Raw genomic sequence first — 105,526 nt, 5'->3', positions numbered from 1 at the left:
TATTCGTCAAGTTTATTCTCCTGAAGTTAATGATCTTACTTCAAACTTAAATAATATTTCATTTAGTGTTGAAAAAAATATTCCATATTTTGTCTATTTCAAGATTCCAATAAATGAAAAAATTGAAAGTATTTCTCTTGAGAGCTTACCTTCAATTTATTAATGAAATTTCCAAATTCGAACAAATTCTCACAATTTGTGTATGTACTATTATGCTATTTCTCCTATAACAATAAGAGAAATAGCACTACAAATATAATTAAATCAAAAAATTATAAGCCATTAAACACTTAACATACTATTTAAGGTTTCACTAACATTTTTTGATTTCACTTGAGATTTTAATCCTTCAAGTGCGGCTTTTACTTCACTTCGTTGTGGTTCAGCTAATGTATACCAGCGTGTAAGGACTTGAAGTAAACGAGAGCCAACAATTGGATTCTTTTCATCCAAATATTTCGCCAAATCAACAAAATGCTGAACACCAAAACTCCATGCATTGACAGGATTGGCATTTAAACCACCACTTACCGAACGAATACGGTTAGGTGTACCTAAATCATAATCAGCATGTGAAGTTAAATACTGAATCGTTTCAGCCGTTGCTTTCGGATGCGCTGCTTGAATCATAAACCATTGATCTAATGACAATGCTTCATCTTTAAAGCGCTTATAGAAGTCCGCTAAGGCTGCTTTTGCTTGTGGTGCATCATTCCATACCAATACTTTAAGTGCCCCAAGTCGCTCTGACATATTCACAGAATTTTCATACTGTGCATAAGCCAAATCAAATACTGCGGTATCCCCCTGACGCGCCATAAAACTCAACATGATATTTTTTAGAGCACGAACACCCATTGCTTGTGAAAATTCATTTTGTGAATCTGGATCAAGTGATAAATATGTTTCTTTAACAAAGTCACCCAAGACTTTAGCCAATTGATTCAACAAGGCTTCACGTGCTTCATTTACAATCAAAGGATTATAATCTTGATCAATGCGACTACCCAAATAACCTTCACTTGGTACATCAAATAAGCGTGACGCCAATAGCGGATCTTTTTCAATTACATTTGGTAAGGTCTGTTTAATTGCATCTACATAAATTTGAGCATCATGACCATTAAGCAAAATACGCTCAAGCAAAGTCTGTGTGGCTTGCCACTGGTTAAAACCATTGGTTTCATATTGCAATAAGAATGCAAGTTCTTCATCTGAATAGTTAAATTCAAGATTTACCGGTGCTGAGAAATTACGTAATAAAGATGCTACAGGCTTTTCGGTCACACCTGTAAATTCAATGCTTGCTTCTGTTTGATCAAACAAATACACCCCATCTTTTACCCCATTTTCAAATAAAGCCTCAGAATGCAGGGTGTACTGCTCACCTGTTTCTGCATTAAACAATGCTAAAGCCACAGGAATAGGTACAGCTTTTAAGTTTGGATATTTAGGATGGGATTTTAAACTTTGTTTAAAGCTTAGACGATAAGTTTGAGTACTCGCATCATATTCACCTTTAGCTTCAAGCTTTGGCGTTCCTGGTTGGTTATACCAGATTAAAAATGCAGATAAATCGACACCTGAACCCGCAGTTAAGGCAGCAACCCAATCTTCAACAGTGACCGCTTGACCATCATGACGTTGAAAATATTCATCGGTACCCTTACGGAATTTTTCCTTACCCAATAAAGTTGACATCATGCGGTTAATTTCCGCACCTTTCTCATACACTGTCGCAGTATAGAAGTTATTGATTTCCACAAAATGATCTGGGCGTGGCGGATGCGATAATGGGCCTGCATCTTCTGGGAATTGATGCGCTTTAAGCACTGCAACATCGTCGATACGTTGTACTGCTGCTGATTGTAAATCTTCTGAAAAAGACTGATCACGGAAAACCGTTAAACCTTCTTTTAAACACAATTGGAACCAATCACGGCAAGTAATACGGTTACCTGTCCAGTTATGGAAATATTCATGTGCAATCACAGACTGTACACGCATGATTGCGGCATCAGTAGTATATTCTTCATCAGCAAGCACACATGACGTATTAAAAATATTTAAACCTTTATTTTCCATTGCACCCATATTGAACTGACTGGTTGCCACAATCATATAATTGTCTAGATCGTATGCACGTCCATAATGTTCTTCATCCCAACGCATAGAATGCTTTAACGCTTCCATCGCAATATGACATTTTGGGATATCTTTTTCTTCTGCATAGATTTCTAAAGCCACATCACGACCTTCTGAAGTGGTATAACGGTCTTTTAGAACCGCTAAATCACCAATCACACAGGCAAATAAATAGGCTGGTTTTTTAGTTGGATCTTCCCAAATGGTATAATGGCGCTCATCACCAGTTTTACCCGCTTCAATCAAGTTACCATTTGCCAAAAGCACAGGATATTTGTTATCGGCTTCTACACGAGTGGTAAACACAGATAAGACATCTGGACGGTCAGGATAGAACGTAATTTTACGGAAACCTTCTGGCTCATTTTGAGTGACAAATAAATCACTCCCCGCAAGATATAATCCTTCGAGTTGTGTATTGGTTTCAGGATGAATGACCACAGATGTTTCAATGATGGCTTCATCTGGCGCATTGGCAATTACCAGTTGCTCAGAATCAAGCTTATACTCACTTTCAGTAAGCTGCTTACCATTAATAGAAATTGATTTAAGCTCAAGATCGCGTCCAAGCAATACCATATCTCCTGCTGCTTGGCGTTTCATGACTAATTTGCTGTTTACATTGGTATGGTCATCATAAACTTGAATATCGAGATTGATTGAATCTACAACATATGAAGGTTTTTGATAATCTTTTAAATATATAGTTTGATCTGCTTCAACTACTGGGTTTGCCGCGATATTCATATGATGTCCTAATCCTATTGTTGAGCTTCGACTTGTTATCGTGAGCTTGATCATCAATCAAATTTCACAAAGTGTCTGTTCTGTACTGTTGACTAATTTCTATATGGGTCTAGTTGAAATTAATTTCAATTGTTGGAATGCAAAAAACGTGCGAGATGGCCTATATTTATACAACAATTTATCCTGTAAATTAGAAATGATGCTTATGAAAATTAATGCAATAAAAACCAAACAAGATTTTTAACATTTTTAGATAATCTCAAACAAGATCATCTTGAAAATATTCAACAATGGGAAAATAAAAATTTGCAAAGTTTTTTAACAGCAATGCACAATTGGGTGGTAGATATGGAGGGTTTTTATGCAAATACTCAGCAGCCACAACCAGAGCACATCCCATGGAAAATTTTTGCAGATATTTTAATGGCTGGAAAAATCTATGAATAATAACAAGAAAAACTTTGAGGAAAATATATGAAATCGCTTAGGCTATTTATAACGGTAATGTGTCTTCTCCCTTTGCCTGTTTATGCAAAGCAAACTACCCCATATTTTTGCTTTAAGGAAAGTCAAAACAATAATCTTCTGCTTATTTCTGAGGAAGAATTTCCAAAAGTTAAAACAGTTCAATATTATCCTTATATGAAAAAAATCTCGTTAAAGTTTACCCACTATGATGCTGTTGATACAGCACAAGGTAGACCAAGTGAATTTCACGATTTCTATAAAGAAATAATCAATCAGAAAGAAACAGGAACTTATGAAATCGTTTATCAAGGTGCTGTGCTTTACAATGTCAATTACACCAGCAAAAAAACCAAGAAAATGACCCAATTCGACAGACTCTATCCTGATGATGGACAAATTTTTCAAAAACTTAAGCAAAATGGAGCTGAATGCTTTTAACGGTATTTTTACAAAGAAAAACTTAGAATAATGCCTTCTTTATCTGAAATTATGGATAATGGCTGTAAATGAAACAAAGATATGGAATTATGAAGTTGCGAACCTTGCTCAGTGTATGTGGTTTTACTTTGTTGAGTCTAAGTACCATCAGCCACGCAAATCCTGAGTTTCTCCCCCCAGATCAAGCTTTTCAATTCTCTGCTGAATCAATTTCAGAAAATAAAGCACAATTGAAATGGACAGTTGCACCTCACTATTACCTTTATCATGATCAGTTTAAAGTAACAGTCAACAATAAAGCTGTACCTTTAAACCTCCCAAAAGGTCATATCAAAGATGATCCAACCTTTGGGAAAACTGAAGTTCATTATGAAAATGTGACTACACAAATTCAGGTCAAACCAAATTCACAATATTTAGTGATGTATCAGGGTTGTTCTGCGGATGGCTTATGTTATCCATTACAAAGAAAAACTATTGCAACTGATACAGATGGTTTATTACCACAAAGCAATACATCGTCTAAGCGCCTATTCAATAATAATTCAAATAGCTCATTACTCAACCAGTCTGATACTGTTCCAACTCAAGATAAAAAACTCAAAGAAAGCACTGAAACTAAAGTCAATTCAACTGTTGCAAAACCAGTTCCAAACAAAGTATTGGATGATCAAACCACTCAGCTTGGACAAAAAACTGCCAATGAGGCAGACAACACTGCAAATCCAATTGATCTCAACGCTTCTGTTGCAAATAGCAGTGCAATTACAGATACTAAAAATTCTGCTGATTTAAACAGCAATATGGACACTAAAAACAACACATCGTCATTACAATGGAATGATGATCAATCATTCTTTAAACTATTGTCTAAAGATTCTCTGTTTCTAAATTTATTGGTGTTTTTCGGTTTAGGTATTTTACTGGCGTTTTTACCTTGCTCGCTGCCACTTATTCCAATTCTCTCTGGCATCATCATTCAGCGCGCAAAAGGTTATAAAGCTGTTGTGATTGCCTTGTGCTTTGTGGTGAGTATGGCGGTGGTTTACGCCATTATGGGGATTGTGGTTGCTGAAATTGGTTATAACTTTCAACGTTGGTTCCAAAGCCCTTGGATCGTTTCATTATTTGCAGTTTTATTTGTTGTATTAGCTTTAAATTTATTTGGTTTATATCAATTAAACTTACCGCAATTCATCACCAATAAATTAAGTCATCTGCAAAATAATCAAAAAGCTGGGACAGTGCTCGGTGCTGTGGTTATGGGTGCATTATCAGCACTCATTGTTGGCCCTTGTATGAGTGCCCCACTTGCTGGTGCATTATTATTTGTTTCACAAACTCAAAGTGCTGTGTTAGGTGGCTTGTACTTATTTATTCTCGGTCTAGGTATCGGTTTACCTTTATTTATCGCCAGTGTATTTGGTTCTAAATTATTACCAAAACCTGGTAAATGGATGGATCGGATTAAAGTCAGTTTTGGCTTTATTATGCTGATGGTTGCATTGTACTTTATTCGCCCTATGCTGCCTTCGACTGTGTATGCTGCAATTTTTACCTTGCTGTGTATCGCATTGGCAATCTATCTCTTTATTGCTCTACGCGACAGTGAAAAAACAGTCAATAAAGTTATTCTTGCCATTATCGCTATTACCAGTTTAGTGGCTGGTTTTTGGAATATTCAACAAAGTTATTCTGCTTATCAAATTCAACATAGCCAAACAGAACATTTAGTTTGGAACAAAGTGACCACAGCTGAACAATTAGAACAGGCTTTGGTCAATGCCAAACAGCAAGGCAAACCAATCATTATTGATGTCTATGCGGACTGGTGTGTGGCGTGTCAACCGATTGAAAAAGAGGTATTCCCACGTACCGATGTACAAGAGGCATTGAAAAACTTCACGCTTATCCAATTAGACTTAACCGAATACAACGCCTCACAAGACATCATTTTAAAACAACGTGAAATTTTAGGTCCGCCAACCATGCTGTTTTTAAATAGCAATGCACAAGAAATCCGTGAATTGCGCTTTACAGGTACCTTCTCAGGGCCACAACTTATTCAACAAACTGAAAAAATACACACAGGACGTTAAGCAAACTCTCCATGATCACTGCACAAGCAATTCATTTAGGACCGATTATGTTGCCATGGGGATTAACCATCCTCATGCTTGCGATACTGATGAGTGTGGTAATTGGAAAGTTTAGCTTTCAATATTTTGCTGTTTCAAATTTACAATGGTCTGCGTTTAAAGACTCGATTTGGTCTGCATTCTTGGTTGGCTTGTTATCTGCACGACTTGGCTTTGTCTTACTCAATTTAGATGTTTATTTAGAGCATCCAATTGAAATTTTGAAGATTCAAGATAAAGGTTTTCATCTTTATGTGGGAATTGCATGTGCTGGGCTATGGATAGTTTGGAAAAATCGATCTCTAAAGAAAAGCTTTATTTCACTATTCTTTGCAGCTTTTGCCCTGTTTTTCATTTCAGGTCAATATTTCTATCAACAGGTACAACTGCAATACCAACAATTTCCTCAAGTTAATTTAGTGAATCTTCAGCAAGAGCATGTTGAGTTGACTCAATTCCTCGGCAAACCCACAGTAATTAATCTTTGGGCCAGTTGGTGTCCACCATGCAGACGTGAAATGCCTGTGTTAAATGATGCTCAACAAAGATATCCCAATGTGCAATTTGTCTTTATTAATCAGAATGAAGATGCCAAAACTGTGCAAACGTATTTGCAACAACACAAACTTAATTTGCATTGGGTTCTACTGGACTTTGACGGTGTAACGGCACAAAAAATGGGAATGTTTGGCTTACCCAGCACCTTATTTTTTAATGCACAAGGCAAATTAATCGATACACATATGGGGGAACTTACCCATGCTGCACTTCACCAAAAAGTTCAAAGGATAGTTTCGGAATAATCTATTTCATTGGCATTGATTAAAGAATTATTGCTTTTAACCTTAGGAGTCATCTTGATGATTGATTTAAAAACACTCGGTATTTATTCGCTTGGTTTGGTGTTAAGTGGCTCTTTGTTTGCTGCTGATGCAAATTTCCTCAAAAATAAATTGGAAAAAGAAGGTTATAACTTTGTTAAGCAAATAGATGCACCCGAGGGTTTAGAAGGTTGGACGGGCTATAAAGATGAGTATCCATCGACAATCTTTATTTCAAAAGATCAAAAGCACTATATCGTCGGTGACCTATTTAATGCTTCAGGAAAAAATTTAACCGAAGAAGCGATTAACACCCATGTTAAAGGTGCCGTATTAGATGAAATTTGGAAAAGCCTAGAAAAATCAAGTTGGATTCAAGACGGCGATCGCAATGCGCCAAAAGTCGTTTATGTGTTTAATGACCCAAACTGCCCCTACTGCCATACCTTCTGGCAACAAGCACGTCCCTTTGTAGATTCAGGAAAAGTTCAATTACGTCATATTATGGTTGGGGTCATTCGCCCAAGCAGCAAAGGACAAGCCGCAACGATTTTAAACAATGCCAATCCTGCAGAAATTTTCAAACAATACAATTTAAGCAACGGTAAGAATAAATTGGTGGAAATGAAGAGTATTCCTAAGACGTTATCTGAAAAGTTAGATGAAAATACCAAACTCATGGATAAATACGGTTTTTATGCTACTCCTGCAATGGTATGGAAAGATGCAAAAGGTGAAATTCAAAGCCAGCAAGGCGCACCGAAAGACATTAAAAAGTTATTTGATTAAACAATGATAAAAATGAGTGATTAAAACCCACTCATTTTTGATTAGGGTGTTTTGTATATTTAAAATGAATTGAGTGACATGCAGTTTTACTTTAATCCCTAAACTATATCAAACCACCTATTTAATAATACAAGGTGTAGCTATCGCATGGCGACATGGATGTCGCCCTTTAATATCTAATAGTTTAAAATTTATCGTGGTTTTATTTTTGAGAGATCGTTTAACAATTCCATAAGCTGCTGGACTTTCTCTGCACCATATTGTGTTTGAATATCTGTATAGCTTTCTTCCATTTTCACCGCTTGTGTCTCAAAGTATCTTTTACCTTCATCGCTCAGCTGAATCAAACTCACCCTTTGATCATGTAGGTCTTTTCGTTTCTTAATCAGATTTTGATCACGCATACGATTTAAAATCCCCGTTAAACTGGGTCTTAAAATACATGCCAAATCAGCCAAGTGGTTATTTTCAAGTTCATCATATTGATAAAGTACAGAAATCACACGCCATTGCTGCTCAGTCAAACCCATTTCATTTAAAATCGGTCTAAAATGCATCATTGTAGCTTCTCGCGCTTGTAACAAAGCTAAAGTCAGAGATGGCGATACACGAATCGGTTTCATAAAAACCCTTTAAATAAAAATTTATAGAGAGATTAGGGTCTGTTGACATTTCATAAATGGCTTGCGTTGTAGGTTAAAATTGAGCAGGCAAGGCAGGAAACGAGGAGAATAGCGAGACTATTTTCGAGTTTCATAACGAAGGCTGAGATAATTTTAGCCACAACCCTGAGCAAGAACAAAGCACTGCTTTGTTTGCAGCGCAAGGCGCAGCGGGGACTAGCGTGTTTTTTGCCGCTACGTCGTTACGAACTACTTATTTAGAATGACTAAATTTCGTATTTCGTGCCTAGTATCGCCTAAAAAACACACTTAGTCGCAAACATAGACGAATTGTCAGCAGACCCTAAAAATTGATTAATTAAAGAATTTATTCAATACATATATTGCAATAGCCTCACGATTTGACTGATGAGTGAATTCATACAAATCCATATTCTCTTGACTACAAAATGATAATAAAAAATTTATACTGCTCATGCGAACAATCTTACAGTAACAACATCTGCCCAAAATAAAAATATTGTGGTAATGCTTGTTGCATAGAATAAAAAATCGTCAACAAAATGAATGACTCACTTTATTTATATGATTGTAGTATATAGCAAAATTTTCAGCTTTTGTTCAAGTGCTTCGGCCTGTTTGGCTTTATGCACGATCATGACTTGTCTTTCTATTCTTTTTAAACATTCTGCTCAAAAGTAAACTATTGTTGATTTGTCAGTGTCTCTTTGAATGGTTATTTTTCTTTTTAATCGGTTTGCTATCTTTTTCCGATATTTTGTAAATAAAATCCATAAAAAAATGCATTAAAAAACTCGCAATTAAGCGAGTTTAGGGTGCGTCAATCATACGATTGACGCTTAAAGCCACACAAAATACAGACCAGGGAAAATCAAATCTTGTACTGCTTTAATGCGTCTATTATTGATCATTTTTTTAAAAACAACTTATCATTTTCAGCCAATTAAATATCATTTTCTGACTAAAATAAGGCTTAAATGACATTTTGTTTATTTCTTAATCGAACAAAATCGCTCAAACGTCATTCCTGACTGCTCAATACTTTGCTTTTGTCGATCTAAAAAATTATTGGCGATCACCAACATCATATTGGCCGTATCAAGTTCTAAATTTTCTTTCGAAATCCTAGCAATCGCTTGATAAGCATCTAAACGTGAACAAAATGCTTGATGCTGTTCAATCGCAGTGATCGTGCTATGCGCTTCATCCAAGATATGTTTAGTTGCATTGACTTGATCAGTATAGGTTTGAATACGTTGGTCATACTGTTCTTGGGTGAGTTTTTGCGTGGATGGTTCAGCAAAACTTTGCGTGCTCAATCCACTACTCAGAACAATACTGCAGAGGGTCAAAGTAAATCTATAGATCATGCTTGAGCAAACCTTTTATTTATAAAATATCTGCTTTCCATACATCTTCGTATTCATCAGCATCTATCATAAATCTAAAGCCTTGTTCCAAAGCCAGATAAGGGATCGCATCAGGAAAAACCTCTTCAAGCTCTTTTACACTGATCACATCAAAAAAATCTTCACCCTCTTCCAACTCACCACCATAAATAAACCATGACACATTTTCAGCATCAGGCTGTTTACGTAAACCCACGATCGGTTCTTTACTTAAGGTTTGCTTAGCGATAGCCACGAGATCCGTTTCATTGACTTTGATATATCGAGAGTCAAATTCTTCACACACTAATTTCTGTTCTTCTACAAAATCTTGCAACATGTACATTTCCGAACGATTGGATTTTGTCAAATTGTAAGCCGACAGTTTGACAATCACAATCAATTCACCAAAAGAATCTTGCATCACGCGTTTATTTTGTTAAACTTGATTGTGTTACATTTTCAAGGTGAATCGTGATGCCGCCAAATTTGACTCCACCATCGAAGTTAAGTGATCGCTCTGTAAGGGAAAATTTTAAGACAATCAATTCTCTTCTTTCTATTATCGAGCCTATTTCAAAGCAAGATTTACGTACAATTGAATTTCGTAGCAACATCAGTATTCCCTATCCTTTGGAAACCGTTGCAGCAGGCTTTCCATCACCCGCTCAAGACTATACTGAAAAGAAAATTGATTTAAATGAACACTTAATTCATAACCCTATTGCAACCTTTATGTTAAAAGTTAACTCCTTATCAATGAAAAATGCAGGTATTGAAATTGGAGATGAAATTTTAATTGACCGTAGCCTAGAGGCTGAACACGGCGATGTTGTTTTGGCATTAATCAACAATGAATTTACAGTCAAACGCTTTATGCAAGTTAAAGTATCTACAGGGATTTATGATATTTGGCTCAAAGCAGAAAATCCTGATTTTCCAGATATTCACCCACACAGTGAAGAACAAATTATGATTTGGGGTGTTGTTACTTGTATTCTTAAAAAATTAAAATGATCATTGAACGTCATAGCCTTTATTTATGCTACTCATCTTCAAGCTTCATTTGTGATACCTGTGGCAACCAAGACTCACTAAAAATAGGTTAAAAAAATAATTGTTATGATTGAATCACTAAGACGTCTGGCACTCTCTCATCAAGGCCTAATTTCACCTGCTTCCTTTGGTACAGGATTATCTGGAACACGCCATGCGATTGAACATCTTGGCTATGTTCAGATTGATACAATTTCTGTAGTAGAACGTGCCCACCACCATATCCTATGGAGCCGTGTTCCAGATTATCAGCAAAGCCATTTAAATCAACTGGTCAAACAGCAGCATATTTTTGAATATTGGTTTCATGCAGCATCTTATTTACCAATGCAAGATTATCGTTATGCACTTCCTCATATGACATCAATTAGAAATGGTGAGCATCGTTATTTTAATCGCGGTGATCAAGCTTTTATGAATGAGATTTTGGCTCGGGCGAAAGCTGAAGGCAGTATTCGATTACGCAACATTGAACAAGGCAATAAGCAAAATTCAGGGGGTTGGTGGAACTCAAGTTTAGCGCGTCGTTCTATTGAGCAATTGTTTATGCAAGGCGATTTGATGATTTCTGAACGTAATGGTATGGAAAAAGTCTATCAACTGACCGAATATTGTATCCCAAGTCATCTTGATCTGAGTGTTCCTACACTAGAGGAATATGCCCGCTACTTGTTCAATACCACGCTCCGCGCACATGGCGTGTTTGCATGGAAGCAATTGTTGCATTTAAAAGTTGGGCAAAAGATTCGTGAGGCAATGCGTGACATCGTCAATGAACAATTAGATGCGGGCGTGATCACCACTTTAGCTCAATTAGGCAGTAGTGACAAAGAGAGTCAAAATCTTTATATCCAAACCGATGCCTTAGAGCAGATCCCCAATATTGAGTTAAAAGTCAAAATTCTCTCTCCTTTTGACAATCTGGTGATACATCGTGACCGTTTAAATACCCTGTTTAAATTTGATTATCGGTTGGAATGTTATGTGACGCCACCTAAACGTGTATTTGGATATTTTTGTTTACCTATTTTATATGGGGATCAAATTGTGGGACGTATCGATTGCAAAGCACATCGGGCAAAAAATCAATTTGAAGTCATCAGCCTACATCTTGAACCACAGCATCTCAATCATACTATTGCGGACCCAGCACATTTCTTTAGCGCACTAAACACTGAAATACACCATTTTGCCCAATTTAATCAATGTATAAATATAAATGAAGGTCTCCATAAAATCCTTGATCAAAGCAATAAACGATTCAAGTGATCAGCAACGTAAGCTTAAAATCAAGACACTTAAAAATGAAGAAGCTTAAAATTCAAAATAGCTAAAATGACAAAACGCCTCAGTTGAGGCGTTTTGTCATTTATAAGCTACGATTAAGATGAGTTCAAAGCCCTATTTTTGCTGAGGCTTGTGTTGGCTTTGCTGATTTTGTTGAGCCTGTTGGTTGGATTGTTGCTTTTGCTGGTTTTGTTGATTAGATTGTTGATCTTGCTGACTGTGTTGCTTCTGCTGCTGATTAGATTGGTTAGGTTGACCTTGTTGGTCATTCTGCTGATTCTGTTGCTGATTCTGTTGCTGATTCTGTTGCTGATTCTGTTGAGAATTATGTTGTTGATTAGCCATTTTCATATCCATCCTTTTCAATATTGGGATATGCCGTACAAATCGACGACAACTGTTAATTTAGCCCTCTCAGTTTTCTATACAAGGATTGAGATGTTTCATTTTTCGACATTGTAAGCTGCAATTTAAGATATACCTTTTAAAAGAACCACTTCTCTATTTGCTCTTTTTACCTAAATTACTTAAACCACCACGAAGCTCAACAGTGCTTAGTCAATTTTGTATCTCACCACACCGATTATTTAATCATCCAGCCCAAAGGATGAACAAATCCACACTAGATTTGATTTGAATTTATTTTAAACATCTTTTAATATTTCACTTGAATTTGTAACTTTTTCAAAACAGCCCATGAGCGAACAAATTTTTGCTTTGATCGACATTAACAATTGTTATGTCAGTTGTGAACGCGTATTTAACCCCAGTTTAAATAATAAGCCAGTTGTCGTATTAAGTAATAATGATGGTTGTGTCGTTTCGCGAAGCAATGAAGCCAAGGCGTTAAACATAGATATGGCAATCCCTTGGCATGAAGTTGAACAACAAGCTAAAAAAGCTGGCGTACTCGCCTTTTCAAGTAACTATGCTTTATATGGTGATTTCTCAGATCGTTTTTTTAAAATTTTAAAGATTTTTTTTAAAGATGAGGATTTGGAAGCCTACTCTATTGATGAATGTTTTATCAATCTCAGCTCTTACCAAGACTTATTCGATCTACAGGATTATTGTAGAAAACTCATCAAAACCATCCAAAAATGGCTTGGTCTGCCCTGTTGCATTGGTATTGGCTATAGTAAAACCCAAGCCAAGCTTGCCAACAATTTTGCCAAGAAACGTGGAGGCTTTGATAGCATCTGTGACCTGACTGGTTTAGATTTATGCAGTTTTGAAGGCCTACTGCTTGAAACCAGTGTTGCAGAAGTCTGGTGCGTTGGACGTAAAACCAGCAAATGCTTACAAGCTTATAATATTTATAATTGCTATGACTTAACTTTTGCCAATGAACATTACCTTGCACGCGAGTTTTCAGTGGTCATTGGACGCACCATTCGTGAGCTAAAAGGTCAATCCTGCATTGCTTTGGACGATGCAGACATTCCCTCCAAACGCATCCTTTCCTCACGCAGTTTTGCATCTGCTCTAAACAATGTTGAGATTATTAAACAAGCCATTATTTTCCATGTCAATCGTGCACATCAACGGCTGAGCAAGCAACGACAACTGTGTGCAGTTGTGCATGTTTCCTTATATGAAAAAGTTGCACAGGCGCCCTATAAAAAGGCACAAAGTAGTGTCATTGGCTTGATGTATGCAACAGATGATTTGATGATTTTAACTAAGTCAGCATTACAGCAAATTGATGTTTTATTTAAAGAAAATTTAAAGTATGTAAAAGTTGCTGTGATGTTCTCAGCACTGCATAGCAAAAGCCAGCACATCAATGACTTATGGCATCCTGTAGACTTTATTCAGCAACGTGATCAGCTTATGGATACGCTCTCAAGCATGAAACAACGCTTTGGCTCAGACTGTATACAAGTGGGTTATCATTCCAACCAAGAAACATGGAAAATGCGTCAGCAAAATCGGTCTCCAAGCTATACAACACGTTGTAGTGAGATCTTATCTATTGACGATAGCCATATGGCTGTTACACAAATCAAATGAATAGTTTTGGTCACTCAGTTTAAAATGAAGTCTCTGTAAAACATCTGCTAAAAATGTCATATTTTAACATTGCCATTTACAGACAAAATTAACATTATATAGCCCATACAAGGCACTGCGTTTCCGCGACGATTCAAAGAAAATATAAAGTATTTGTGGAAAAATATGCCATAATATGCAAACTTTGCAGACATCTTGCAATTTTTTTTGCGACTTTTGAATTGGAGCACTCTCAATGAGTTCGACCATTTTGGTCATTCACGGACCAAACTTAAACTTGCTAGGAAAGCGCGAACCTGAGGTCTATGGTCACCTCACATTGGATGACATTAACCAACAATTGAGTCTCCAAGCACGTCAAGCCAATATAAGTTTAGATACTTTTCAAAGCAACTGGGAAGGTGCTGTGGTCGATCGTATTCACCAAGCACAACAAGACGGCATAAAATTTATCATTATTAATCCTGCCGCGTTGACCCATACCTCAGTCGCTATACGTGATGCCCTACTTGGCGTTGCGATTCCATTTATTGAAGTACATCTTTCTAATGTTCATGCACGTGAAGCATTTAGACATCATTCTTATTTATCAGATAAAGCCGTTGGCGTCATTTGTGGTTTAGGTGCCAAAGGCTATTCTTTTGCACTTGATTTCGCCATCGAAAAACTTAAATCTTCAACCCAATCATAATTTAGGAATACGAACCCATGGATATTCGCAAAATTAAAAAGCTCATCGATTTGATGATCGAATCTGATCTTCAAGCAATTGAAGTGAAAGAAGGCGATCAATCGATTGCTTTAACTCGCCGTAATCCTGTGGTTGCTGCTGGTGTAGCACCTATTGCCCTCCCAACCGCTGAAGCGCCTGTAGTTAAAGCTGCCTCTCGTGGTGCAGTAGAAACGTCTCCAATGGTTGGTGTGTTCTATTCAGCACCAAGTCCTGGTGAAGCGCCCTTTGTAAATGTAGGTCAAACTGTTTCTGCAGGTGAAACCCTCGGGATCATCGAAGCAATGAAAATTATGAACCCAATTGAAGCAACTCAAAGTGGTGTAGTTGAAGAAATTTTAGTAAAAAATGGTGATGTAATCCAGTTCGGTCAACCTTTATTCCGCTACCGCGCGTAATACCTCGGGGGTTGATATGTTGCAAAAAGTTTTAATTGCAAACCGAGGTGAGATTGCGTTACGCATCACTCGAGCTTGCAAAACTTTAGGAATCAAAACTGTCGGCATCTATTCAGATGCTGATAAAGATTTGATGCATTTACGTTTTTGTGATGAAGCAGTATGTATAGGTCCAGGTGCAAGTAGCGAAAGCTATTTAAACATTCCTGCCATTATTACCGCAGCAGAAATTACGGGCGCAGATGCCATCCATCCTGGTTATGGTTTCTTATCTGAAAATGCTGAATTTGCAGAAATTGTAGAAAACTCAGGCTTTATTTTCATTGGGCCGCGTCCTGAACATATTCGTCTAATGGGAAATAAAGTTTCTGCAATTACGGCGATGCGTAAAGCAGGTGTACCAACAGTTCCTGGTTCAGCCCATGCTGTGACACCCAACAATGCGTTGGCTGAAGCCAAAGAAATTGGTTTCCCGCTGATTGTAAAAGCTGCTTCAGGCGGTGGTGGTCGCGGAATGCGTATTGTTGAACGTGTCGATACATTACTTGAATCGGTTCAAGCTGCACAACGTGATGCTGAAATGTGGTTCGGTGATGATACGGTTTATATGGAACGTTTCCTGCAAAAACCACGTCATGTTGAAGTACAAGTTTTAGCAGATGGTAATGGTCAAGCGATTCATTTATATGACCGTGACTGCTCTTTACAACGTCGCCATCAAAAAGTACTTGAAGAAGCACCTGCACCGGGTTTACCAGAAGAAGCGCGTGCGCATATTCTTGAAGCTTGTGTCAATGCATGTAAGTTGATGCAATACCGTGGTGCTGGTACTTTTGAGTTCTTATTTGAAGATGGTGAATTCTTCTTTATCGAGATGAATACCCGTGTTCAAGTTGAGCATCCAGTCACTGAACAAGTGACTGGTGTAGATATTATTGAACAGCAATTACGTATCGCTGCGGGTCTAGGTTTAAATCTTCAACAAGAAGATATTAAAATCGAAGGTCATGCGATTGAGTGCCGTATCAATGCAGAAGATCCGTCGACCTTCTTACCATCACCAGGTAAAATTGAATCATTCTATGCGCCAGGCGGTGCAGGTATCCGTTTAGATTCTCATATCTATCAAGGATATAGCATTCCTCCGTATTATGACTCAATGATCGCAAAGTTGATTTCTTATGGTAAAGATCGTGAAACTGCGATTGCCCGTATGAAACAAGCCTTAGATGAGATGATCTTAACTGGAATTAAAACCAATATTCCTTTACATAAAGATCTGATCCTTGAAGACAAAAACTTCTGTTCACAAGCAATGGATATTCACTACCTTGAAAAACACTTGTTAAAACAAGTTCAAGGACATGAAAAAGATGCTTAATATGCATCCTCTAATCCAGTAAAAAAACCAATAAAAAACCTCTGTAAAATCAGAGGTTTTTTATTTTAAAGCAAATTCTTGATTATTTAGACAAGCATCGATGCTTTAAATCAACTTAAGGCAAGACTCTGCGTAAAGTAGCAAAGCACTGATCGCCTTTGTCAGAAATACAAAAATTCAAGGTGTTCTTATTAATCCACTTTACAAAATATTGGGTAACTTCACCAGACTGATCTTCTTTACGCCCCGAACAATCTGTTTCATTATTTTCATAGCGAATTTGCATGATTAATGCGGGTGGCTTTTCCAGTGTATTATCGGGTGAAGGCTGATAATCAAACAGACCGATTGACCACTCTTTGGCACTATTCACCACCACTTCATTGGAACCGCGGAAATTATAATATTCTGTACATTTCTTATTTTCTGGAATTTCCATGCCCCATAAGCCTAAAATTTCAGGGCGAGTATTTATACGAATTGTACTTGTGGTATTGGTTGCAGCCACAGTCGCAGGATTGGTTGCTTGAGGTTGAACTGTTTCAGCGCTAACGTAAGGTGAAAGGCTAAGCAATAAAGAAATTATAAGTGCTGTTTTTTTCATACCAAGTCTGTATGTAATATTTCATCAGACATAAATTAGCATAGATTTAGAATAAAACATGTAAAATTAACCATATATGAACAATCTTTATTGTTTATTCTAAGCAAAAATATTTTTGTGACAGGCTCGAATTAAGGTAACTAAAACTATTGATTTATCGATATAAATAGATATGATTACTTATTAATACCTTAGCAGAGCCAGATAAAATATTGGCTTAGAGATTAATCCCTCTTTAGAATAGGTTCGCAAATTGCCTCGAGCTATCGCATATTTAAGTCAAGCACTTAAAGACAACATCTCTGCATTTTTTATTATTGCAATGATTATTTTTGTCTGCGCATTGGCTGGAATATTTGGTAGACCCTTATCCTTTCTTGCCATTTTTTGGCCCGCAAATGCTGTTTTACTTGGACTTTTTTTAAGGTTTCATCGCTTAAAAAATATAGGTGGGTGGATTGGCGCATTCACTGCCTTTATGCTTGCAGATCTGATTACGGGAAACTCTTTTTTAATCACCTTCTTTCTGACTTTAGCCAATCTATCTCATGCCTTGGTCACATTAGGACTGATTCGATTTTTTAAACTGGATTATAAACAATATAATAAAGGCTTAACATTTTTATACTTATTTGCAATCAGTGCCTTTGGCGGTTGTTTAGCTTCACCAATCGTCGCAAGTTTAACGGTCCCTTATTTACCAAACACCTTTATGGTTATGGATAGAATCTGGATTGATTTTGGTATGTGGTGGACGGGAGAAATCCTCAATGTCATTGCCTTTTTACCGATTATATTGGCAATCCCTGATAAAAAAACCATTCAAAGCCATATCCAACAATTTAAACAACAGCCTTTTCAGTACGAAAAATTTCTTCCACTGTTGGGAGTCGTTTTATCCGTCATTCTGACCCATTTTTTTCTGGGTCCAGGTGCGATTATGTTCCCCATTGCAGCATTGGTTTGGGCTGCACTAAGCTATAACCTATTCTTTGTCTCTATCATTAACTGTATTGTGTGTATGCTGCTCTATAATGCATTGACTGCATATTATATTGCTCAGTCACCAGATGCCTATTTGGGCACCACACTGTCTGTACGCATCGGTTTAATGATGCTAGCTTTAGGACCTTTAACCCTTGCAATTATCAGTTTAAATCGCCAAAAGCTTTATCACCAAATCTTATACTTAGCCAATCATGATGGTCTCACTACCACACTCAATCGTCGTTATTTCTATGAAGAAAGTGAACGTACCATTGCAGAGGATGTTGAAAAGCAACAAGCACACAGTGTCACGATTTTGGTTTTAGATTTAGATCATTTTAAAAAAATTAATGATCAATATGGCCATGTGATTGGCGATTATGTTTTGCAAGAGTTTACCCATCAAGTCAAAGCACAAATTCGTGCTAATGATCTATTTGGTCGCTTAGGTGGAGAAGAGTTTGCTATATTATTAAAAGATCTATCTTTAGAACAAAGTGTTGCCATTGCACAAAGAATTTGTAATAGCGTTTTCAATACCCCGATTCATTTAGATGATCAGCGTAGCTTAAATATCAGCGTCAGTATTGGCTTAAGTTATCAGACTTTACCCTATTGCATACCTTTTCAACAGCTGATTAAACGGGCTGATGATGCTTTGTATTTAGCCAAGGAAAAAGGTAGAAATCAACTTTGTTTAGAAACCACGATCGAACAAAACCAAAAGATATTTGCCCAATAACTCAAAACAGCAAGGGAAAGCTATGAAATTTTCAGAATATATTCAATATGATGGTATCGGTTTAGCACAACTTGTACAAAACAAAGAAGTACAAGCACATGAATTATTAGAAATCGCAATTCAACGTGCTGAGCAGGTAAATCCTAAAATTAATGCGATCGTTATTCCGATCTATGAACACGCATTAAAAAATACCCAAAATTATGCGAATGGCCCCTTTTCAGGTGTACCATTTTTACTCAAAGATCTACATCAAGAATATGCGGGTGTCGCAACCTCATCTGGTTCTAAAGCATTTAAAAATGCTAAATATATTGCTAAAGAAAACTCAGAAATCGTCAATCGCTGGGTAAAATCGGGCGTGGTTACTTTTGGTTTAACCAATTCGCCAGAGTTTGGCATTAAAGGTATCACTGAACCTGAAGCTTGGGGCAGTTGCAAAAATCCGTGGAATTTAAAACACAATAGTGGCGGCTCTTCTGGAGGTTCTGCTTCTGGCGTTGCAGCGGGTATCGTACCAATTGCAGGTGCAAGTGATGGAGGCGGTTCTATTCGGATTCCTGCCTCGTATTGTGGCTTATTTGGCTTAAAGCCAAGTCGCGGACGTACACCTTGGGGACCTGAAATCAGTGAAGCAATGCATGGGGCTGCGATGCAACATGTATTGTGCAAATCAGTCCGTGACAGTGCAGCTATGTTAGATGCTACTCAAGGCTCAGATCGTACTGCTCTTTTCAATATCCAAAGCCCGACTGAACGCTACTTAGACATCATTGAAAAAGCCCCAAAACGTTTGCGAATTGGTTTTTCCACTGTTTCACCGATTGGAACCAAAGTTTCAAAAGATGCAGTACAAGCCATTCAAAAAACGGCCAAACTTTTAGAATCTTTAGGACATATTGTTGAAGAAGCAACGCCTCAAATTGACGGTATGGCGCTTGCCAAAGACTTTATTACCACATGGTTTAGCCAATGCGCTTATACAGTGAATCAAGTCAAACAGCGATTTGGTGCAACAGATCAAGATTTTGAATTAGATACACTGGCAATTGCCGCATTTGGTGCCAAAGCTTCTGCTGTGGACTATATCAACAATCTCAATAATTGGGGTGTTTATGTTGCAAGAATGAATCATTTCTTTGAGCGTTATGATTTATTTCTAATTCCGTCTACAGCTTCAATTGCACCGAAAAATGGCGAGGTAAAAACACCATCTTGGCAAGTTCCGATTTTAAAAGCCTTGCTCAAAGTTGATCAAGCCCACTTACTGGCAAAAGGTAAGCTGGTTGAGCAAATGATTAAAAATAATTTGCAATGGGTTCCATTTACCCAATTGGCCAATATCACGGGCTTACCTGCCATGTCAGTACCCTTATATTGGAATAAAGATAATATGCCCTTAGGTTCACAATTTATTGCACCTTTTGGACGTGAGGATGTGTTACTACAACTGGCGGCACAATTAGAACAAGCGCAACCTTGGGCAGCTAAATATAAAGGTATTGCGATATAAATTTTATCTGCATGAATATTCACATTAGACATCTGGTACTGGTGTGAATATTTTTTGAGAATAGCGTGGCATTGCAAGCTTTTCAATCATACATATTCATTTCTATAGAAGAGTATAATTTCCATAAGTTATAAAGTTTGCTTTCGTAAGACTATTCTTAATTCGCTACTTTAATCATCTATATAGAAATGAGAAACATCACGTAATTAATATACATCACGTAAGTAACGTTTTTGTTCAATCAACTGCTCAAACTGATCTTCACCTAAAATATCGATTAATACTGTTTCAACCCCTTGTGCCATCCCTTTTAAACTACCACAAATGTAAATTGATGCACCTTGCTCAATCCATTGTTTAAGTTGCGCTGATTTCTCCAATACACAATCTTGTACATATTTCTGATTATCTGTATCACGTGAAAAAGCATAATCAATTTGCGGCAGTACAGACTGTTGTTGCCATAGATTCAATTGATCTGCAAAGCCAAGGTCAATTTGGTACTGACGTTCGCCATAAATTAACCAGTTTTGCTGAAAAGACCATTCTGCGCGTTGTCGAATATGTGACATCAAGCCTGCAATCCCAGAACCATTTCCAATCAAAATAATAGGTTGATCATTTTGAACCAGATAAAATGCAGGATTTGAACGAACTCGACAAGAAATTTGCTCACCTAAAGCCAGTGCATGGGTAAGATAGCCCGAACCCAGCCCTAAACCTGTTTGATGAACTTCTCGTCTGACCACCAACTCAATCTGGCTTTGTGATGTAATACTGGCAATCGAATACTCACGAATCGGTAAGTCTTCTGCCTGTGCCAACCATTGCTCAAATGCCGTTGAATGCTGCATGGCATCAAATGAACGTAAATTCTTAAACCGCAATAATTCTATTGGATGATTAGCCTGAAACACATTTGAGTTTTGAAGATTAAAATGATCTAAAAACACCTTGATTTGTGAATCTGTATTGGCACATTGAATTTCAAGAATATCACCAGATTTCCAACATAATGCTTCAACTTGGGTAAACACAAGATGATACATTGGATGCCCTAAACTACCTTGATTTAACAAATGGCGTTCAGATAAAACCACAGAATGAAAAGGATGTTGTATCAATTGAACAGGTTGAGCTGAAAATTGCGGCAAAACTAGGTCAAGTTGAGTTTGCCACTCAGTCAAACCCATCGTAGGGTTAAGTTGATCAACACAAATCATGGGGAATAAAGCTTGTGCATGGTTTTCAGTTAACCATAAATCCAATTGTTTACCAAAATTACAGAAATTTGCATAATGTGAATCACCAAAAGCCAACACGACATACTCAATGTCATTTAAATCAAATGACTTTGTCATTACGTTTTTAACAAACTGACGTGCTAAATCTGGTGCATCCCCCTCACCATAAGTACTAACGATCCATAGAATCTTTAAGCTACGTTTAAATAAAGCGGCATTCACCTGTTCAATACTCAAGAACTGGACCAAATAGCCTGAAGCAGACAATTGCTGGGCTGTTTGTAAAGCAAAATTTTCTGTCTGCCCTGACTGACTTGCATATACAATCAAATATTCATCTGCATTTTGAGCTAAATTGCGCTTTGATTGAGGTCTAAATAAAAGCAACAGAAAAATGCCATGAAAAATAAACAAGATTGTTAAAAATATAAGTACAGTCAGTACAGCATGTGTCATTGTTCTAACCTTTTATACCACTGTCCAAACCAGAAGCATCAATAGCGCTAAGCTGAATACCGTCAAGAAAAGATGTGTTTTTAAGCGAGTCTTAATACTTAAAAATAGGATATAGCCTGCCAATGATAAGATCGTAATGATGATCGCACTGATATCAATCAACCAAGTCCATGCTTTACCCGCATTTTTTCCACGGTGCAAATCACTGATCAATGAAACGGTAGATGCGGGTTTAAGCGTAATTTCAGCTTGACCATTGTCTAAAGTGACCCAAATATCTGTTGAACCTGCTGGGCTTGCCAAATGAATCATGACTTCATTGTCCATGACTTCACCACTCTTATAACGACCAATGACTGCATGATGTTGTCGTAGATAATCTACGATTTGAGTGCTTGGATTCTCTTGGTCTTTAATTTGAGTCAGGACATTTTCAGGTAAGGTAATCGTTTCAGTATTTTCATCTGTTGCAGGGGTAAACCATTCAGGGTGGTTTAAAATTAATCCCGTAACAGCAAAAAAGATTAAGACAATAAAAGCAAAAGCTGATAACCAACCATGCACATAACGTGCATGGCGGTAAAAATCTCGACGTTGATACACAATTAAACTCTCATCAAAACTTTTATCAAAATTTTCATCAAAACGCTTATCCGAACAGGCATAGTCAGCAAATTAATTCACTTTCTGGAAATTCAGTTTGACGACACCAATTTCCTTTTGTGCAGGTAAATTTTGAGAGGAAGCTTTTGCTTTTACGTCCAAGTTAAAGGTTTGATAAGAATGATCACCATGCTCACGTGAAGCTTCAACATGTATTTGATACTGCCCTGCATCTACAGTTTTACCATTGTCATCTTTACCATCCCAAGCCAGTTTATAATTACCCGGTTGGCGTGACGGTTTAGCAACTGCATCCAAGTTCGTTATTTGACGACCATAACGGCGCCACCATACATAGTTTGAATTAATCCATTTCGGGTCTTTGCCCCAAGCTGCAAGTGTCCGAACTAATTTTTTATCACTGTCGGTCACCCAGATCGAAATATAAGGTGCACGATAATTTTCCACAACCAATTTGGGAATAACCAAATCGATCACCGCTTGATAACCTGCGGGCCATTTTGCTGAAGCATTTGCTGCAACATTATGAAAATCTGCTTGCTGTGGAAGTTGAACCAACGCATTCCAACCTGTGCTTTGATACGTTTCACCCGTTGAAAGTGTCAGTTGAGCTTCATAACCGAGCAAAGATTCGATCAGTTGCATGCCTTCTGCTGGCTTCATCACAGTCAAGGCTGTTGCTAAAGCATCTGCATCCGCAGCACATTTTCCAACAACTACACATTGTTCAACATGTTGGATTGGCAAACCTGAATATGGATCTAAAAGATGAGATTGACCAGCCAAACTACGATAACCCTGACCACTGAATGCGACCGCTTGGTCTTTTAAGTTTAAAACTTGGCTTGGTGCTAGATTGTCATAGTGATTAAAGGCATCTTGTACACCAACATTCCAACCCGCTTGATTGGGTGAGGTTCCCCAAACGCGCATGTCACCACCGATATCCAGTAAAATACCTTTTAAATTAGGGACCGCTTGACGTGCTGCAATTAAAGCTCGATCAATAATATAGCCTTTTGCATAGCCATCTGGTGCAAAAGTAACTGAGCTATCCATTTTCACACTTTTTGTTTTTTCATCCAAACGAACACTGTTGTCTTGCAACTGCGAAAGCAATTGATCACGTGTACTTTGATCAATTTCAAGCACCCCATTGGCCTGTTGCCACATTACGATCAAATTGCCTAAACGTGCATCAAATGCGCCACAGGTTTTACCACGCCAAGCTTCACATGCAGCGATGACTTGATACAAATCCGAAGATGCTGTGAGCTGTTTTTGTTGGTTGAGTTGCGAAATTTCACTGTCATTTTGCCAAGTTGATAACACTTGATTCAAATCAGAAATTTCTTTTTCGATTGCAGCTGTTGCACGTGCAGCATCTTGTTGCGAAGTTCCAGTAATCACCACATCTAAAGATGTACCCAAAACATGATCACGATGGAAATGATGGCTTTCCAATTCAACATGGTTATTGCTTGTAGCAGAAACCTGTACTGTTTCTGCATAACTATGTAGTGGAGATATCAGTGCTAATGCCATGACCAGAGGCGAAAGACGAAATACAGCACGAGTTGAGGGTGAACGTCTGCTTGATGAGGACATACGGATAGTCTCTGAATTTTGTTAAAATAATATTGATAATGATACTTGTTATCAAGTACATTATGTAAAATATTTTAACTTAAGTTTACAGGACGCTTGAAATGAATCAATGGCTCAAAATTGCCTTGCTATCTGCATTACCCGCTGTTGGTTCTGCGCATACCATCAGCCCTTTTATTCTCCCTGAAGTTTTTGATACCAGCGCATCACAAAATATAAGCTTCCAGAGTTCACTAACCTTAGAAAAGTTTTTTGTTCCCAGCATTAACTTTAAAACCAGCTATCTCCTTACAGATCCTAAAGGTCAGCAAATAAAAATAAATCCTGCTGCCGAATTAAAACGCTTTAATGTTGCTGAGTTTGATCTTCCAAGTGAAGGGACTTACCGTATCCGTACAGATAATGCTTTAGGGAATAGTAGTAAATACGCCCTTATAGATGGTCGTTGGTTACGTATCCGCCCTGTACGTCCGCAAAATGCAAATGCTCAAGCGCCTAAATCTGAACAACAAAAAGCCGATGCTGAAAAAAAACCAGTAACACCACCACAACCGCCACGTTCAGTTTCAGCAGACCAAGTCCCTGCAAATGCACAAACCTTAGAGGTTAAAAACAATATTATTGCTGAAAGCTTTGTCACCAAAGGCAAACCAAGCCCTGTTCCAGCAGTCAGCAATAAAGGATTTGAAGTTAAGTTTTTAACCCATCCAAATGAATTGTTTGCTGGTGAATCATTAAAAGCGCAGATTTTACTCAATGGCAAAGCTGTACCAAACCTTGAAGTTGATGTGTTTAAAGGCGCCAGTAGTTATGAAACCAGTGCACAACGTGAACAACCACATGTAAAAACCAATGCAAAAGGTGAAGTGGAAGTTAAATTTGAAAAACCTGGAATTTATTTGATTACGACTTCTTATCCAGAAGCTAATCCTGACAATAGCAAAAAGCCAGAAAGTGAAATTTTTACTTATGGTCTAACCGTTGAAGTTGCTGAGTAAATCCTATTAAGATCTTAATTTTTATTTAATAATTAGTATATTTATTAAGCTCTTTCACAAGTGTTTTTAAAAGCATAAATCAACATAAAAGCACCCTCATCCTAGCCTTCTCCCAGAGGGAGAAGGAACTTTCAATACAAATATGATTCAATTCAAATGATCATTTTTCAATCCATCAAAGAGACCGAATCAAAATTTAGAATAATAATCAATTAGATAGATATAAAAACCTGCATTATGCTAAAGTTAAAAGACTTTAGCATTTTTTTGCATAAGCAAATCAACAATCAAGACAACCACTTATACAAAAAAGTCATAAGATATGCCTGTTTTTTGATATCTGGCAATATAAGTCATGTTTGGTCCTGTTGAGTTTATTCTAGCTGGCGTTTTAGTCGGCTTCTGTGTAGGTATTACTGGTGTAGGCGGTGGTTCACTTATGACCCCCATCCTGATTAGTTTATTTCGAATAGAACCCCACATCGCAATCGGAACAGACCTACTCTATGCGGCTATTTCTAAGTTTTGTGGCTCGATGGTTCATGCTAAAAAACTGAATATCGTTTGGCCGATTGTTCTCTGGTTAGCCTTAGGCAGTGTCCCTGCTTCATTTATCACCCATTGGGTTTTAGACAATTACCTCAGCAGTTCAACACACTACAAAGCCATTTTAACCATGGTGTTAGGCTTTATGCTGACCATAACAGGCTTGTCTATCGTGTTCCGTTCTAGAATTGAAAAATTCTTTGCCAAATTTCGTGCAGAAAAACAAGATTTTCATGAAGCCAATAATTTCAACATTGAAGGCAAACGCACTTATGTTGTGATTATGGGGATTGTACTGGGCGTATTCGTGACCCTTTCTTCTGTAGGTGCTGGCGCATTTGGTATCATGGCACTGATCCTCATGTTTCCCAATTTACCGATGATTCGTATCATCGGTTCCGATGTGGTACATGCTGTTTTGTTAACCTCTGTTGCTGGGTTTGCACATATGACATCTGGCAATGTAGATTTTCATCTGCTTGGATGGTTGCTGGTGGGCTCAATTCCTGCAATTGTGGTGGGGACCTTGATCAGTTCTAAAATGCCAGAAAAAATGATTCGCAAGGTTTTGGGGATCACCCTATTTGCCTTGGGTATTAACTTTATCTTAAACCCAGTTAAATCCAAACCTGTAGAAAAACCACAGGCTGCAATGGTGATGCCATCCGTCCAACAACCGCAGGTTTAAAATTAAGCTTTTATTGATAACTAATAATTATGAATTGACCGTAAAGTTTTAATGATTTATTTATGACAAAACTTCGGCCAATTCGTGTTATATTCTGACCACTAAAAATACTTTCTGTATGTTTCTAATACCCAGTGACGGCAATGAATACATTAAATTCAAATCCAATTACTCAATCAGATATTGATGACGTGAATGTCCAAAGCATTCAAACGCTGGTAACCCCAGCGGAACTTAAAGCTGAATTACCATTAAATGAAAATGCCTACCAAACTGTACTTCATGGTCGGGAAACTGTTCGTAATATTTTAGATGGTAAAGATAAACGTCTATTTGTTGTGATTGGTCCTTGTTCTATTCATGACCCTGTTGCAGCACATGATTATGCAAATCGTTTAAAAGTATTAAGTGAAAAAGTAAAAGATACTTTATATATCATCATGCGTGTTTATTTTGAAAAACCTCGTACAACCGTTGGTTGGAAAGGTTTGATCAATGATCCAGATATGAATGATTCTTTTAATATTGAAAAAGGTCTACGTTTAGGTCGCAAACTATTGCTTGAGTTAAACGATAAAGGCTTACCTTGTGCGACTGAAGCGCTTGACCCGAACTCACCACAATATTACCAAGATCTTATTTCATGGTCTGCAATTGGTGCACGTACAACGGAAAGCCAAACGCATCGTGAAATGTCTTCTGGTCTTTCTTCACCTGTAGGCTTTAAAAACGGTACAGATGGTGGTTTAACCGTTGCAACCAATGCCATGCAGTCTGTTAAACATGGTCATAGTTTCTTGGGTTTAAATAACGAAGGCCAAGTTTCAGTGATTCGTACCAGCGGTAACCCTTATGCACACGTTGTATTACGTGGTGGTAATGGTAAGCCGAACTATGATGCGGGCTCTGTTGCTGAAGCGGAAAATGCGTTAGCAAAAGCCAAAGTAAGCAATAAAATCATGATTGATACCAGTCATGCTAACTCAAATAAAGATCCGTATTTACAACCGCTTGTGTTGAAAAATATCACCGAACAGATTTTAGATGGCAATAAATCTATTGTCGGCATTATGGTTGAAAGCCATATTAAAGGTGGACGCCAAGATATTCCTGAAAATCTGGCTGATTTAGAATATGGTAAATCGGTGACTGATGGTTGTATCGATTGGGAAACCACTGAAAAAGCGCTTCTGGAAATGGATGCAGCTTTAAAAGAAATTTTACCAAATCGTTAATTAATATAAAAACGCCATCTACATAGATGGCGTTTTTGTTTATGATGTTATTAAACATTTTCTGTAAGAATGCTATGAACGAACTTGAACAAGAACTCTGTCAAATCGCAAACTTCCAGTTTGTCCATGAACACTTACTGACTTCAGGTCAGCCGAGTGCTGAACAACTGAAACAGATTAAAGAATACGGCGTAGATACAATCATCAATCTGGCATTTACAGATGCCAGCTTACACCTTGAACATGAAGATAAAATCTGTGCTGAGTTTGGGCTCAACTACATTCAAATTCCAATCCATTGGGATACACCAGCAGATGATCAATGCTTATTTGTGTTAGATTTGATCGCGCATTTGGTACAGGAAAAAATTGTTTGGGTACATTGTGCAAAAAATATGCGGGTGAGTTGTTTGATGTATTTATATCGCCAATATTATATGGATATCGATATGCCAACCGCACAAGAGTTGATGCATCAAATTTGGGAACCCAATGAAACTTGGACCGGTTTAATACATGCTGTTGCCTTACAACTGCAAGGGCGTAAAGCCACTGAAGATTTACAACACTCTTTGATGAATGCGGATCAGTTTTCTTAAACCAGCATAACAACAGTTCAATCATTGATATATTTAAGTAAAATCATCAACATGAACAAAAATAAGCGCCTTATGGCGCTTATTTTATTGTGATAACTTAATGTTTGATTTGCTTACTTGATCAATGGTTACTTGATTAGAAGCTGCTTGATCAAAGCTAAATTTTCAGCACGGGTTGCAGCCAAAATCAAACTGTTATTGGCAGTAAGATTTGTCCATTTTTGATTCCCGCCAGTACCGCAATTATAACTAATCAAACGTGCTCGGTTATTGCTTAAATAGCCATATTCCAAATCAAAACATTTGGAACCTTGCTCGATACGTTGCAGTGTGGCATTCATCGCCCACACTTGGCTTGCTGCATCATGGTTACATGAGCTTAGATTAATCACCCCACCCTGATTGGCTAAACACTGATCCATATATTTTTTGCTGTGGATTTTACCCATTGCATCGTAGATCCACTGTTCAGTGTCATCACCCGTACAGCCACTCTTACCACTGATATAGGCATTCAATTTGCCATTAGCCAGTGTTTCAACTTTTAGACAATTTGTCCCATTTTTAATACTGGAAACATGGTTTAAATTGAAATCAGTACTTAGTTCCAACTTTGCCACAAACTGATTAAATGCCTCAATTGCTTCTACATTGCCACTTTCAAGATCAGTTCGATATGCATTTATCCAACGATTTAAACGATAAAGTTTAATTTGCTGTTGGGTATAACGGACCATTTCTGTTTGCGCGTCCGCTGACAATTCAGTTTTAAATTGACGATAAGAGTCAAATAATAAGCGTGAATCCGCATCTAGGCTGACCACCTCTTTACCTTTATTATTCAGCAAAGCTTGTTCGAGTTGTGGCATTTCAAGTGTTCTTAATGCCGAATACTCTGCTTCTTTACCAATAGAAACAAAAGGTGCCATTGCTTGTGTAGTAACAGGAATATTGATATTCGACAATTTCACTGCTTGCTGACCTGCTTTTTGGCAGTAAAGATCAACATTTTGAGGTGTATCACTTTGCGCAAGGTTGATATGGAATTTGTTGGCATTGCTACCTGAATTTACCCGTTGTGGAGCAAGTGCAATATTTTCTACTTTGTTGGCATACTGCACATTTAACCAACAACTTGCAGCTGTGCCAGTCGTGTTGGCCTGAGGTAAATTAAAGACATTGCCCCAATTACCTCGTGCCGCAGGATAAATGATTCCCACCTGATTAACTGGATCATAGCCACCTAAAATCGTATAAACAGGCACACTAAACAAACGTGGTTTTAAAAAGTTACCATCGGCACTGTTATACCAAACATTGCCTGAGTTTGGTGTTTTTGGTTGTGCATCTACCATTTCACGTGTTGCTGCATTCCATTTTTTATAACCTGTCGTAGAGTTTGGATCCCACACGTATTTATCAAAAGCAGGTTGAATTTTTAACCACATACTATAACCAGTATAGTGGGTATATTTGGAAATCGAGCTAGCGCTAGATCCACCACTCATGGCATCCCAACCATAGGCATAGAGATTTTGGAAGTTTGGTACACCATTACTGCCATCCCCTAAATTGGTATTGCCCCAATTTAAATTGCCACGCATTTTATTTCGAAATGCAATGTATCCCCAGCCGCTGTCCGCATGGTGTGCAGACCAGAAATAATTTGTGGGACTTCCACTAGTTTCGACTGAGCCAGGATAATGCCCTAAACCATAGTGATGCCCGATTTCATGGCTAAATTCATTCCCCACCGAATCGATCAATGTCAAAATACCATTTCCACCGCTTAAGCCATGATTGGACTCACCATTGGCATATTTACCTCTGGCATGATGAATCACCACACTTTGAGTCACTTGTGGTTGCTCTTGGCTTTGCATCGATGAACTGGTGACACCCCAGTTCGCTAAGTTAATTCCAACACTAAATGTCGATTTAGCGGTGTTTTCACGCATATCTCCATCATAGACGCCACCATTGGTTGCACTGACAGAATCGTAAATGACACCACTTGCAACCATGACCCGATTAAGCTTCATTTCATCGTATTTGCTGACTATCATTTTTGCAGCAGGGATGGTTTGGAAATAATCGGTTCCTGCTTTTTCAGGTTCCAACAGCATATAGTGACCATTGGATTTAGGTGCATCAGTCAATAAACCTAAACGAATACTTTGCACCACCAACTCGCCTGGTGCGGCAAAATCAATATCTGTCCCAGCTAAAGAACCACTGCGATTGTTTACAGAGTCTAGAATACGGATGGATAATCCTGAACGTACCTCATCCCACTTTAATGCTACTGACCATGCCTGTTTAGAATACATTACCCGCGCTCGATCATCCTGATTAGATTGATCTGAAGCAGCAAGACGTGAAGGCTCTTTTAGATTTACGGTACGTATCAGTTGGTTACCTTGATAGATTTCCGCTTGTAATTTATCAACATCTCCCATCGAAACCAAAGGTGTAACCAATAACAATGCATCTTTCTGCGTTGTTAAGCGTGGCATTTTATCCTGTTCATTATTCTTCGGGTTTACCACATGACTTTGGGCAAACTGTAGCATTGCAGCAAAGTTACCATTTAAATCATTGCGCAATAAGCGATTTCCACCCTGTGCATTAAAATCATAAAAGCCTAATACACTGCTTGAGATTTTATTTTTAACTGGTTCTGGATATTTTTCTACTACAGGTGGTGTTGTGCCTGTACCACCATTTGAGCCACCCGAACCGCCCTCAGGAGGCTGAGTCGTACCACCGTTTGAACCGCCCGAACCATTCTCTGGAGGTAAAGTCGTACCGCCATTTGAACCCCCTGAACCGTTGTCTGGGGTTTCTGGTGTACCATCTCCAGGTAACTCATTTGTACCATCGCCAGGGTTTTGCGGTATATTCGATGGCTGATCATTTGTAGAATGGCTATCACTACCGCCCCCACATGCAATAAGCATTGCTGAAAGCGTACAAATTGTTAAATATTTAAACCGTAATTGCATCACATATCTTCCCCATATTTATAACGACTTATCTCTATCCTTAGTTTCTGAGATTAAATTAAAATAATTATATATTTCAATTATTTAAATATATCATATTGTTTGTAATCATGTGATTTTTATTTAAAAATATAAAAAGGACATATTGCTCTAAATTTTACTTTTATGGATTTATTGAGTTTTAGGTTGTTATTTATCGGCACCGTGGTGCTATCACGTGGCGACAGGGATATCGCCAATTGTGTGTGGGTATGCGGGGATACAGATTTAGTAGCGCAAGATGGGGCATCGCCTACACAAAGGGAGAAGGAGCTTTCAATATCAATATGATTCGCTCAACATAATTATTTTTTAATTTAAAAAGCAACTATTGCTGAAACTCTCGTATCGACAATTCACCACGTTCGCCTCGCCAAATCCATTTTAAATGACTATCTGCAAAACGCTCGCCTTCAAACCAAACAAATAGGCCTTCCATCATCTCTGGCCAGTCACTTTGACTGATTTCAGTACGTTTTGAAATCACCGCAATAATCGCAGCAAGAATCGTATCGTGGCTCACAGCCAAACTAATCCCGTTGTTTAGCGTAGGATGTGTTTCATAGATTAATTCAAGCACATCCACCACACCCGTAATCGGATGTTTCATACCAGGTAAGGCATTATTTACAAAACTATTGATAAAACCTAAAGCACCTTGTGCTCTAAAATAAGGAGCAGCCTGTTTAATATCCAGCACAAAGCTTCCCGGCTCAACCAATAAGCCCTTTTCTACAATTTCGATGTGATGGGTATTCGGATAAGGAGAAATTCCATCAGCGCCTTGAATCATCAAAGCCGCGGTATCGACACAACGCTGAATGGGGCTTGAAATACAATGTTGGATTACTCGATCCGTATTTTCAATCAAATAACAACCCCAAGCTTGCGCTAAATCACGACCTTGGGAAGTTAATTGCAGATCATAACCTGCCAGCCCCTGCCCATTCACAACCTCACGAATTGAATGACGCGTGAATAAGGTTACAGGTGTTTTCGCATCGGGCAATAAATCTATTGCTTTTAGCATACTGTTCGGCAATAAATCTAAGGCCATATCAACTTAAAACTCATTTTTTATACAAGCTTACTATAACATATGCAGCCAAGCGCTCAATCTAGGGTCTGTTAACATTTCATAAATGGCTTGCGTTGTAGGTTAAAATTGAGCAGGCAAGGCATGAAACGAAGAGAATAGCGAGACTATTTTCGAGTTTCATAACGTAGGCTGAGATAATTTTAGCCACAACCTTTCGGGACTAGCGTGTTTTTTGCCGCTACGTCGTTACGAACTACTCATTTAGAATGACTAAATTTCATAATTCGCTCCTAGTATCGCCTAAAAAACACACGTAGTCGCAAACATAGACGAATTGTCAACAGACCCTAATATCAAAGTGTTAAATTATCTATAAAATGCATATCTATATCAGATTAAAAGCTCACATTGCTTAATGCTTCTAAAGCAATTTCTTTATTTTCGACATTCCGAAATGCGATAAACCCATCATTTAACACCGTATCACGTTGATTATAGGTAAATGGTACCGCAGCTAAACTCAGTAATCCGCCACCAATACTTTCCAATAATCCTTGTCCTGCACTGGTATCCCACTCAGAGGTAGGATGAAATCTTGGATAAATATCAATTTCGCCTTCAAGCATCATACAAAACTTATAGGCACTGCCCGCCTCGCGTCTAATGACAGGCGATTCTTGCTCAATATAATCAATATATTGCTGATACTTTGGATTTTTACTGCTATGGCTTAGTCCAATTTGAATTGCATCTTCCTCTACAGCTTTAAACTTGCAATAACGTTCCCAAGTACGATGAATAAAGCAATATTTATAAGGCAATTCTGTTAAATATCCCAAATACATCACTTGCTCTGTCGGTACAGCAATGATTGAAAATATGGTTTGGTGGTTGTGAATTAGACTTAAATTAATCGTAAATTCATCACGTTCATGAATAAATTCTTTAGTTCCATCCAAAGGATCCAGCATCCAACAGATATTCCATGTATGTCGTTGAGAATAATCGCTCTCTTCTGATAGCACTGGAATTTCAGGGGTGATTTTCGCCAGTTGTTCTATTAAATAGGCATTCACTTTTAAGTCAGCTTGGGTAACAGGTGACTGATCATCCTTTTTATCAATATTAAACGCATTTCCAGCACAATAATTTTGGTATTCCTCGAGCAAGATTTGACTTGCAGATGCCAAAACTGGAACTAATTTTAAAATTTGTTCATCTTGTGGTGCTTGAGTGGTAATAAACATTGATCCGACCTGTAGGATGTCTGATTTTTGTCCACAAGCCTACCATTTTTTTATGTTGAGTGCATGAAAACAATAGCTTTTAATTAATAAATATCCTGAGATTGGCGTGATAAAAAGCAAAATCTATTTGTCTTTTACACTCTCTAACGACTTGCCTAATCTGATTATCTACATTCAATCGAATATTTAACCTAGCAAACTCAAAAGAAGTCCACTCATTGATTAATCATAATTGAAAATTTATACTCACAATGCAGGAGCAAGGACTTCCCGATGGCTTGATGATTCAATGCACAGGGTTCCTGCCGTTGGGTTTAATAGCATTGCTAACCTGTTGCCAGAACCTGTAACCAGCCAGTGGGCAACCGAAAGAACGAAGGACGCCACCCCAAAGACCCACTTTTTTAAGTGGGTCTTTCTTTCTAAATTACTTGTTATTTATTTTTAGTCATAAAAAACCTCCCTAGAAGAGAGATTAAATTAATTATTTCTTACCATGGGCAACTTTCTTTTTCCCCATTAGCAACCCGTTCATACTTCGGAAAATGCCTTTTCCACATACCTGTCACCGCCACCACATCGACTCTTACACTGCTCGAATCTGTAGCTTTAGTCAAATCCAAATCTAAAACATAATTCTTTGGTGATAACCCACCATAAATCGAATACTTGATATGATTACCATTTTTAGACTTATCAAAACCTTGATCTACCCCAACTTGTGCATGGTTTAAATAAATCTTTGCATTATTTAGTGTGTAGTAACATTTATCTAAAAACTCATCAAAATTTCTTTCAACAACATCTAAATCCCTATTTACATTAAACTGGTATCTAGTGGTACTTTTTGTTTGAAGCTCTTGAGAGCTTTTAGGCAGGCTAACACAAGCTGTCAAAGTAAAAACAAGTGGAATGATTAAAATTAGTTTCATGATTTTTTTAATTTTACTTTACTGATTTATAGTAAACCAAACTAGCATTGATTACCTATATTTTCCAGCCCTCATCAACATTCCTTACAAAATCATAAATCCACTTCACTCACTTTTCACATTCTTTTTTAAATGTCCAAGTTGAATTAACTGAATCTGCAAATTGATTATTCACAATTGAAAATTTATACTTGTCAACGCATGGGCGAGGACTTCCCGATGGCTTGATGATTCAATGCACAGGGTCCGTGCCGTTGGGTTTAATAGCATTGCTAACCTGTTGCCACAACCTGTAACCAGCCAGTGGGCAACCGAAAGAACGAAGGACGCCGCCCCTAACAGGTCTTTTTTGACACTGAGTAGGATAAAAGAATCATGGTAACAGTGAAGTCTTTATTAGAAGCTCAGTTTATGGGCTTTTATTTTTTCTGTATTCCTCTTCAATATTCTTTACACGCTCATTAATCGACTTCACTCACATTTCACACTCGTTTTTGAATGTCCAAGTTGAATTAACTGAATCTGCAAATTGATTAATCACAATTGACAATTTATACTCACGATGCAGGAGCAAGGACTTCCCGATGGCTTGATGATTCAATGCACAGGGTTCCTGCCGTTGGGTCAGTTTTAAACTGGTCTGTTTGCGTTAAGGTAACTCCCTAGCAGACCTAAAGAACGAAGGACGCCGCCCCTAACAGGTCTTTTGACACTGAGTAGGATAAAAAGAATCATGGTAACAGTGAAGTCTTTATTAAAAGCCCAATTTATGGGCTTTTATTTTTTTCACAACCCCATTAAGCACCACATCCAAACATAATAACAACTCTATTCGACCTTCGCTTTCCATTTATAAAATGTAGCGGAACTCATGCCATGTTCACGACACAGATTAGGAATAGGGGTTCCTGATTCGGCTTGCTTCAAAATACTCATGATTAGGCTGTCTGAATATTTAGATGTTTTCATAGAAAATCTCCTTCAACAGGATTATTCGATTTTCTACTTTTAACTTCAATTATTTTTAGGGGGGATTACCGTAAACTCTCAAGTATGCTTTAGCAACAACACTCATAGCTGAAATTCTATGACGTCAAGACTGATTTTAAACGTTGTCTTTTTATCTTCGCATTTACTACAATCAAATAGTCACTGTCAGTTACAACATCGACTTTCTCACGAGCCTTTCCATTACTGGATTTTAACCAACAATCACTGAATGCTATGATTTTTTCAGTCCAAATACTTTATACTTATAAAAGCAATTTAAAAAATTATGTACACACATATGTACATAATTTTTCTTTTAACCTAAATAACTTTCTTAAACTTTGAAAGTGATTAATGGCCTTTAATATACAGTTAATTTATTAAAAATGAACTCGTTTTACAATTTCAGATGAACTTTGTTAAACTTTAAAAAACTTTGGAGTTCCTTGAATGCAAAAACCGATCATCTTTTTTGACATGGACGGTACACTCCTTGATTTAGCTTTTGATGATCTGATCTGGAACACAAAACTGCCTGAACGGCATGCAGAAACCCATCAATGTAGTTTAGAGCACAGTCAAAACATTCTAAATGCATTTTATCAACAACATAATCATACCCTCTGCTGGTATTCTTCAAAATATTGGTCTGAAAAAGTTGGGGTTGATGTCCTACAATTACAATATGATTTTAAAGATAAAATCACCCCAAGAACTGGCTGTTTTGAATTATTAAAACAATTAAAAGCACAAGGTTATCGTTGCTGGTTACTGACCAATGCAGATTGTGCTGGCTTAAAACTTAAACTTGAAAATGTTGATCTCAGCCCTTATTTTGAAGTAATGATCAGTAGTGAAGAAATTGGCTATTCCAAAGAGTTTATTGAGTTTTGGCAAATCCTTCAGCAAAAGCATCCATTTGATCCACAAAATGCATGTTTTGTGGATGACACCATTCCTGTATTAAAAGGTGCTGAAAAGTTTGGTATAGCGCACTTAATCACGATTACCCAACCTTCCAGTGGTCGTGCTGCGCGTCATCAATTAGAATTGGAATACCCTGCAATCAATCATTTAACTGAACTTTTACCATTACTGAAAAACGTAGCGTTAACAAATTTACAGTCAACAGATTTAGAACATAAGGATGTCGATGTCAAAACAGCCTGAGAAACAACAACTTGAAACAATGCGTGTAGACAAATGGCTTTGGGCTGCACGTTTTTTTAAAACACGCTCTATTGCCAAAGATGCAATCGAGGGTGGTAAAGTTCATCACAATAATGAACGTGTTAAAGTCTCAAAAGAGATTCGTGTTGGAATGGAGCTCACCATACAACAAGGTTTTGATCGTAAAACGGTAGTGATTAAAGCACTCTCCGTTGTTCGTGGCGGCGCACCGATCGCCCAACAACTTTATGAAGAAACTGAGGTGAGTGTGGCACGTAGAGAGTTGATTTCATCCCAAAGAAAATTGCATAATCTAGCGCGCCCTGATCATCGACCAAGTAAAAAAGATCGACGACAAATTAGCAAATTTAAACAAGAAAATGATCAACAATTTGACCAATCTTGGTCCTATGATGATGACTGAATTCGTTTAGGTTGGGTACGACATCTTATGTCGTACAAATGTTTTTTAATATAGAACCATTTTTTATTTTCTGTCACTATTACTGCCGTGGACGAAAGATCAAATTTAATGACATCCACTTAAGATATTAGTGATATTACATCGTTTGAGGTTTACGAGATGGATGATAACAAAAGCAAGGCACTGAATGCGGCACTGAGCCAAATTGAGAAACAATTTGGTAAAAACACAGTGATGCGCTTAGGTGATAACACTGTTCAAGCGGTTGAAGCGGTTTCTACAGGCTCTTTAACACTTGATATTGCATTGGGTATTGGGGGCTTACCAAAAGGTCGTATCGTTGAAATTTACGGTCCTGAATCTTCTGGTAAAACGACAATGACGCTACAAGCCATTGCGCAATGCCAAAAAGCAGGTGGAACATGTGCCTTTATTGATGCGGAACATGCTTTAGATCCACAATATGCACGTAAACTTGGGGTAGATATAGATAACCTTTTAGTTTCACAGCCAGATAATGGTGAGCAAGCACTTGAAATCGCAGATATGTTGGTTCGTTCAGGTGCAGTCGATATGATCGTTGTCGACTCTGTAGCAGCGTTAACCCCTAAAGCCGAAATTGAAGGCGAAATGGGTGACTCTCACATGGGGCTACAAGCACGTTTGATGAGCCAAGCTTTACGTAAAATCACAGGTAATGCCAAGCGCTCAAACTGTATGGTTATCTTCATTAACCAGATTCGTATGAAAATTGGGGTGATGTTTGGTAGCCCTGAAACCACAACTGGTGGTAACGCATTGAAGTTCTATGCTTCTGTACGTTTAGATATTCGTCGTATTGGACAAGTTAAAGAAGGCGATGAAATTGTAGGTTCTGAAACCAAAGTCAAAGTTGTGAAAAACAAAATGGCGCCTCCTTTCCGTGAAGCACTTTTCCAAATTATGTATGGTAAAGGTGTAAATCACTTAGGTGAATTGGTTGATCTTGCAGTTGGACAAGAACTTGTACAAAAAGCAGGTGCTTGGTACTCATATCAAGGCGACAAAATCGGTCAAGGTAAAAACAATGTCATTCGACATTTAGAGGAAAACCCTCAATTGGCTCAAGAACTTGATCGTATGATTCGTGAAAAGCTTTTGACTACTGCCAATGCTGCACCAGCAGAAGAGAAAGAAGAAGAGCCTGACTTTTTAGATGTTTAAATTCAAACTTTATTTTTAAGTATATCAAGCACCTTTCGAGGTGCTTTTTTATGCTTAAAACCAAATTAAACAACAGTCGTTTTGATTTAATATAAATTTCAGTTATAACTAAGCTAAAGCCGTATGAATCAGATTCTTTCATTATTATGTATAAAAAAATCAGAACAATCACTGAATTTTTATTTTTTCGAGCTCCACGAATTCAAAAAAATAAACTCAAACAACACTTTCAAAATAAAACCATTTTAATTACAGGGGCAAGTTTTGGGATTGGTGAAGCATGTGCAAGGCTGTTATCTAATACACAATGCACGCTTGTGCTGATTGCACGCAGTACAGATAAGCTTATACAACTCAAAAGTGAATTAGAATCTTATTCATGCCATATTGAAATCATCTGCGCAGATTTATATCAATCCGATGCCGCAGAAGATATTTTTCAAAGCCTAAAAGCACGCAATATTCAGATTGATGTATTGGTCCATAATGCAGGAAAATCAATTCAGCGCTCTGTTTGGGATAGCTTGGATCGCCCACAGGATATCAATCGAACCATTGCGATTAACTATATCAACCCTGCCCAACTCACCCGTTTATTGTTAGCTGATTTAAAACACAAGCAAGGACAAATTATTGTGGTTTCAACCATCAATGCCAAACTATTTGCCCCGCCATTTTGGTCAACCTATCAAGCTTCGAAAACCGCAATGCAACAGTGGATTCTTGCCATTCAACCAGAATTGGCGGTTCATGAAGTACACGCAGGCTTAGTCTACTTGCCCTTAGTCCGTACACGAATGATTTTACCCACCAAACAATATCAGCAAATGCCGGCGATGCAAGCAAAAGACGCTGCTCAAGCGATTCTTGCGTGCCTAATTTATCGTAAACGACAATGGCAACCATGGTGGCTAGGAATTGCACAGATTAGTTCAATATTGTTGATCACACCGATTTATTATTTCTATAAACATTTACTCAAGCGAAAGTTATAAGATGAAATGGATCTTTTGGTTAAGATGGTGCATAAGTTTATGCTATAGCACTATTCAACATGGTATTCATTTATATAGTATTTTAGATTCACAGACACGTATTCAAAAAGATAAAACAGCATTTATTATTGATGATCGTCAAATTAGCTTTTTAGAATTAAAATGTAGAACTGACCAACTTATTTGTGAATGGCAAAAAACACATAAGCAAAAGCAACTTCCGCAACAGATTGGTTTAATGATGCAACAAGACCTAGATAGCTTGGCGGCCTTGTTTGCACTGAGCCGTTTAGGTAAAGATATCATTATTGTTAACCCCAGCCTCGTACAGCATAAACTTCAAGCTTTAATTGACCAGAAACAACTGCATCTTATTGGCGGTTTAGATACATTCACTCAACTCAATATCCAAAATTTTACGCTTATTCCTCCACCAAGTACTCAGCAGAAATTTCGTATAAAACCGACTTATTTTAATAAAATAAGTGTCTGTTCTTCTGGTTCAACAGGAATTCCTAAAGTTGCGACAAGGCAATCTAAACCACTACAAAGTTTACCTTTGTTAGACCTCATGCTCAGGAAACTAAAATTTTTTAAAATTAAGCAAATTTTTGTGATGACATCACTCTGCCATGCGGCAGGTTTAACTGCGAGTTTGATGGCGCTGAGCTTTCATAAAACTGTGATTTTGCAAAAACGTTTTGATCCGCAATCAGCCAAGCAACTGATTAAACACCATCAAATTGATTGTTTAAACTTAGTGCCCACTATTTTATACCGTTTAATTGAACTGAACGCTCCTCTGTGCTCAGTTCAATACATCATTACAGGTAGCGCGCCTTTAAGTGCGAATTTAGTCAAACACGCCCTACAGCACTATCCTCAGATACAACTGTTCAATCTCTATGGCAGCTCTGAAAGTGGAATTAACCTCTTGGCAACAACAGCTGATTTAAAACGAAATCCTGAAAGTATTGGAAAAGCTATTCAAGGTGTACAAATTAAAATTGTCGATTCTACGGGTCAGCCTTTAGAAAATGGCAATATCGGTATCTTATGGAGCAAATGTGCTTGGTCAATTACACCGAATCAATGGCTACAGTGCGGTGATTTAGCCGTACAAGATGCTGAAGGTTATTATTATTTAAAAGGTCGCTCTGATGATATGTTAATTTGCGGTGGAGTAAATGTTTACCCGATTGATTTGGAAAATATTTTATATACCCATAGCGCAATCAAATTTGCACGCGCTTATGCTATAGATGATGCTGATCTTGGACAATGCTTGGCAGTAGACATTATTCTCAATCAGGTACTCAATATTGAAGAATTACAATTATGGATTAGCGGCCAAACTCCACGCTACCTTCGTCCTAAATCAATTCGAATCATTGATCGAATAGAAACGGACAGTATCGGTAAACCAGTTTAGACGTTATTAAGCTCCGACATGAGGTGTTTTAAATCAAAATTTAAATCCTGATATCTGCTTATCTTCCCCTTTATACTCCCTTATATCCTCTGATATTTAGGAGAAGGAAAATTCATCCGTATAGCATTTGCACTGTTAAAAAAGTGAATTAAAGCTAAACTAGCGTTTATCTCTGAAATAAATAGATTGTTATCAATAGCTATGAGCCAAGCAAAATTTCCCAAATTGTTAGATTACCAAAAACTCAAACAGCAATTTGGTGAACAGGAAACAACAGAGTATCAGCATTCTACATCCCAACCTGCAGAACTTGATTCTGGCATTGCAAATGATGAACACGCCTTTAATGCGGAACAGGATCTTGCACCCAAACCACAGGGCTTAACAGGTACACGTTTGCGTTCTTATGCTTTTGCGGTGTTGACTCGAAAAGAATATTCCAAAGCTGATCTGATTGAAAAGCTGATGACCTATGCGCAAAGCCGTGAGGAAGTTTTAATTTTGGTTGATGAGTTGTCAGCGAATAACTACCAAAGTGACCAACGTGTCGCGGAAATGACTGTGCGTAGCCAAGTCCGTAGAGGTAAGGGCCCGAATCGAATCAAACTGGCTTTACGTGCCAAACAACTGGATAAAGCCTTAGTACAAGAGGATATTGCAGAAATTGATTGGTATGAACAGGCCTACCAATTGAAAGTTAAAAAATATGGTACAGAGGTCAGTAAAGATCCAAAAATTAAAGCCAAACAAATTCGCTTTTTACAATATCGTGGTTTTGAAATGGATGCGATTATGAAAGCAATTTCAAAAAAACCAAGTGATGATTGATGATGGCTAGTCGATACAATTCAAGATCAACTTTTCATTAAGATGTAGATTGAGAATCTATTGATAGAATTCCCTTCTCATTTTTAATTTGTTATAAATTCTAAGCGAATAAAATATCTTTTAGCACTGTACAAGCTATCATTTCATTCATCGATAAAACGATATGCGTATTCTCAATATAAGCTCAATAAGAGTGATAGATCTTTAGTCACGACTAAAAAATGATGGTTGAATTAAATCAGATGGTCTAAAGATTGAGAATATAAAATTTTCAGAAATTAAATAGCAAAGATGTTTTCAAAATGCAGGATATAAATCGAATGGATATATTGAGTTATTATTATTCGTAGATTTAGAAATCTGGTGGCAGCCCTACTAGCAAAATCTCGGCACATCGTATTTCTGATACCGTTGCTACCTTCCGGTCCTGGCGGGGTTTTCAGAGTACAATTGCGAAACCACCAGCAGGGCTACCATTGCAAGAACAGAGTATAGAGATTTTTAATTTTCTTTCAAGCCTAACATTGTGATTTTCTCAAGTTATTCATTCGTTTGCTTATTTCATCATCAATATGGTTAATTTTTAACAGAAATTCTAACTTTTCTTTTCAATAGCTCTTTGAACTTATCAAGCATCAGTCAATCTTCTACTGAATTTTATCTCAGCACTACTTCATAGATGACAGGCTTTAAAATACAAAAACGCTTCATATTACATTAGAATTAGCTGAAGATTGTAAAAGCATCTTGCAATTCCGTCCCTAGCCGTTTTTAATGATAACAATTATTGATTTTCAAATAGCCCATATCAGTGTATTTGAGAAATTTTGACTTTGATGGATTTTAAATTATGCTAAAAAAGCATGCCCTGTTTTCTATTGCCTTACTCAGTTCAGCATCTTTATATGCAATCCCTATAGAATCTCGTGGATTAAGTGATACTGCATCATCTCGAAATGATGTAACAAATTCACCAGCACCCATTGCTGGAAATATGAATTGGGATTTAATACAAAAGAATCAACAATTAGAAAATCAAATTCGTGAATTACGTGGCAAGATTGAAGAACAAGATCATGCCATTGATCAACTAAACAAAGAACTCACCAACCGCTATACCGATTTAGATCAGCGTCTTGAACTGCTCAATCAGAAACTTGAACCTGAAAGCAATCAACCAGAACAAGCACCTGCTGAAAATGCACCTGTCGATAGTTCAACCGCAACCGATCAAACAACCACTGCAAGCAAAGCTACAACGAATAGCACGGCACCAACAACGGCTCAAAATCCAGCAACACCAGCCAACAGTAGCAACAATACCAGTGATCCTGTTGCACTGGAAAAAGCAGCTTATACCATTGCTTTAGATGCCTATAAAAAAGGCGGTGCAAAACAAGCCATCGCCCCTATGCAAAACTTTATTAAAAACTACCCAAACAGCATTTATACTGGAAATGCTTATTTTTGGTTAGCAGAGTTCCAATTGGCAATTGATCCACCAAATTACAATGAAGCCAAGAAAAACTATGAAATCGTGGCAGCTAAATTTCCAAACTCGTCTAAAGCACCGCGTGCTTTATACCAACTTTATAGTATTGCCAAAGATGTCAACAAGAACACACAAACTGCGAATGTCTATAAAAGCAAACTGTTAAGCACCTACCCTAAATCAGAAGAAGCAGGTTTTTTCAAAAAAGGTTAATCCGCTTATTCACAATTTAGACAATAAAAAAAATGCCTCAATAGAGGCATTTTTTTATTGAAATCTTTAACAATTAACGCACGATACCGCGCTTAGATTCTAATACTGAATCAATCAATAACTGGACTTCTTCAACTTCTGGAAGGATCTCTTGACGAATTTTTTCAATGGCTTGTTCAGTGGTTAAATTCTCTTTATAGATCAATTTAAACGACTCTCTTAAGCCTTGAATCACATTCTTAGACCAGCCTTTACGACGCATCCCTTCAACATTCATACCATAAGCATGCGCAGGATTACCTGAAACCATGACATAAGCAGGAACATCTTTAAGAATCAGTGATGCACCACCAATCATACTATAAGAATCAATCTTACAGAATTGATGGATACCTGAATTCCCGCCCACAATGACGAAATCGCCAATGTGAACATGGCCAGCGATGCCGACATTATTTGCAAAAATATTGTTATTTCCAATCAAACAATCATGTGCAATATGCGTATTCACCATCAATAGGTTATTGCTTCCTATTTTGGTTAGGCCTCGATCTTGAACAGTGCCACGGTGTAAGCTGCAATGTTCACGGATTTTATTGTTGTCGCCAATTTCTAACCAAGTTTCTTCACCTTGGTATTTTAAATCTTGACAAATTTCACCTACACTTGCGAATTGGAAAATATCGTTATTTTCACCAATACGTGTATAGCCTCCAATCACAACATGTGAGTGAAGTTTGGTACCAGCACCAATCGTCACTTGCGGACCAATAATACAATATGGTCCAATTTGGACATCTGGTGCTATCACTGCAGAAGAGTCAATAATAGCGGTTGGGTGGATTAAGTCGTTATTGCTCATGCCTGCTCTAATTTCTGATGAGAAATGATAATTTCAGCGGTTGCTGCTACCACGCCGTCAACACTGGCAGTACATAAATACTTGTAAATGCCACGTTTTTGCATGAGTAATTCAGATTTTAGCACGAGTTGGTCGCCTGGTACGACTTGTTTTTTAAATCGTATTTTTTCAGCACCAGCGAATAAGAACAAAGAACCTGGTCTTGGTTTTTCATTATTCATGATAAAACCGAGCACACCAGAAACTTGTGCCATCGCCTCAACGATCAAAACACCCGGCATAATTGGATAGCCAGGGAAATGACCCTGCATAAATTCTTCATTAATTGAAACGTTTTTGTATCCTACAATCCCATTCTCTGTAACTTCAGTTACACGATCGACAAGCAAAAATGGATAACGATGTGGCAAATACTCGCGAATCGTTTGGGTTTGCATTGGTAATTCAGGAACCGTAAAAGGTAGAGATTTAGACTCAGTCATAATTATTTACGCGACTTTAAAGTTGATTCAATGGACTCAATTTGAGCCTGCATATGATCTATTTGTTTCACCAGTTTGGTCAATGGCACATCTGCTAATTGTCTTAAGCGCACAACCGTCCTTTTCCAATGATTTGTTTCAAATTGTCCAGTACCTGAAGAATAAGAACCTGCCTCAGAAATACTTTTTGTGACTATTGACATTCCAGTAATTGTGACATTATCAGTGATTTTTATATGCCCTACGATACCAACAGCACCTGCAAGAACACAGTTTTTGCCAATAATCGTACTGCCCGCAATACCACACTTGGCTGCGATGGCAGTATTCTCGCCAATCTGCACGTTATGGGCGATTTGCACAAGGTTATCAATAATGACACCATCATGAATGATTGTATCGTCCAAAGCACCACGATCAATACTGCAATTTGAACCTATACGCACATCATTTCCGATACGTACAGAACCCAATTGAGCTATACGATTCCACTTTCCTTGATAAGGTGCAAAACCGAAGCCCTCTCCACCAATTGCAGTATTGGAATGAATCCGAACACGATCTGCGATTTTTGTTTGGCCTGTAATGGTCACATGAGAATCGACAAAACCGTCTTTGCCAATTTCAACACCATCATCAATTTTGCTGTGCGATTGGATAATTGTATTTGCACCGACCACACAATCATCACCAATCACAACATAATGACCAATATAAGTATCATCTGCAATAATTGCTGAAGGAGAGATTTGCGCAGTACTTTCAATACCCCGTTTGCTTACTTTAACTTCAAATTGATGGGTTAAAATTGCAAAGGCAAGATAGGGATTGCGGACAACAATAAAATTTTGGCAATTTGTAAGCTGATCTTTTAACTCTGCCGTGACGATCAAAGCACCGGCTTTAGAGTTTTGAGCTTCATTCAAGTATTTGTCGTTATTTACAAAAGAAATATGATTGGATTGCGCATGTTCTAAACTTGCAAGCCCATCTAAAACATAATTGGGTTGACCAATTAGCTCACCTTGTACAAGCTGAGCTAATTCATCGAGATGAAAACGATTTGATTTCATTGATTATTTAATTGCATTAACCTTTTGGATCATTTTAGCAGTTAAATCACTCTTTGCGTCATAAGCAAGTGCTGAATTTTTATTCAAAACAAAGTCTAATCCACCTTCTTGGCGCAATTGTTCAGCAACTTGCTTTACACGAGCCTCAAAAGTTGCATTAGTGTTTTGAATTGTACTTTGTACTTTCGCCTGAACACCTTGCTGAATCGTTTGGAATTCATTCACTTTTGCTTGGTATTGCGCATTAATTTGTTGAACATTTGCACCTTGAGCCTGTGCTTTTTGTTTCAATGCTTCAATATCTTTGGTGATTTGTTCAAGCTTCGTGGTTTGCGGCTTAACAGATTGTTCTAAACTTGCATTCTGTTGCTTTAAGTAAGTGCTACTTTCTACAACTTTTTCTAGATCAACTACACCAAAACCTGCCGCTTGAACCAATCCAGCAAAACCCAAACCTAGGCCCATAATGGCCATTTTCATTGTTTTCATCATTGTTCCTTATATTAAGTTAAATCTCGTGAAAAGATCGTACTTAGAAAGTACGACCAATCTCGAATTGAATATTTTTAGTTTCATCGCCCGGTTTGTCATTCAATGGGAATGCATAACTCAACGAAAGTGGGCCAATCATGGTAATCCAAGTAAAGCCTACACCAACACTATAGCGCATGTTACCAAAGTCAAAATCGTAATTATCTTTACAATATTGTTTTGCATCTACACCTTGATCAGCAGTACCCCCATTCCAGTACAGTTTTCCAGTGGCAGTACTACAATTTGTATCAAAGACTTGTGCGCCTTCAGCAAAAATCACTGGACGGATCTGACGTGCCCAATCACCTTTAAATGGAACAGGTAAAGCCAATTCTGTACCGAATTGTACTAAAGCATTACCCCCGACTTCTTCTGGATCGTAATCTCTGGTTTTTCTTTCGTTATAGGTCACACCAGGGTATTTTGGACCTAATGTACTGTTGTCATAACCGCGGACTGAACCAAAACCACCCGCATAGAAGTTTTTATAGAATGGTAAATCATTACCATAACCCAACTTACCATAGCCACGTAACACGAAATCACGGCCTAATGGGAAATAAGTCTGTGCATCGTAAGTGACTTTTTGATATTCAACATCACTACCTGGTAATGCGATTTCAGCATTAACACGATGTGAAGTACCATTTGTAGGGAAAATTGGGCGGTTCAGTGTATTATATGACCAACCTAAATTTAAATTATAAGTTAGGTATTTGCCTTCAAATGCATCATCATATGAAGATAACTTATCAGCAGGACAGTCTTTATAACCAGTTATTTTGTTAGGATCTTTTGGGTCCTCATAAAGTGGTTCTAAATCAACTGTACAATATGTTGATGTATGGGTTTTCTTACCACCATTTGCTAATAAATAGTCACGTACGTAAGTTGAAACATAAGCGCCAGTTGTTACTTTAGTTTGGTCAACGTTTAGACCCGCGCTAATATTTTGGTTTTCATCAATTGGATAACCAAATGTAACACCACCACCGATACTGTCCGTCACATAGTTGTTAACGTTATAGTCGTCATTCAACTTGGTTTTACGGTAGTACATGTTATAACCACGGCTGACACCATCAATAGTAAAATATGGATCAGTGACACTTAAATTATAGTAATCTTGGGTTTCTGAACGAGATAAATCGATAGAAACTCGATTACCTGTACCCATAAAGTTGGTTTGACTTAAACCTGCTTGGAATGTGATACCACCATTCTGAGAATAACCCACAGCCAATGTACTGGTACCGGAATGTTGCTCTTCAACATCAATATTCAAGTCCATTTGATCTGGTAAGTTCGGTACACGAACAGGTTTAACATCAACTTTACTAAAGAAGCCAGTACGTTCTAAACGGACTTTAGACAAGTCAATTTTTTCATTACTCGCTAAAGCACCTTCCATTTGGCGCATTTCACGACGTAATACTTCATCCGCAGTTTTGGTATTACCGGTAAAGTTAATACGACGCACAGTCACTTGTTGACCAGGATTAATATAGTAATTTAAGTCAACAATATGAGTTTCATTATTGATTTCAGGGACTACATTTACTTCTGCATAGTAGTAACCCGCATTACCATATTTACGGAGTAGTAACTGCTTTACAGCATTGACTTTTTCTTGAGAATACGTTGTGCCATCTTTATAGATTTGCAGCGCTTGTAGATCTTCAGTCTTATAAAGGGCATCGCCTAAAAATTTAGTTTCGCCAAATTTAAATTGCTCGCCTTCATTGACTGAAACTTCAATAAAGATATGCTTTTTATCTTCACTAAGATTTAAATTCGAACTGTTAATATCAAAATTGATATAACCTTTATTGAGATATAGCGCACGTAATGATTCTAAACTTGCTGACATTTTTTCACGTGCATAACGGTCATTTCGAGAAATAACCGATAACCAGCCACTCTCTTTTACTGCAAACGCTTGTTTAATGTCGTCTTCTTTAAATACGGTATTACCAATAATATTGATATCAAATACTTTTGCAGGCTTACCTTCATTAAAATTGATATTCAATTCAACGCGGTTATTTGGTTGAGCAACTTGTTCAACTTTAATATCTGCATCATAACGACCTTGTTGAGCATATTGTTGCTCCAACTCAGTTTCTAAAGTTTGTAAGGCAGATTTTTTAAGCACTTCGCCTTCGGCCAAGCCCATTTTCTTTAAACCATCCGTTAAAGCTTCTTTCGGAATTAGTTTATTGCCTTTAAAATTAATTTTTGAAATTACTGGACGCTCAATCACTTTAAACACCAAGACACCGTCTTGGTTCGATGCTTGTATATCATCAAAAAGATTTGAAGCATATAAAGCACGAATTGAATCCGCAATTGCAGGATCATTGACACGGTCACCACTATTTATTGGTAAAAGTGCAAGAACATTTTGTTGCGTTAAACGAACCAAGCCATCCACACGGATATCACGTGCAATGAACTCATCTGCCGCTTGTACTTGCTGTACAGCTGCCATCGCACTAACGAGCGCTAATGGCATAAATAAATGTGAGTGCTGCATGCCTATTATTTTCCAGTAAGTTAATCCACAATTGCGTTATAAACGCATAAAATCATTAAATATTGCAAGAAGCATCATGCTACCAAGCAGTACCATACCAATTTTTAACCCAACCAATTGTATTTGTTCAGAAACAGGCTTACCACGAATTGCTTCAATAATGTAATAAACCAAATGACCGCCATCTAACATCGGAATAGGCAATAAATTTAAAATCCCCAAACTCACACTCATCAAAGCCATAAATGAAATGAATGTCTGCCACCCCATTTCAGCACTTTGACCGGCGACTTTTGCAATAGTAATTGGACCCGACAAATTATCTAAGCCAATTAAACCACGCACCATCTTCACCATCGAATTCAAAATCATTGCTGAAAGTTGCCCAGTCTTTTCAACAGCAACAACAAAAGCTTCAGCAGGATTATATTGAATTGTTTGTTTATATTCAGTAGGAATTGTTAGTTTATCAGTCTGTGCTTGCACACCTAACATACCTGTTACATTTCCCATATTGTCACGTTTACCTTGCGGCATTACTTGTAAATGTACAATCTGCCCTTGGCGTAACACATCAACTTTAAGTAACTTTTCAGGTGATTTTTGTACCACATCTACCACATCAAACCAATCTTTCATTTTCACCTGATTGATTGAAATGATTTGGTCACCTTCTTTCATCCCTTGACGAATCGCAGCGCCATCACTACTTAACTTATAAACAGTTGCAGGAATCTGTGGACGATATGGGGTAAAACCCAATACATCAAATGGTGACTGACTTTGGTCTTTTAAGAAATTCTTGATCGGTAAAGCAAAACCCTGCGGCTGACCATTACGCTCAACTTGAACATCGATATGACCTGTTTCACCAACACGGTCAACGATGGCATAGTTGAGTTTCTCCCAAGTGCTGACATCGGTTCCATCTACAGCAACAATTTTATCGCCAATCTGCATTTGAGCTGTTGCAGCAGGAGTATTGGGTAGAATTGCACCAACACGAGTATTTAATTGCTCTTGTGCAGGAAGAAATAGAATCCAGAACAGGACTATTGCAAAAATCAAATTGATCAATGGACCTGCAGCAACAATCGCAATACGCTTCCATGGTGGCTGACGGTTAAATGCTAACGGCAAATCTTCCGCACTGACATTCCCCTCACGCTCATCCAACATTTTGACATAACCACCCAGTGGTAATGCTGAAAGTTGATATTGGATGCCTGATTTTTTCGATGTCCACTTCAACAAAGTTGGACCAAAACCAATCGAATAGACCAGTACTTTTACACCGAGTTTACGTGCAACCCAATAATGTCCAAATTCATGAATCGCAATCAGCGGACCAAGTAAGAATATGGCAGCAACAATGATAAATAGAACACTCATGATCAGCTTCCCAATTGTGTAATGCGTTGTGAAGCAACTTGGCGCGCAAGTTGATCTGTCTGCAAAATCGTGTCAATCGAATCTGCCAAACCATTTTGAACGTGATTTAAGGTATGTTCAACCACTTGTGAAATTTCTAAAAATGCAATTTTTTGCTGTAAAAAAGCACTCACAGCAATTTCATTAGCAGCATTGAGAATAGACGGTGCCAATCCACCCGCCTGCATAGCATTTCGAGCCAGTTTAAGCGATGGAAAACGCGTAATATCTGGCGCTTGAAAATCGAGTTGTGAATGGACAAATAAATCCAGAGGCGGGACATGAGTTTGAATCCGCTCAGGCCATGCAAGTGCATGCGCAATCGGCGTACACATATCAGGATTACCCATTTGAGCCAAAGTTGAACCATCCACATATTGAACCATTGAATGAATGATACTTTGTGGATGAACAACAACTGTAACAAATTGTTCTTTAATTGAAAATAAATGACATGCTTCGATCAATTCTAAACCTTTATTCATCAGGGTTGCAGAATCTACCGAGATTTTTTGTCCCATCGACCAATTTGGATGTTTACAGGCTTGTGCAGGTGTTACGGTTTTTAATTGTTCTAAACTAAAATTTAAAAATGGGCCGCCTGAAGCAGTCAACAAAACTTGCTTGACCCCCAATTGAGGCTCACCATTGGATTGAATCTGTAAATAATTTTGAGGAAGACATTGAAAAATAGCATTATGTTCAGAGTCGACAGGCAGTAACAAAGCATGATGATCTTTAGCTGCTTGAAGCATAATATCGCCAGACATCACCAAGGCTTCTTTGTTGGCAAGTAAAACGCGCTTACCTGCTTTCACTGCGGCTAAAGTAGGCAACAATCCTGCTGCACCAACAATTGCTGCCATCACTACATCTACATCAGGATGTTCCGATACGGTGATAAGCCCTGCTTCATCTGTGAGGATTTCGATATCAAAAATCTGATGTATAGCAAGTAGCTGTTGTAACTCATCTACTTTATCCGATGGTACAACAACACATTTCGGTCGATATTGTTTGCATATTTCACTGAGTTCTTTGATTCGACTAAATCCAGTCACTGCAAAAACTGAATACTGGTCCGAATGCTGTTGTAAAATTTTTAAAGTACTGCGCCCAATAGAACCTGTAACACCTAATATACAAACAGATTGTGACATCTATAAATCTACACCAATAAGTTTTAAAACATACATGCCAGCCGCAAAAAACGGAGCCGCAGCAAGCAATGAATCTATACGATCAAGCACCCCACCATGTCCTGGAAGGATACGACCTGAGTCTTTAATTCCTGCACGACGTTTGATCATAGATTCAAACAAGTCGCCAAGCACAGAGCTAAACACAGTCACAATAGACAAAACTAGGAAAAGAATATGTTGTGGAAGCGTTAAATGTAGGTAAATCGATTGAACCACAATGATCACAATCGCAACAGTGACAATCCCACCAATCAAACCTTCAATTGATTTGTTTGGACTCACATCTGGCGCAAGTTTACGCTTACCAAATTTACGCCCAACAAAATATGCACCACTGTCCGCGCCCCAAACCAACAAGAACAGGTACATCAACCACCAAGGCGAGCTTTTCCAAACTTCAAAAATAGCAGTAACTGCAGCACTGATTAAAACCAAGCCAACAATATTTAAAGTGATATTGTACCAGCCATCGTATTCAGGATAATGTTTTACCCAATACAGACTACACAACCAAGTGAGAATAGAGGCACTCCAAAGAATAAGCGCCAAATCATTAAAATATAATGCTAACCCTGAAAAAAAAGCGGTCAATACACCGAATCCAGCAGCTTTAATTTTCTTCACATGGTCAGATTCATGTGGCATGAGTTTAAACCACTCATAACCTGCTGCCCCAGCTGCGATAATCATTAACACTAACATTGGATATTGAGATTTTGTTGCAAACATACAACTCAGTACAACTGCCACCAATACCAATGCGGTTATAATCCGCTCTAACATTATAAATTCTCTATATGTTCTTGTTGAATTTGTTCAGAGGTTTTTCCGAAACGTCTTTCACGCCCTGAAAAAATATTGAACGCATGATCCAACTCTTGCACTGTAAATTCTGGCCATAATGTCTCAGTAAAATATAACTCAGCGTATGCAGCCTGCCACAGTAAGAAATTAGACAGTCGGTAATCACCGCCTGTACGAATCAATAAATCCACGGGTGGCAAATCCCCCAAACTTATTTGTTGTGCAAATAACTCAGTATTGATTTGATTCACATCAATTTGTTGATCTTTAACCTGTTGCGCAAGTTTACGTGCAGTATCTGCGATATCCCACATACCACCATAACTAATTGCAATTGTTAAAGTCATGTTACTGAACTTAGCAGTCCTTTGTTCAGCATGCAACATTAATTCACGTAGCTCTGGAGAAAGCCGACTACGATCACCAATAAATCTCAACGAAATTTCGAATTTTTCCATCCGTGGAATTTGCTCATGAATTGTGTCTTCCAACAATTTCATTAACAAATCAACTTCATACTGTGGTCGATTCCAGTTTTCACTTGAAAAAGCAAACACAGTAAGCGCCTGAACACCAACTTTACGGCAATGCTCTACAATCGGATCTAGGACATTTTTACCTTCACGGTGTCCATCACCTTTTTGCAGTTGTTTCTTTTTTGCAAAACGATTGTTGCCATCCATGATGATGGCAACATGTTTTGGAAGATGATTGTCTTCAGATGTGGTCATTTAAATCTTAGACCTTCATCAATTCAGCTTCTTTCGCAGCAAGACGTTTGTCCACTTCAGCAACAAATTTATCGGTAATTTTTTGGATATCATCGCCTGCACGACGCTCATCATCTTCAGAAATTTCTTTATCTTTTAATAATGATTTGATATCGCCTAAAACATCACGACGAATATTACGAATCGCAACTTTGGCATTTTCTGCTTCATTTCGTGCAACTTTCTGCATATCTTTACGTGTTTCTTCTGTCAAAGCTGCCATTGGTACACGAATCGCATCAGCAGTTACTGGGTTTAAGCCCAAATCTGATTCACGGATTGCTTTATCAATTGCAGAAACCATTGAACGTTCAAATGGTTGCACCAACAAAGTACGTGAATCTTCAACACCCACGTTAGCCACTTGGTTTAACGGCACGTCAGAACCATAGTAAGGAACCATAACTCCATTTAGGATCGATGGATGCGCACGACCTGTACGAACCTTTGCAAAACCATGTTCCAAAGACTCCAATGACTTATTCATACGGTCTTCTGCGTCTTTTTTAAGATCGTTAATCATATGATCTTCCTTACTTATTTATCTAAATGTGTATGAGGTCTAATGACATTTCACAAACAGGCGAAGTGTCAATACACCCTAATCTAAAATTGCAGTAGTATAAAGAGCTTTACTACCCACGTACATTAGTTTGTAACGTGAGTGCCCTCTTTTTCGCCCATTACCACAGAAAGCAAAGCACCAGACTTGTTCATATCAAATACTTGAAGTGGCACATTGTGATCGCGGCATAAGCAAATTGCAGTTAAATCCATGACACCAAGTTTCTCATCTAAAACTTCATCAAAACTTAAATGGTCATATTTAACAGCATCATCATATTTGCTTGGGTCTTTATTGTAGACACCATCAACTTTAGTGGCTTTTAAAATAAGATTTGCTTCAATTTCAATACCACGTAAGCACGCTGCAGTATCCGTTGTAAAGAATGGATTACCTGTTCCTGCAACAAATACACACACCTCACCTTGAGTTAAGTGGCGAATTGCATCACGGCTTGAATAGGCTTCAACTACTGCACCAATTGGTAATGCTGACATTAAACGGGTTTTGATGTTACGGCGAACCAAAGCATCACGTAATGCTAAGCCATTCATTACTGTGGCAAGCATACCCATTTGGTCACCCGTTACACGGCCAACCAAACCATCTTTTTGCAATTGACTACCACGGTATAAGTTACCACCACCCACCACGATACCCACTTGCACACCCAAACCAACCAAGTGAGCAATAGATAAAGACATTTGATCTAAGACTTGGGCATCAATCCCCATGTCTTTATTACCCGCAAGCGCTTCACCCGAAAGTTTCAGCAAAATTCGCTCATAGCGTGGCTTTTTAGAATCTAACATCACAAAACTCCAATACTTATATCTACAATTTTATTCGTATTTAATCAAATCGAAATCGGCAACACTTAAGCTGATTTAACGCGAATCAACTTGGCAAATAAATCGTATTCATCTGCATCTGTAATTTCGACTTCAAGTAAATCACCAGCTTTAATCACTGACTTATCAATATCTTCAACAAAAACATTACCATCAATCTCAGGTGCATCTGCATAAGAGCGTGCAACTGCGACTGGGAATTCTTCTTCAAGATCATCCACTAAAACCGTCATGGTTTGACCAATACGACTTTGCAGTTTTTCAGCAGAAATCGCTTGTTGAACTTCCATAAAACGTTCATAGCGTTGTTGCTTAATTTCTTCAGGCACATGATCAGGCAAATCGTTGGCTGTTGCACCTTCTACAGGTGAGTAGGTAAAGCAACCTACACGATCAAGTTTCGCCTCTTGTAACCAGTCCAATAACATTTGAAAATCTTCTTCAGTTTCACCTGGAAAACCCACGACAAATGTTGAACGAATAACCAATTCAGGACATTTTTCACGCCATAATTTTAGACGTTCCAAGGTGTTTTCACTATGAGCTGGTCGCTTCATCAATTTTAAGATGCGCGGACTGGCGTGTTGAAAAGGAATGTCTAGATACGGAAGAATTTTACCCTGTGCCATTAAGTCAATCACCGCATCCACATGTGGATATGGATAAACATAATGTAATCGCACCCAAATCCCTAACTGACCAAGCGCTTCGCACATGTCATAGAATTTGGTTTTAACAGGCTGACCATTCCAGAAATCAAGCTTATATTTGGTATCTACACCATAAGCGGAGGTGTCTTGAGAAATCACCAAGACTTCTTTTACACCCGCTTTTTTTAACGCCTGTGCTTCATTTAATACAGAGCCAACAGGACGTGACACAAGATCACCACGCATGCTTGGAATAATGCAGAATGTGCAACGATGGTTACAGCCTTCTGATATTTTTAAATAAGCATAATGTTTAGGTGTTAAACGAATACCTTGTTCAGGTACAAGATCTACAAAAGGATTGTGTTTCGGTGGTTCTGGAACATACTGATGGACAGCTTCCATCACATCTTGATACGCCGCCGCACCTGTCACTTTTAAGACATTTGGATGCATCTGGCGAATTTTATCTTCATCTTTACCCAAACAGCCTGTGACAATCACACGACCATTGGCGCTCATGGCTTCACCAATTGCGTCTAAAGACTCTTGTACTGCAGATTCAATAAAACCACAGGTGTTCACAACAACTAAATCAGCACCTTCATAATCTGATGCAACATCATAACCTTCAGTCTTTAACTGCGTTAAAATGCGTTCAGAATCTACCAATGCCTTAGGACAACCTAAAGATACAAAACCGACTTTGGGGGACTTCATGAATCTGCGCTCCACTATAATCCGCGTATTGTATGACTTTTCAAGAGATAAAAACAGGTGGAAACTGCACTCTTTGTATAATGCACCAAAATACACCCAATCAAATAATTAAATTACTACAATGCACCATTTTGGAACAATATAATGATAGCGTAATATGAATGCAGGTTTTTACACTTGAATAAAGCGCAGTAAATGCGCAATTTTTATCATTCATGTAAGAAAACTGCGCAGTATTTAAAAGTTGGCGTGCATCTTGCTTTATATCAGGACGATTTAACCGATTCAATCACCCATGTTCGGGAAAATAGAAAACGAGGTGCAGATGCCATTGCGCTATTTAAAGACAGGAAAGCTCTGCTAATGGATCAATACCCAACAATTGATTATAGATTGCTTGTGGATAATTTAACCACTGCAATTCTTTTGGTCGATTGTAATTTAAATATTTTTTATCTTAATTCATCATGCGAAGCATTGTTTGATATTAGCTTGCTTCGTGCGGCAGGTCAGCCAGTGATTAATATTTTACATGCACCAAATGATAGCTTTAATACCTTGGAAGCATTAAACAACTCAATAAAAACAGGTCAAGCCTATACACGCCGTGAAGCGATTATCAATGTTAACTTTAAAGACATGCATGTTGATTATTCAGTGTCGCAGTTAAATACAGGAAGACCCTATCACCCATTACTATTAATTGAATTAAATCCGATTGATCGGATGCTTAAAATTTCTAAAGAAGAAAACCTGATTCAACAACATCAAGTTGCACGTCAACTAATTCGAGGTGTTGCACATGAAATCAAAAACCCATTAGGTGGAATTCGTGGTGCAACTCAACTGCTTGCTCGTAGTTTAAATGATCCACAGTATGCAGAGTTCACCGATATTATTATCAGTGAAGTCGATCGTTTAAGAAACCTTGCTGATACTATGCTGGGTTCACGTCAGCTCCCGAGCTACGAACTGGTCAACGTGCATGAACCGCTTGAACGTGTTCGCTCTTTAATTGTAAATCAAACCAAGAAAAAAATTAAAATCACACGAGACTATGACCTTTCATTGCCTGATGTCAAAGCAGATCGCGATCAACTGATTCAAGTGATGCTCAATATTAGTGTCAATGCGGTACAGGCGATGACTGAGAATCGTGAGTTTTTTATTGATCATCAACCTGAACTGATGTTGCGTACACGCATTCAACGTTTGGTGACGATTAATGGCGTACTGAATAAATCAGCCATTCGTATTGATATTGAAGACAATGGCCCTGGTGTTCCTGAAGAAATTTTAGAATCCGTGTTTTATCCGCTTGTGACTGGCCGTGCCAAAGGAACAGGTCTTGGCTTAAGCATCGCACAAAATATCATGCATCAACACAACGGAATGATTGAATGCCAATCCGTTCCTGGAAAAACAGTATTTAGCTTATATCTACCTTGGGAGTCTAACCATGTCGCATAATAAAATTTGGGTGATCGATGACGACCGTGCTATGCGTTGGGTCTTGGAAAAAACATTTAAAGAAGAAGGCTTCGATGTCACCAGTTTTGAAGAAGCACAATCTGCTTTAGATCAGCTTCCAAGCAATGCGCCAGATGTCATTCTCACTGATATTCGTATGCCCGGCATTGATGGTTTAACCTTCCTAGGAAAAGTCAAAGGAAGTTATCCTGATCTGCCTGTGATTATTATGACAGCACACTCAGATTTAGAATCTGCAGTATCGAGCTATCAAACAGGTGCTTTTGAATATCTTCCAAAGCCATTTGATATTGATGAAGCACTTGCACTGGTGAATCGTGCCATTTTACACATCAACAAGCTGCAACAACAAGAATCTGCCAAAGTCACTCCAATTCAATCTACTGAGATTATTGGTGAATCCCCTGCAATGCAGGAAGTTTTCCGCGCCATTGGACGTCTATCTCAATCGCATATTACCGTATTGATCAACGGGGAGTCTGGGACAGGTAAAGAGTTAGTTGCGCATGCTTTACATCGCCACTCACCAAGAAGCAGTAAACCATTTATTGCTTTAAACATGGCTGCTATTCCAAAAGATTTGATTGAAACTGAATTATTTGGTCATGAAAAAGGCGCATTTACTGGTGCCAATACTCAACGCCAAGGTCGTTTTGAACAAGCCAATGGTGGAACCTTATTCTTAGATGAAATTGGTGATATGCCATTTGAAACACAAACACGTCTACTCCGTGTTTTGGCAGATGGTGAATTTTATCGTGTTGGTGGTCATATTCCAGTTCGTGTTGATGTTCGTATCGTGGCAGCAACACATCAAGATTTAGAAAAATTGGTCAATGATGGCCGTTTCCGTGAAGACTTATATCATCGCTTAAATGTCATTCGTATTCATATTCCTAAACTTGCTCATCGTTCTGAAGATATTCCGATGTTGGCACAACACTTCTTGGCACGCGCGGGTAAAGAACTCGGGGTTAGTCCAAAAATTTTACGCCCAGAAACGCAAGAGTATATTCAAAAACTGCCTTGGCCAGGCAACGTACGTCAACTCGAGAATACCTGCCGCTGGTTAACTGTGATGATCACAGGCCGTGAAGTGTATCCAGAAGACTTACCGTCAGAATTAAAACAAATTCCAATCAATAAATCTGATGATCAAGGTCAAACGCAAGCTGGTATCGACCGTGTTGCATTACATCATTGGGATGAGTTACTGGCGCAATGGGCGATTCAAAAGCTTAAAAATGGTGAAATGAAAATTTTAGACATTGCCACCCCAATGTTTGAACGTACTTTGATCATCGCAGCACTTCAACAAACCCGTGGTCGTAAACGTCATGCTGCTGAACTCTTAGGTTGGGGGCGTAACACTTTAACCCGCAAACTCAAAGAATTAGGCATGGATTCTGCTGAAGATGATGAAGAGGAAGACAAAACTGTTTTAGCCGAATAATAAGCCATTCATAAATATAAAGTTTACTCCAACCATATTTCGTAAGAATATGGTTGTTTTTTATTGGCTCATGGTGAAAAATAGCCTCGTGAAATTTAAACTTTATTGTCTAGGATAAAAATGAACAAAACTGTTGTTTTACTTAGCTTACTTTCTATTTTTAGTGTTGCTTGTTCTAAAAACAAACCGCATGACAGTTCTGAACATCAAGCAGAAGCACCAGTGGTTAAAAAAGTACATAAAGCAGCCAATTCAGATAATTGCTTTAAGTTAGAACCCAACAAACAGTTTACTCTAAACAACAATGAAGAGACAGAAATCCAGATTGTTCCCACAACCTTCAACAATCAGAAGGCAATAGCAATCGTTAGACAAGGCGCAGGTGTGCGCACAGATTATATCTACGATTTAACTGGCCGTACCATGCTTGCAAACTTAGACTATGGTATTGCTGCGCTCGGATCAAATCCTAATGATGTGCTGGTAAAAACCACCTATCAAGCCCCGCTTCCAACATTCCCATCCAATCTCAAACCACAGCAAAAGTTCCAAATGACGTATAACGCAGTCATTGAGTCGCAAATGGATAACAATGATAAGTCTGAAAACAATAAGACGATTGACTTAGTATTTGTAGGGTTTGAGGATCTGACTTTAATTGACAATGATGACAATACCTTAAAGTTCGATAATGCATGTCATTTCATTTCTCAAATCGGAGATGAAACATTGGATGAATGGTATGCTGAAGGATATGGGCAAATTAAATATGTTAAAAAGAAACAGAATGGCGACGTAAAAAGTAGCGAAGCAATTGGGGATGACCCACAGCCTTAATTTAAATCAGCCAGTCAACATCTATTGACTGGCTTTGATCATTTTTATGCTCGATTTTACTTTAAAAAGCCTGATACCAAATTCATCACATTTTGAATATCACCATTGGCTTCAGTGTGATCTGTTGCATCACCTTGTGGTGTGAGTGAATCAATAATTTGCGGTAATACTGTAGAGATTGCACCATACACTTCATTGGTCGGAACATTGGCTTGTTGAGCAACTTGCTCGACTTGCTGACCACCAAATAAACTCTGGATTTGCTCTACATTTACAGCACCATTACCTTGTGACGGATCGACCCAACTTTGAACCTGCCCACCTAAGCCTGCACCTTGCAATTTAGCTAAAGCACCCTGTAGGCCACCATTTTGTTGAATCCAACCCAAGACTAATGGCACAACTGCAATCAATAAAGAAGAAGCATTAAAACCACCCGCTTGTGGTGCTTGTTGTTGTTGTCCACCTGTCAAACCACCTAAAACTGAACCGAGTACGCCACCCAATCCACCTTGTGATTGTTGTTGCTGCCCACCCAAGCCACCGAGTACTGAACCAAGTACCCCGCCCAATCCACCACCAAGCCCGCCTTGTGATTGTTGTTGTCCGCCAAGTGCTTGTTTTGCCAGAATTTCCACAATATTGGTTAAATCTGTCATGAGTTTTCCTTTTTTAAGTTTTATGAGACAAGTACAGCATACTTGGCTTTAACCTATTCACCAAAATTGGAATTGTTAAATTTTGCAATAGCTTAAGGCTGATTTTTATAACCAAAATAAAACCATTACCAACGAAATTTATTCCAGTTTTCTGGGTTGGCCCAGAACTTAGAATTAAACCAATCTGGTACATGTTTATAGGTCAAAATATTAAACTGCCAAAGTGCAAAATCATTTTGATGTAAGGTTTTATCAATCAGTTGAGTAAAACCAAGCGATCTGAGCAACTGTTCATCTTTTAACTGACATGCCACGACGATTCGTTTTGCCAGTAAATCACGCAACTTGACCAATAACTGGGATTTCTGCAAATCAGTCACCCCAGACATTTCATCTGTATCTAAAAGTACAAATCCTAAATCATATCGTTGCGTAAAAGGCAGACTTAAAAACTCAGATACGTTAAAATAGGACCATTGAATTGAATAATTTGTAGGGTATTGCGCCAAATTTTGCCCAATACACAATGCAGTTTGAATTGGCTGTTCTTGCGATAAATCGTCTAGCATTGAAGTGATGACATTTTGCTCAGCCATAACTGCACCTTTTTTGAAGCGAGTAATTAAACATGGAACTACAAGGCATTTGTCATAAAATGCATGCAGGTCTTAAAGACCTTAGTGTAACTGATCAACAAACACATAAGGCAAATGTTGAATATAAATTTATATTAGATCGCTCAGAAACCGAGCTACCATTTAGTTTAGGCCAGGAAATTGAGATTGAAGCGACAGGAAATATTTATTGTGTTTCTTGTGGCGCAAAAACACCGAAGTCTTATTCTCAAGGCCACTGCTTTAAATGCATGAAAACCAAGGCGTCTTGCGACATGTGTATCATGAAGCCTGAAACTTGCCATTATCATTTAGGTACTTGCCGTGAAGATGATTTTGCTCATGAAGTTTGCTTTCAACCACATATTGTCTATCTAGCAAATTCAAGTGCTTTAAAAGTGGGGATTACCCGTCTAGGTCAAATGCCAACACGCTGGTTAGACCAAGGTGCGACCCAAGCACTGCCTATTTTAAAAGTCGGTTCGCGCCGTCTTTCAGGTCAACTTGAAGTCATGTTTGGAACACAGGTTGCAGATAAAACGGATTGGCGAAAGCTACTTAAAGGTGAAGCTGAACCGATTGATCTGATTGAAATTCGTAATGAATTGGTTCAAGAATTTTCCCCTAAGATTCAAAGTATTCGCGATGAATTTGCACAAAATCTTGAATTTAATGAAACGGTTGAATTGTTAGAAAATGAATTACCTCGTGAATTCATCTACCCTGTCGATATTTACCCTGAAAAAGTTAAATCGCACAATTTAGATAAAACCCCAATCATTCGGGGCAAGCTACAAGGAATCAAAGGTCAATACTTGATTATGGATACGGGTGTCATCAATATTCGTAAATATACAGGTTATGAACTTAAAGTTCGGGCGGAATAGTTTTACCCCCAAACCCAAAAATTGATTCATACATACTCCTCTTTATCTTAGATTTAGAGGAGTTTTTATTGGTTAAATGTTTTCTAAACTGATTACAAGGTTTTCCAGCAGCTCGATAAGCAAACGAATATTTGCTTAATCAGTTGCTAGCGTTAAAAATCAAGGTGTTAAAATTGCTAAAATCGCCTGAACCGGATCTTCACTATTTCCAGCCAAAAGTTGCTTGTGCATGGTGATCAATTGCATCACCTGAATTTGTGCAGTTTCAATATTCATTAATTTTTCAATTTGATTGGCCAATTTTTCTGCTGTGGCATCTTGTTGAATAAGCTCTTGAATCACTTTTTTACCCGCAATAATATTCGGCAATGAATAATACGGAATTTTCACTAAAAATTTAGCAATCACATAAGTTAACCAATTCAACTTATAAAAAGTCACCATTGGGCGATGTAACAATAATGCTTCAAGTGTCGCTGTCCCTGATGCCAAAGCCACAATATTGGCAGCATTCATGACCTGACGACCAATTTTTGATTCTTTATCGGTATTTTCCAGTAAATGAATTTTTGCGACCAAGTCACTTGGATAATGCTTTAATAATTCCTGAATTTGCTGTTTGCGTAAATCATTAATAGCAGGAATCAGGAACTGATAATCTGGATATTTTTGATAAAGAATTTTTGCTGCATCCAAAACTAACGGTCCAAGTCGTTCAATCTCACCACGCCGACTTCCCGGTAACAAGGCAATATGCTTTTGACTGATATCTAAACCAAGCTCTTGCTTTGCATCCAAAATTGGATTTTGTAATGGCAATTGACTTGCCAGTGGATGCCCAACAAAGGCTGCTGGCACGTCATACCGTTGATAAAAGCCTTTTTCAAAAGGAAATAGACAAAGCACTAAATCAACACTGGCTTTGATGCCATGCACCCGTCCTTGTCGCCAAGCCCATACAGATGGACTGACATATTGCACCGTTTTAATAGGCAAGTTTTTCTGTTTTATACTTTTTGAAAGGCGTAAGTTAAAGTCTGGCGCATCAATACCGATAAAAACATCTACGGGATTGGCAGACCATCTCTCGACCAAACCATCACGTACTGCAAATAATTTTTTTAAATCTTTAAGCACTTCAACAATTCCCATCACAGATAAAATATCCATTGAATAAAAACTGTTAAATCCTTCTGCAATCATTTGAGGACCACCAATCCCCTCAAATTCAGCATCAATACCCTGTTCACGAAAACGACGAATAAGTTTTGCGCCTAAAGTATCCCCCGATACCTCACCTACGACAATTCCAATTTTAAGCTTTCGATTTTGCAAGATATTCTTCCTGATCAGCACTATAAGTGCATGATAGCATATTCATAGGATTTAATTGTGAATAGTCAAAACAGGATACTGGTATGGCAAATGCGTGAATTTATATAACAATTCATCTAATTTTCTATCGTTATTTTATTTTCTATTTATATTTTCAATTGCACGACTATTGTAAGCTTATCCTACTAACAATAAACTAAGCGATAATTATTATCATTTAAGATAAGCAATGCTGAATTCTCTCCCACACAGTTTTAAGTTCTCTCTTCTTAGTTTAGCGGTATTCAGTGCTCAGCAGAGTTTTGCTGCAGATATTGAAAATCTACCCACGATTTCAGTTCAAGCCACAGCTGATCAAACTGAATTAAGCTCTGAACAATCAAAATCTTATATCGTTAAAAAATCTGCAAGCGCTGCCAAGCTGAGTATTCCTGTTAAAGAAACACCACAGACAGTGAATGTTGTGACACGTCAGCAATTAAATGATTTTGCACTCAATAGTGCACGTGAGGCTCTAAGTAATACACCTGGTATTACTGTCAGCAGTCAAGAAACCGAACGTTCAACCTACACTGCTCGTGGTTTTGAAATCTCAAATATTTTAACTGATGGTGTCGGCTTCCCTTCTAGCAGCTACAATTATAATAATACCAACCCTGATACATATTTTTATGATCGTATTGATGTGATTAAAGGTGCAGATGCCTTAACCAATGCTTTTGGTGATCCAAGCGCAACAATCGATTATATCCGTAAGCGTCCTACCCAAGAATTTCAAGCCAATGCTGGGCTAAGTTATGGCTCTTGGAATACCCAACGCTATGAAGCAGATGTTTCAGGTGCATTAAACAAAGAAGGCAGCATCCGCGGACGTTTGATGGGTTATGAACAAACTGGAGATTCTTATCTAGATCGCTATTCATCCGAGAAAAATGGATTTTCTGGCATCATTGATGCGGATTTAAGTGATAGCACATTATTGACAGTCGGTTATAGCCAACAACAAAACAAACCTAATGCAAATAATTGGGGTGCTTTACCACTTCTCGGTGCAGATGGAAATCAACTTTCTTATAACCGAAATTATAATCCTAATCCAGATTGGGCCTATTGGGACAATAAGTCACAAAATGCTTTTGCTGAGCTAAAGCAAAAAATTAATGATAAGTGGACAGCAAAGTTTAGCTATAATTATACCCAAACCGATCACAACAGTAACTTACTCTATTATTTTGGTTACCCTGATCAAAATGGAGCGGGTGTAGCCCTTACCGCTTGGGGCGGAAAAGAAAGTCTAAAAAGACATTTTGCTGACTTAAATCTACAAGGCTCATATTCATTATTTGGCCGTGAACACGAAGCGACACTGGGTTATAGTTATCTACAAAGTAAACAATATGATCAACAAACTTCAGGTATGATCAATGATATTAATATCTACAATGATTACTCCCAAGGTTATTTACGTCAGCTCACCACAAACTGGGCAAGCTGGACACCCCAATCAGTAACTTGGTCAGCGTTTAGTGATGCTGCAAACTATACTCAAAAGCTCAATTCTGTATATGCTGCAACACGCCTACACTTAAACGATGATTTAAAACTTTTACTCGGTTTAAATTATGTTCAAGCTAAAAGTGAAGGTGAAAGTTATGCTTCATCAATGGCCTATGATGAAAACAAAGTATCTCCTTATGCTGGCATTACCTATAACTTTAACCCTGAATACACGGGTTATCTAAGCTATACCTCTATTTTCCGCCCACAATCTGGATTAGGTACTGATAATAAAGCACTCAAACCAGTTGAAGGCGAAAGCTATGAGGCAGGTATTAAAAGTTCATGGCTAGATGACAAACTCACTGGAACTTTGGCGGTGTTTCGTACAGAACAAAGTAATTACCCATTACGTAACTCTGACGGAAACCCTCTCAATCGAAAAGTTGAAACCAGTGACTTGCGTTCTCAAGGGGTAGAAGTTGGACTGGCTGGACAATTAACAGATCATTTAAATCTGACATTCGGTTATAGCCAATTTAGTTTAAAAGATTTAAAAAATGGTGGAGAGGCACGTACTTACAACCCTAACCAAACCATTAATCTTTTAACCACCTATACTATTCCAGCTATACCTAAACTGAAAATTGGCGCAGCGTTACAATGGCAAGATGCGACCAAGCTGTATGACTCTTCTGTAAAGAGTACAATTACCCAAGATGCTTATGCTTTAGTGAATTTGATGGGTAGCTATGACTTGAATAAGCATATTTCGCTACAGGCAAATGCAAACAATGTGACAGACAAAAAATATTTATATAGCTTCCCAGATGGTCAGGCTTTTTATGGCCCATCTGCAAACTATAGTGTTGCTGTAAAATTTAAATACTAATCTGAATTCGCCTTAATCTTTTAAGATTAAGGCGTTTTCAATTGCAAGAAAGTGATCGTTATGCAGATTGTGCTCTACCCTTTATCAGTGCTCTATCGTTTTATACTGGCTTTTGGTATGGGCTATGTGTGCAGTTATTTAGTATCCTTAGCTTTAATTGATGTGTTTTATCCTTATTTTGCCAAAGCTGAATCTATTTACTTGGCGGCATTTAGCGCACTTATTTTTTACATTATTTTTGTGATTCTAAGCTTTTGTATACATTCTTTAAAAAAACTTACGCTGATCAGCCTAGCTCTGGTTGCTACTTTTTTCCTATTTTCCAAGTTTATAGGTTAACTCATGCATAAATCTGTTCGTCAATCTATGGCATGGTTACACTCTTGGATCGGGCTTACCTTCGGCTGGCTGTTATTTGCAATTTTTTTGACGGGTTCTGCAACATATTATCGCCATGAAATTAGTATGTGGATGCAACCACAATTCGCGAGTATGCAAATCAAACAGGAATCCGCTATACAGTCTGCGTTTACTTATTTGCAAAAAAATGCCCCAGATGCAAAAAGTTGGTATATCGGTGTTGCAAACCAGAATACCCCTGCAAATAAAATTTATTGGCAAAAAGCAGATGGTGGTTATGAAAGTAAAACTTTAGATGCCAATACAGGTAAAGAATTGCGTCTTTCTGCCACACAAGGCGGTGATTTCTTCTATGGGTTTCATTATCAGCTTTATGGAATGCCTTATTCGATTGGGCGTTTGATTGTGACTTTTGCAGCTTTAATCATGTTTATAGCCTTAATTTCAGGCATTATTACCCATAAAAAGATATTTACCGATTTCTTTACCTTAAGAGCATTTAAAGGTCAGCGTTCATATTTAGATTTTCATAATGTAAGTTCGGTAATCGCATTGCCCTTTTTCTTAACCATTACATTTACCGGCTTAGCGATCTTTTTCTATCTGCTTTTCCCCGCAGGGATGAAAAAAGCCTATCCAGATAATCCATATCAGTATTTTGATGAAATTCGTCATGTTTCAACAGCTAACAAGGCTCAAGAAGCACAGCCGAAGAATATGTTATCTATTCAACATTTCCTGCAACAAACCCAACAGCAATGGGGAAAAACTAATATTGATAACATTACCGTAGATCAACCCAATACACAGCTTGCCAAGCTCACGATTACTGCCTTAGAAGATCATTCGATTACACGTAATCAAGCACAACTTAGCTTTAATGGCGCTACTGGTGCTTTAATTGGGAATACTCGCAATAACAGTGCAATAGCAACATTAAATGCCAGTATGTATGGACTGCATATGGCGAATTTTGCCCAACCTTTATTGCGTTTAGGTTTATTTTTCTCTGGTCTTCTGGGCTGTGCAATGATTGCTTCGGGCTTATTGCTCTGGAGTTTAAAACGACAATTACAAAAGAAAAATGATCATTTTCACTTTGGGCATTATCTGGTAAATCGACTTAATACCACGATGATTATTGGTTTACCCATTGCGATGTTGGGTTATTTATATGCTAATCGTTTTGTGCAACTTCAAGCAGATACACCGAATTATGAAGTCTATACATTTTTCACTTTGTGGTTATTCAGTTTTATAATTGCGCTCTGTACAAAACAACAATATCTCTGGAAAACTCAGCTCAAGTTGCTGATTGCCATGACATTAGCCTTGCCTATTTTAAATGCCTATTATCTGATTTCTAATCAATATATTCATTCATTACAGGACTATTGGTTATTTTTACGTGTAGACTTAATGATCTGGTTATTTGCCATTTTAGCGATTTTTTTACATCAAAGAATCACACCGATTCAAAACAAAGCTGTGGCGAAGATCAAGAAAAAACTGGAACAAAAATCAGCGCAGGAGCCTGTGTCATGATATTGGTATTTGCATTTCTCCTGATCCTGATTGCCAGTTATAGCTTGTATTTGATCAGCTCAAAGCAGATCACCAAGACTCAGAAAAGTAAATTGTCTGTTTTAGCGCAACATGTGAAATTGGTAAAAGTTATCTCGTTTGCGTTGATCATCTTGGCTTTATTTTTATTCAGTTTAAATTATGGCAATAGCATCTCTTTTGTGGCCTTATGCATACTGAGTAGTCCAATACTGTTTGGATTGATACTCTTTGTCAATGATTTAAAACCTAAAATAAAAAAGTAGACATCTAGCGTTTTAACACAGCTCTAGACTCAATTAAATTTAAGTTTAGATAATTTTCAGCATAATCGTGCTCATTCCTATCAAAAAATGGAAGCTTATCGCTTCCATTTTCAACAGTTAAACATTAAATTCAATATGTTTTCCTGTGGGAAGCTCTACATCAATGCGAAGCTTCCCTCCCATTGCTTCAACATATTTCTTTATTGTTGAAATTTTAAGATCATGACCACGATTTTCAATTGCTGAAAGTGAAGGCTGCTTGATTCCAAGTATCTCAGCTAATTCTTTTTGCGAAATCTCTAATTCTTCTCGAATAAGATGCAGCTGCGTTTGTAAACGTAGTTCATCAGCCATTTTTTGAATTCGGTCTTGACTCTCTGGAGAGCGACCAGCCAATAGTTCCTGTAAGATTTTAGCCATTAGATTGATCTCCTAGGGTTGAAAGATGAAGTTCGTATTGCTGTTCTGCAATATCTAACATCTCTTTATAAAAACGCTTTTTACCGCCCTTATTACCAATACAAAGCACAATAGCCTGTCGTAATGGATCAAATATAAAAAAGGCTCTTAGTGGTTTACCTCTATGCTGAACACGTAATTCTTTCATGTTCGTGAATTTCGAGTCATTTACGGTATCAACTAAAGGGCGACCTAAACTTGGCCCCAGCTGTTGTAGAACGACCAATGCAGCTAAGACTTTTTCCTGTGTTGAATCATCTTGCTGTTCAAGCCATTCATTAAACAAATCCGTTGTAATGACTGTCCACATGCGAAACCTAGAAATATAGACTGTAATCTATATTTTAATATAGTACTTATAGAAAGGCAAAGTTTCTTTTAAGAATTGAACGCTCATGTAAAAAACATTCGAGCAGTGTTTTTACTTTCTTATGATTGTTAAAGTGTTAGAAGATTAATGTTCAATTTACGATTAGATTGCCAAAGTACAATAATTTTTTAATTATCTTTGGCTATACTATAAATCGTTTTTATTCGATATAAATAACTGGTGTAATTTCCACGAAAACTATACAATCTACATTACCCCACTATTCTCCCAATTTCTGCTGAATTTGTCTTAAAATAATTTAAGCTGTTCAGGTTGTAACTTCATTTCAATATTTTACAATTTAATCAATCTATAAAATTTCCACGAGGATTTTATGTTGCTGCAATGGTTTGAAAAGTTAGTCGATCCATATCCGTCGAAAGGTTTAAACGAACCATTACCCACCAAGTTCTTTCCATTTGTTTGGCAAGCTGCGGCTGGTGTTAAGCGTTATTTATTGATTTTAATATTATTCACTGCTGCAACAGCAAGTTTTGAAGCTTTATTTTTTTCACAAATTGGACATTTAGTCGATTGGTTGACACAGTCTAAACCTCAAGACTTTTTAGTAAATCATCGTGAAAATTTGATCTTTTTAAGTTGTATTTTATTGGCAAATATCTTTTTTGCCAGTATGCAATCCATTATCAGACATCAGATTTTATACAGTAGTTTTCCAATGCGTTTACGTTGGAGATTTCATAATCTAATGCTACGCCAAGGCTTAGACTTCTTCCATAATGATTTTGCTGGACGTTTATCAGCCAAAGTCATGCAGACGGCGCTAGCGGTACGTGAGTTTTGGGTGATTTTGGGCGACATGGTGACTTATGTTGTCATCTATTTCATCACCATCAGCATTGTATTGGGATCAATTTCTCCTATTCTATTGATTCCACTTTTATTATGGTTGGCGTTGTTTGTTAGTGCAGCCTTATATTACATTCCAAGATTAGGACGAATTTCCAAAGAACAAGCCGATGCACGTGCGGTGATGACTGGACGTGTAACCGATGCCTATACCAATATTCAGACAGTAAAACTTTTTGCGCATGCAGGCCGCGAAAGCCAGTATGCAAAAGAGTCAATGAAAGAATTTATGCGTACAGTGTTCAAACAAATGCGTTTAGGCACTGCATATGAACTTTGCATCAATTTGCTAACAGCCGTTTTATTCTTTGGGGTATTAGGTACTGCCGTTTGGTTATGGTTACAGGGTCAAGCAGCGATTGGTGTGATTGCAGCAACAACAGCCATGATTCTTAAACTTAACAGTATGGCTGAGTTTATGATGTGGCAAACTTCTGCCCTATTTGAAAATGTCGGAACAATTCAAGATGGTATGCAAACTTTAGGTCGTCAGATTAATATCCAAGACAAAGAAGATGCCAAACCACTTGTTGTGACTCAAGGTAATATTAAATTTAGCGATGTCACATTTGCTTATAACAGCAAAAAAGTCATTGATCACTTTAATTTAAACATTCAACCGGGTGAAAAAATTGGGATTGTTGGACGTTCAGGCGCGGGAAAATCTACATTAATTCAATTACTTTTACATTTTTACACCATCAATAATGGAAAAATTACCATTGATGGTCAAAATATTGAAGAAGTCACTCAAGATAGTTTAAGAAAAAATATTGCGCTTGTGACCCAAGATACCTCTTTATTACATCGTACAGTTGCGGAAAATATCAAATATGGTCGTCCTGATGCGACTGATGAAGAAATGTATGAAGCCGTAAGAAAAGCCAAAGCGGATGAGTTTATTCCGCAACTTTCAGACTTAAGAGGTCGTACTGGCTATGATGCTTATGTTGGTGAGCGAGGGGTAAAACTTTCTGGTGGTCAACGTCAACGCATTGCCATTGCACGTGTATTTTTAAAAGATGCGCCTATTTTAATCTTGGATGAAGCAACCAGTGCTTTAGACTCCGAAGTTGAAGCTGCAATTCAATCGAGCTTAGATGAGTTAATGCAAAATAAAACTGTGATCGCGATTGCTCACCGTCTTTCAACCATTGCTCAAATGGATCGTTTGATTGTGTTAGATCAAGGTCAAATTGCAGAACAAGGTACTCACGAGGAACTGATCGCACAAAATGGTATTTATGCACACTTATGGCATAGACAGACAGGTGGTTTTTTAGTTGAACCTGAACAAAAAGCCTCAGAGGATGAAGATTCAACAGTCAGCACTTCGTAAATAAAGCCTTTAAATAGCCAAATTATAAAAACCACGTTAAAAATAGCGTGGTTTTTTATTATATAGTCAACCTGTCGAAAAACTCAGACTCAAGAATATAATTTTTCATAATTAATATTTTAAATTAAATCAATTATATGTAAAAATATTTGATTATAAAAAAGTTAGCAATGCCACAGTTTACTTTTAAAATTTTAATCTCTTTGCGTAGTCTATGCCTCATCTTATACTGCAAACAGCACTCTTGAGCTTTCCCGTTACTTATCCAAATAAAACAACAACTCTTCCCTATAACTCAATAATCAGAAGCAAAAAAGCTGTCTTATATCCTTATATAAAGACAGCTTCTTATTTAAATCTAGCCAATCAACGCTATTTTAAATGATTAATACCAATTCATTAACGAAACACCTAGACCAACATAGGTCGCACGGTGATTATAATCAATCAAGCTTTCACCATAACCATCAAACAATTGAAAATGCCCACGTAACTTGCCCTTAATTGGAAATGCCCAATCAAATTGCATTGCACCATGCGAGTCATCCCCACCTTTTAAAGAGTGACGTAGCATCAAAGAAAAATCATTGTCATTCCAGCGATAGAATGCGGTCAAATCACCACGACCGATATAATTTTTAATATCAGGGTTATTGTCATCCTGAAAATCTTCTTCAATGCGATACCACGGACGTACCATTAAGGCAAAATTATCTTTTTCAAAACCAAGATTTAAAATGACCCTATTCCAACTACGTGATAGCGGATCAGAACGTCCGTTTGACTGATGATTCAAAGTCAGACCCAGTAAGCGACCATTTAAACCTAATAAATTATAATTGGTTCTAAAAATCAAACTCGCTTCAGGTTCGTAATTTGTTTCACGAAATGGACGAGACTCTTCACTGTTATAAACTTGCCAGCGAGAAGATTGGGTATAACCGACCCAAACATCACCATTGTTCCCAAACAGATTTTCGGCAGCTTTGGTTTTTAAAGAAATCTGGAATTTCGCTTCCATCGACTTTAAATTTTGATCTTCATCCACGGTGTTTTGAGGATTTGGACTCTGTGGAAATTCATTTTTCTTACTGGTCCAAAATGCGGGAAGTAAATATACAGGTTGGTTCGCTCGAATATTCCACGTACCTAATTTACTGTCTTGAGAAAGCTCCCAACGTCGATCAAGTAATGAGGTATTCGGATCAATTTTATCGCCATGAATCGCAAATAAATTTTCTGCTTTCTGGGTGATTTTATCTTTGAGGGTTTCAGGTTCAACATCGGCTTTTTGAATATCTAAAGCAGCACGTTGCTCTGACACCAAAACTTGCGGAGCAACTGTAGGTATTTTAAATATTTTATCGTAACAAGCCAAACGGTCAGCATTAGATTCGAGTGCAACACAGGCTTGCGTACTTGCAGGATTCACTTGTGCAGTATCATCTGCATGAGCAATGGTCACCAAACCAAAACTGAGCATCATTAAGATGCTCAGATTCAATGGTGTACGTTCAAAATTTTTGAACGACATAGAATTCTCCAGAAAGAATTTATAGGGTTAATTTACTTTCTTAATTTCAAAACCTAATTGTTCCAACACTTCTTTTTTGGCAACTGGAGCGACTACAGCTCTTACAGGCTTTTGCTCAAGTAAATAAGTTTGTGTGACACGCTTAAGGTCGTCAATAGTAACGTTTAATAAGCGCTCGCGTAATTGCTTTCTAAACGCAGGTGTGCGTCCATGAAGCAATGCATAGCATGCAGTAATGGCTTCACCTGCTGGTGAACCAGGTTTATCCATACTGGAAACCAGACCGAGAATAGCTTCTTCAAGCTGATAATCATGCTGCTCTTTGTTTAACAACCAATCTAAACTTGCTTCAAAGTCTTGGAAAGTTTCTGCAAGGCGTGGATCACGATAACTATAGAATCGGAACGAACAAGCATTGCCATCATAACTTGCGCCCCCACCATATGCACCACCCTTTTCACGAATAGCACTATGTAGGAAACCATTGCGTAAATAGCCTGCAAGCACCATCAACGGCGCTGCATCTGGATGGGCAACATCTACAGCTTGGTAAGCAGAAGCACAAAATTGAACATTGGCTTGAATTAACCAAGCTTGATCTGCATTGCTCTCATCCATAGCCACTTGCGTTAAATAGACAGGAGATTGATCAACTGCAAGTTTATCCCAAACCGTTTGCACTTCTTCAACTAAACGCTCTGAATGATGCTCTTCACACACCAATAAAAATTGTTTTGGTGCAAGCATTAAGCCCTTATGAATTGATTTTAACTCATCTATAAACGCATCATATGCCGCATCATCTTTTTCAATTTTTGCGATCAAATCACCTAGCCAATTCAATGCGCCCAGGCCTGTATTGTCATAATCGCGTTTTGCCAACGCACTCATATGACGTGAGGCAATTTGCATGGCATAACTATGTCCAGAACCCGATAAACGAGAAGCCCAACGTGTTTTACGTTGTTGTAAAAGTTCGATAATACGATCTTTTTCATCAAAACGTAGTTGCTCAAAAGCCAATTTAAGCAACTGAATTGCATCAAACTTATCCGTTAAAGATTTGGTTGTTAAGGTCAACCATGCACTAATTTGACCTTTGTCATCGGTTTTAGAACGAAGTGAAGCGCCCATTCCCAAACCGCCACTGACTGCCGTCTGTAACTGTTGAAGTTCAAGATAATCATATTCGCCCGCACCGACTTCTCCCATGAGAACAGACAGTAAGTTAAAATAAGGCGATTTTACAATTTGATCTGGTATTTGAATCAATACTTGTTGGTAGTAAATTCCATTTGTACCTGCATGGTACAGATTTAATGGTGTATCTACCCCATTGCAAATCACTTCACGCAATTGACCTTGAACAATGGCCAATTCAGCTGGAATGTCTTCCAAACCGACTTTAGGCAATAAGCTCAAATCATCTGGAGTTTCTTGACGAATTTTTAAAGCTTCAGTTTGTGCGATAATTTCAGCTTTATCTGCTTCTGACAAAGCCTCACCAATTTTCGCCAATCGTGCTTTTTCATCTTCTGCTTCTTGAGCAGATTTATTTGCATCTGGAACTAAAGTCATTTGTACACGATGCGGGTTATCCAATAAATGAACTTGAATCAAGTTAGATAACCACATCGGATCTTTGAGTTCTTCTTTTACTTCTGCAATGGCAGTATCTACATCCCAAGCATGGATTGGATCATTATGATGAATTGCATTGCCCAAACCATTGAGGATCAGTGTTAAACCATACGGCGTACCATCACCACTGATTTCACGTTGATGTAATTCAATTTGATGCAAAATTGCATCAACCATGTCTTTATCGATAGGCTTAGAAGCAACATCTTGAAGAATATTAAGCACGCCATTTTTAAATTCTTCAGTATGCTCAGGATTTGAACCTTGAACTCCACAATAGAACGTCATTTCATAGTTAGAATCATCTACACCCATGATTGGACCTGTAGACTGTGCATAACCACATGTTTCTAAATAATGGCGCAACGGCGAAGCAGAGTTTTCTAAAAGAATCCCTTCAACCAAACGCATACCCAGGCGAAGTTTAACATCACTGGTTTTTGGCAATAACCAAGACAAAATATGATAGGTCTTGTCTGTTAAATCTTCTGCATCAACAGCATAGGTTTCTTGTACTTCAATCGGAGCTGTTAGTCTTTGCTCTTCTTTAGAGTAAATCGTTTCACCTTTGCTGAATTTAGACAGCGCCAACTTTTCAAATTGTTCTTGCAGTTTATAAGCAGGCTCATCACCAAAAGTCATAAATACTGCATTACTCGGATGATAATGTGATTTGTAAAACGCCACTAACTCATCATAAGTTAGGTCAGGAATATCCTTCGGATCACCACCAGAATTATAATGATAGGTTGTTTTCGGGAACAAATGATGCGCAAGCTGATGATAAAGCTGATCTGACGGTGAACTCATTGCCCCTTTCATTTCATTAAATACCACGCCTTTATAAACAGGCTCACCATTTTCCAGCTCAATACGAATACCTTCTTGAGCAAAATCCAATGGATTTAAATTGGCCGCAAAAGCCGCGTCCAAATAGACTTCCAAAAGGTTTTGGAAATCCTTTTTATTTTGGGTTGCAAATGGATAAGCGGTCCAATCAGCTGCTGTAAACGCATTCATAAAAGTATTTAATGAACGACGAATCATCAAAAAGAATGGATCACGTACTGGGAATTTCTCTGAACCACACAATGCTGTATGTTCAAGAATATGTGCCTCACCTTTGGAATCCATTGGTTGAGTACGGAAAGCAACAAGGAACACATTTTCGTCGTGATCAGTTGCTAAATGGTAGTGCATTGCACCAGTCACTTTATGTTTATATTCAGACACTAAAATGTCTAAAGCTTCTACATGGTGTTGACGTACCAGCTGAAACGCAGGATGAACAGTTTGAGATAAGGTTTCAGTGACATCTACAGTCATGCGATCTCCAATATTAAATGTTTATCTATACGTTTAAGTATAACCGAAACTTTAATAAATGCGATTCATTCCTAACACTAATTCTTAGTAAATCAATCAGGATTCATCGCGACTTGCTGTTCAAATATCAAGAATCAGCAATGAGATAAATAAAAAAGTGATGATCAAAAGATTCTATCATCACTGTAAAACTTAACTTTTTTAACTCAATATTTTAATTAGTGATGCTTCGAGCCTTTTTAGGCTAATGTTTTCTATGTATTCCGATAATGAGTAAAGGTTGTGAACCAATCTAAATAGGCTTTCCCTGAAAATGATTAAACAAGTGTTATCTGTATTAAGAGCTTTTTATAGAAAAGAATTGCTTAGGCTATTTTTAGTATATTTACCAAGAAAAATTTTTGGAGATCAACATGGATACATCCCCAAAAATAAAAAGTATCTTAAAGCCTATAGCTATAAACCAGCAGCCCCTTGATCGAATTATGCTGCTACTCAAAGTTAAGCGCTATAGGCCAAGGGATTTCCAAATTCACTAAATTAAATATTTAAAGTAATTATAATTTGGGTGATTTGAGACAAAAACATAATTTTGCTTTTGATAAAATGGCGCTGCATCTTTTTCACTACTTAAGCACAAGGCAGAAAAATTAGATTTTGCTCTTTTTTCAAGTTCGAGCAATAAACTTTTACCCAATCCAGTTTTTCGGTATTCAGGCAATACATAGAAACGACGTACCCGACCAATTTTATGCTGAGTTTCAGGGTTCTGCTTTGTATCACCATCTTCACTGATTTGAATATTTAAACCACCGCATGCAACCAGTTTATCTCCATCAAACGCAACCAATAAAAATTCACCATGTCGATTAAATTTATTGCTGCCTTGCTGAAACTCATCAACCAAACGTTGAATAAAATGAAACCCTTCTTTTTCAGCAACTACGGCTAAATCTTGAATTTGCGCAGGCAATTGATCTACCTGTTGAATTAAAATATTCACTCAACCTCCAATATATTTAGGGTCTGTAGACAGTTTTAACTTTATGCCTATGTTTATTTCTAAACAAAACCTACCCCAGCGATCTCAATCAATCACCGTGAAACAATCTAATTTAATGACTCACACTGATCAACACAATGGCTTAAATTACGCAATAATCATCTCAAAAACAGGTTTTGTTCAGCACACCATCAAGTTATAAAATTCCAACAAACCATATTTGACAAATGTAATTGAAATTTTTTCAACAAACTACTGTAAAGCTGAGCATTCGTGTAAACTTTATGTTTTTAACATTGATGTGATGAAGAACATGGCTATAGTTGACCTTTTTGCAATTGGTAACGCGCTCATTGACCAAGAATTTAAAGTATCAGATCTCTTTTTAGCTGAACAAAATTTGCAAAAAGGCACCATGCAACTCGCAGATGGTGAGTCCCAAACTCAGCTATACAATAATTTAAAAGCCAGCCAAAATTATAAAGGTCAAGCATCTGGCGGTTCAGCCGCCAATACCACAGTGGCATTCAGTGCATTAGGTTCTTCAGCATTTTATGCATGCCGTGTTGGAAATGATGATCTAGGCACAATTTATCTCGACGGCTTAAATGAAGCAGGCATCAAAACTTCGAAAAAATCGATCAGTGAAGGTGTTACGGGTACATGTATGGTTCTGGTCAGTGAAGATTCAGAACGTACGATGCAAACTTATCTCGGCATTACTGCAGAACTTTCAGATCTACAAATGGATTTTGAACCTTTAAAAACAGCGCAATGGTTATATATCGAAGGTTACTTGTCTACAAGTGATTCAGCACGCGCAGCCGTAAAACAAGCACGTCAAATTGCCCGTGATCACAAGGTTAAAATCGCATTGACCCTATCTGACCCGGCAATGGTGCAATATGCACGCCAAGGTCTAAATGAACTAATCGATGATGGTGTGGATCTAATTTTCTGTAATGAACAAGAAGCCATGATGTATACAGAAACTGACTCTGTTGAAGCTGCGCTGAATAAATTAAAAACACTAAGTACTGATGTGGTGATTACACTAAGTGAAAAAGGTGCATTAGTCGCAGATCAAAAACAGCATTTTTATGTTCAAGGTCGTAAAGTAAATGCAGTAGATGCAAATGGTGCTGGTGATGCATTCTCAGGTGCTTTCTTATATGCTTTAAATAATGGTGAAAATTTACAAACTGCGGCACAACTTGCTATTCTTATTTCAAGTGAAGTTGTGTCTAAGTTTGGACCACGCCTAGACGTTGCAGAATACGCAAATCTACTCGAAACGTTCAAAAAGGAATGTGCATAAATGTCTGAAAAAATTGCAATGACCGATGAAATTGAAGAGCGTAAGGCACGTGCGTTTGACACAATGACTGGCGACACCATTTTTATCACTCAACGTGATGGTGCATTTTATGCCTACCAAAATGTCTGCCCTCACCTACAAACTGAACTAGAATTTCTTGAAAATCAGTTTTTAGACCAAGACGGCGAATATATTCAATGCTCTACGCATGGTGCTTTGTTTGAAGTTGAAACAGGTGAATGTATTTCAGGGCCATGTCTGGGTGATAAACTTGAAAAAGTAAATATTTCAGTCCATTCAGATGGTGGTATTTACATCGAGGACGAATAAGGTTGGAAACTGCCATGCTTGGATTCTTATTTGAACATGAATTAATGCCCTTTCACCTCAGTGTCTTGGCTTTAATTCTGCTGAGTATGGCAGAAACTTTTGGCTACTATATTGGCTTACGGCCAAGTACCTTTCTGAAAAAAATTTCACCAGATTGGCTCATTGAGTCGCCCCTGTTACAAGTCAAATTTTCCAAAGTACTTATTTTCGTTTTTTTATTATTAAATTTTAGTTTTGCAGGCTATTTTTTACAACTCTCGATCTTTGCAAGCAAACAAGTTTTTGCCGCTTGGTATTATGTGGTTTTACCCGCATTGGTGATTGCAATCTTCTTTACCGTGTTTATGATTCATTGTTTGGATCAGGTGATAAAACCTAAAGTTGCATTAAATCAAGTTGACTTGCTTGGACGATTAGCCACAGTCTCTAGTGGTAATGCACGACCTGGGTTTTCAGCTCAAGCACGGGTCCGTGATGAAAATGGACAACTGCACTATATCCAAGTCGAACCAGAATTTGGTGAGTTAGAATTTCAATCTCAAATCATCTTAATACGTTTTAGAAAATCACATTATATTGCCAAGAAAATTTCGACCTCAAATCACCTCTTTAGTTCAGATCAGTATTAATTTACAACATTAATTTCCAATGTCTTCTTTCAACTCAACCTTCGTTTGTGTAACGCATAGGCTCAATAACTCATTGTATTTCTTAAACTTAGTTACTTCCATAAAACATAATGAAGTCATAGTTTTACATCGAAAAAATAAACAAAATTTAACGCGCCCATCAAATCAAAAACGGCAATTCATGATCAATTCTTTCAGAGATCTATAGCAAAATTTAAATACTACATAAAAATATTCGAGTAGATGAAAGTCATTCAATAAATTTTTAGTCAGCAATGATTAAGCTTCTTTCATCAATCCTTTTTAAAACCATAAATCAACATAAACACCTCTCATCCTAACCTTCTCTCAAAAAGAAAAAGTAACTTCCAATACCAATGCGATTCAGTCAACACGATCATTTTTTTTGTTTATGAAAGAGATCCATTGATTAACATATTTTAAATAACAATTAACTGAGCTTTAAAACCAACCGTTTTAATCGGAATAATTTTTCATCAAATTTAATTCAAACCAATTTAGTTGGTTTAATAAAATCTAAACAATACTATTTTACTAGGTTTTATTTTTATTAATTACAAGTGTTTTAATCAACTTTAAAATCAATAAAAATTAGTATATTTTTTAACAACACAATTTTTTAAGTCATTGTTTAATTTAAATTTAATAATATATTTTTATTTTAACTGTTTTATCTATTTATTTCTTGTTGCGTTTTGTTTAATAATATAAGCATATTTAAATAATAGGCTTAACGCATGAGCTTAAAACCTAACGATTTAAACCGTCGGCTTGTCAGAGAAATTGCAGTCATATTAATAATTAAGATTGCCCTTTTAATGACGATCAAACATATCTGGTTTGATGCGCCGACTATTCCTAAAGATTTTGATAACCAAGTTGCTGAGCGTATTGCTGGCAGTCCTTCCCAAATCAAGGAGACACGTTGATGATTTCTGAAAGCGTGGTCGATCTTTCGCGGTTCCAATTTGCAATGACCGCGATGTATCACTTTATATTTGTACCACTTACTCTAGGTCTGGCTTTTATTCTTGCCATTATGGAAACCACTTATGTGATTTCTGGTAAAGAAATTTATAAAGACATGACCAAATTCTGGGGCAAACTTTTTGGTATTAACTTTGCTTTAGGTGTAACCACTGGTCTGACCATGGAATTCCAGTTCGGTACAAACTGGGCGTACTACTCTCACTATGTGGGTGATATTTTTGGTGCGCCACTTGCCATTGAAGGATTGATGGCATTCTTTCTAGAATCAACTTTTATTGGTTTATTCTTCTTTGGCTGGGATCGCCTTTCAAAAGTTCAACATTTAAGTGTGACGTGGTTAGTTGCGCTGGGTTCGAATTTATCCGCATTATGGATTTTAGTTGCTAATGGTTGGATGCAAAATCCTGTCGGTTCAGAATTTAATTTTGAAACCATGCGTATGGAACTTGTCGACTTTGGTGCTTTGATTTTTAACCCAGTTGCTCAAGTGAAATTTGTTCACACGGTGTCTGCAGGTTATGTGACTGGTGCAATCTTTGTTCTCGCCATTTCAAGTTATTACTTATTGAAAAAACGTGATTTACCATTTGCGCGTCGCTCTTTCGCCATCGCTGCAATCTTTGGTTTAGCGTCTACACTTTCAGTCATCTTATTGGGTGATGAATCTGGTTATGAGCTTGGTGATGTTCAAAAAACCAAGTTGGCTGCAATTGAGTCTGAGTGGGAAACACATCCTGCACCTGCGCCATTTACTTTATTTGGTATTCCAAATCAGGAAGAACAACGTACTGACTATGCCATAAAAATCCCGTATGCGATGGGTATTATTGCCACACGTTCACTCGATAAAGAAGTCACTGGGCTTAAAGATTTGATGGTTCAACATGAGGCCCGTATCCGTAATGGTATGGTGGCATATAGCGAACTTGAAAAACTTCGTGCTGGTGACCGCTCACCTGAACTTATGGCATCGTTCAAAGAAAACCAAAAAGATTTAGGTTATGGCTTACTTCTTAAAAAATATACTGAAAATGTAACAGATGCTTCTGAAGCACATATTCAAGCAGCAACAAAAGATACCATTCCAAATGTAACCGCATTGTTCTTCTCTTTCCGTGCAATGGTCGCTTCTGGTTTCTTAATGCTACTCCTGTTTATTCTTGCAACATTTGCTGTGGCAAAACGCAATGCAGAAAATAAACCATGGTTACTTAAATTTGCATTGTTTGCACTACCTTTACCTTGGATTGCAGCACAAACAGGTTGGTATGTAGCAGAAGGTGGTCGTCAACCGTGGACCATTGGTGAAGTGTTGCCTACACATCTCTCTGCCTCAAGTTTAAGCACTGGCGATGTATGGGGATCAATCATTGCATTAGCCGCGTTCTATACTGTGTTATTGATTATTGAAATGTATTTAATGATCAAATTCTCACGCTTAGGACCAAGCTCTTTACATACAGGTAAATATCACTTCGAGAAACTTGAAGCTCAGCAAGCTCAAACTGGGGAGAATCAATCATGATCGAATATGAACTTCTCAAAATTATCTGGTGGGTTTTAGTCGGTGTTCTACTGATTGGCTTTGCCCTCACAGATGGTTTCGATATGGGCTCAATGGCACTGATGCCATTTGTAGGTAAAACTGATGATGAACGCCGTGCAGCAATCAATACCATTGCACCGCATTGGGAAGGTAACCAAGTTTGGTTCGTGACTGCGGGTGGCGCACTATTTGCTGCTTGGCCTATGGTTTATGCAACGGCTTTTTCCGGTATGTATTGGGCGCTGTTGCTGGTCTTATTTGCACTCTTCCTGAGACCTGTTGGCTTTGACTATCGCTCTAAACTGCAAAATACCCAATGGCGTAATTCCTGGGATTGGGGCCTATGTATCGGCGGTGCTGTACCTGCGCTAGTTTTCGGTGTTGCATTTGGTAATATGTTCTTAGGCGTCCCGTTTACTTTAGATGAGACTGTACGTTCAACTTATACAGGTAGCTTCTTTGCCCTGCTTAATCCATTTGCATTGGTTTGCGGTATAGTAAGCTTGTCGATGCTGTGTGCACATGGTGGCGCATGGTTAATGCTACGTACAGATGGTGTATTACGTCAACGTTCTGCTAAAGCAACGCAATTGATGGGTATACTCTTCTTAGTTACCTTCTTGGGCGTGGGTGCTTGGTTATATTTTGGTGGCATCGAAGGATATACTTTGGTACAGCCATTTAATACCAATGCTGTTGCCAATCCGCTTGCGAAAGAAGTATTAACAACAGGTAACCATGGTTGGATGAATAACTATTCAATCTACCCAATCACAATGCTTGCACCTATTTCTGCAATCCTTGGCGCAATCCTGATTATCTTTGGTGCTGGTAAAAACAAAGCTGGCGTGAGCTTTACAGGTTCTACCTTAGCGGTGACTGGTTCAATTTTAACTGCTGGTTTTGCACTGTTCCCATTCTTAATGCCATCAAGTATCAACCCAACTGTAAGTTTAACAATGTGGGATGCGGTTTCGAGTAAGAATACATTGACAGTAATGACTGTGGTTGCTTCTATATTTGTGCCAATTATTTTAATCTATACCACATGGTGTTATTACAAAATGTGGGGCGTTATCACCAACAAACATGTTCAAGATAACTCACACAGCCTGTACTAAGGCTGTGTCTAAGCAAATAGGAGAATATTTATGTGGTATTTCGCTTGGATTCTTGGGATCTTGATGGCGTGTTTTGCAGGTGTGTTAAGTGCACTCTATATTGAACATCATCAAGATTTGGATGAGGAATAAACCATGACAGAGATCGCAATGACAACAAAAGAAAGAAAGCCGAATAAGTTTGCAATGGCCATTTCGTTTTTGATGGCATTGCCTCTTGCTGCGGTATTGTTGATTCACCCTGGCGCCATGCTTGATGCCAATGGTCACTATAACCATAGTGCGCTCATGATGGTGATGATTGGTATTTCAGGTGGCTTTATACATGGGGTAGGATTTCTACCACAGTTTTGGTTATGGAAATGGTTATTTAGTCCCTATGTCGCATGGCCACTCATGCTATGGGGCTATTACACTTGGTTCTTTAGCTAAGTCCTATATTTGAAAAAATAAGACCCTGATTTATTCAGGGTTTTATTTTAATTGGATGAAGCTTTACTCGCGACACTCTTTCTCATTTCGATTAAATGCAAATCTACAATAGGTATGCCTACATTTGCATTTAAAGGATAATCCTCCACTCTTCCTGTTCGTATATAGCCACGGCGCTGATAATAAGCAATCAATTCATGACGTACACTTAAAACCCACATAACGAAATGCGTAAAATGACAATGGTTGGATAGAACCTTGCCATGCACATACTGTTCAGCAAAATCTAAAACATATTTGCCAATACCTTGATTTTGTAATTGAGCTGCAATACAAAATGTGCCGATTTCCACATCATGCTGGATAAAAGTCAGACCAATACATGCCACAATGTGCTCATCCAATTCAGCAACAAATAACTGAAAATTATCTTGAGCCAATGCTTGTTCTAATTGCTCGGTATTGATTCGATCACCCGTGACAATCTCTGATTCACTCGTCCAACTACGACCGTCTTGTTGTCGATAAGCAGAATTAATCAAATCAACTAAATTTGTAATATCAGATATTCGTGCTGTTCTAAAATTAAGCTGATATTTTATCAAGTTTTATTTCTATCATTTTAAGGCTGAGCAAAGTATTTTATAAAACAAAAATGATAGAGAGAAAAGCCTTATTCTCACTCAATTCCGTCTTACCCATAGAATAATTTATACTCATCAAGATGATGAAGATTATATCAATCAAGCCATTTATGCTTTTTGCATTATTTAATCATATCTGGTGTGTCTGTCGTGTGGCGATATGGATGTCGCCGTTGGGCGGGGGTATAGGATGTACCCCTCGCCAAACGAAAGATTTTTGTCACTTTTTATCTCTAAAAAGTGAGGCATTGCCTACACGAAGATATTTAAATTTTCAAGGAAAGATGTGGCAGTGCAAACTCCGCAGTACTATAAATTAACTTTTATAAAATTGTATTATTCAATGATTACTCAGTTAGATACAAAAAAGACCATCGAAATGGTCTTTTACATGTACTTCAAATTATTGCTCAGCTAACCAAGTCATAAACTTCTGACGTTCCGCCTTGCTTGCATTTTGCCAGATTTGAATCAATTGGCGATCTGCTGAATTGGCGTCACTCACGGTTTGAGTGGTCTTGCTAACTGTGGTTGCTGCTGGTGATTGGCTTGTCGTTGTTGCATATACAGCTGCGGGTTGATTTACTGGCGCTTTTTTACTTGAAGTTAAATCAATCACTTTGCCAAATAAACCAGAACCTAACCAAGGCTTCGCTTCAGTATTTACACCAGTCTGTTGCACCACGAGACGGTTTTTATTGTCATAAATCGCAATCGTTGGTTGTTCTGCATATTTTTTTGCATCTTCAAAACGCTGAGGCGGATTCACTAAAGCAATTTTATAAGTTTGACCATCTTTTAAATCTGGCGCAGTCACTGTAACCACACCCGACTTTAAAATATCATGTTCACCATTTAAATGTTCAAAATATTGTTGATAACGAACACTTACCGCAACTTGACCTGCATCGACTTTATATTCATTCTTTTTACGGATTAAACCTGAATTCACTTCTTGATCGTTCACCGCCAATACTACAATTTCTTCTGGCGCAGATAAGGTGACTGCTGCAAAAACTGATCCGCTTAGCATTAAAGCTAATGCAGCAACGCCGTATTTAAATGCCATATTGCTCTACTCTTATGTCAAATATATGTAAAATTTATTGCACTATGCAATGTCGTGATGACAGTTTTATGACAATGGCGATTTGTTCTGATTTTTATAATGAAACTATATTCATTTTACTTATCACATAATTTTATCATTTACTGGAAAAACCATTCATCTGCTTGTCCTAAAAGCACATTTTAAATTTATTTTTTCTTATTTATAACTAGGGTCTGTTGACATTTCATAAATGGCTTGCGTTGTAGGTTAAAATTGAGCAGACAAGGCAGGAAATGAAGAGAATAGCGAGACTATTTTCGAGTTTCATAACGTAGGCTGAGATAATTTTAGCCACAACCCTGAGCAAGAACAAAGCACTGCTTTGTTTGCAGCGCAAGGCGCAGCGGGGGACTAGTGTGTTTTTTGCCGCTACGTATTACCTTGCGAAACGATGTTTCTCATTATTTAGAATGACTAAATTTCGTATTTCGCGCCTAGTATCACCTAAAAAACACACGTAGTCGCAAACATAGACGAATTATCAGCAGACCCTATACCCTTTGAATAGCACACATTCAAAATAAGCATAATTCTAAAAAACAAATTAACAGGATGTTCCCCATGAATAAGAAAACCATATCCAGATTTAAAGCAATATTAACGAGATGTATCATCGGTATTACAGCTGTTTTGGTCGTACCTTATGCCACACAAACAATGGCAGCAACCAGCTATGCCACTCAAGCGAGCCCAGCACAGCTCTCAAAACTTGCCTACAATATGAATGCCAATATGGCACAACGTAACCTCAACACATCTGAAAAAAACCTGTACCAGCAACTTTACAACATTGCCAATAATCAAACCTTTCTATTCGACCCATCCATTACTACCACTATTCAACAGTACGAAAGTATCCGAAGCAAAATTCGCCAGCAATTTTCCACAGTTAGGCAGCTTGCTATAAATACTTATGGCAACCAGTCACAACAAAAAATATTACTTGCAACTAATGCTTTTATTTTAATGTATTACGATGCACTCAGTCGTAACAATCCAAAATTCTTCTGGCCAAATCTGGGTATTTTTGTAGCCAATGATGTCCGTTCTACGTATGCATTAACCTTCTCATTGTCCAATGCTTTAGATCCCTTAAATGTCACCAATGGTCAAAGTGTCATTATTGCAGGGATGAATGTACCGACATTACAGTCCACCATTGCCCAAGCCAATAATGAATTAATTAATGGGCAAGCCAATGTGATGGCAGATATTGGTGGACTCAGTATTATGCATCAACACTATGATGCTTTGGTGTTAGCACAACAACTGACTGGCTATGGATCAACCCTGACACAAGCGTTTCAATTACAAAAAATCGCAGATGAAGAAGCGCTTAGATCAGGTATTTATTCATCAAAATTTAAAAAGTTGGCTACAGATGCAGCTATCAGCTTTGGTATTCATGAACAGGAAAAAATTCTACAGCCGATGTGGGATAAGCCAATAATGCGTGATTTTGCTAAAATTAATAATTTTATGTTGTCACTCAGTTTAGAAAATTTAGGCTTACGTGGTGATATCTTTGTAGGCATCAATAAATTTAAATTAATTTTCACCCCCTATCTGATTATACGCGCACCATTCACAGCAACCAATCTGGCCAATGTACAACATCGTATCGCAATTGCACGTAACGGTTTTAATGTGCTAAATGAATGGAAACAAAATATATTCTTCGCACCATGGATTCCAATCTATCAATCGCATATTGGTAAGGGTAATGGATTGTACCAACCCGTTGGTGCGCGATAAATCATTAAACACCTCGATGCACAACATTACACTTTTTTCAAAGCGACTACATTTTGAGCACAGTTCTTGCTTGTTTAATGTTGTGTATATCGCACAATAAAAATACTCAACAAAAAATGAGGTGCAACATGATTTTTAAAGACCATATAGTCCGTGTTGAAAACATTAAAACGATGCAAATGCTGGATAAAGCGAAGTTAGATCATCAGGTTATTGCGATGTTTATGACTTGTGAAGGCATTCCTTTAAAAACCAGTGAAGTGACTGCGCTTTTAAAACAATATGAAATGCTAGGACAGCACAAAGTTCCAGCTAAAAAAGCCAAGGCATTGCTTCAGGCTAAAATGGAGCATTTTGAGGATTCTGAATTACCATGCCCTGCTGCTTATTGAGGCAGATAAGCGTTAGGATTATTGTTTAAATCACCTTTTATCGGTAAATAGAATCAATAGATACGTTCTATTTACCGCATTTAAACCATATAAACTGATAAACCATACAAGCTTCATTTCCCCAAAGCCCCACATTGTTACTTTTGTAAAGGGATTACGAATATTTGCTTTTCAAACTGATAATGTAAACCAGACTGCGCTATTTTATCCTGCAATAATTCCGAATGGTCAATATGTTTTGACGTAACGAAGCGCCCCATATAACGGTTCTCAATCGGATCAATTTGAATGTTTTTAAGTGCTTTGAGCAAGAAAATACCATAATGGCATTCTACGTACAGTCCAGATAAAAAGATTAAAAAATGATCCCATTCCGAAACATCTAAACTTGCACTCAAATGGATTCGCTCGTTGAGATTAGTCTTTGAATAATCATACAATGGGTTCAATCATCATTGAATTGTATATTTTATAAAACATTCATTTTAAGCAATCAGCTTTCATCTATATAGATGTGTATAATGAAAAGTCCTTAATAATTTATATATTTATCTCTATGCTTCAAATTCTGCAAAAACAGCTGGATGAAAGTACATTTTGCCCACTTTGTCAGGCAAGTATGTATTATGTTGAAGCTGAAGAATTTGAGAAAGAAGTGAGTTTTCACCAATGTAGCCATTGCAATCATCAAGTTTTTCAAAACAATCAACGCAACTGTCATTGTGAAACATGCCAAAGCAAACGGCGTAAACTGATTAAAGAAACTCGCTTGCAAGAAACCCGTAAGCTAAAGAAAAAAGATAATTTTGAATTAGGTTTAGACCAGCTCAGTTTTTTACATAAATTATTTTTACTGAGTATTTTAGACAATCAGGTGCATGAAAATACCAACCATCAAGAGTTTATTGATTGGGAAGTGATTAAATATCATCCCATTACCCCCAATTACTATTTTCAAAGTCAACTTCTCAATCAACTGATTAAAGACAATGTTTTTGTTGCCAAAGATTTTAGTGATGATGCACATCAATACTATATCAATGTTCGTTTGGATGGTTATTCCGAACCGAGTATGTTTAGTATCGCAACACAACTACGCCATTGGTTCTATGAAAATCTAAGCCAAGGTATCCCATTTAAAACATCCGAAGAAGTCAAAAATGCACTCTATGTTGTGCTGTATCAAGAAATTGTACAGTTTACCCAACATTATTGTCGCACGTGGGGTATCCAGATTTCGGGCAATAAAAACTTCCAAATCTTCTGTTATCACCTACTCGACACATTAGCCGTTGGGCAAATTTTCTATCTCATTCAAACTGCGCTTGAATATTTATATCAAAAAAAGGCGCTACAAGTTCGTAACGAAAACTTTATTAATACCAATATTCTCAAAAAAACAGTGCAACAATATCGAGAACGCGCAATTGCAGAAAAATGGGAAACCTCAACCCTGCCACGTCCACCGAATATTCCATTAAGTAGGATGAGTGAAATACTGTTTTATCGGTTTTTAGGCTACGATGAAGGTATCTTCTTTCAACCTGTGTGGAAATCTTGGAAAAAGATCGAACCACGCTTAAATTTCTATTCGCAAAAGCGCTGTATGTATTGTGGCTCAAACGAATTAACGGTTGAGTATGATGCACAAAATTATGTGACATTATTTTGTCGCAGTTGCAAACACCAAGACCACTACTTTACTCAGTAAGGAGCATTTATGAATCATCCTGAAAATATTACACATTCTCAAACGGATCAACTTCATACCCACACTGATGTCATTTTACAAAAAGTTGTGGATGCTTGGACTGAGTTGCAAACTCAACAGCCCTTAGTCCAGTGCATCACCAACAGTGTTGCAGCAAATTATGCCGCCAACGTCTTATTGGCTGCTGGGGCTTCCCCTGCAATGATTGATAACCCATTTGAGGCTGAAAGCTTTGCTTCTATTGCTGCGGCATTAAGTATCAATGTAGGGACGCCTACGTCTGAACAAATGCAGGCCATGCAAATTTCAGCACAAACTGTAGCAAGTAAAAATACACCGTGGGTTCTCGATCCGGTCGGTTATGGCGCATTTCTCAAATGGCGCAGTGAAATGGTCGATCAATTGATTTTGCTCAAACCAACTGTTATTCGTGGCAATGCTTCAGAGATCAGTGCACTTGCCGGAAATCAGGTTGAATCGAAAGGTGTAGACAGTACTGTGTCAAGCAATGAAGTGTATTTACAGGCTTTAGCACTTTTAACTCATACCGAATGTGTTGCAATTTCTGGTGAATCTGACTTTATTCTATCTAAAGAATTTAATAGTGTGATTCAGGTCAATGGCGGAAGCTTTTTACAGCCTAAAGTCACGGCAACAGGTTGCGCTTTAGGGGCATTAATTGCAGCTTATAGTGCAGTCACAACAGCCACGATCGCAGCAGTCTCTGCACATATCCATTTTGCGATTGCAGGAAAACTGGCTTTTGAAAAAGCCCAAGCTGTTGGGAGCTTTAATGTCGCATTTTTAGATGAAATATATCAAATGAGTGCAGATAAAATTTGGCAATATGCTGATATAGAAGTCTTAAGTCTTTAAACTAAACAGATAAATTTGCTTTTTAGTATTAAAACTAAGCTTAAACCTATGGAATCACTGATGTCATTACGAGAAGAAGAAAAATTATTTTGGGACGCAATAGCCCAGTCAAATCACAACAAAGATGCTCACTGGTCTGACTATGATATTGACCAGCATTTACAAGATCTTATGCAATATTTATCTCAGTTAGATAAACAACAACTGATTACTTTTGAAAAAACACTCCAGCTCAAACTCTCACAACTCTATAGCGCTGAAATCGCAGAACTCTCGACAATCTTAGAATCTGATTTTACTGAAAAAGATGGTATTTTCAATTTCGATGCCTATTTATCAGATGATGGTTTTATTTATTTTAGATGTTGGTTAATCCTCAAAGGCAAGGAATTCTTTGATGACATACAAGAAGATATTCAAAACTTTGTTAGCGGGAAATATAGTTTTGATATAGGCGACACTTGGGCTGAGGGTCTACTCTATGTTGCTGATGAAGCATATAGCGTTCATCATGAAAACGAAGAAGAGTCTGAGATTCGTGATGCGGTATATTTACAACATCCAGAACATCACTATGATTTTGCGGCGGGCGAGATTGAAAGAAAGTTACTCAATGGTGTTGAGTTACAAGCGCGATATCCAAAACTGGTTAAAGCAATATGCGAGCTTAGAAATGAATAAGTAAAAGATTGGGGCTTATCTTTTAAGCCCCAAGCTGATTATTTTTGCACGAAAACTTTTTTATAAATTTCTCGTGGCATTTCAGCAAACTCTACACAGAGCTGAATTTCTAAACCCTGTGCAGAATAATCTTCAAATGACTGTAAAAATTGCGATAAATTTTCAGTCATTAAGTCTTTTTGTGGTTCAGTACGACCACTTAGACCTTGTAAACGTACGAAAATAAATGCTTGATTACTCTGCTCGCCACTTTCATCCCCAAAGCCAATCAAATAATCCGAAACTGATTGAATACGGGATTTAATATCATGTGCTTGCCCCACTAAACCTGTATCAAACAGTGCATGATTTAAGCCCAACATCAATTTCTTTTTATCTAAATTTTGAATATTGTCAGAATAATCAATAAACATTTGTGGCATGGTATTAACCGTTTGAAAGCACTAGATATTGATAAGAATTATAGCATTAACATATAAAAAAACTGTAAAATTAACGCTAAATTAACATTTTAGCGCTTAGATTTATGAGAACGGTAAAAGAAAAAGCAAGTCGTAGAGGTGTTATTTTTTTTTAGCTTACTTTTAGCTCTACAAATTTACTTCCAAATACTAAATTTTCTAAATGATAAGGAATTCGAGATAAATCAAATACTAATCTATATTTCGTTGATTTTAATCTGTAAATATTACTTTAAGTTTGAATCTTTTTTAAAAGCTAGACATTGGGCTTAAGTTAGCATCTTAATTATTTCAAACATTTTATTTTTTTACACTACATTGATTATATTTTTCAGCTGTATCAATATTCCACAAGCTAAAACCATTCTCTCTTGCTGATTTTAGTTTTAGCATTTGTGGCATATATCCCATAAATGAATCTTAGCTAATTCATATTACGAAGCACTTGCATAATTAAGATTATACCGATTTTAGAGACTCTACATAAATATAGAGTCTCCTTAATTTAAATTCTGGCATGTGTGCCATACTTATCGATCATAATTGAACTCGCTTCATTTAAACCACGTACTGTGACGTTGATTCCATTCTTACGAAATTTGCTTACAACAGAGTCCAACATCGCAACAGATGTGACATCCCAAATATGGGAGTGAGTCAAATCAATAATGACATCTGAAATTTTCTCATTGAAGTCAAAACTTTGCATAAATTTTTCAGAAGAGCTAAAGAAAATCTGACCGCTTAAATCATATAAACGTGCTGAACCTTCAAAAGTAGACTTCACCTGAATATCATCTTCTAATTTAATGGCAAGAAATAGCGCTGAAAGCAAAACGCCACTGAGTACACCTAATGCGAGGTTATGAGTAGCCACGACCACTATGACGGTCACGATCATCACAACATTACTACTTTTAGGATTTGCTTTAAAGCTAGTTAGAGAACGCCATTCAAAGGTACTAATAGAGACCATAATCATTACAGCAACCAATGCAGCCATTGGAATCACTTTGAGCCAGTCACTAATAAACACAACAAGAATAAGAAGAAAAATACCCGCTGAGAATGTTGATAAGCGAGTAGAACCGCCTGATTTTACATTAATCATAGATTGACCGATCATGGCGCAACCCGCCATTCCTCCCATAAAACCAGATGCAATATTCGCGATTCCTTGCCCTTTGCATTCCTGATATTTATCACTTGGTGTATCAGTCATTTCATCCACGATCGTCGCTGTCATCATAGATTCAAGTAAGCCAACTGCAGCTAATGCGAATGAATACGGCAAGATAATCTTCAATGTTTCAACATTCAAAGGGATGTCTGGAAGTAAAAATATTGGAAGCGTATCAGGCAAAGCCCCCATATCCCCAACTGTTCGCACATCAAATCCAAGACTCATTGCCAATATCGTAATTGCAATAATACACACAAGCGGTGAAGGTAGTATTTTTCCTAATTTTGGAATGAGCGGAAATAAATAAATGATTACCAAACCTAATGCAACCAAAGCATAAACATGCCACGTCACATTCACAAATTCAGGCAACTGAGCCATAAAAATTAAGATAGCTAAAGCATTCACAAAGCCAATCACTACAGATTTAGAAACAAACCGCATTAACTTCGCTAACTTCAAATAGCCTGCAAATATTTGAATCACACCCGTTAAAATTGTTGCAGCAAGTAAATATTCAAGGCCATGCTCTTTTACTAAAGTGACCATAAGCAATGCCATAGCGCCTGTTGCTGCTGAAATCATTGCTGGACGCCCCCCAACAAACGAAATCACGACGGCAATACAAAATGATGCATATAAACCCACTTTTGGATCTACACCAGCAATAATTGAAAAAGCGATAGCTTCAGGGATGAGTGCAAGCCCCACAACAAGTCCAGCAAGCACATCCCCACGGATGTTAGAGAACCATTGTTCTCGGATATTAGATAACATAAATAGCGCCTATTTTTTTGATTTTTTGATAGGCTAGTGATGTGATATACGACACACAAACGACTACACCACATCACTAGACAGTGATGAGTTATTTACAAATTAGAAGAGGTAAATAAACTTAAGGTGGCGTAAGTGTCATAAAAAAGCACTGGTTTTGAAGGAAGTTAAAGTGCGAGTATAGCATCCAAATTTACTACACAGCTATACGATGCTGAAATTCACTTTAATTTTAGAATAAGAATAACCATGAGATGAAACATTTCTGGACTAGGGCGCTTTATGGTTCTTTATCTCATTCAAAGCACGACATCTATTGTATTCTATTGATAGACCTTAACAAAATCATCAATAAACATCTGTGTTAATGCATTCTTTTTAACTTAAAATGATTGAATCATAAGATCTGAGATGCAACAGTAGCATTGATCACCAATTCTAGATTTTCAAAATCGTCAAATTGCTCAAACTCAAAATCGATCTTAATTTTCGCAATCACTTTTAGATAACCGTCACGACTTTCAATAAATGCCAATTGGTATAAATCGACAGGATTATGGATACTTTTAATGGTAAAACACCCATTAAATGCATCACATTCATTTTCATCAAAAACCAATGTCAACCCAAGCAAATCTTTTAAAAATGGAGATGGTAGCTCCAACCCTTCAAAAGAAATATTTGAATCTATCAATTCATGCGCATAATAAAATGGGCACAACTGAAAGCAGAGATTATAACTATTAGAATATTTGCATTTAGACAAAATAGCTAAACGTGGACTTAATAACTTTTTCTCAAATTTAGCCATTAATTCATCACTAAAAACATCTATCACTCAACAAATAACAATGCCAAACGTACCTGATCATAGCCCATTTTGGGACTGGTTAAATCAACGATTGGACGCAATTTAATCGCACCATCATCATTAAAATGACTTGGATCTTGGCGTTTCTTTAATTTTTTATAAATCACACGAATTTTTTCTACAACTTCTTCACCGGGATTTGCAATCGAGATATCTAAACCTTGTTCTCGATGTAAACGAGCCAAATGATTGATAATCGTCGCAGGAGTTAATCCACGTTCAACCGCAATATCCTGAATCTCATAGCCACTTTCAAACAATTCACGTGTTTCATCAAGTGTTGCCGAAGCATAATTGGTTTTACCACTATTACGCGCCAGCTTCTTTTCATTACGTTCAATTTCAGTGGTATTTAACGTCCCGCCACAATGACGAATAAAGGCATTGTGCTGTGTGGTTAAGTCTGAATCTGCATAATGCACTTCGGCTTCATTGGATAACTCTTGAAAACGGCGATCTGCTTTAATTGCAAGACTATCCAGTTCCAACGCCTGATCATTAAAACCTAACAATCTTAAACCCTGAATCGATTTAAGCCGGGATAAAGCCACATAACCCTGACCTTTTTCAAAGGTATGGCTTAAGTTGATTTCCGCGGCTTCCAAGGTCATCCCTTGTGATTTATGAATAGTAATCGCCCAAGCTAACCGTAATGGCACTTGTTGTAGACTGGCGATGGTTTTACCACCTTCATTGTCAACAGACCAGGTTTCTGGCGCAACCAATAAGGTTGTACCATCGGTCATTTTGACTTTAGGCAACATTCCTAGTTCATCGTCCTCTTCAAAACCAATGACTTCACCTAAACTACCATTGATATAACCCATATCGAAGTTATTTTTAACGAACATGACTTTGGCATGTTTTTTAAGCGTCAACTCATCAGGGGCACGTACAGATGATTTCAATGTTTCGATCAGCTTTTCATTACCATCTGTCACCGCTACAAATTGATGATCATCCCCTTCAATCGCATTGAGATGCTGAAAGTTGATGCTATCCACGTCCATATTGTGGGTATATAAACGCGTGTAGGTATCGCCAATGTCTTGATTACGGGTATCTTGTAGCGCTTGAATATGCTGTGGCTGAATATTCTGGGCACGAATTGCATTGAGTACGTCATTCAATGCCGAATCATCTTGACGATGCTGTTCCGTCAGGTAGCAAACACGGAATTTTGCTTCAACCCAAGCGGTTGACATAAAACAAAATTTATCTCGATTTAGTTCGCTATTTTTTCCTACAGGCGGCAGCTGAAAAAAGTCTCCGGCTGCAATCACTTGAATACCACCGAAAGCATCATCAGATTCTTTAAAATATTTTAAAACTTGATTGACCAAATTAAGCTGTTTGGCATGTAACATTGAAATTTCATCAATGATCAAGACCTGGGCATTTTCTAAATGCTCTTTTAAGTATTTACGCTCTTTCATACGCTTTAAATCATCATCAGTCAGCGTATCTTTAATCCCAATGCCTGCCCAAGTATGAATCGTCATGCCATTCATATGTGTTGCTGCAATCCCCGTTGATGCTGTAATTGCAACAGGGACTTTGCGTGCTTTTAAATAATTGATGTACTGATTAAGCGTATAGGTTTTTCCTGCACCAGCAGATCCAGTCAAAAAGACATTTTCACCCGCTTTCATAAGTTTGAGTGCAGTTTCTTGTTTCATAACAGCCTTGAATTACCTAAACAGGATGGGACGGCTATAGCCTAACGATTTTTGCATAAAAAGTTAAGCCAAATGCATCATGAAAAGTGAATTAAAGCCAAGTCGCTCACTCAAAAATGATCTGCGTCAAACTATAAATTCCCCAATTCTTCATTGGGTTGAATACTGCTTTTCCATTTTAAATGCTGATTTACATCATCAATAAAAGCTTGAGCTTTCAATATATAAAACTCATCAGGAATATGATTATTGGGTAAACGCAATTGATCAAAGACCAAACGTCCTAATTTATAATAACAACCCAAAGTCATTTCCTGAGTCGCATCATCAACTTTCGATACATGAAATGCTACATATTCACGATCTACAATCCGCGCACAATAGGACAATGCCAAACAGTGTTTAAACACCAACGACTCTTGAATAATTCGTTTTAGGCTATTCAGTTCTTCATAGCACCACTCTTCAAAATAAATCTTTTGCATTGGTGCAACGCGATCCCAATGCTCTACATCTATTTTTTCTTTAAGTGTTGATAAGGTATCAACAAAATAATGATGTTGATGCCAACGCTGTGCTTGTTGATATAGACCAGACCAAGTGACATTCCGCTCTATATCGTGATGATCATTAAATAAATGCATCACATAGTCCAAAACAAAGCTGTCATAAATACTATGGTTAGATGCACGACCAATCTGCATGTGTTTCAGTTTTTTACGGAAATCATCGACTGTTATATTGTGCTTTTGCAACTGAATAAAAAATTCAGCATGTTGTTGTCGTTGCGGATCAATAAACTTAATCAGTTGCGTGGGCAAGCCCTGAGCAATGTGTTGTACAAACAGCATAAATGCTTGAATGATACGATTTATCTTAAGGTATATTTTTTTATACATCTGTGGTTGATCCGCCAACATCAACGCAGCGAAATCCAACCATTCTTCGATATATAAATAAGAATTAGAAATTATTTTCTTATTCGATTTATTTTCAATCTCTGTTTTTAAAAAACTATAACGATTGTTCTTTTGGTGATTTTGCCATTCATTTGTAATTGCAAAGAAATGACATTCAATTAAAAATAGCCGCGCTGCAATATTTTTAAAATACTTTAAAACACTTATAGTGACTTCAGGATAAATCTTTGAAGTATCAATCAGACTTAATGCTGTGATCGTGATCCTGACATTGGGATCCTTTATATGTCGACTAATCCAATCATTGACCTGTTCATCTTGTTTAAATAGCCAATTTGCAGTGCGTTTAAGGCTACAAATTGGAAATTGTGGAACTTGATCCTGTTCCCAATATTCAACATCTTTTTGTAAAAAGTGCTGCTTGCTCAATAAATCCTGATATTGCCAAAAGCCCCGTTTCATATATTTTGCATAAGCAAGCATTTGAGGTTGTTCTTGAGCATGTACAGCCAGTAATTGATAACTTGCAAAATACTGGCTGAGTTCGTGTAAGCGTAATGTTTCTGGGTGGAAAATCTTTAAAATACGCAAATAATGCGCTGGAATAAACTGATCTAAAGAAAAAATGGCCTGTTGAAATTTAGGTACCAATGACTGAATCGGTAAAAACTCTTGACCCAATACAGAATTAATCAGCACTAAATGCTTAATATTAATTTCAACACTTAAAGGGATTGCTTTACCATATTTAGCAAAATCAGAAACATAGGCATAATCAAAATATTCATAGTGCAGCAAAATTTGATCAATACGTTCTGCATCTACTTCACTAATATTATATAAATACTGCTCTACCCGATTTTCACCATCCACCCACTCAAAAACCTGTTCAATCAGTGTTTGGCGAATGATTTGGGCTTTGGTCTTTAAATCAGTCGGATGTATCTCATGATATTTTGTTGTATAAAAATAAATATTTTCAGAGAAATATTGAACAAAACGATTGATATTGATTTTATTTTCTAAAGAACGCGGTAACTTTTCAAAATTTAAATCAAAAATTAAACCCTTTTCTTCATCAAAATAGATATTGAGTAACTGATTTGCCAGACTGAATTTATGCTGTTGTGGATCAAACTGGAAAAAGTTGTGCGCAGTAATCTCGGACAAATAGTCAAATTGATCAAGATAAATCTTATTTAAATTTGCTGAAACCTGAAGTAATTCTTGAGCAGCAAGCTGGTGTCTATGTGGCAGCTGCTCCTGAACTGTCTGCACCATATTTGCCTCAATCCATCTCTTACATATATTGAATTTATTAGGGTCTGTTGACACTTCTTCTATGTTTGCGACAACGCAAGCCATTTATGAAATGTTAACAGTCACTATTGTAGGCGAACAATTTTACAAAACAAATTGAATTCAATTATCTTTTGCAAAAGTTTGTTTAAACTGAGCTGTGATCGTGTAACGGGTTTTTATTTTATTGATTATGTTTTACCTAGTTTTTATTCCTTATAGTCAAACCACCTAATTATTTATACAAGTGACTTCTATCAAGCAACTGATCATAAATGAAGCTTATGTTTTTATATGAACTTTGAGTAACAATTGGTTATCAATTCATTTTTGTACTTTTGAATCATAGATGGTGATCCTATCGTGGGGCGACAGGGATGTCGCCGTTGGGCGGGGGTAAAGGACGTACCCCTCGCCAAACATGAGCAAAAACAAAGCATAGCTTTGTTTGCAGCGCAAGGTTTGGAATCTCTTACGAAAAGTGAGGCATTGCCTACGCAAAGCTATTTAAACTTTGAATGTAAGGTGTGGCATTGCAGTTTTTTTATAATCAAACAATTTTTCCAGAAAATTAATTTAATTAAATTTTTATAAAAAAGATCCCCTTACTTTTCAATAAAACTAAGGGGATCTCTATCGCAACACATTTGAAATTTTCACTAAAATTTAAAATAAATGCATTGCAGACTTAATTAAGAATGTACAGGCTTTGCCCCCATACGCTCTTCAATCAAGTCATAACACCATTGGAAAATAAAGGTATACACCAAAATACAGGTGGTCATTCCAAAATCCAATAAAATTGCTTGCCACAAAGACATATCCATTGCGTAAGCAACCATTGGAATCGTGGCTAACATCAAACCACCCTCAAAACCAATGGCATGTAAAATACGTACACCAATGGTACGTTTAAGCTTTCTCTTACGTTCAAATTGCTCAAAGAAATGGTTAAAAACCATATTCCAAACCACTGAAGTCACGGCCATTGCAACACCTAATACGCCGGTAACTTCCATTGGCACTTCAAAAATAAAACTTAATGCAATCGCTATGATCACCAACAGGATGACTTCATAGCTTAATGCATGAATAACCCTTCTTTTGGAAATCATCATTTAAAACTACTCTTTCTTGATTCGATGGATGCATTATATTTTTATAATATTGATCAATCGAGTCAGGTTCTTTCAATTTTATTGAAAGGTTGAGTGAATTGGAGTAAATTTAATGACTGAAAAACTAAACATAATGGTGCCAAGCGCATGAATATCAACCAAGAACAACTCACCATCTTTAAAACGGTGATGGAAACAGGTTCATTTTCAGCAGCAGCACGACAGCTTGGCAAAGTTCCCTCCGCTGTCAGTATGTCTATCGCCAACTTGGAAATAGACTTAAATCTAAAACTCTTTAATCGTGTAGGCCGTGAACCAATACCCACACCTCAAGCTCAACGCTTATATGAAAAAACTGAACAACTGCTGGTAGAAATGAATCAGTGGAAACAACAAGCGATTGCGCTTAGCGAAGGCTTGGAATCCTCATTAAATATCGTGGTGGTTTCAGAATTATTGCATACAGACTGGGCTGAATACATTGCACTGCTGGGAGAGCACTTTCCAACTTTAGAAATTAATATCTTCTCAGCACCACAAGAAGATGCGCTGAAAATGCTGATGAATCAGACGGCACAACTGGCATTGATGTTTGAACGTGAAATACTTGAAAGCCGTGAGCAATTTGTCGAATTTAAAAAAGAAGCCTTGGTTCCTGTTTCAGCTATTCATCACCCATTATCAGCACATAAACAAGTTACTTTTGAACAAATCCTACAATCCAGACAAATTGTCGTGGCAAGTCGTGATCGAACCATTAAACCCGAATTACTCTATTCTAAAAACTATTGGCGGACAGACAATCACCACTCAGCATGTGCTTTAATTTTAAAAGAACTGGGTTGGGGGGTACTTCCCTTAGAAATGTTTAATGAAAATCCAGAGCTCAAACATAAGTTAAAAATCTTAGATTTGCTCGATTTCACACCAAAATTTGAATATTTTGTCGACTTAGTCTGGAGTCGTGAGAGCAACTTAGGCTCAGCTGCTCGTTTTTTGATTAATCACATTCGAAATCAAAGAATTCATACAAAATAATAGGCCTTTCAGTACATTTTCCTGTTTTGCTCAAATCGCATTGTGTTATAAATAAATCACAAATATTTTAACTAAGAAATAATCGGTAATGACACAATCTGCATTAGATCAATTAAAACGCTTAACCACTATCGTTGCTGATACAGGTGATTTAAACGCAATTCAACAATTTCGCCCTTTGGATGCAACGACTAACCCTTCACTCATTACAGCAGCAGCACAACAGCCTGAAAGTCGTGAGCTGATTGAAGATGCCTATGCCCAAGCAAAAAAAGAAGGTTATGAATTAGATGCACTCGTCGAACGCACCATCGATATTCTCACCGTCAAATTGGGTGTCGAAATTTTAAATATTGTAGAAGGTCGTGTTTCAACAGAAGTAGATGCAGCCCTTTCCTATAATACCGAAGAAACCATTGCCAAGGCTAAAGAGCTACTTGCATTGTATAAAGAATATGGGATCGACCAAGACCGTATTTTGATCAAGATTGCCTCTACATGGGAAGGTATTCAGGCAGCGAAAGTACTTGAAGCAGAAGGCATTCATTGTAACTTAACCCTGCTTTTTGGTTTACACCAAGCCAAAGCCTGTGCAGATGCCAATGTTACTTTGATTTCTCCATTTGTCGGTCGTATTTTAGATTGGTTTAAAAAAGCTGAAAATGTAGAAAGCTATCCAATTGAGAAAGATCCAGGCGTATTGTCTGTTAAACAAATTTATCATTACTACAAGCAACATCAAATCAAAACTGAAGTGATGGGCGCAAGCTTCCGTAGCATTGACCAAGTTTTAGGTTTAGCAGGTTGCGACCTTTTAACCGTTGCACCGGGTCTGCTTGAAAAATTGAACAATGATCAACGTCATGTTGTTTCTCAACTCAGCTTAGACACTGATCAGACTGCTCAAGAACATCAAGAGATCTCTAAAGCAGAATTTAAACAACAATTGGAAGATGATTTAATGGCATTCCAATTATTGCAAAGTGGGATTGACGGTTTTATCAAAGCACGTGAACAACTTGCATTATTATTGCGTCAATCTTTTGGCCTAGATGCTGATTTTATTGACTAATCTATGTATTTAGAATGATTTATATAAATCTAAATTGTAGATGCGCTTTTGGTTAAAATTGCACTAAAATCGCTCACACTCTAAAGCCGAGTTTGTTATCATAAATGCTCGGCTTTTTTATTTCGCTTTTCTTATACAGTGAGAATGTTGTGTTTGGTATTACCGATATTGTGACATATATACTAGGGACTATTTTTATCGTCATTTTACCCGGCCCCAACTCATTGTATGTGATGTCAATTGCCTCTCGATTTGGAATTAAAACGGGCTATATCGGTGCTTTAGGCGTCTTTACAGGAGATTTAATCCTGATTCTCTGCACTGTTTTAGGTGCTGCCTCTCTACTACATGCCTTTCCTTGGTTATTTATCATTCTCAAAGTTGTTGGTGCAAGCTATCTGTCTTATCTCGGTATTCGTTTACTGATCGCAAGTATCAAAACTTGGCAGAGCAAACCACAAACGTTGCAAACAAATACATCGAATACTGCAACTAACGAACAATTTCATCCATTTCGAACAGCACTCACCATTAGCCTACTCAACCCAAAAGCAATTTTATTTTATCTTTCGTTCTTTGTTCAGTTTGTCAATCCTGATTACCCTTACCCTGCTTTAAGTTTTGCGGCACTTTCAGTGATTCTGCAAATCATCAGTATGAGTTATTTGACGATCTTAATCTTCTCAGGCGTTAAACTCGCCACTTTTTTTAATACACGCTACAAAATTGCTGCAGGTTGTGTTGCTTGTGTAGGCTTACTGTTCTGTGCTTTTGGAATAAAGCTTGCTGTTTCAACGATGTAAGCTGCTTTAGCTAAATAAATCTCCCGATTAAAGCATTCTTTTTGGATCGTTCTTTTGGATAAACTGCGCTTTCTATTCAAGGCAATATCTAATCTTTATAAGTAAGTATAAATTACTTTCGACTAAACTGTTTTAATTTTAAAAAAGCCAAATTCTCCAAAAATGAGAATTTATTCAATTTTATTTTTCCTTTTGCTATTTAATTCCAATTAACCCTATAAGCTTTAAAATGATCCATGTATGATGGTTGCATTTTCAACCATTCAATCAAATTTAAAAGCAAGGGATCATGCAAAAGTTACTCCAAGACTTCTCTATACCTGCTGTATTTGCAGGTTTCATTACCTTCTTAATTGGTATCAGTGTTTCGGCTGTACTCGTCATACAAGCGGCTCAATTACTTGGCGCAAACCCTGAACAAATTACCTCTTGGTTTTGGGCACTCGGTTTAGGTATAGGTCTTTCAGGATTAATTCTTTCTTGGAAATTCAAATATCCTGTTGCTACCTCATGGTCAACCGCTGCACTTGCACTCATCATTGCCACTGCCAGCGGCTACTCACTCTATGAAGCCATTGGTGCTTTCTTAGTGAGTGGTTTACTGACCGCCACACTAGGCTTTTTAGGCATATTTGAAAAAATTATTTCGTATATTCCTCAGAGTTTGACCAGTGCCATGCTGGCAGGTGTATTACTCAAGTTTGGTATTGCTCTATTTGCCAGTATGCAAAACGACTGGGCATTTATTCTCAGCCTTTTGGCGGTTTATATCGTCACTAAACGGCTATGGGCTCGTTATTGTATTGTGATTACCGTGATCGCAGGAATTATCATTTGTCCATTTTTTATGGAGTTTCATGTTCCAACCTTACAGTGGGGATTGGCAAAACCAGTATGGATGACACCTGAGTTCACATGGTCTGCAATTCTCGGATTGGCACTGCCTTTATTTGTAATCAATATGGCATCTCAGTATTTACCAGGGATTGCGATGATTAAAAGTTATGGCTATAAACCCCATGTTAACCAACTTATTGGTTGGACAGGTACAGCGCAGACTTTGCTTGCACCATTTGGCTGTTATACCGTGAATATTGCTGCAATCAGTGCTGCAGTCAGTCTGGATGACCAAGTTCACCCAGACCCTGCGAAGCGCTATATTGCTGGCATGAGCTGTGGTTTCTTTTATATTTTGATGGGGCTATTTGCGGCAACATTGACAAGTCTATTGATGTCTTTTCCACATCTTTTTATTGTGGCATTAGCGGGGATCGCCTTGTTTGGTACGATTAGCCATAATATTGCGATTGCATTTCATGAAGTCAAAGATCGTGAAGCCGCACTGCTCACCTTCTTATTCAGTGCATCAGGTGTTCAGTTTTTTGGGATTGGTTCCGCTTTTTGGGGACTCCTATTTGGATTCGCTGTTTCGTTTATTTTAAACTTTAAACTTAAAAAATAGCATTCTGATCAATAAGATGAATGGAGGCTCATTCATCTTATTTTAAATTTTCAATCGTCGAATCAAAGCAAATCGAGAAGCGATAGACAAAAAAAAGCTTACCCTAGGATGGGTAAGCTAGAAAGCTTGAAACAACAATAGAAACTACAGCGAGAATCTGGAAGCTATCTTAGCGATTGGTTAATATTTAAGCCAATACTTAAAAACACTTATTGGATATTTCTCAACCGAAAACATCCCCTAAAAGAACCACATTTCCAGCAAATAAAGTGAGAAAAATCTCATTTTCAAAGATAAAAAAACAATAAATCGCCGATCATAATTCATTCATTAGACCAAAGTCTAAAGATTAAATCTCAGGGTAGTTGCCAGTGCCTTCAGGCCAAGGTGTAAGCAATTCAAATCCTGTATCTGTGACAGCAACCATATGTTCCCATTGTGCTGACAATGACTTATCCGCAGTAACCACAGTCCAGCCATCTTTCAGCTCTTTGACACTGGATTTCCCCGCATTAATCATTGGTTCAATGGTAAAAACCATACCCTTTTTAAGCACTAAGCCCTGTCCGGGTTGACCATAATGTAATACGTTGGGTTGCTCATGATAAATCTTACCAATCCCATGACCACAATATTCACGAACGATCGTATAACCTTCACGTTGCCCAACTTGTTGGATCGCATGGCCAATATCCCCGAGTGTTGCACCAGGTTTGACCATATGAATCCCAGCCACCATTGCCTCATAAGTCGTTTCAACCAGTCTTTTCGCTTCAGGTTTAACTGTACCCACATAGTACATACGGCTGGTATCACCAAAATAACCATCTTTGATAATCGCAACATCGATATTGATGATATCGCCATCATTTAAAACCTTATGTTTTGATGGGATACCGTGACAGACCACTTCATTTGGAGAAATACAGGTGGTTTTGGTATAACCATAATATCCAATATTTGCAGGGATCACTTTCAGCGTATTGACAATAAAATCATTGCAAATATCGTCTAAATACTCAGTCGTCACCCCTGGCTCCACATATTCACCAATCATTGCTAAAACTTGAGCAGCTAAACGCCCCGACACTCTTAATTTTTCAAGGTCTTGTTCGGTTTTAATGGTGACTGTAGAAGCTTTCATTGGATCTGTCCGCAAAAGTGAAAAAATATTATATGCCTTTTCAATACATTTAGGGCAATTTACCGCCTATCTTATTCAATAAAAATGCAAAATCAAGCACATAAATTTTAGAATAAGTATAATCTTTCCATATGATGATTTTATCTATTCTATATTTTTTGAAAATTTTGATTTTTTCAATTTTTGAAAATTAACTGTGAATCATCCACATAAATATAATCAATATGACTAATTGGTTAAAATTTATAAAAAACGGGAATATTATCCATAAAATAAAATACAAAAAATAAGCTATTTCTACTAAAATCGCTGTTTTGCTTTTTCAACCACAGTTTATGACTAATCTCCGTACAAAGGATATTATTGCTTTAGGTTTTATGACCTTTGCCTTATTTATTGGGGCAGGCAATATTATTTTTCCACCCATTGTTGCTCAACAAGCCGGTGAACATGTATGGCTCGCAGCGCTAGGTTTTCTAGTCACAGCTGTAGGCTTACCTGTTATTACCATTATGGCACTTTCTAAAACTGAAGGTTCTATTGCGATTTTAAGCTCGCCTTTAGGTAAAGTTGCAAGTTTAATATTGACTGTAGTGTGTTATCTCTCGGTTGGGCCATTATTTGCTACACCTCGTACTGCAACTGTTTCTTATGAAATTGGTTTTTCCTCATACTTTGGAAATGGTGGTACAGCATTATTCATTTATAGCGTTATCTATTTTGCATTTGTGACTTTAGTTTCTCTTTATCCAAATAAATTATTGGATACAGTGGGTCATATTCTTGCGCCGCTAAAAATTATTGCACTGGCAATTTTAGGTATTGCAGCATTTCTGATCCCGACTGGTTCAATTTCTCCTGCGATCAACAATTACGCTACCAGCCCTGTTTCTGAAGGTTTTGTAAATGGTTATTTAACCATGGACACTTTAGGCGCTTTGGTTTTCGGTATTGTGATTATCCACGCTATCCACTCTCGTGGTGTCACAGATAAAAAGCTCGTAACCAAATATGCCATTATTGCAAGTTTGATTTCTGGTGTAGGTTTAACGCTGGTTTATCTCAGCTTATTTAAACTTGGTTTAGGCAGTCATGATGCTGCTCCAAATGCTGAAAATGGCGCAGTGATCCTGCATGCTTATGTTCAACATGCTTTTGGTGACTTAGGCTCTTTATTCCTGACAGCTTTGATTTTTATTGCATGTATGGTTACTGCGATTGGTTTAACCTGCGCATGTGCTGAATACTTCTCTGAACTGACAAAAATTCCATATAAAGTTTTAGTGGTTATTTTGGTGTTGTTTTCATTGGTGATTTCAAATCTAGGTTTAACCAAACTGATTGCTTTTTCAGTTCCCGTACTCAGTGCAATTTACCCACCCGCAATTGTGGTCATTCTATTGAGCTTCTTTTGGGGTAAATTCAATAACCCAACCACGGTTATCGCACCTGTTACTGGCGTTGCATTTTTATTTGGTCTTATTGAAGGAATTAAAGTCACAAGCTTTAAAGACAGCTTACCTTTGATGATTCAAAACTTACCGTTAAATGAACAGAATCTTGCATGGGTGATCCCATCATTGATCGTGTTAATCATCTGTGTCGTAATTGATAAAGTTAAAAAATAAAGCTTTTTAATTATCATCCTTAAAATTTGATTTTACCCAAATCTTATTTTAACAGTGATCAATAATTGTCATGTTTACCCCACAGGCCGTTATTGTTTGCGACACAATTTTTAAAGCGTTCTTTGATCCATCTTAGTGCTTCAAACATGTGATCAATGCACCTGAATAGATCGAATCAAGCTTTGCGCTATGTATAAAAAACATTTGGCTAAAAATACTAAAACTTAATTTTAATTCAACAAAGATAAATTCAGTCGCGTTGTTGCTTTTTTTGAATGAGTGAACCGTTCTCCATGCCAAAATTGAATTATTTTGAAAAAATAGTCATTTTTTTCGATTTTT

At 37.6% G+C, this 105,526-nt stretch carries 93 protein-coding genes, 1 other RNA gene and 1 pseudogene; 50 read left to right on the top strand and 45 right to left on the bottom strand.

Annotated features, from left to right (window positions below; translation table 11 throughout):
- Positions 1–282: 282 nt before the first annotated feature.
- Positions 283–2,892 (bottom strand): aminopeptidase N, encoded by a 2,610-nt coding sequence (pepN, locus tag GJV03_RS06695; RefSeq protein ID WP_154129714.1) that lies wholly within the window; start codon positions 2,890–2,892, stop codon positions 283–285.
- Between the two features lie 474 nt (positions 2,893–3,366).
- Here pepN and GJV03_RS06685 point away from each other — a divergent pair, with 474 nt between their 5' ends.
- The 4 genes from GJV03_RS06685 (at position 3,367) to dsbG (ending at position 7,546) form a co-directional block, all read left to right on the top strand.
- Complete coding sequence (locus GJV03_RS06685; protein WP_056511631.1) at positions 3,367–3,798, top strand: hypothetical protein; 432 nt, start codon at positions 3,367–3,369, stop codon at positions 3,796–3,798.
- A gap of 68 nt (positions 3,799–3,866) precedes the next feature.
- On the top strand, positions 3,867–5,897 hold the full coding sequence (gene dsbD / locus GJV03_RS06680; protein ID WP_154129713.1) for a protein-disulfide reductase DsbD: 2,031 nt from the start codon (positions 3,867–3,869) through the stop codon (positions 5,895–5,897).
- Between the two features lie 11 nt (positions 5,898–5,908).
- The gene (locus GJV03_RS06675; protein WP_154129712.1) at positions 5,909–6,739 is read left to right on the top strand and encodes a TlpA disulfide reductase family protein; all 831 of its coding nucleotides are present in this window, start codon (positions 5,909–5,911) and stop codon (positions 6,737–6,739) included.
- A gap of 57 nt (positions 6,740–6,796) precedes the next feature.
- On the top strand, positions 6,797–7,546 hold the full coding sequence (dsbG, locus tag GJV03_RS06670; protein WP_154129711.1) for a thiol:disulfide interchange protein DsbG: 750 nt from the start codon (positions 6,797–6,799) through the stop codon (positions 7,544–7,546).
- 191 nt (positions 7,547–7,737) lie between these two features.
- Here dsbG and hpaR read toward each other — a convergent pair whose 3' ends face one another.
- The 3 genes from hpaR to GJV03_RS06655 form a co-directional block, all read right to left on the bottom strand.
- Complete coding sequence (gene hpaR, locus GJV03_RS06665; protein ID WP_004719808.1) at positions 7,738–8,169, bottom strand: homoprotocatechuate degradation operon regulator HpaR; 432 nt, start codon at positions 8,167–8,169, stop codon at positions 7,738–7,740.
- A gap of 1,010 nt (positions 8,170–9,179) precedes the next feature.
- Positions 9,180–9,560, bottom strand: coding sequence for a hypothetical protein (locus tag GJV03_RS06660; protein WP_105712485.1), 381 nt, complete (start codon positions 9,558–9,560; stop codon positions 9,180–9,182).
- A 19-nt stretch (positions 9,561–9,579) separates the two neighbouring features.
- Positions 9,580–9,918: a hypothetical protein gene (locus tag GJV03_RS06655; protein WP_034615602.1), complete on the bottom strand. Its 339-nt coding sequence runs from the start codon at positions 9,916–9,918 to the stop codon at positions 9,580–9,582.
- A 137-nt stretch (positions 9,919–10,055) separates the two neighbouring features.
- On the opposite strand from GJV03_RS06655, the gene umuD reads away from it, so the two are divergent.
- Positions 10,056–10,595: a translesion error-prone DNA polymerase V autoproteolytic subunit gene (gene umuD, locus GJV03_RS06650; RefSeq protein WP_004719801.1), complete on the top strand. Its 540-nt coding sequence runs from the start codon at positions 10,056–10,058 to the stop codon at positions 10,593–10,595.
- A gap of 105 nt (positions 10,596–10,700) precedes the next feature.
- Positions 10,701–11,903 (top strand): crosslink repair DNA glycosylase YcaQ family protein, encoded by a 1,203-nt coding sequence (locus tag GJV03_RS06645; protein ID WP_154129710.1) that lies wholly within the window; start codon positions 10,701–10,703, stop codon positions 11,901–11,903.
- Positions 11,904–12,035: 132 nt separating this feature from the next.
- On the opposite strand, the gene GJV03_RS06640 is transcribed toward GJV03_RS06645, so the two are convergent.
- Positions 12,036–12,266, bottom strand: coding sequence for a hypothetical protein (locus GJV03_RS06640; RefSeq protein ID WP_216070497.1), 231 nt, complete (start codon positions 12,264–12,266; stop codon positions 12,036–12,038).
- Between the two features lie 351 nt (positions 12,267–12,617).
- Between GJV03_RS06640 and GJV03_RS06635 the strand changes: the two genes are divergently transcribed.
- The 4 genes from GJV03_RS06635 (at position 12,618) to accC (ending at position 16,443) form a co-directional block, all read left to right on the top strand.
- Positions 12,618–13,934, top strand: a complete 1,317-nt coding sequence (locus GJV03_RS06635; protein ID WP_154129708.1) for a Y-family DNA polymerase — start codon at positions 12,618–12,620, stop codon at positions 13,932–13,934.
- Between the two features lie 235 nt (positions 13,935–14,169).
- Positions 14,170–14,625 carry a type II 3-dehydroquinate dehydratase gene (gene aroQ / locus GJV03_RS06630; RefSeq protein ID WP_004719793.1) on the top strand — a complete coding sequence of 152 codons (456 nt, stop codon included), beginning with the start codon at positions 14,170–14,172 and terminating at the stop codon, positions 14,623–14,625.
- 17 nt (positions 14,626–14,642) lie between these two features.
- Positions 14,643–15,062, top strand: a complete 420-nt coding sequence (locus tag GJV03_RS06625) for a biotin/lipoyl-containing protein (protein ID WP_004719790.1) — start codon at positions 14,643–14,645, stop codon at positions 15,060–15,062.
- A gap of 16 nt (positions 15,063–15,078) precedes the next feature.
- Positions 15,079–16,443, top strand: coding sequence for an acetyl-CoA carboxylase biotin carboxylase subunit (accC, locus tag GJV03_RS06620; RefSeq protein WP_004719789.1), 1,365 nt, complete (start codon positions 15,079–15,081; stop codon positions 16,441–16,443).
- A gap of 115 nt (positions 16,444–16,558) precedes the next feature.
- On the opposite strand, the gene GJV03_RS06615 is transcribed toward accC, so the two are convergent.
- Complete coding sequence (locus tag GJV03_RS06615) at positions 16,559–17,047, bottom strand: hypothetical protein (RefSeq protein WP_004719787.1); 489 nt, start codon at positions 17,045–17,047, stop codon at positions 16,559–16,561.
- A gap of 253 nt (positions 17,048–17,300) precedes the next feature.
- Between GJV03_RS06615 and GJV03_RS06610 the strand changes: the two genes are divergently transcribed.
- On the top strand, positions 17,301–18,776 hold the full coding sequence (locus GJV03_RS06610) for a GGDEF domain-containing protein (protein WP_004719785.1): 1,476 nt from the start codon (positions 17,301–17,303) through the stop codon (positions 18,774–18,776).
- Between the two features lie 22 nt (positions 18,777–18,798).
- Complete coding sequence (locus GJV03_RS06605) at positions 18,799–20,289, top strand: amidase family protein (protein WP_004719783.1); 1,491 nt, start codon at positions 18,799–18,801, stop codon at positions 20,287–20,289.
- Between the two features lie 206 nt (positions 20,290–20,495).
- Here GJV03_RS06605 and GJV03_RS06600 read toward each other — a convergent pair whose 3' ends face one another.
- The 3 genes from GJV03_RS06600 to GJV03_RS06590 all read right to left on the bottom strand — a co-directional run bounded on the left by GJV03_RS06600 (position 20,496) and on the right by GJV03_RS06590 (position 24,221).
- Complete coding sequence (locus GJV03_RS06600) at positions 20,496–21,989, bottom strand: sulfite reductase subunit alpha (protein WP_154129707.1); 1,494 nt, start codon at positions 21,987–21,989, stop codon at positions 20,496–20,498.
- A gap of 12 nt (positions 21,990–22,001) precedes the next feature.
- On the bottom strand, positions 22,002–22,592 hold the full coding sequence (locus GJV03_RS06595; protein WP_151802376.1) for a PepSY-associated TM helix domain-containing protein: 591 nt from the start codon (positions 22,590–22,592) through the stop codon (positions 22,002–22,004).
- A 72-nt stretch (positions 22,593–22,664) separates the two neighbouring features.
- Positions 22,665–24,221 (bottom strand): DUF2271 domain-containing protein, encoded by a 1,557-nt coding sequence (locus GJV03_RS06590; RefSeq protein WP_154129706.1) that lies wholly within the window; start codon positions 24,219–24,221, stop codon positions 22,665–22,667.
- Positions 24,222–24,322: 101 nt separating this feature from the next.
- On the opposite strand from GJV03_RS06590, the gene GJV03_RS06585 reads away from it, so the two are divergent.
- The 4 genes from GJV03_RS06585 to GJV03_RS06570 all read left to right on the top strand — a co-directional run bounded on the left by GJV03_RS06585 (position 24,323) and on the right by GJV03_RS06570 (position 28,287).
- Positions 24,323–25,219, top strand: a complete 897-nt coding sequence (locus GJV03_RS06585) for a DUF4198 domain-containing protein (RefSeq protein ID WP_151957454.1) — start codon at positions 24,323–24,325, stop codon at positions 25,217–25,219.
- 355 nt (positions 25,220–25,574) lie between these two features.
- A complete protein-coding gene (locus tag GJV03_RS06580; protein WP_105712478.1) occupies positions 25,575–26,453 on the top strand; it encodes a sulfite exporter TauE/SafE family protein in 879 nt (292 codons plus the stop codon).
- Between the two features lie 143 nt (positions 26,454–26,596).
- Positions 26,597–27,688 (top strand): 3-deoxy-7-phosphoheptulonate synthase, encoded by a 1,092-nt coding sequence (locus GJV03_RS06575; RefSeq protein ID WP_004719768.1) that lies wholly within the window; start codon positions 26,597–26,599, stop codon positions 27,686–27,688.
- Positions 27,689–27,762: 74 nt separating this feature from the next.
- The gene (locus GJV03_RS06570) at positions 27,763–28,287 is read left to right on the top strand and encodes a protein tyrosine phosphatase family protein (protein WP_034615591.1); all 525 of its coding nucleotides are present in this window, start codon (positions 27,763–27,765) and stop codon (positions 28,285–28,287) included.
- 128 nt (positions 28,288–28,415) lie between these two features.
- Here the strand turns inward: GJV03_RS06570 and GJV03_RS06565 are convergent, their stop codons facing one another.
- From GJV03_RS06565 to GJV03_RS06545, 5 genes and pseudogenes are all read right to left on the bottom strand, one after another.
- Positions 28,416–31,292: a M66 family metalloprotease gene (locus tag GJV03_RS06565; RefSeq protein WP_151957973.1), complete on the bottom strand. Its 2,877-nt coding sequence runs from the start codon at positions 31,290–31,292 to the stop codon at positions 28,416–28,418.
- Positions 31,293–31,659: 367 nt separating this feature from the next.
- Positions 31,660–32,388: a phosphoglycerate mutase family protein gene (locus GJV03_RS06560; RefSeq protein ID WP_004719762.1), complete on the bottom strand. Its 729-nt coding sequence runs from the start codon at positions 32,386–32,388 to the stop codon at positions 31,660–31,662.
- A 377-nt stretch (positions 32,389–32,765) separates the two neighbouring features.
- The gene (locus tag GJV03_RS06555) at positions 32,766–33,617 is read right to left on the bottom strand and encodes a 3'(2'),5'-bisphosphate nucleotidase CysQ (protein WP_004719760.1); all 852 of its coding nucleotides are present in this window, start codon (positions 33,615–33,617) and stop codon (positions 32,766–32,768) included.
- A gap of 491 nt (positions 33,618–34,108) precedes the next feature.
- Entirely contained in the window at positions 34,109–34,549 is a 441-nt protein-coding gene (locus tag GJV03_RS06550; protein WP_224963645.1) for a hypothetical protein, read from the bottom strand.
- Positions 34,550–35,386: 837 nt separating this feature from the next.
- A pseudogene (locus GJV03_RS06545) lies at positions 35,387–35,518 on the bottom strand (transposase); the annotation flags it as partial.
- A 471-nt stretch (positions 35,519–35,989) separates the two neighbouring features.
- Between GJV03_RS06545 and GJV03_RS06540 the strand changes: the two are divergent.
- From GJV03_RS06540 to GJV03_RS06515, 6 genes are all read left to right on the top strand, one after another.
- The gene (locus GJV03_RS06540; RefSeq protein ID WP_154129705.1) at positions 35,990–36,709 is read left to right on the top strand and encodes an HAD-IA family hydrolase; all 720 of its coding nucleotides are present in this window, start codon (positions 35,990–35,992) and stop codon (positions 36,707–36,709) included.
- Positions 36,693–37,133 carry a S4 domain-containing protein gene (locus tag GJV03_RS06535; RefSeq protein WP_004719756.1) on the top strand — a complete coding sequence of 147 codons (441 nt, stop codon included), beginning with the start codon at positions 36,693–36,695 and terminating at the stop codon, positions 37,131–37,133. The genes GJV03_RS06540 and GJV03_RS06535 overlap by 17 nt, the downstream gene beginning before the upstream one ends.
- 159 nt (positions 37,134–37,292) lie before the next feature.
- The gene (recA, locus tag GJV03_RS06530; RefSeq protein WP_004719755.1) at positions 37,293–38,336 is read left to right on the top strand and encodes a recombinase RecA; all 1,044 of its coding nucleotides are present in this window, start codon (positions 37,293–37,295) and stop codon (positions 38,334–38,336) included.
- Positions 38,337–38,482: 146 nt separating this feature from the next.
- Positions 38,483–39,331, top strand: coding sequence for an SDR family NAD(P)-dependent oxidoreductase (locus GJV03_RS06525; protein WP_154129704.1), 849 nt, complete (start codon positions 38,483–38,485; stop codon positions 39,329–39,331).
- Position 39,332: 1 nt separating this feature from the next.
- A complete protein-coding gene (locus tag GJV03_RS06520; RefSeq protein ID WP_154129703.1) occupies positions 39,333–40,763 on the top strand; it encodes a class I adenylate-forming enzyme family protein in 1,431 nt (476 codons plus the stop codon).
- Between the two features lie 201 nt (positions 40,764–40,964).
- Positions 40,965–41,591 carry a regulatory protein RecX gene (locus tag GJV03_RS06515; RefSeq protein WP_105712473.1) on the top strand — a complete coding sequence of 209 codons (627 nt, stop codon included), beginning with the start codon at positions 40,965–40,967 and terminating at the stop codon, positions 41,589–41,591.
- Positions 41,592–41,961: 370 nt separating this feature from the next.
- Here GJV03_RS06515 and ffs read toward each other — a convergent pair.
- An RNA gene (gene ffs, locus GJV03_RS06510) (signal recognition particle sRNA small type) lies at positions 41,962–42,058 on the bottom strand.
- Between the two features lie 380 nt (positions 42,059–42,438).
- On the opposite strand from ffs, the gene GJV03_RS06505 reads away from it, so the two are divergent.
- The gene (locus GJV03_RS06505; RefSeq protein WP_354666838.1) at positions 42,439–43,296 is read left to right on the top strand and encodes a YbgF trimerization domain-containing protein; all 858 of its coding nucleotides are present in this window, start codon (positions 42,439–42,441) and stop codon (positions 43,294–43,296) included.
- A gap of 73 nt (positions 43,297–43,369) precedes the next feature.
- On the opposite strand, the gene lpxA is transcribed toward GJV03_RS06505, so the two are convergent.
- The 12 genes from lpxA to rimO all read right to left on the bottom strand — a co-directional run bounded on the left by lpxA (position 43,370) and on the right by rimO (position 55,776).
- A complete protein-coding gene (gene lpxA / locus GJV03_RS06500) occupies positions 43,370–44,158 on the bottom strand; it encodes an acyl-ACP--UDP-N-acetylglucosamine O-acyltransferase (RefSeq protein WP_004719746.1) in 789 nt (262 codons plus the stop codon).
- Positions 44,155–44,640, bottom strand: coding sequence for a 3-hydroxyacyl-ACP dehydratase FabZ (fabZ, locus tag GJV03_RS06495; RefSeq protein WP_004719745.1), 486 nt, complete (start codon positions 44,638–44,640; stop codon positions 44,155–44,157). The genes lpxA and fabZ overlap by 4 nt, the downstream gene beginning before the upstream one ends.
- A gap of 2 nt (positions 44,641–44,642) precedes the next feature.
- Entirely contained in the window at positions 44,643–45,713 is a 1,071-nt protein-coding gene (gene lpxD, locus GJV03_RS06490; protein ID WP_154129701.1) for a UDP-3-O-(3-hydroxymyristoyl)glucosamine N-acyltransferase, read from the bottom strand.
- A 3-nt stretch (positions 45,714–45,716) separates the two neighbouring features.
- Positions 45,717–46,202 (bottom strand): OmpH family outer membrane protein, encoded by a 486-nt coding sequence (locus tag GJV03_RS06485; protein WP_004719741.1) that lies wholly within the window; start codon positions 46,200–46,202, stop codon positions 45,717–45,719.
- 43 nt (positions 46,203–46,245) lie between these two features.
- Positions 46,246–48,783, bottom strand: coding sequence for an outer membrane protein assembly factor BamA (gene bamA, locus GJV03_RS06480; protein ID WP_154129700.1), 2,538 nt, complete (start codon positions 48,781–48,783; stop codon positions 46,246–46,248).
- Between the two features lie 36 nt (positions 48,784–48,819).
- The gene (rseP, locus tag GJV03_RS06475) at positions 48,820–50,175 is read right to left on the bottom strand and encodes an RIP metalloprotease RseP (protein ID WP_105712469.1); all 1,356 of its coding nucleotides are present in this window, start codon (positions 50,173–50,175) and stop codon (positions 48,820–48,822) included.
- A gap of 2 nt (positions 50,176–50,177) precedes the next feature.
- Positions 50,178–51,374 carry a 1-deoxy-D-xylulose-5-phosphate reductoisomerase gene (ispC, locus tag GJV03_RS06470; RefSeq protein ID WP_154129699.1) on the bottom strand — a complete coding sequence of 399 codons (1,197 nt, stop codon included), beginning with the start codon at positions 51,372–51,374 and terminating at the stop codon, positions 50,178–50,180.
- The gene (locus tag GJV03_RS06465; RefSeq protein ID WP_004719733.1) at positions 51,375–52,199 is read right to left on the bottom strand and encodes a phosphatidate cytidylyltransferase; all 825 of its coding nucleotides are present in this window, start codon (positions 52,197–52,199) and stop codon (positions 51,375–51,377) included.
- A complete protein-coding gene (gene uppS, locus GJV03_RS06460) occupies positions 52,199–52,951 on the bottom strand; it encodes a polyprenyl diphosphate synthase (RefSeq protein ID WP_004719730.1) in 753 nt (250 codons plus the stop codon). Before uppS ends, GJV03_RS06465 begins: the two co-directional genes overlap by 1 nt.
- Before the next feature lie 7 nt (positions 52,952–52,958).
- On the bottom strand, positions 52,959–53,513 hold the full coding sequence (gene frr, locus GJV03_RS06455; protein ID WP_004719727.1) for a ribosome recycling factor: 555 nt from the start codon (positions 53,511–53,513) through the stop codon (positions 52,959–52,961).
- A gap of 125 nt (positions 53,514–53,638) precedes the next feature.
- Positions 53,639–54,367 carry a UMP kinase gene (gene pyrH, locus GJV03_RS06450; RefSeq protein ID WP_004719725.1) on the bottom strand — a complete coding sequence of 243 codons (729 nt, stop codon included), beginning with the start codon at positions 54,365–54,367 and terminating at the stop codon, positions 53,639–53,641.
- Between the two features lie 65 nt (positions 54,368–54,432).
- Positions 54,433–55,776: a 30S ribosomal protein S12 methylthiotransferase RimO gene (gene rimO, locus GJV03_RS06445; protein ID WP_004719723.1), complete on the bottom strand. Its 1,344-nt coding sequence runs from the start codon at positions 55,774–55,776 to the stop codon at positions 54,433–54,435.
- A 363-nt stretch (positions 55,777–56,139) separates the two neighbouring features.
- Between rimO and glnL the strand changes: the two genes are divergently transcribed.
- The 3 genes from glnL to GJV03_RS06430 all read left to right on the top strand — a co-directional run bounded on the left by glnL (position 56,140) and on the right by GJV03_RS06430 (position 59,557).
- Positions 56,140–57,246: a nitrogen regulation protein NR(II) gene (glnL, locus tag GJV03_RS06440; RefSeq protein ID WP_034613940.1), complete on the top strand. Its 1,107-nt coding sequence runs from the start codon at positions 56,140–56,142 to the stop codon at positions 57,244–57,246.
- Entirely contained in the window at positions 57,236–58,720 is a 1,485-nt protein-coding gene (glnG, locus tag GJV03_RS06435; RefSeq protein ID WP_154129698.1) for a nitrogen regulation protein NR(I), read from the top strand. The genes glnL and glnG overlap by 11 nt, the downstream gene beginning before the upstream one ends.
- A 120-nt stretch (positions 58,721–58,840) precedes the next feature.
- A complete protein-coding gene (locus GJV03_RS06430) occupies positions 58,841–59,557 on the top strand; it encodes a hypothetical protein (RefSeq protein WP_004719717.1) in 717 nt (238 codons plus the stop codon).
- 56 nt (positions 59,558–59,613) lie between these two features.
- Here GJV03_RS06430 and GJV03_RS06425 read toward each other — a convergent pair whose 3' ends face one another.
- Complete coding sequence (locus GJV03_RS06425) at positions 59,614–60,216, bottom strand: YidB family protein (protein WP_004719714.1); 603 nt, start codon at positions 60,214–60,216, stop codon at positions 59,614–59,616.
- 125 nt (positions 60,217–60,341) lie between these two features.
- Entirely contained in the window at positions 60,342–60,812 is a 471-nt protein-coding gene (locus tag GJV03_RS06420) for a DUF6231 family protein (RefSeq protein ID WP_004719712.1), read from the bottom strand.
- A gap of 32 nt (positions 60,813–60,844) precedes the next feature.
- Here GJV03_RS06420 and GJV03_RS06415 point away from each other — a divergent pair, with 32 nt between their 5' ends.
- Positions 60,845–61,717: a DUF2797 domain-containing protein gene (locus GJV03_RS06415; protein WP_004719710.1), complete on the top strand. Its 873-nt coding sequence runs from the start codon at positions 60,845–60,847 to the stop codon at positions 61,715–61,717.
- 159 nt (positions 61,718–61,876) lie between these two features.
- On the opposite strand, the gene lpxB is transcribed toward GJV03_RS06415, so the two are convergent.
- Positions 61,877–63,052 (bottom strand): lipid-A-disaccharide synthase, encoded by a 1,176-nt coding sequence (lpxB, locus tag GJV03_RS06410; protein WP_154129697.1) that lies wholly within the window; start codon positions 63,050–63,052, stop codon positions 61,877–61,879.
- Between the two features lie 229 nt (positions 63,053–63,281).
- Here lpxB and GJV03_RS06405 point away from each other — a divergent pair, with 229 nt between their 5' ends.
- The 4 genes from GJV03_RS06405 to GJV03_RS06390 are packed head-to-tail and all read left to right on the top strand — an operon-like array spanning position 63,282 to position 67,630.
- Positions 63,282–65,441: a TonB-dependent siderophore receptor gene (locus GJV03_RS06405; RefSeq protein ID WP_154129696.1), complete on the top strand. Its 2,160-nt coding sequence runs from the start codon at positions 63,282–63,284 to the stop codon at positions 65,439–65,441.
- Between the two features lie 60 nt (positions 65,442–65,501).
- On the top strand, positions 65,502–65,780 hold the full coding sequence (locus GJV03_RS06400; RefSeq protein ID WP_056511720.1) for a hypothetical protein: 279 nt from the start codon (positions 65,502–65,504) through the stop codon (positions 65,778–65,780).
- Positions 65,781–65,783: 3 nt separating this feature from the next.
- Positions 65,784–67,346 carry a PepSY-associated TM helix domain-containing protein gene (locus GJV03_RS06395; RefSeq protein ID WP_154129695.1) on the top strand — a complete coding sequence of 521 codons (1,563 nt, stop codon included), beginning with the start codon at positions 65,784–65,786 and terminating at the stop codon, positions 67,344–67,346.
- Positions 67,343–67,630, top strand: a complete 288-nt coding sequence (locus GJV03_RS06390) for a hypothetical protein (protein ID WP_154129694.1) — start codon at positions 67,343–67,345, stop codon at positions 67,628–67,630. The genes GJV03_RS06395 and GJV03_RS06390 overlap by 4 nt, the downstream gene beginning before the upstream one ends.
- A 117-nt stretch (positions 67,631–67,747) precedes the next feature.
- Here the strand turns inward: GJV03_RS06390 and GJV03_RS06385 are convergent, their stop codons facing one another.
- Together GJV03_RS06385 and GJV03_RS06380 are read right to left on the bottom strand one after the other, a co-directional pair.
- On the bottom strand, positions 67,748–68,050 hold the full coding sequence (locus tag GJV03_RS06385) for a helix-turn-helix domain-containing protein (protein ID WP_105712463.1): 303 nt from the start codon (positions 68,048–68,050) through the stop codon (positions 67,748–67,750).
- Positions 68,043–68,399: a type II toxin-antitoxin system RelE/ParE family toxin gene (locus GJV03_RS06380; RefSeq protein WP_004719695.1), complete on the bottom strand. Its 357-nt coding sequence runs from the start codon at positions 68,397–68,399 to the stop codon at positions 68,043–68,045. Before GJV03_RS06380 ends, GJV03_RS06385 begins: the two co-directional genes overlap by 8 nt.
- Positions 68,400–68,796: 397 nt before the next feature.
- Between GJV03_RS06380 and GJV03_RS06375 the strand changes: the two genes are divergently transcribed.
- Positions 68,797–70,668, top strand: a complete 1,872-nt coding sequence (locus GJV03_RS06375; protein WP_171501835.1) for an ABC transporter ATP-binding protein — start codon at positions 68,797–68,799, stop codon at positions 70,666–70,668.
- Positions 70,669–71,053: 385 nt separating this feature from the next.
- Here the strand turns inward: GJV03_RS06375 and GJV03_RS06370 are convergent, their stop codons facing one another.
- The 3 genes from GJV03_RS06370 to GJV03_RS06360 form a co-directional block, all read right to left on the bottom strand.
- Entirely contained in the window at positions 71,054–72,202 is a 1,149-nt protein-coding gene (locus GJV03_RS06370; protein ID WP_004719690.1) for a phospholipase A, read from the bottom strand.
- 27 nt (positions 72,203–72,229) lie between these two features.
- The gene (locus tag GJV03_RS06365) at positions 72,230–75,169 is read right to left on the bottom strand and encodes an insulinase family protein (RefSeq protein WP_056511732.1); all 2,940 of its coding nucleotides are present in this window, start codon (positions 75,167–75,169) and stop codon (positions 72,230–72,232) included.
- Between the two features lie 535 nt (positions 75,170–75,704).
- Entirely contained in the window at positions 75,705–76,172 is a 468-nt protein-coding gene (locus GJV03_RS06360; protein WP_105712460.1) for a GNAT family N-acetyltransferase, read from the bottom strand.
- Positions 76,173–76,485: 313 nt separating this feature from the next.
- On the opposite strand from GJV03_RS06360, the gene GJV03_RS06355 reads away from it, so the two are divergent.
- The 8 genes from GJV03_RS06355 to GJV03_RS06320 all read left to right on the top strand — a co-directional run bounded on the left by GJV03_RS06355 (position 76,486) and on the right by GJV03_RS06320 (position 82,559).
- On the top strand, positions 76,486–77,490 hold the full coding sequence (locus tag GJV03_RS06355) for an adenosine kinase (protein ID WP_056511736.1): 1,005 nt from the start codon (positions 76,486–76,488) through the stop codon (positions 77,488–77,490).
- Positions 77,491–77,508: 18 nt separating this feature from the next.
- A complete protein-coding gene (locus GJV03_RS06350; RefSeq protein WP_162242519.1) occupies positions 77,509–77,820 on the top strand; it encodes a Rieske (2Fe-2S) protein in 312 nt (103 codons plus the stop codon).
- 14 nt (positions 77,821–77,834) lie between these two features.
- On the top strand, positions 77,835–78,449 hold the full coding sequence (locus tag GJV03_RS06345; protein WP_004719680.1) for an OB-fold-containig protein: 615 nt from the start codon (positions 77,835–77,837) through the stop codon (positions 78,447–78,449).
- Between the two features lie 758 nt (positions 78,450–79,207).
- Positions 79,208–79,399 (top strand): cytochrome oxidase putative small subunit CydP, encoded by a 192-nt coding sequence (cydP, locus tag GJV03_RS06340; RefSeq protein ID WP_004719678.1) that lies wholly within the window; start codon positions 79,208–79,210, stop codon positions 79,397–79,399.
- Positions 79,399–80,985, top strand: coding sequence for a cytochrome ubiquinol oxidase subunit I (locus tag GJV03_RS06335; protein WP_004719676.1), 1,587 nt, complete (start codon positions 79,399–79,401; stop codon positions 80,983–80,985). Before cydP ends, GJV03_RS06335 begins: the two co-directional genes overlap by 1 nt.
- Positions 80,982–82,127 (top strand): cytochrome d ubiquinol oxidase subunit II, encoded by a 1,146-nt coding sequence (gene cydB, locus GJV03_RS06330; protein ID WP_004719675.1) that lies wholly within the window; start codon positions 80,982–80,984, stop codon positions 82,125–82,127. Before GJV03_RS06335 ends, cydB begins: the two co-directional genes overlap by 4 nt.
- Before the next feature lie 30 nt (positions 82,128–82,157).
- Positions 82,158–82,259, top strand: a complete 102-nt coding sequence (gene cydX, locus GJV03_RS06325) for a cytochrome bd-I oxidase subunit CydX (RefSeq protein WP_002120988.1) — start codon at positions 82,158–82,160, stop codon at positions 82,257–82,259.
- 3 nt (positions 82,260–82,262) lie between these two features.
- Positions 82,263–82,559: a cyd operon YbgE family protein gene (locus GJV03_RS06320; protein WP_056511744.1), complete on the top strand. Its 297-nt coding sequence runs from the start codon at positions 82,263–82,265 to the stop codon at positions 82,557–82,559.
- Between the two features lie 47 nt (positions 82,560–82,606).
- Here GJV03_RS06320 and GJV03_RS06315 read toward each other — a convergent pair whose 3' ends face one another.
- The gene (locus GJV03_RS06315) at positions 82,607–83,161 is read right to left on the bottom strand and encodes a GNAT family N-acetyltransferase (protein WP_354666837.1); all 555 of its coding nucleotides are present in this window, start codon (positions 83,159–83,161) and stop codon (positions 82,607–82,609) included.
- A gap of 445 nt (positions 83,162–83,606) precedes the next feature.
- On the bottom strand, positions 83,607–84,272 hold the full coding sequence (locus GJV03_RS06310) for a DUF2057 domain-containing protein (RefSeq protein ID WP_034613883.1): 666 nt from the start codon (positions 84,270–84,272) through the stop codon (positions 83,607–83,609).
- 603 nt (positions 84,273–84,875) lie between these two features.
- On the opposite strand from GJV03_RS06310, the gene GJV03_RS06305 reads away from it, so the two are divergent.
- Both GJV03_RS06305 and GJV03_RS06300 read left to right on the top strand, forming a co-directional pair.
- Positions 84,876–86,069, top strand: a complete 1,194-nt coding sequence (locus tag GJV03_RS06305) for a hypothetical protein (RefSeq protein WP_154129691.1) — start codon at positions 84,876–84,878, stop codon at positions 86,067–86,069.
- Positions 86,070–86,197: 128 nt separating this feature from the next.
- Complete coding sequence (locus tag GJV03_RS06300) at positions 86,198–86,461, top strand: hypothetical protein (protein WP_004719666.1); 264 nt, start codon at positions 86,198–86,200, stop codon at positions 86,459–86,461.
- 137 nt (positions 86,462–86,598) lie between these two features.
- Here the strand turns inward: GJV03_RS06300 and GJV03_RS06295 are convergent, their stop codons facing one another.
- Positions 86,599–86,859 (bottom strand): DUF6678 family protein, encoded by a 261-nt coding sequence (locus GJV03_RS06295; RefSeq protein WP_154129690.1) that lies wholly within the window; start codon positions 86,857–86,859, stop codon positions 86,599–86,601.
- A 158-nt stretch (positions 86,860–87,017) separates the two neighbouring features.
- Between GJV03_RS06295 and GJV03_RS06290 the strand changes: the two genes are divergently transcribed.
- From GJV03_RS06290 to GJV03_RS06280, 3 genes are read left to right on the top strand one after another with little or no spacing between them, the layout of a single operon-like run.
- Positions 87,018–88,172: a hypothetical protein gene (locus GJV03_RS06290; protein WP_004719663.1), complete on the top strand. Its 1,155-nt coding sequence runs from the start codon at positions 87,018–87,020 to the stop codon at positions 88,170–88,172.
- Positions 88,173–88,181: 9 nt separating this feature from the next.
- Positions 88,182–89,048: a hydroxyethylthiazole kinase gene (thiM, locus tag GJV03_RS06285; protein ID WP_154129689.1), complete on the top strand. Its 867-nt coding sequence runs from the start codon at positions 88,182–88,184 to the stop codon at positions 89,046–89,048.
- Positions 89,049–89,108: 60 nt separating this feature from the next.
- Positions 89,109–89,729: a DUF4240 domain-containing protein gene (locus tag GJV03_RS06280; protein ID WP_154129688.1), complete on the top strand. Its 621-nt coding sequence runs from the start codon at positions 89,109–89,111 to the stop codon at positions 89,727–89,729.
- 38 nt (positions 89,730–89,767) lie between these two features.
- Here the strand turns inward: GJV03_RS06280 and GJV03_RS06275 are convergent, their stop codons facing one another.
- The 6 genes from GJV03_RS06275 to aceI all read right to left on the bottom strand — a co-directional run bounded on the left by GJV03_RS06275 (position 89,768) and on the right by aceI (position 98,037).
- Positions 89,768–90,151, bottom strand: a complete 384-nt coding sequence (locus GJV03_RS06275) for a hypothetical protein (protein ID WP_004719658.1) — start codon at positions 90,149–90,151, stop codon at positions 89,768–89,770.
- Positions 90,152–90,695: 544 nt separating this feature from the next.
- Positions 90,696–92,150 (bottom strand): SulP family inorganic anion transporter, encoded by a 1,455-nt coding sequence (locus tag GJV03_RS06270; RefSeq protein ID WP_154129687.1) that lies wholly within the window; start codon positions 92,148–92,150, stop codon positions 90,696–90,698.
- Positions 92,151–92,547: 397 nt separating this feature from the next.
- Positions 92,548–92,961, bottom strand: coding sequence for a hypothetical protein (locus GJV03_RS06265; RefSeq protein ID WP_105712450.1), 414 nt, complete (start codon positions 92,959–92,961; stop codon positions 92,548–92,550).
- Between the two features lie 23 nt (positions 92,962–92,984).
- A complete protein-coding gene (locus GJV03_RS06260) occupies positions 92,985–94,700 on the bottom strand; it encodes an AAA family ATPase (RefSeq protein ID WP_004822190.1) in 1,716 nt (571 codons plus the stop codon).
- A gap of 131 nt (positions 94,701–94,831) precedes the next feature.
- Positions 94,832–96,901: a hypothetical protein gene (locus GJV03_RS06255; RefSeq protein ID WP_154129686.1), complete on the bottom strand. Its 2,070-nt coding sequence runs from the start codon at positions 96,899–96,901 to the stop codon at positions 94,832–94,834.
- A 710-nt stretch (positions 96,902–97,611) separates the two neighbouring features.
- A complete protein-coding gene (gene aceI / locus GJV03_RS06250) occupies positions 97,612–98,037 on the bottom strand; it encodes a chlorhexidine efflux PACE transporter AceI (protein WP_004822192.1) in 426 nt (141 codons plus the stop codon).
- Positions 98,038–98,184: 147 nt separating this feature from the next.
- Here aceI and GJV03_RS06245 point away from each other — a divergent pair, with 147 nt between their 5' ends.
- From GJV03_RS06245 to GJV03_RS06230, 4 genes are all read left to right on the top strand, one after another.
- Positions 98,185–99,075: a LysR family transcriptional regulator gene (locus tag GJV03_RS06245; protein WP_034618362.1), complete on the top strand. Its 891-nt coding sequence runs from the start codon at positions 98,185–98,187 to the stop codon at positions 99,073–99,075.
- Positions 99,076–99,163: 88 nt separating this feature from the next.
- Positions 99,164–100,147: a transaldolase gene (gene tal / locus GJV03_RS06240; protein ID WP_151957789.1), complete on the top strand. Its 984-nt coding sequence runs from the start codon at positions 99,164–99,166 to the stop codon at positions 100,145–100,147.
- Between the two features lie 149 nt (positions 100,148–100,296).
- Complete coding sequence (gene leuE / locus GJV03_RS06235; RefSeq protein WP_105712446.1) at positions 100,297–100,950, top strand: leucine efflux protein LeuE; 654 nt, start codon at positions 100,297–100,299, stop codon at positions 100,948–100,950.
- Between the two features lie 289 nt (positions 100,951–101,239).
- Entirely contained in the window at positions 101,240–102,412 is a 1,173-nt protein-coding gene (locus GJV03_RS06230; protein WP_056511779.1) for a benzoate/H(+) symporter BenE family transporter, read from the top strand.
- Between the two features lie 349 nt (positions 102,413–102,761).
- On the opposite strand, the gene map is transcribed toward GJV03_RS06230, so the two are convergent.
- A complete protein-coding gene (gene map / locus GJV03_RS06225) occupies positions 102,762–103,556 on the bottom strand; it encodes a type I methionyl aminopeptidase (RefSeq protein ID WP_056511782.1) in 795 nt (264 codons plus the stop codon).
- Positions 103,557–103,891: 335 nt separating this feature from the next.
- Here map and brnQ point away from each other — a divergent pair, with 335 nt between their 5' ends.
- Positions 103,892–105,184, top strand: a complete 1,293-nt coding sequence (gene brnQ, locus GJV03_RS06220) for a branched-chain amino acid transport system II carrier protein (RefSeq protein ID WP_004719637.1) — start codon at positions 103,892–103,894, stop codon at positions 105,182–105,184.
- Positions 105,185–105,526 lie beyond the last annotated feature (342 nt).

Source organism: Acinetobacter sp. RIT698, assembly GCF_009668065.1.
In the GTDB taxonomy this organism is placed as follows: Bacteria; Pseudomonadota; Gammaproteobacteria; order Pseudomonadales; family Moraxellaceae; genus Acinetobacter; species Acinetobacter guillouiae.
This window is presented reverse-complemented; position numbering and strand designations above follow the sequence as displayed.

Excerpts from the sequence above, each read along its gene's own strand:
- pepN (WP_154129714.1), bottom strand. The coding sequence starts at position 2,892 with ATGAATATCGCGGCAAACCCAGTAGTTGAAGCAGATCAAACTATATAT.
- GJV03_RS06685 (WP_056511631.1), top strand. The coding sequence starts at position 3,367 with ATGAAATCGCTTAGGCTATTTATAACGGTAATGTGTCTTCTCCCTTTG.
- dsbD (WP_154129713.1), top strand. The coding sequence starts at position 3,867 with ATGAAACAAAGATATGGAATTATGAAGTTGCGAACCTTGCTCAGTGTA.
- GJV03_RS06675 (WP_154129712.1), top strand. The coding sequence starts at position 5,909 with ATGATCACTGCACAAGCAATTCATTTAGGACCGATTATGTTGCCATGG.
- dsbG (WP_154129711.1), top strand. The coding sequence starts at position 6,797 with ATGATTGATTTAAAAACACTCGGTATTTATTCGCTTGGTTTGGTGTTA.
- hpaR (WP_004719808.1), bottom strand. The coding sequence starts at position 8,169 with ATGAAACCGATTCGTGTATCGCCATCTCTGACTTTAGCTTTGTTACAA.
- GJV03_RS06660 (WP_105712485.1), bottom strand. The coding sequence starts at position 9,560 with ATGATCTATAGATTTACTTTGACCCTCTGCAGTATTGTTCTGAGTAGT.
- GJV03_RS06655 (WP_034615602.1), bottom strand. The coding sequence starts at position 9,918 with ATGTTGCAAGATTTTGTAGAAGAACAGAAATTAGTGTGTGAAGAATTT.
- umuD (WP_004719801.1), top strand. The coding sequence starts at position 10,056 with ATGCCGCCAAATTTGACTCCACCATCGAAGTTAAGTGATCGCTCTGTA.
- GJV03_RS06645 (WP_154129710.1), top strand. The coding sequence starts at position 10,701 with ATGATTGAATCACTAAGACGTCTGGCACTCTCTCATCAAGGCCTAATT.
- GJV03_RS06640 (WP_216070497.1), bottom strand. The coding sequence starts at position 12,266 with ATGGCTAATCAACAACATAATTCTCAACAGAATCAGCAACAGAATCAG.
- GJV03_RS06635 (WP_154129708.1), top strand. The coding sequence starts at position 12,618 with ATGAGCGAACAAATTTTTGCTTTGATCGACATTAACAATTGTTATGTC.
- aroQ (WP_004719793.1), top strand. The coding sequence starts at position 14,170 with ATGAGTTCGACCATTTTGGTCATTCACGGACCAAACTTAAACTTGCTA.
- GJV03_RS06625 (WP_004719790.1), top strand. The coding sequence starts at position 14,643 with ATGGATATTCGCAAAATTAAAAAGCTCATCGATTTGATGATCGAATCT.
- accC (WP_004719789.1), top strand. The coding sequence starts at position 15,079 with ATGTTGCAAAAAGTTTTAATTGCAAACCGAGGTGAGATTGCGTTACGC.
- GJV03_RS06615 (WP_004719787.1), bottom strand. The coding sequence starts at position 17,047 with ATGAAAAAAACAGCACTTATAATTTCTTTATTGCTTAGCCTTTCACCT.
- GJV03_RS06605 (WP_004719783.1), top strand. The coding sequence starts at position 18,799 with ATGAAATTTTCAGAATATATTCAATATGATGGTATCGGTTTAGCACAA.
- GJV03_RS06600 (WP_154129707.1), bottom strand. The coding sequence starts at position 21,989 with ATGACACATGCTGTACTGACTGTACTTATATTTTTAACAATCTTGTTT.
- GJV03_RS06590 (WP_154129706.1), bottom strand. The coding sequence starts at position 24,221 with ATGTCCTCATCAAGCAGACGTTCACCCTCAACTCGTGCTGTATTTCGT.
- GJV03_RS06585 (WP_151957454.1), top strand. The coding sequence starts at position 24,323 with ATGAATCAATGGCTCAAAATTGCCTTGCTATCTGCATTACCCGCTGTT.
- GJV03_RS06580 (WP_105712478.1), top strand. The coding sequence starts at position 25,575 with ATGTTTGGTCCTGTTGAGTTTATTCTAGCTGGCGTTTTAGTCGGCTTC.
- GJV03_RS06575 (WP_004719768.1), top strand. The coding sequence starts at position 26,597 with ATGAATACATTAAATTCAAATCCAATTACTCAATCAGATATTGATGAC.
- GJV03_RS06570 (WP_034615591.1), top strand. The coding sequence starts at position 27,763 with ATGAACGAACTTGAACAAGAACTCTGTCAAATCGCAAACTTCCAGTTT.
- GJV03_RS06565 (WP_151957973.1), bottom strand. The coding sequence starts at position 31,292 with ATGCAATTACGGTTTAAATATTTAACAATTTGTACGCTTTCAGCAATG.
- GJV03_RS06560 (WP_004719762.1), bottom strand. The coding sequence starts at position 32,388 with ATGGCCTTAGATTTATTGCCGAACAGTATGCTAAAAGCAATAGATTTA.
- GJV03_RS06555 (WP_004719760.1), bottom strand. The coding sequence starts at position 33,617 with ATGTTTATTACCACTCAAGCACCACAAGATGAACAAATTTTAAAATTA.
- GJV03_RS06550 (WP_224963645.1), bottom strand. The coding sequence starts at position 34,549 with ATGAAACTAATTTTAATCATTCCACTTGTTTTTACTTTGACAGCTTGT.
- GJV03_RS06540 (WP_154129705.1), top strand. The coding sequence starts at position 35,990 with ATGCAAAAACCGATCATCTTTTTTGACATGGACGGTACACTCCTTGAT.
- GJV03_RS06535 (WP_004719756.1), top strand. The coding sequence starts at position 36,693 with ATGTCAAAACAGCCTGAGAAACAACAACTTGAAACAATGCGTGTAGAC.
- recA (WP_004719755.1), top strand. The coding sequence starts at position 37,293 with ATGGATGATAACAAAAGCAAGGCACTGAATGCGGCACTGAGCCAAATT.
- GJV03_RS06525 (WP_154129704.1), top strand. The coding sequence starts at position 38,483 with ATGTATAAAAAAATCAGAACAATCACTGAATTTTTATTTTTTCGAGCT.
- GJV03_RS06520 (WP_154129703.1), top strand. The coding sequence starts at position 39,333 with ATGAAATGGATCTTTTGGTTAAGATGGTGCATAAGTTTATGCTATAGC.
- GJV03_RS06515 (WP_105712473.1), top strand. The coding sequence starts at position 40,965 with ATGAGCCAAGCAAAATTTCCCAAATTGTTAGATTACCAAAAACTCAAA.
- lpxA (WP_004719746.1), bottom strand. The coding sequence starts at position 44,158 with ATGAGCAATAACGACTTAATCCACCCAACCGCTATTATTGACTCTTCT.
- fabZ (WP_004719745.1), bottom strand. The coding sequence starts at position 44,640 with ATGACTGAGTCTAAATCTCTACCTTTTACGGTTCCTGAATTACCAATG.
- lpxD (WP_154129701.1), bottom strand. The coding sequence starts at position 45,713 with ATGAAATCAAATCGTTTTCATCTCGATGAATTAGCTCAGCTTGTACAA.
- GJV03_RS06485 (WP_004719741.1), bottom strand. The coding sequence starts at position 46,202 with ATGAAAACAATGAAAATGGCCATTATGGGCCTAGGTTTGGGTTTTGCT.
- bamA (WP_154129700.1), bottom strand. The coding sequence starts at position 48,783 with ATGCAGCACTCACATTTATTTATGCCATTAGCGCTCGTTAGTGCGATG.
- rseP (WP_105712469.1), bottom strand. The coding sequence starts at position 50,175 with ATGAGTGTTCTATTTATCATTGTTGCTGCCATATTCTTACTTGGTCCG.
- ispC (WP_154129699.1), bottom strand. The coding sequence starts at position 51,374 with ATGTCACAATCTGTTTGTATATTAGGTGTTACAGGTTCTATTGGGCGC.
- GJV03_RS06465 (WP_004719733.1), bottom strand. The coding sequence starts at position 52,199 with ATGTTAGAGCGGATTATAACCGCATTGGTATTGGTGGCAGTTGTACTG.
- uppS (WP_004719730.1), bottom strand. The coding sequence starts at position 52,951 with ATGACCACATCTGAAGACAATCATCTTCCAAAACATGTTGCCATCATC.
- frr (WP_004719727.1), bottom strand. The coding sequence starts at position 53,513 with ATGATTAACGATCTTAAAAAAGACGCAGAAGACCGTATGAATAAGTCA.
- pyrH (WP_004719725.1), bottom strand. The coding sequence starts at position 54,367 with ATGTTAGATTCTAAAAAGCCACGCTATGAGCGAATTTTGCTGAAACTT.
- rimO (WP_004719723.1), bottom strand. The coding sequence starts at position 55,776 with ATGAAGTCCCCCAAAGTCGGTTTTGTATCTTTAGGTTGTCCTAAGGCA.
- glnL (WP_034613940.1), top strand. The coding sequence starts at position 56,140 with ATGGATCAATACCCAACAATTGATTATAGATTGCTTGTGGATAATTTA.
- glnG (WP_154129698.1), top strand. The coding sequence starts at position 57,236 with ATGTCGCATAATAAAATTTGGGTGATCGATGACGACCGTGCTATGCGT.
- GJV03_RS06430 (WP_004719717.1), top strand. The coding sequence starts at position 58,841 with ATGAACAAAACTGTTGTTTTACTTAGCTTACTTTCTATTTTTAGTGTT.
- GJV03_RS06425 (WP_004719714.1), bottom strand. The coding sequence starts at position 60,216 with ATGACAGATTTAACCAATATTGTGGAAATTCTGGCAAAACAAGCACTT.
- GJV03_RS06420 (WP_004719712.1), bottom strand. The coding sequence starts at position 60,812 with ATGGCTGAGCAAAATGTCATCACTTCAATGCTAGACGATTTATCGCAA.
- GJV03_RS06415 (WP_004719710.1), top strand. The coding sequence starts at position 60,845 with ATGGAACTACAAGGCATTTGTCATAAAATGCATGCAGGTCTTAAAGAC.
- GJV03_RS06405 (WP_154129696.1), top strand. The coding sequence starts at position 63,282 with ATGCTGAATTCTCTCCCACACAGTTTTAAGTTCTCTCTTCTTAGTTTA.
- GJV03_RS06400 (WP_056511720.1), top strand. The coding sequence starts at position 65,502 with ATGCAGATTGTGCTCTACCCTTTATCAGTGCTCTATCGTTTTATACTG.
- GJV03_RS06395 (WP_154129695.1), top strand. The coding sequence starts at position 65,784 with ATGCATAAATCTGTTCGTCAATCTATGGCATGGTTACACTCTTGGATC.
- GJV03_RS06390 (WP_154129694.1), top strand. The coding sequence starts at position 67,343 with ATGATATTGGTATTTGCATTTCTCCTGATCCTGATTGCCAGTTATAGC.
- GJV03_RS06385 (WP_105712463.1), bottom strand. The coding sequence starts at position 68,050 with ATGGCTAAAATCTTACAGGAACTATTGGCTGGTCGCTCTCCAGAGAGT.
- GJV03_RS06380 (WP_004719695.1), bottom strand. The coding sequence starts at position 68,399 with ATGTGGACAGTCATTACAACGGATTTGTTTAATGAATGGCTTGAACAG.
- GJV03_RS06370 (WP_004719690.1), bottom strand. The coding sequence starts at position 72,202 with ATGTCGTTCAAAAATTTTGAACGTACACCATTGAATCTGAGCATCTTA.
- GJV03_RS06365 (WP_056511732.1), bottom strand. The coding sequence starts at position 75,169 with ATGACTGTAGATGTCACTGAAACCTTATCTCAAACTGTTCATCCTGCG.
- GJV03_RS06355 (WP_056511736.1), top strand. The coding sequence starts at position 76,486 with ATGGCTATAGTTGACCTTTTTGCAATTGGTAACGCGCTCATTGACCAA.
- GJV03_RS06350 (WP_162242519.1), top strand. The coding sequence starts at position 77,509 with ATGACCGATGAAATTGAAGAGCGTAAGGCACGTGCGTTTGACACAATG.
- GJV03_RS06345 (WP_004719680.1), top strand. The coding sequence starts at position 77,835 with ATGCTTGGATTCTTATTTGAACATGAATTAATGCCCTTTCACCTCAGT.
- cydP (WP_004719678.1), top strand. The coding sequence starts at position 79,208 with ATGAGCTTAAAACCTAACGATTTAAACCGTCGGCTTGTCAGAGAAATT.
- GJV03_RS06335 (WP_004719676.1), top strand. The coding sequence starts at position 79,399 with ATGATTTCTGAAAGCGTGGTCGATCTTTCGCGGTTCCAATTTGCAATG.
- cydB (WP_004719675.1), top strand. The coding sequence starts at position 80,982 with ATGATCGAATATGAACTTCTCAAAATTATCTGGTGGGTTTTAGTCGGT.
- cydX (WP_002120988.1), top strand. The coding sequence starts at position 82,158 with ATGTGGTATTTCGCTTGGATTCTTGGGATCTTGATGGCGTGTTTTGCA.
- GJV03_RS06320 (WP_056511744.1), top strand. The coding sequence starts at position 82,263 with ATGACAGAGATCGCAATGACAACAAAAGAAAGAAAGCCGAATAAGTTT.
- GJV03_RS06310 (WP_034613883.1), bottom strand. The coding sequence starts at position 84,272 with ATGGCATTTAAATACGGCGTTGCTGCATTAGCTTTAATGCTAAGCGGA.
- GJV03_RS06305 (WP_154129691.1), top strand. The coding sequence starts at position 84,876 with ATGAATAAGAAAACCATATCCAGATTTAAAGCAATATTAACGAGATGT.
- GJV03_RS06300 (WP_004719666.1), top strand. The coding sequence starts at position 86,198 with ATGATTTTTAAAGACCATATAGTCCGTGTTGAAAACATTAAAACGATG.
- GJV03_RS06290 (WP_004719663.1), top strand. The coding sequence starts at position 87,018 with ATGCTTCAAATTCTGCAAAAACAGCTGGATGAAAGTACATTTTGCCCA.
- thiM (WP_154129689.1), top strand. The coding sequence starts at position 88,182 with ATGAATCATCCTGAAAATATTACACATTCTCAAACGGATCAACTTCAT.
- GJV03_RS06280 (WP_154129688.1), top strand. The coding sequence starts at position 89,109 with ATGTCATTACGAGAAGAAGAAAAATTATTTTGGGACGCAATAGCCCAG.
- GJV03_RS06275 (WP_004719658.1), bottom strand. The coding sequence starts at position 90,151 with ATGCCACAAATGTTTATTGATTATTCTGACAATATTCAAAATTTAGAT.
- GJV03_RS06270 (WP_154129687.1), bottom strand. The coding sequence starts at position 92,150 with ATGTTATCTAATATCCGAGAACAATGGTTCTCTAACATCCGTGGGGAT.
- GJV03_RS06265 (WP_105712450.1), bottom strand. The coding sequence starts at position 92,961 with ATGGCTAAATTTGAGAAAAAGTTATTAAGTCCACGTTTAGCTATTTTG.
- GJV03_RS06260 (WP_004822190.1), bottom strand. The coding sequence starts at position 94,700 with ATGAAACAAGAAACTGCACTCAAACTTATGAAAGCGGGTGAAAATGTC.
- GJV03_RS06255 (WP_154129686.1), bottom strand. The coding sequence starts at position 96,901 with ATGGTGCAGACAGTTCAGGAGCAGCTGCCACATAGACACCAGCTTGCT.
- aceI (WP_004822192.1), bottom strand. The coding sequence starts at position 98,037 with ATGATGATTTCCAAAAGAAGGGTTATTCATGCATTAAGCTATGAAGTC.
- GJV03_RS06245 (WP_034618362.1), top strand. The coding sequence starts at position 98,185 with ATGAATATCAACCAAGAACAACTCACCATCTTTAAAACGGTGATGGAA.
- tal (WP_151957789.1), top strand. The coding sequence starts at position 99,164 with ATGACACAATCTGCATTAGATCAATTAAAACGCTTAACCACTATCGTT.
- GJV03_RS06230 (WP_056511779.1), top strand. The coding sequence starts at position 101,240 with ATGCAAAAGTTACTCCAAGACTTCTCTATACCTGCTGTATTTGCAGGT.
- map (WP_056511782.1), bottom strand. The coding sequence starts at position 103,556 with ATGAAAGCTTCTACAGTCACCATTAAAACCGAACAAGACCTTGAAAAA.
- brnQ (WP_004719637.1), top strand. The coding sequence starts at position 103,892 with ATGACTAATCTCCGTACAAAGGATATTATTGCTTTAGGTTTTATGACC.